The sequence below is a fragment of the Nonomuraea sp. NPDC050227 genome (assembly GCF_044459705.1).
In the GTDB taxonomy this organism is placed as follows: domain Bacteria; phylum Actinomycetota; class Actinomycetes; order Streptosporangiales; family Streptosporangiaceae; genus Nonomuraea.
The window spans coordinates 226,876-337,060 of sequence record NZ_JBITJF010000008.1 but is presented as its reverse complement, the minus strand read 5'-3'; the positions used below and the strand labels follow the sequence as shown (position 1 = coordinate 337,060).

Genomic DNA, 110,185 nt, shown 5'->3' with positions numbered 1-110,185 from the left:
GCGAGCGCGGTCGGGCTGGGCAGCGCGATCGACGGGTCGGCGGAGGTCCACTGCTCGCCGCGGACGCCGATCGGGCCGTCGCTCATCACGAGCCGGTCGAGCCCGATCTCGGGGATCGGCGGAAGGGACCACATGCCGGCCCCGGTGAGCAGGCGGATCTTGGTGGGGAGGTCGAGCCGGGCGATCAGTTCGTCGAGTTCCACGGCATCAGTGTTCACCAGAAAACCGAGCACTCGATAGGTTTGTGACCTTTACGTTACGCAAAGCCTGTCACCGGGCGAAGAACTCCAGCAACTCGGGCACCAGCGCCTCCGGCGTCACGGCGTGGGCCTGCTCCTCCAGCACCCGGTGCCGCGCCCCCGGCACGCCCGCCGCGACCGCCAGCGCCGCGCCCGCCATCCACCGGGGGCTCCGCTCCCCGCTCAGCACCAGCAGCGGCTGTGCGATCGCGGCCAGCGTGGCGGCCGGCAGCCGGTTGCCCGGCCCGAGGACGGCGGCCTCGTAGGCCAGCGTGCGGGCCACGCCCTTGAGGTGCGCCCACGACGCGTCGGCCCGCATCGCGGCCACGGCCTCGACCGGCACCTCGGCCGCCTCCACCATGAACCGCTCGACCGCCTCCTCCCAGCGGCCCGCGTCCACCAGCGCGTCGAGCTGCGCGGCGAAGTCGTCCGGCAGCGGGGGAGCGTCGTCGTCCACGTGGTACGGCGGCTCCCACACCGCCACCCTCGTGATGCCGAGGCCCCGGGCGGCGGCCTCCAGCACGAGCGCCGCGCCGGACGAGCCCCCGAACACCATGGCCGTCCCGCCCGCCGCCCCGATCACCGCCGCCAGGTCCTCGATCTCCCGCTCGACCGCGTACGGCCGGGTGTCGCCGCTGCCGCCCCGGCCCCTGCGGTCGTAGTTGACGACCGTGAACCAGGGCGCCAGCGCGGCGGCCACACCCGCCAGCGTGGGGTGCGCCCGGTCGCCGAACGCGCCGTTGACCAGCACGACCGCGGGCCCGGCGCCGTAGCTGTCGTAGGCCAGCACGGTGCCGTCCGCCGAGGTGGCGTGGCCGTTCACGCGGGCTGGACCAGGCAGAGGGCCTCCCAGTGGTGCCCGTCGAGGTCGGCGAAGCCGCGCTGGTAGCGGAACCCGGCCTCCTGCGGCACGCCGGCCGGGGTGGCGCCGAGCGCGAGCGCCTTGTCCACCAGCTCGTCCACCTGGGCCGGGTTCTCCATGCCGAGCACCAGGATGGCCTCGGTGCTGGTGGTGGCGTCGGCGATCTCCTTGGTGACGTACGTGGAGAACGTCGGCTCGGTGAGCAGCATGACCTGGGTCTGCTCGTTGACGAGCACCGAGGCCATGCCCTCGGCCATGCCGTACATCGTGAAGCCGAGCTCGGTGAAGAACTTCTGCGACCGGTCCAGGTCCTTGACCGGAAGGTTGAGGAAGAGCTGCATGTCGTGCTCCTAGGCATCTGAGGTGTTGTGGAACACCTTCAGTCTGCTCAGCACGACCCCGCGCGTCTTGGATCCCCGTGCCAGGACGGTTGACGATCAGCGCACGGGGTTGGCGCGCCGGAACTCGGCCGGCGGCAGCCCGTACGCCCGCTTGAACAGCCTGCTGAAGTGCGCCGAGTCGGGCAGCCCCCACCGCGCCCCGACCTCGCCGACCGGCAGGTGCCGGGCGCCCAGCAGATCGGCGCGGCAGCGCTCCAGCCGCCGGTGCCTGATCCAGGCGGCCACCGTCGTGTTCTCGGACTCGAACAGCCGGTGCAGGTAACGCACCGAGACGTGGTGCGCCTCGGCCACCATCGCCGGATCGAGGTCGGACCAGCCCAGACGCTGGTCGATGAAGGCGCGCACGCGCAGCAGCAGGGCGCGGCGGCGGGCGTCCTCGGGCACCGCGGCGGCTTGCTCGGCCCGCTCGGCCAGGGCCGTGGTGACCAGCTCCATCACCACCGTCGCCAGCCTGGCCGCGCTGGCCGGGGTGTAGTCGTCGTAGTCCTCGGTGACCCGGCGCAGCAGCGGCACGGCCAGCGCGCCGGCGCCCTCGCGCGCCGAGACGGGCACCGCGGTCAGCCGGGCCACGTCGTCGTACGGCAGCGGCAGCAGCTCGTGCGGGAAGCTGAACACCGCCAGCTGCACCGCCGAGTCGTAGGCGATCTCGTAGGGGCGGGTGAAGTCGTAGATGGCGAACTCGCCCTTATGCAGGCGGATCTCGCGGCCGTCCTGGCGCAGCACCGGGCTGCCCGAGACGGCCAGCACGGCCCGGTAGAGCTCGGGGTTGTCGCGGTGGATCAACTTGGCCGTGCGGTGGACGCTGTGCGGCGTGGACGTGCGCACCCGGCCCACGCCCACGGGGCCTAATTGCCCCAGCTCGATCTCGCCCCGCAGCGGCGCGCCGGAATCGATGCGCAGGTCGAGCGGCCCGAGCGTGTCGCAGACGATGCCGCGCCAGGCGTCGTGACGGCTGCGCGCGGGCAGGTCGCTGGTGCGGATCACGGTCGCCACGGCCTCGCCCTCCCTCGGCAGCCCTGCCATGCTAGGGACGCGAAAAGCCCCGGGCAACGGCCCGGGGCTCCGCTCAAGCAAGATCAAGCGGGATCAGCTGGGATCAGCCTGGATCAGGTGGTCTGGCGGGCCGCGATGGCCTGCTGGTAGAGCCTGCCCGCGCGGTACGACGAGCGCACCAGCGGCCCCGACAGCACCCCGGCGAACCCGATCGCCTCGGCCTCGGCCTGCAGCTCGACGAACTCCTCCGGCTTGACCCAGCGCTCCACCGGGTGGTGGCGCGGCGTCGGCCGCAGGTACTGGGTGATCGTCAGCAGGTCGGTGCCGGCGGCGTGCAGGTCGCGCATCGCCTCGACGATCTCTTCGCGGGTCTCGCCCATGCCCAGGATCAGGTTGGACTTGGTGACCAGCCCGGCCTCGCGGGCCGTCGTGATCACCCCGAGCGAACGCTCGTAGCGGAAGGCGGGGCGGATGCGCTTGAAGATGCGCGGCACCGTCTCGACGTTGTGGGCGAACACCTCGGGCTTGCTGGAGAAGACCTCCTCCAGCTGGTCGCGGTTGCCGTTGAAGTCGGGCACCAGCAGCTCGACGCCGCAGCCGGGCAGCAGCGAGTGGATCTGCCGGGCGGTCTCGGCGTAGAGCCAGGCGCCGCCGTCGGGCAGGTCGTCGCGGGCCACGCCGGTCACGGTCGCGTAGCGCAGGCCCATCTGCTGGACGGACTCGGCGACCCGGCGCGGCTCGTCGCGGTCGTATTCCTTGGGCTTGCCCGTGTCGATCTGGCAGAAGTCGCACCGGCGGGTGCACTGGTCGCCGCCGATGAGGAAGGTCGCCTCGCGGTCTTCCCAGCACTCGTAGATGTTGGGACAGCCCGCCTCTTCACAGACCGTGTGCAGGCCCTCCCGGCGCACGAGCGATTTCAGCTCGGTGTATTCGGGGCCCGTCTTCAGCTTGGTCTTGATCCACGGGGGCTTGCGCTCGATAGGGGTCTCGGCGTTGCGCACCTCCAGGCGGAGGAGCTTTCGGCCATCAGGAGCAACGGTCACCCGTCCAGCTTACGTCCGCCGCGGAACCGGACCGGTCGAGGGTCAGGTGATGAGCCCGAAGCCACGGATCGCCCTGGTGTAGTGGCGCAGCAGCTCCTCGTCGATCAGCGCGGACCCGGCGGTGTCCAGCAGCTCCGAGTGCGGCGCCGAGGTCAGCACGCCGTCGTCGGTGAGCCGGTGGCGGGCCAGCGCGCCCTGCCTGATCTCGGTGACGCTCTCGCCGCGCAGCGCCGCGGCCTGGATGGGCGCCAGGTAGCCGCCGGCGGCCAGGCCGCGCAGCTCGTCCAGCTCGGCCTCGGACACGACCCGCCGGGCGATCGCCTCGCGCCGCTGCTCGGCACGGGGCCGCCCGGCGCGGGCCAGCGCCGTCAGCGCGTACTCCGCCAGCAGCACCGGGCCGCCCAGCACCCGCCCGATCACCCGGCCGAAGAACCCCGCCGCCTCGTACGTCGTGCCGGGCTGGTCGATCGCGCCCAGCGACGAAGCGGCGATCTTGGCCTGGGCCTCCTCCCTGATCTTCAGCGGAGCGCTCGACCCGAGCAGCGCGTCGTGCCAGGAGGCCAGCGTGAACAGGGCGCCGTCCACGATCAGCTCCTCGGCGGCGGGGGTGCGCGCGTACGCGGTGGCCAGCAGCGCCACCCGCTGCCGCGGCGTCAGGGCCAGCCACAACGGCAGCCCGATGACCAGCACCGGCGTGCGCGGCACGCCCACATGGTCATAGACGGTCTCGGTGGCCAGGTCCCGGACCGCGACCTTGCGCGGCCTCTTGACGCGGGCCCGGTCGGCCACGCGGTCGGCCAGCGAGTACAGCTCGCCGGCCGCGGCGCGGTCGAGCACCTCGGCGTCGGCCGGCAGGCGGGGCAGGCGGGGCCGCAGGGCCCATCCCACGGCCAGGCTCACGCCGCCGACCAGCCACGCCACGAGGGAGTCGAGGTGCGCCAGCACGGCCCACGCGCCCAGCGCGAGGAAGGCCAGCGTGAGCAGGTGAACCAGGAGCGCGAGAACGAGAGCGGCGGAACGCTTCACACGGCGATGTTAAGCCGGAAAGATCCAGATTCAACCGCTGTTCGATGCCGATTCGGTCACCTGCGCAGCAGATCCTCCTCGTGCAGGTCGAACGGCTCCCTGCCGAGGGCGTCGGCCAGCCGCTTCTCGGCGATCGGGATGACCTCCTCGACCACGATCCGGCGGCCGGTCTCGGCCGACAGCGAGGAGACCCCCGCGTCGGGCAGCCCGCACGGCGTGATGCGGTTGAACCACCGGGGGTCGTTGGCGCAGTTGAGCGCGAACCCGTGCATCGTCACGCCGCGCGCGACGCGGATGCCGACCGCGCCGAGCTGCCGGTCGGGCAGCCCCAGGGCGACGTCGCCGGCCGCCCACACCCCAGGACGCCCCGGCACCCGCCGGCCGGTGACGCCGAAGTCGGCGCACACCTGGATCATCGTCTCCTCAAGGGCGCAGACGTAACGGGTCACGTCGGCGACGGCGACGATGGGGTAGGCGACGAGCTGGCCGGGGCCGTGCCAGGTGACCCGGCCGCCCCGGTCGGCGTCGACGACGGGGGTGCCGTCGGAGGGGCGGTCGCCGGGCAGGGTGCGCCTGCCCGCGGTGTAGACGGGGGCGTGCTCCAGGATCAGGACCGCGTCGCCCAGCTCGCCGGCGACCCGCTTGCCGTGCATCCAGCGCTGCAACGACCAGGCTTGCTCGTAGGGGACGTCCACACCAAGGCGGACGACGGCCAGCGCGTGGGGATCGTCCCCGTGGATGGGGCGCATGAGCCTATTGTGCCGTTCCCTCACCCTGTCCGGGTAATCAGGGGGTCAACAGGCGTGGCTCGATCCTGAACTCCTTGACGCCGTTGGAGCCGTCGTACTCCAGCCGGTACGCGTAGGCCCGCGGGTCGACGGTGACCGCCTGGATGAACTCGGTGCCCACGTAGTGCAGGGCGACGCCCTCGTCGGCGGCGTACCCGCCGGGCAGCTCGCCGGAGGCGACCGACTCCTGCAGCAGCGGGCGGCGCTGCGGCTCGGCGTTGTAGTGGACCCCGCACGAGTACGGCAGCAGCGCGAGCCCGTCGGCCCACGGACGCAGCGCCGGGCCGAAGGAGTCGGTGTTGCCGCCCACGTGCCAGCACAGGGCGCCCGCGCTCTGCCCGGACAGCACCACGCCGGCCCGCCAGGCCTCCTCGAAGACCTCGTCGAGGCCGTGCAGCCGCCACAACGCCATCAGGTTGGCCACGCTGCCACCGCTGACGTAGATCATGTCCTGTTCGAGCGCCCAGGCCCGCGCGTCCTCCACGTTGGGCATGGGGAAGACGGTCAGGTGGCTCAGCTCGACGTCCCAGCCGGAGAAGGCGCCGTACATCTTCAGCAGCCAGTCGGAGGAGTCGCCGACGGCGGTGGCGACCAGGCCGAGCTTGGGGCGGTCCTGGCCGGTCAGGTCGAGGCCGTACCGCAGCAACCCGCTCGCCTCGATGAAGTTGTGACGCTCGCTCGGGCGGAACGACCCGCCCCCGATGGCCAGAATGTGCGACTGCCCGGACCTGCTCATGTCGGATCTCCTGCGTGCTGAAGGACGAACGGCACCCTACAGTACGGCGCGCAGCGCCTCGTCGAGACGGGTATGCGTGAAGCCGTAGCCGCTGTCAAGCAGTTTCCGCGGGATCATGCGATGGCTCGGCAGCAGCCCCGCGCGGGCGAATTCGCCCACCCCGATGGACAGGGCGAACGCCGGTACGGGCATGGGGACTGTGCCTTTACGCAGGCATTTACCCAGAGTCCGGGTGAATTCTTCGTTGGTGACCGGAGAAGGGGAGCCGAGATTGACCGGACCCTCAATATCCCGATTTTTCAGGATATGTAGTGCGGCGGCCACCCAATCGTCCAAGGAGATCCACGACCAGTACTGCCGGCCCGTCCCCAGCGGCGCGCCCAGCCCCATGCGGAAGATCGGCAACATGCGCCCGAGCGCCCCGCCGTGCCGGCTCAGCACCATCGCCGTCCGCAGCCGCGCGACCCGGCAGCCGGCCTCGGCGGCTCGCTCGGCCTCCCGCTCCCAGCGCTCGCACAGCTCGGCCAGGAAACCCTGACCCTTGCCCTGGCTCTCGTCGATCTCCCGGCTGCCCGTGTCGCCGTAGAAGTCGACCCCGGAGGCCGACAGCAGCACCTCGGGCGGCCTGCCGAGCGCGCGCAGGGCGTCGACCAGCAGCCGGGTGCCCTCTACGCGGCTGCGCACCAGCTCGCGCTTGTAGTCCGCGGTCCAGCGCCGGTCGCCGACCGAGGCCCCGGCCAGGTGCACCACGGCTTCGGCCCCTTCGAGCGCGGCCCGGTCGATCACCCCCGCCGAGGGGTCCCAGAACGCCTCTCCGGGCCCCGCGGGCTCCCGCCGGACCAGGCGGACGACCTCCCGTCCCTCGTCGCGCAGCGCCCCGACCAGCGCCGTACCGATCAGGCCCGACGCCCCGGTCACGATGATCGCCATGGCCCCACAGTACGCCAAAGGCCGGGCGGCCCCCGAAGGAGCCACCCGGCCTCATGAACGATGACTACGCGAGCCCGAGCTGGGCCTCGAAGCGGCCCTCCTCCAGGCGACGCTTGATCGTCGTCAGGAAGCGGGCGGCGTCGGCGCCGTCGACCAGGCGGTGGTCGTAGGTCAGCGCCAGGTAGACCATCGAACGCACCGCGATGACCTCGCCCTCGGGCGTGTCGAGCACGACGGGCCGCTTGACGACCGCGCCGGTGCCGAGCATGCCCACCTGCGGCTGGTTGAGGATCGGCGTGTCGAACAGCGCGCCACGGCTGCCGGTGTTGGTCAGCGTGAACGTGCCGCCGGTGACCTCGTCGGGCGTCACCTGGTTGTTGCGGGTGCGCTCGGCCAGGTCGGTGACCTTGCGGGCGAGGCCGGCCAGGTTGAGGTCGCCGGCGTTCTTGACGACCGCCGCGAGCAGGCCGCGCTCGGTGTCGACCGCGACGCCCAGGTTCTCCACGTCGAAGTACGTGACCTCGTTGGTCTCGTTGTTGATCGTGGCGTTGAGCTTGGGGTGCTGCTTGAGCGCCTCGACGGTGGCCATCGCGAAGAACGGGGTGAAGGTCAGCTTCACGCCCTCGCGGCGGAAGAAGTCGTCCTTCGCCCGCGCCCGGAGCTGGGCGATCTTCGTGACGTCGACCTCGACGACCGACGTGAGCTGCGCCGCGGTCTGCAGCGACTCGACCATGCGCTTGGCGATGGTCTGACGCAGCCGCGTCATCTTCTCCGTGCGGCCGCGCAGCGTGGTGTCCACCTCGACCGGCTCGGGCGCCGCGGCGACCGGGGCCTGGGCGGCGGCGGGGGCCGGCGCGGCGGCGGCCGGCTGGGCGGCCGGAGCCGCGGCCGGGGCGGCGGCCTGCGCGCGCTGGGACTTGGCGGCCTCCAGCACGTCCTGCTTGCGGATGCGGCCGCCGACGCCGGTGCCGTTGATCGAGTCGAGGTCGACGCCGTGCTCGTTGGCGAGCTTGCGCACCAGCGGCGTCACGTAGGGGCTGTCGCCCGAGGACGGCAGCGGCGTGGGCTCGGCGGGCTGCTGCGGAGCCGGGGCCTGCGGGGCCGGAGCCGGAGCCGCCTGCGGGGCCGGGGCCTGCGGGGCCGGAGCCGGGGCGGCCTGCTGGGGAGCGGGCTGGGCCGGGGCCGGCTGCGGGATGGAGGAGGCCGGGGGAGCCGGGGCGGGCTCGGGCTCGGGCTCCGGCTCGGGCTCGGGCGCGGCCTGCGGGGCCGGGGCGGCGGCGCCCGGCTGGGCGTTCTCGTCGATGATGGCGAGCTCGGCGCCGACCTCGACCGTCTCGTCCTCAGCCACGACGATCTTGGTGAGGACACCCGCGGAAGGCGACGGGATCTCGGTGTCGACCTTGTCGGTCGAGACCTCGAGGAGCGGCTCGTCGGCCTCGACGCGCTCGCCCTCCTTCTTCAGCCAACGGGTTACCGTGCCCTCGGTCACGCTCTCGCCGAGCTGGGGCATCTGTACGGAGACCGGCATCGTTATTCTTCTCTCGCGTTCTGATCTCGAGGGCTGGACTAGTTGTGTACGTGCAACGGCTTGCCGGCCAGGGCCAGCATCGCCTCACCGACTGCCTCGGACTGGGTCGGATGTGCATGGATGAGCTGGGCGACCTCTGCGGGCAGCGCCTCCCAGTTGTAGATCAGCTGGCCTTCCGTGACGAGCTCGCCGATGCGCCGGCCCACCATGTGGACGCCGACGACCGGGCCGTCCTTCTGGGCGATGACCTTCACCGCTCCGGAGGTGCCGAGGATCTGGCTCTTGGGGTTGCCGGCCAGGTCGTAGACCTGCTCGACGATCTCGATGCCGCGCTCGGCGGCCTGCGCCGACGTGATGCCGACCGAGGCGACCTCGGGGTCGGAGTAGGTGATGCGGGGCACGCCGGCGTAGTCGATCGGCGGCGGGTTGAGGCCGGCGATGTGCTCGGCCACCATGATGCCCTCGGCGAACCCGGCGTGGGCCAGCTGCAGCGTGGGGATCAGGTCGCCGATGGCGTAGACGCCCGGGACCGAGGTCTGGCAGTGCTCGTCGACCACGACGGCGCCGCGCTCGATGGTCACGCCCTGCTCCTCGAAGCCCATGCCGGACGACACCGCGCCGCGGCCGACCGCGACGAGCAGGAGCTCGGCGTCGAGGGTCTTGCCGTTGGCCAGGGTGACGACGACGCCCGTCTCGGTGGTCTTGGCGGAGTCGAAGAAGACGCCCAGCTCGTACTTGATGCCGCGGCGGCGGAAGGCCCGCTCCAGCAGCTTGGAGCTGGACTCCTCCTCGGTCGGCAGCAGGTGCGGCAGCGCCTCGACGATCGTGACCTCGGCGCCGAAGGAGCGGTAGACGCTGGCCAGCTCGACGCCGATCACGCCGCCGCCCAGGACGATCACCGACGACGGCACGCGGTCCATCTTCAGGGTGTGCTCGCTGGTGATGACGCGCTCGCCGTCGATCTCCAGGCCGGGCAGCGTGCGGGGGGCCGAGCCGGTGGCCAGCACGAGGTTGGCGCCCTCGTAGACCTCCGAGCCCACCTGCACGCTGCGCGGGCCCACCAGACGGCCCTCGCCCTCGACCACCGTCACGCCCGCGCCCTTGAGCAGGCCCTGGACGCCCTTCCAGGCCCGCGTGACGATCTTGTCCTTGAACGCGTGCACGCCCTGGACGTCGATGCCCTCGAAGCTCGCCTTGACGCCGAAGGACGCGCTCTCGCGCGTCTCGTCGGCGACCTCGGCCGAGTGCAGCAGGGCCTTCGTGGGGATGCATCCCCTGTGGAGGCAGGTGCCGCCGATCTTGTCCTTTTCGATGAGGACGACCGACTTGCCCAGCTCGGCCGCCCGGAGCGCGCAGGCGTAACCGCCGCTGCCGCCACCTAGGACGACGATGTCATAGGCCACAGGAAGGCTCCTTGTCGGGGTGTTCGTGATGCCGTCATCTTTTCATTTGTTTCAGATGCTCGCGTGCCGCTCTGCGAGTCCGATGAGGGTGCGGGTGATGGCGCCGGTGCCGCCCTTGGGGGTGTAGCCGTACGCCTCGCCCTTGTTGTAGGCCGGTCCGGCCATGTCGATGTGCGCCCAGCGCACCCCGTCGGGCACGAACTCCTTGAGGAAGATGGCGGCGGTGAGCATGCCGCCGAAGCGCTCGGGGTGGAGGTTGGCGATGTCGGCGACCGGCGAGTCGAGGCCCTTGCGCAGTTCCTCCGGCAGCGGCATGCCCCAGGCGCCCTCGCCGGCGGCGGTGGCGGCCTCGACGACCAGCTCGCGGACGGCGTCGTCGTTGGCCATGACGCCCGCGGTGCGCCAGCCGAGCGCGACGATCTGCGCGCCGGTCAGCGTGGCGATGTCGACGATCAGGTCGGGGTCGTCCTCGGCGGCGCGCGCGATGCCGTCCATGAGCACCAGGCGGCCCTCGGCGTCGGTGTCGAGCACCTCGACGGTCTTGCCGCTGTAGCTGTGGATGACGTCGGAGGGGCGCTGGGCGGTGCCGCTCGGCAGGTTCTCGGCCAGGCAGAGGTAGCCGACGACGTTGACCGGCAGGCCGAGCCGGGCGATGCCGACCAGCGCGCCGAGCACGGCGCCCGCGCCGCCCATGTCGGACTTCATCCAGTCCATGGCGGCCGACGGCTTGAGCGACAGGCCGCCGGAGTCGAACGTGATGCCCTTGCCCACGAACGCCAGCGTCTTGCCCGCCTCGGGGTGGCTGTAGGCGACGCGGACCAGGCGCGGCGGGTTGACCGAGCCCTGGCCGACGCCGACCAGGCCGCCGTAGCCGCCGTCCTTGAGCTGCTTCTCGTCGAGGACCTCGACGGTCAGCCCGTGCTTGGCGCCCTCCTGCTCGGCGATCTCGGCGAACTTGGCCGGCCACAGGTCGGACGGCGGCGTGTTGACCAGGTCGCGGACGAGCGAGACCGACTCGGCCAGCACGCCGGCCCGCTCGGCGGCGGACTCTCCCTGCCCGGACAGGACGGTGATCTCGGAGACGGGGGCCTTCGGCGGCTCGCCCGTGCGGTAGCGGTCGAAGCCGTACGCGCCGAGCAGCGCGCCCAGGGCGACGGCCTCGGCCTGGGCGTCGTCGTCGGCCGGCAGGGCCAGCGCGGCGCGCGCGGTGCCGGCCAGCGACCGCACGGCGGCGCCGGCGGCGCGGCGAAGGGACTCGTGGTCGGAGGAGTCGCCCAGGCCGACGGCGACGAGCACCGGGGCCTGGACGGCGCCGAACGTGGGCAGCTTGGCCAGCTCTCCGGGTTTGCCGGAGAAGCCGAGCGAGCTGAGGGAGGTGGCGAGGTTGCCGCCGAAAGCCGCGTCGAGGGACTCAGCGCCCGTGGCCGGGCGGGGGCCGTCCTGGCCGGGCCGGAAGCCGACGATCAGGGCGTCGGTGTCGACAGAGACTGGGTCTGCTGAGTTCAGCCGCACAGTGGTCACGTAAACCGATGCTATCCACGGTTTCTGCGTACTCACAAACAGGGGTTCATCCTACAAATGCTGGTCGGACGCATTCCGTTTCATGGTGCTAGTGTCATTAGCATCATGTTGCTCGCGCTCGATCTCAACGACGCACGGCCCCTCCACGAACAGGTGGCCGGCGCCATCCGCCGCGCCATCGGCGAGGGCTCCTACACGCCCGGTGACCGCCTTCCGCCGGCCCGCGACCTCGCCAGGGCGCTCGGCATCAACCCCAACACCGTGCTGCGCGCGCTGCGCGACCTGCGCGACGAGGGGCTGCTGGAGTTCAGGCGCGGGCGCGGGGTCAGCGTCGCGGGCCAGGCCGACGGGCGCGCGCTGCTCGTGCAGCGCGCCCGGGAGCTGCTGGAGGAGGCCGAGAGGCACGGCTACCGCCGTGAGGACCTCATCACCATCCTGGAGGATCTGCCATGAACCCCCGAATCCCCGCGGCCGGGTGGGGCGCGGCCGTCACGGCGGCCCTGCTCCTGGCCCCCATGGGGCTGCGCGACCGGCTGCCCGACCCGCTGGCCACCCACTGGGGTGCGGCGGGCGTCGACGGCTCGGCGTCCTTCCAGGCCCACGTGCTGACGGTGGCGGCGGTGTGGACCGTGGTGTGGATCGTGTTCCTGGCCGTGGCCGCGCGGGGCTGGGCGCTGCGGCACCGGAACGGGCGGGCGCTGTGGTGGGGCGGGCTGTTCTGCGGCGGCGTCCTGGTGCTCGGCACGCAGGCCTCCACGCTGGCGGCCAACCTCGACGTGCCCGACTGGACGGCCGCGAGCCTGCCGGGCTGGCACGTCCCGCTGGTCGTCGTCGGATCCCTCGCTGTCGGCGTGTTCGCGGGCTACCTCGGCAGGGGCGGGCCCGACCCGGTCGAGGCCGTTCAGCCGCCCCCGGCCATGAAGCTGCGGCCCGGTCGCCGTACGGTCTGGGTCAGCCGGCTGGTCAACCCCTGGCTGGTCGCGCTGTCGCTGGTGGCCGCGGCGGCGATCGTCGGGCTCTGCGGGCTGCGCCTGGCCGGCGTCGTGCCGGCGGCGACCATGGCCTCCGCCCTGCCCGGGGCCGTGATCGTGCTGGTCGCGGGGCTGGCGACGGCGACGCTGTCCGTACGGGTCGGCGACGACGCGCTCGTCATCGGCTTCGGGCCGTTCGGCGTCCCGGCGCGCAGGATCCCGCTGTCGCGGATCGACCGGGCCTGGACCGAGGACCGCAGGCCGAGCGAGGTCGGCGGCTGGGGCTTCCGCGGCCTGCCCGGCGCGGCCACCATCATGCTGCGCGGCGGCGAGTGCCTGGTCGTCGGCTACCGCTCCGGCGGGCGGCTGGCGATCAGCATCGACGACGCCGAGCGCGGCGCGTCCCTCATCAACGCCCTCGTCGCGGAGCGTGCACGGTCATGAGAAAACAGCTTCCCGTCTTCCTCGTCCTCGCCTTCGGGCTGTCCTGGCTGGTGGCGCTGCCCATCTGGTTCGGGGCGGGCCTGGGCTCGCCCGCGGCCAAGGGGCTGGCCGCGGTCATGATGTTCACGCCGACCGCCGGGGTGCTCGGGGTGTGGGCGCTGTCGCGCGCGCCCTGGCGGCGCTGGGCCGCCGAGACCGGCCTGACGCTGGGCGAGAGCAAGGGCCGCACCGGCCGGTACGTGCTGGCCGCCTGGCTGGGCGTGCCGCTGCTGATCGCCGTCTGCGCCGGGCTCAGCACCGCCGTCGGGCTGTTCCCGCTCGACCTCGACCGGTTCAGCCTGTTCCGGGCCCAGCTCGCGGCCGGGGGCGTGCAGCCGCCGGCCGACCCGGGCCCGGCGCTCTACCTGCAGATCGCCATCGGCGTGCTGGCGGGCCCGGTGCTGAACGCGGTCCCGGCGCTGGGTGAGGAGTGGGGCTGGCGCGGCTGGCTGCTGCCCCGGCTGTCCGCCACGTACGGCCCGATCGGCGGCCTGGCGCTGTCCGGGGCGATCTGGGGGCTGTGGCACGCCCCGCTCACCCTGCTCGGCTACAACTACCCGAGCCTCGGGTCGTGGGCGGCGCTGCAGTTCATCGGCTTCTGCGTGCTGGCCGGCATCGCGATCGGCTGGCTGCGGCTGCGTACGGGCAGCGTGTGGCCCTGCGTGGTCGCGCACGGCTCGCTGAACGCGGTGCTGCCCGCCGTGCTGCTGCTCGGGGACGCCGCGGCCCCGCCCGACACCGCGGTGTCCGGGCTCACCGGGCTGGTCGGCTGGGTCCCGCTCGCGCTGCTGTGCGTGGTGCTCCTGCGCCGCCTCCCGGCCCGCGCCCCGCAGCCGGTCGCCTGACCCGGCCTGCGCCGGGAGCCGAGAGTCGGAGCCGGGCGCGGCGACCGCGCCGCCGGTCCGCCAGTTTGCCGGTCAGCCAGTTTGCCGGTCAGCCCGGTCAGCGCGGTCAGGGCAGGATCGCGCACACCACCAGCGCGGCCGTGGTCCCGGTCTCCACCAGGGCGCCGAACACGTCCCCCGTGACGCCGCCGAGCCGCCGACGGGCGTGCCGGAGCAGCAGCAGCGCCGTCCCGAGCCCGGCCGCCAGCGCGATCGGCGGCGCCCACGTCCCGGCCGCCAGCCCCAGCCCGGCGGTCACGGCCAGGGCGGCCGCCGTGGCCAGCCACGCCGCCGGATCGCTCACGGTGCCCGCCACCATCGCCCCGAGCCCGCCGGACCGCGCGGCGGGCACGCCCGCCCGGCACGCCCAGGTGAGCGCCAGCCGCCCGGCCACGCAGGCGGTCACCAGGGCGGGATAGCCGGCCCCGGTCAGCGCCGCCGCCTGGACGAGCAGCGTGATGACCAGCGTCATCACCCCGAACGGCCCGATGTCCGACTTTTTCATGATGTCGAGGGCGTCTTTGGCGGGCCGGCCGCTGCCCAGGCCGTCGGCGAGGTCGGCCAGCCCGTCCAGGTGCAGGCCGCGGGTCAGCGCGGCGAGCAGCCCGAGCGCGAGCGCCGCGCCCAGCAGCGGCGGCCCCGGCAGCAGCAGCGCCAGGCCCGCCACCGCGCCGAGCCCCAGCCCGACCGCGGGGGCCGCCGCCATGGCCGGCCCGGCGACCTCCCGATCGACCCTGTCGACCCGCACGGGAACGGCGCTGAGCATGCCGATCGCGAAGCGCAGCCCATGGGTCAGCTCAGCAAGCGGCATAACGACCGATCCTAGGGCCGACTAATGTGGCGGGAATGCACGTGCTTGAACTCGAAGGTGTAGCTGTCCGGGTTGTCGGCAAAACGCTGCTCGACGGCATCGACTGGCAGGTGGCGTACGGCGACCACTGGGTGATCCTCGGCCCCAACGGCGCGGGCAAGACCACCCTGCTCTCGCTGGCGGGGGCGGTGCGCCACCCGAGCGAGGGCGCGGTCAGCGTGCTCGGCCACCGGCTCGGCCGGGTCGACCTGCGGGAGCTGCGCCGCCACATCGGCCTGGTCGCGGCCAGTCAGCGGCTGATCGACGAGGACCTGCTGGAGGAGGAGGGCGCCACCGCCCACACGGTGGTCCTGACCGGCCACACCGGCACGAGCGTCCCGCTGTGGGACAAGTACGGCGACAACGAGCGCGAGCGCGCCACCCGCCTGCTGGCCGACCTGGGCTGCAAGGACCTGGTCGAGCGCCCGTTCCGGGTGTGCTCGCAAGGGGAGCGGGCCCGGATCCGAGTGGCCAGGGCGCTCATGGCCGAGCCCGCCGTGCTGCTGCTCGACGAGCCGTTCGCCGGGCTCGACCTGCCGGCCCGCGAGGACCTCATCACCGCGGTCGAGCAGCTGGCCGCCACCCGTCCGGTGCTGACCACGGTCACGGTGACCCACCACCTGGAGGAGGTGCCCGCGACCACCACGCACGCGCTGCTCATGCGCGACTCGCGGCTGCTGGCCGCCGGGCCGGTGTCGGAGGTGCTCACCCCCGGCCTGCTGTCCGAGTGCTTCGGCCGTCCGCTGCACGTCGACCGCCTCGACGGCCGCTGGTACGCCAGAGCCGTACGCCCGTAGCCCCGGCTCCCGGAGGCCACGGGTCACAGTTCCAGCGGACGCCCCGCGACCACCAGGGCGACGTACTCCGACTCGGCGGCGAGCCGTTCGTTGAGCCTGCCGAGCGCGTCCCTGAAGGCCCGGCCGGCGGACGTGGCGGGCACCACGCCCATCCCCACCTCGTCCGAGACCGCCACGAGCGGCACCGGCGTGCCGCGCCACGCCTCGACCAGCTCCGCGCAGCGCCGGGCGACCGGCGTGCGGTCGCCGTCCCAGGCCCCGTGCTCGTCGAACACCGCCGCCAGCCACGTGCCCAGCCCGTCGATCAGCAGGGGCGTGCGCGCCGCCGCGATGACCCCGGTCAGGTCCGTCGTCTCGGCCGTGTCCCAGTGAGCGGGCCGCCGTTCCCGGTGCGCCCGTACCCGCGCCGCCCATTCGCCGTCCGCCGCGCCGTCGCCGCCGGTGGCGACATAGGTGACGTACGGCTCGGCCGCCAGTCGCAGCTCCGCCTCGGCCGACTTGCCCGACCTGGACCCGCCGAGCAGCAACGCCCGCCGCGGCGGCGTCTCGCGGACCGTTCCGCCGCTGCCCAGGACCGTCCCGTCCGGCACGGCCACCGCCCCCCACAACCGCAGCCGCCTGGCCAGCTCCTCCTCCGACCTGATCCGGTGGTCCAGCCACGCGGCCACCACTGCGGTCCGGTCGTCGGCCAGGCCGGCGCGGCGCAGCTCGCCGAGCCGCTGCGGGCGGTCCAGCAGGTCCAGCACGACGACGTCGTAGCGGGCGGGACCGTCCGAGGGGGCCTCCCGGCCCGGCGGCAGGCACAGCACCGCCGCGCCGTCGGCCGCCACCAGCCCGAGCCCGCCGCCGATCGCGCCGCCGCCGGTGAAGGGGAACCGCGCCGTGTCGTCCACGAGCAGCTCGAAGGGGCGGCGACGGCGGTCCTGGGGGAGCCGGGCGCACGAGGCGCACGGGCACCCGTCCACCGGCCAGCCCGCCGCACCCCCGGTCCCGGAGAGAAGAATCTTCACCGCCCAGAGGCTACCGACCGGCCCGACCGGCCCGACCGGGGCGGTGCCGGGCGGCCAGGGCCGTGCCCGCGCCGAGCAACAACAGCGCCCCCGCCCCGCCCGCGATCAGCAGCGCCGGAACTCCGCGGGGCGCGCCCGCGGGCGCGGCGGCCCGCTCGGCGGCGTCCGCGCCCTGGGACGGGGTCGTCCCCGCGGCCTGGGACGGGTAGCCGCTGACCGACACGACCTCGCCGCGCCCGTTCACGCCGACCCTGGCCGCGGAGGCCAGGAGCTGGGCGGCGGTCGCGTCCTCGGCGCCGGTCACGCAGCGCAGCAGCGGGTGCGCCGGCGGCCGCTCACCGGACGGGACGTCGCCCTCCCCGTCCCCGAAGTCCACCGCGACCGCCACCCGCTTGTGCCCCGAACCGGCCGCGTCCTGGACGCACACCGCCGGGAACGACGGCAGCTCACCCCCCGGCGGCTCGCCCACCGACCCGTCGGCCGAGACCGCGAAGCGCCACCCGACGACCGAGCCGTCCGCCGGCTCGTACGCGGCCGTGGACGCCAGCCACGCCGTGCCGTCGCTGCGCCAGACCCCCCACAGCCGCACGGCCCCAGGCGCGGGACCGCCGGGCCGCGAGGAGGGTGAGCCGAGCGCGGAGGAGGGGAGAAGGACTACGGCGGCCGCCCCCAGGACGACCGCCGCGGCGACACGGCCCGCGCGCAGCATCGATGGACCTCCGAGCTCGGGAGTAGGGTTCCAGTGCCGTCGGAGGGAAGGCGCCGGCGAACCCGCGGAGAAGGAGCGTATGGCATGACATGGCGGTGGCGTTATGAAAATGCAAATGGTGGTGAGGTGACGGACCGCCCTTTGCCGCGAGAGGTTTTCCCGAGTCAGGCCGATGCGGAGTCCTGGCTCGGGGAGAACTGGCGTGAGCTGCTCGAATCCGGCGTCGAGCAGGTGGCGCTGCTCGACGAGGACCGCGTCGAATACACGGGATTGTCATTGCGTCCGGAGTGATCCGCGAAAAAACGGAAACCCCTTGAGCGCATTGTGGCTCAAGGGGTTTTCCGTTCTCCGGTCACGGACGGACGGCGGGGCTCACCGTCTTGGCCGGGTCGCGCTCCACGACCGTGCCGAGCACGTCGTCGATGCGCTTGAGCACGTCGTCCTCCAGCTTGACGCCGGCCGCCTTGACGTTGTCGCGCACCTGCTCGGGGCGGGTGGCGCCGACGATGGCGCTGGAGACGTTCGGGTTCTGCAGCACCCAGGCCACGGCGAGCTGGGCCATGGTCAGGCCGAGGTCGTCCGCGATCGGCCGCAGCTCCTGCACGCGGGTGAGCACGTCGTCGTTCATGTACCGCGCGATCATGGCGCTGCCGCTCGCGTCGGTCGCCCGCGAGCCCTGCGGAGGCTGCTGGCCGGGCAGGTACTTGCCGGTGAGCACGCCCTGCGCGATCGGCGACCAGACGATCTGGCCGAGGCCCTCGCGCTCGCTCAGCGGCACGACCTCCGCCTCGATGACCCGCCACAACATCGAGTACTGCGGCTGGTTCGACACGATCCGGTCGAAGCCCATCTCGTCGGCGATCTTCAGCGCGCGGCCGATCTGCTCGGCCGTCCACTCGCTGACGCCGACGTAGAGCACCTTGCCCTGGCGTACGAGGTCGTCGAACGTCTTGAGGGTCTCCTCAAGGGGCGTCTCGTTGTCGAAGCGGTGAGCCTGGTACAGGTCGACGTAGTCGGTCTGGAGGCGGCGCAGCGAGGCGTTGATCGACTCGGTGATGTGCTTGCGGGACAGCCCGCGGTCGTTCTTGCCGGGGCCGGTGGGCCAGTAGACCTTGGTGAAGATCTCCAGCGACTCCCTGCGGACGCCCTTGAGCGCCCGGCCGAGCACCTCCTCGGCTTTCGTCCCCGCGTAGACGTCGGCGGTGTCGAAGGTGGTGATGCCCTCGTCGAGCGCCGCCTGCACGCAGAGCTTGGCGGCGTCCTCCTCGACCTGGGAGCCGTGGGTGAGCCAGTTGCCGTAGCTGATCTCACTGACCATGAGACCGCTGCGGCCGAGGTGTCGGAATTCCATACGTTCGACCTTAGAGCGTCACATGAGCCGATTCGATTCGGGATAGGGTGCGCGACGTGCTCAAGCTCGTCCGCCAGGCTCTCACCGCGGCCGTCCTGATCGCCCTCGCGGTGCGGTTGCGCCGCCGGGCCCGCCTGCCGCGGGCCGAGCCGCCGCCGTCCGTCCCGGTGCCCGCACCGCGGCGCCGACGTGCGGGAACGGTCCTGTCGTGGCTGGTCATCGCGGTCGTCGTGACGCTCACGCTGGGGTTCGCCCTGATGGGGACGTCGGTGCAGCGCGGCGCCCTGGCCCTCGTGCGTGCCGTCACCGAACAGCAGGAACCGCCCCCGGCCGGCCCCGAGCCCGTGACGCCCGTGACGCCTATGACGGCAGTGACGCCTGTGGAGCCGCCGGCCGAGCCCGTGGCGACCGCGCAGCCCACCCCCGCCGCCTCCGCCGCCCAGGCGCCCAACTGCGCGCCCCGGCGCCGCCCGATCGACCCCCGCAGGGTCGCGCCCGACGTCAAGCGGGCCGTGGACGTCCAATGGCGGCGCATCGAACGCTGGCTCAGGAGCAACGCCCCCCGCACCTACCGCACGCTCGGCGGCCCGGTCAGGGCGCGCACGATCGCCGTGGCCGAGTCGCAGATGGGCGTGGACTTCCCCGACGCCCTGCGCGCCTCCCTGCTGCGCCACAACGGCGCGCGCGGCGCCGGCGTCCTGGGCTTCCGCCCCGGCGTCGGCGACCACCTCACCGTCCGCGGCATCAGGGACGCCTGGCGCGAGATGTGCGCCCGCCGTCCGGCCGGGTCCTGGGACGGCCTGCTGATCCCGATCCTGTCCTACACGGCCGCCGACGGCGCCACGGCGTACGCCACCGTGAGCTCGGCCGACGGGACGGTGTCCGGGGTCACGGGCAGGCGGCTGCGGTCGTCGTACACGCTGCTGCGGACCGTCGCCGACGCCCTCGAACGGGGCGGCGCGATCGACGGCCGCCGCCCCGTGGTCACCGGCGGCGTCCTGCGCTGGAAACCGGCCCGCTGAGCGGGGACGCACGGCGAAAGGCGGGAAGCACGAGTGCCCACCACCGGACGGTGATGGGCACGCGAACGTCGCCGATAAGTCGTTTTCCCGAAAAATCGGGAAAACGGGGCTACTTCTTGGGCGGCTTCCCGCCCGGCAGCACCGTGGGCGGCGGGAACCGCAGCTTGCGGATCTGCAAAGCGCGCATGGCCGCGTAGAAGCCGACGCCCTTCACGCTCTCGTTCGGGAACTTGGCCGCGACCTCCTTCTTCACCTTCCACGCCACGTAGAGGGAGGTGGCCAGGACGCCGACCATCATGATCGGCCAGCCGACCGCGATCACGATGTTGAGCACCTTGGCGCGGATCTCGATCGGCCACGGGATCCAGGTCGCCAGCAGGATCAGTAGCGAGAACGGCAGGAAGTACTGGCTGGGCAGGCGCCGCGAGTCGACCCAGTCGCGCGCGAACTTGCGCCCTGGACCCTTGTCGCGAACCGGAAGATAACGCTCGTCACCTGCGAGCATGCCCTTGCGGGCCCGGTCGCGCTCGGCGGCCTGCTTGGCGCGCATCTGCCGATAGGCCTCCTTGCGGTCCTTCGGCGCGGAGACCGGCTGGCGTCGTCTGCCCTCGGCATCCCGGCGCTTGGGTGTGGGACGACCTTTACCCTGGGGCTTAGGATCGTCAACGGGGACGGGGGTGTCGTCCACGGAGGTTTGGGATCGGCGTCGCAACACACGTCAACCCTACCTGGACTGCAACTTAGTGACGCCCCCGTGCGTTATGCGTAGGGTAATCCCAAGGCGGCTGCGCTGCATTGGGTGAACACCAGCACGACCTAGAAGGGGACGGCCGACGCGCATGAGCGTGATGAAGAGACTTTCGATGATCTTCAAGTCCAAGGCCAACAAGGCCCTGGACAAGATGGAGGATCCGCGCGAGACGCTTGACTACTCCTATCAGCGGCAGCTCGAGTTGCTGCAGAAGGTGCGTCGAGGGGTGGCCGACGTGGCCACCTCGCGCAAGCGGGTAGAACTGCAGATCAACGGCCTGGAGGCGCAGGCCAGGCGCTACGAGGACCAGGGCCGCAAGGCGCTGTCCGTCGGGCGCGAGGACCTCGCGCGCGAGGCCCTGCAGCGGCGGTCCAATCTGCAGGGGCAGATGGCCGACCTCAAGGTCCAGCACGACAACCTGCAGGCCGAGGAGGAGAAGCTGACCACGGCTTCCCAGCGGCTGCAGGCCAAAGTCGACTCCTTCCGCACGAAGAAGGAGACGATCAAGGCGACCTACACCGCCGCCGAGGCCCAGACGCGCATCAACGAGGCGTTCTCCGGCATCTCCGAGGAGATGGGCGACGTCGGCCTGGCGATCCAGCGCGCCGAGGACAAGACGGCGCAGATGCAGGCCCGCGCGGGCGCGATCGACGAGCTGCTGGCCAGTGGCGCGCTCGACGACTTCAGCGGCACCCGCGGCGACGACATCCAGGCCGAGCTCGACCGCATGGGCGGCGGCATGGACGTCGAGCTGGAGCTGGCCCGGATGAAGGCCGAGCTGGGCCAGGGCCCGGCGCCCAAGAGCGCCATCGAGCAGGGGCAGCCCCAGCAGCAGGCCCAGCCGCAGCAGGGTCACACCCAGCAGCTGCGTCAGCCCGGGGAGAACGCATGATCGTCAGAATCATGGGCGAGGGCCAGGTCGAGATCTCGCCGGACGACATCGCGGTGCTCAACGAGCTCGACAGCGAGCTGGAGGCCGCCATCGAGACCGGTGACGAGGGGGCCTTCCGCGTCAAGCTGCACGCGTTGCTCGACAAGGTGCGCCATGTGGGCAAGGCGCTTCCCGACGACAGCCTTGAGCCGTCAGAGCTGATCCTTCCCCCCGCGGACGCCTCGATCGAGGAGGTCCGGGAGATGCTGGGCGACCAAGGCCTCATCCCGGGCTGAGTCCCGTGGGCACGCGGTTCGCGTCCGACAGCGGCCTGACCCGCCGCATGGTCGTGACGATGTTCCTGCTGGGGCTGCTCTACGTGGCGTTCGTCGGCGTGCTGATCGCCCTCGGCGTGCGCGCGCTGACCGTGCTGGTGCTCGCCGGGGGGCTGCTGCTGGTGCAGTACTTCCTGTCCGACCGCATCGCCCTGTTCGCGATGCACGGACGGGAGGTCTCCCCACAGGAGGCCCCCGAGCTCCACGGCCTGATCGACCGGCTGTGCGCGCTGGCGGACATGCCCAAGCCGCGGGTGGCGATCGCCGACTCCGACGTCCCCAACGCCTTCGCCACCGGGCGTAACCAGAAGCGGGCCGTCGTCTGCGTGACGACGGGGATCCTGCGCCGCCTGGAGCCTCAGGAGCTCGAAGGCGTCCTGGCGCACGAGTTGTCGCACGTCGCCCATCGCGACGTCGCCGTCATGACGATCGCCTCGTTCCTCGGCATCGTCGCCGGGCTGATGACGAGGTTCGCCCTGTACGCCGGCTTCGGCGGACGCCGGGACAACGGCCAGGGCGGCGTGCCGGTCGGGCTGATCATCATGTTCGTCTCGCTCGTCGTGTACGCCGTCAGCTTCCTGCTCACCAGGGCCCTGTCGCGCTACCGCGAGCTGGCCGCCGACCGGGCCGGAGCCCTGCTCACGCAGCGTCCCTCGGCCCTGGCCAGCGCGCTGACCAAGGTCACCGGCGACATGGCCCGCATCCCGACCACCGACCTGCGCGAGGCGGCGCCGTTCAACGCCTTCTACTTCGCCCCGGCTCTGGCCAGGGGGGAGACGCTGGCGAACCTGTTCTCCACGCATCCGCCGCTGGAGCGCCGGCTCGAACTCCTCGCGTCCATCTCCAAGCAGCTCGGAAGGGGCTGAGGCACGCATGGGCTGGCTCGACTCGCTGCTGGGCCGGTCCAAGCCGGTCAAGCCCAACCTCGACGCGCTGTTCGCGCTGCCGTCCGCCGCCGTGACGCTCCAGGCCGCGACCGGTCTCGTCCCCACCGGTCTCGGCTCGGTGTCGTTCAGGGCCGCGGAGGGCGGCGCGTTCGCCACGCTGGAGAGCGACGTCAAGGCGCTGCTCGGCGGGCGCGTCGAGGAGTCCGACGACGGCTACGGCTACACCTGGCTGCTGGTCCGCCGCGCGCCGGACGACGTCAGCGACCTGGTCACCGAGCTGCACGCGGTCAACTCCTCGCTGGAGTCGGCCGGGTTCGGGCCCTCGCTGCTGTGCTCGCTGGTGTCGTTCGCCGATCCGGCGGGCAGGCGGCTGGCGGTGGTCTACCTGTACAAGCGCGGCACGTTCTACCCGTTCGCGCCGCTGCCCGGGAACAGGCGCGACAACGCCCTCGAACTGCAGGCCAGAGGCGTCCTGGACGGCGAGCTGCCACTGGAGGCCGACCTCGGCCGATGGTTCCCGGTATGGGGTGCTCCGGGCCTTTGACCACGGATGGTGTTCTAATCATCACGTGGAGCGAAGGTTGTTCGTCGCCGCGGCCTCGGCGCTCATCGTGGCGGCCGTGCTGTACAGCGCCTGGATCACCGGCCAGTTCACCACGCCCGCCGTGGACAGGACCGACGGCTACGTGAGCGAGCTGGCCGCCCGCGACCAGCCGTGGACACGCCTGTTCCGGGTCAGCGACGTGCTGTCCGGGCTGGCCTGCCTGGCCGCCGTGGCGACGCTGCCCAGGGTGGCGCGCGAGTGGGCCGGCTGGCTGGCGCTGGCCGCCTTCGGGCTGCTGACGGTCGTCTCCGGCCTGGTCCCGCTCGACTGCGCCGTGCTCAGCGACCCCGCCTGCCGCGGCGAGACGGTCTCGCACCGGCTCCACATGGTGGCCGGCGCGCTGGCCACGACGGCCGTGCTGACCGCCATGGCGGTGCTGTCCGCGCGCTGGCGCTCGTGGGTGTCGTGGTTGTTCACCGGCCTGAACGTGGGCGCCACCGGGCTCATGCTGGCCGCCCTGGCCGCCGGGCGGCTGGCCGGCGTCGCCCACCGGATCCAGCTCACGATGGTCGCCGTCTGGGTCGTGTACGTGGCGCTCAGGCTGCTCGTCCACGACGACGACGAGGCCCCCTGTGGCCCTCCGCACGTCCTCGACCAGGGCGCGGGCCCCGGCGTGCTCATCACGGCGGGCCTGGGCGGCGCCTGGTTCCACTGGGACGCCGTGGCCGCCGGCCTGGCCGCCTGCCACCGGGTCGTCCGCTTCGACCGTCCGGGGCTCGGCCTCAGCCCGCCCGCGACCGACCGGCCCACCCTGTACGGCGAGGTGGCCCGGCTGGCCGCGCTGGCCCCCGCGCAGCCGTCCCAGGTCACCCTGGTCGCGCACGGCCTGTCCTGCTGGCACGCCGAGGCGTTCGCCCGGTTGCACCCGCTCTGCGTGGCCAAGCTCGTCCTGGTGGACCCCAGCCCGACGCCCGTGCGCCGGCCGCTCGCGCTCGCCGCCGTCCTGGGCGCGTGGCTGCCCGCGCTCGGCGGCACGTGGGGCGCGAACGTGCTGGCCCGCCTGACCGGGCCGCCGGCGCACCGCCTGGTCACGGGCATGGGCGACCCCTTCGGCGTGTACCGGATGGGCAAGGTGCCCGCGGCGGTGGCGGGGGAGTGGCTGGCCCGCCGCGACATGGCCGCCGACCTCCGTGACATCCGGGCCGGTCATCCCTTTCCCGACATCCCGGTCACCGTGCTCGGCGCGGGCGGCCGGGACGCCCGCAGGCAGAGCCTGGCGGCCCGCCTCGACGCCAAGCTGGTGCTGCTGCCCCGCTCGGGACACCAGGTCGAGCTGGACGATCCCGGCGCGATCGTCGACGCTGTCTGAGCCGCGGTCTGAACCGCCTTGTGAGCCGGCCGCGGGCGGGGGCAGGACACGCCCGTAGGATCGAGGCGAACCCAATCTTAGGGGGCAGGCGTGGACATCTCCGTCGTCGGTGAGGGCAGCGTGCAGGCCGCGCCCGACGTCCTGCGGTTGCTGGCGGGCGTCGAGGTGCGCAGGTCGTCGGCGTCCGAGGCGTTCACGGCGGTCAGGGCCGCCGCGGCCCGGCTGGCCGACGCGCTGGCCGGGGCCGGCGTCGCGGCCCACGACGTGCGCACGGTCGAGCTCTCGCTCGGCCCCGAGTACGAGGTCTACCCGAAGGTCTCCGCCTACCGGGCGGCCCAGGGCGTCGAGGTGGTCGTCAGGGACCTGTCGCGGGCCGACGCCGTCATTGACACGGTCGCCGGCGTGGGCGAGGAGGCCAGGCTCAACGGCGTGACCTTCGAGCTGTCCGACCCGGCGTCGGTGCTCGGCGAGGCCAGGGCGAGAGCGTTCAGGGACGCCGCGGCCAAGGCCGCCCACTACGCCGAGCTGGCCGGACGCCCGCTCGGCCCGGTCGTGTCGATCTCCGAGGAGATCAGGGGCGGCCCCCAGCCGCTGGTCGCGATGGCCGCGGCGGCCGAGAGCGCGTCCTCGGTCAGCCCGGGCCGCCAGACGCTCACGGTCGGCGTCCGCGTCGGCTACGACTTCGCCTGACCGAGCCGCAGCCGGAGCCGGGAACAGAGCCGGGCCCGCGGCGAGGGCGGGCGCTCCTCGCCACGGGCCCGGCCCGTCGGGGGAGGGCGTTACGGAAGCGCCAGCATGCGGTCCAGCGCGACCCTGGCCCAGTGGGCGGTGTCCTCGTCCACCGTGATCCGGTTGACGACGTCGCCCAGCACGAGCGACTCCAGCGCCCACACCAGGTGCGGCAGGTCGATCCGGTTCATCGTGGAGCAGTAGCAGACCGTCCGGTCCAGGAACGACACGTTCTTGTCGGGGAACATCGTGGCCAGCCGCTTGACCAGGTTCAGCTCGGTGCCGACGGCCCAGCTCGACCCGGCGGGAGCGGCCTGGAGGGTCTTGATGATGTGCTCGGTCGAGCCCACGTGGTCGGCCTTGAGCACCACCTCGTGCCGGCACTCGGGGTGCACCAGCACGTTCACGCCGGGGATGCGCGCGCGCACGTCGTCGACGGACTCGGCCGTGAAGCGGCCGTGCACCGAGCAGTGGCCCTTCCACAGGATCATCCGCGCCCGGTCGAGCTGCTCGCGGGTCAGCCCGCCGTCGGGGCGGTGGGGGTTCCAGACCACGCAGTCGTCCAGGGACATGCCCATCTCCAGCACCGCCGTGTTGCGCCCGAGGTGCTGGTCGGGCAGGAACAGCACCTTGCGGCCCTGCTCGAAGGCCCAGTCGAGCGCCCTCTTGGCGTTGGAGGAGGTGCACACCACGCCGCCGTTGCGCCCGCAGAACGCCTTGATGTCGGCGCTGGAGTTCATGTACGTGACGGGGACCACCTCGCCGGCCAGACCGGCGTCCTCAAGGGCCTCCCAGCACTCCTCCACCTGGTCGAACGTGGCCATGTCGGCCATGGAGCACCCGGCGGCGAGGTCGGGCAGCACCACCTTCTGGGCGTCGCCGGTGAGGATGTCGGCGGACTCGGCCATGAAGTGCACGCCGCAGAAGACGATGAACTCCGCCTCGGGCCGCGCGGCGGCCTGCTGGGCGAGCTTGAAGGAGTCGCCGGTCACGTCGGCGAACTGGATGACCTCGTCGCGCTGGTAGTGGTGGCCCAGCACGAACAGGCGGTCGCCCAGCGCCTCCTTGGCCTTGCGGGCGCGTTCGACCAGGTCAGGGTCGGACGCGGGCGGCAGCTCGCCGGGACAGTCGACGCCCTTCTCGCTGTGCGGATCGGCGCCCTGCCCGAGGACGAAGAGCGGCAGCCCAGTCTGGGTGGCCATCGCCATACCCCCTTATCGTCGTTTTGACGATACTCACTATGACACACGGACGAACGTGGTTATTCCGGGGGTAGGGGACCCGGGAATGTGTGGCATGGGCGAGGTGTTGGTAGCGTCATCAGTAGGACGTCGGAAACAGACAGCCGGGTTAGGGAGTCAGCAGATGACGGTTGAGAGCAGCGAGACCACGACGCAGGGCCTGATCCTGACTGACGCGGCCGCCGCGAAGGTCAAGAGCCTGCTGGAGCAGCAGGGTGAGGAAGGTCTGCAGCTGAGGGTCGCCGTGCAGCCGGGTGGTTGCTCCGGCCTGCGCTACCAGCTCTTCTTCGACGACCGTTCCATGGACGGTGACGTGGTGACGGACTTCGGCGGGGTCAGCGTGGTCACCGACCGCATGAGCGCCCCCTACCTGATGGGCGCCAGCATCGACTTCGTCGACACGATCGAGAAGCAGGGCTTCACCATCGACAACCCCAACGCCACCGGCTCCTGCGCCTGTGGCGACTCGTTCAACTAAGGGGTCACGGCTTCGGCCTGTGGGGTCCCGCCCGCCTTTGTGCGAGCGGGACCTTCGCGTATTCTCGTGGGGCTCATTGGCCTGCTGACAACGAGGAAGAAGAATCCCGTGCGCATCGCCGTAACCGGCTCCATCGCGACAGACCACCTGATGACGTTCCCAGGAAGCTTCGGCGATCAGCTCATCGCCGAGCAGCTCGACCGGGTGTCGCTCTCGTTCCTGGTCGACGACCTTCAGATCCGTCGCGGCGGCTGCGCGGCCAACATCGCCTTCGGCATGGGCTGTCTCGGCCTCAAGCCGATCCTGGTGGGCGCCGTCGGCAACGACTTCGCCGACTACCGCTCCTGGCTGGAGCGCCACGGCGTCGACTGCGAGTCCGTGCACATCTCCGAGACGCAGCACACCGCGCGCTTCCTGTGCACCACCGACGAGCACCACAACCAGATCGCCTCCTTCTACACCGGGGCGATGGCCGAGGCGCGGCTGATCGAGCTGCAGCCGGTCGCCGCCCGGGTCGGCGGCCTCGACCTGGTGCTGATCAGCCCCAACGACCCCGACGCGATGCTGCGGCACACCGACGAGTGCCGCCAGCGCGGCATCCCCTTCGCCGCCGACATCTCCCAGCAGCTCGCCCGCATGGAGGACGAGCAGATCAGGCAGCTCGTCGACGGCGCCGCCTACCTGTTCTCCAACGACTACGAGAAGGGGCTCATCGAGCAGAAGACCGGCTGGTCCGACGAGGAGATCCTCGACCGGGTCGGCGTCCGCGTCACCACGCTCGGCCCCAAGGGCGCCGTCATCGACCGCAAGGGCGAGCCGTCCATCCAGGTCGCCCCGGCCCCCGAGCGCGGCAAGGCCGACCCCACGGGCGTCGGCGACGCCTTCCGCGCCGGCTTCCTGTCCGGCCTGGCCTGGGGCCTGCCGCTGGAGCGCTGCGGCCAGATCGGCAACCTGACGGCCACGCACGTGCTGGAGCGCGTCGGCGGCCAGGAGTACGAGCTGGGCCAGAAGGTCTTCCTGGAGCGCTTCACGGCCGCCTACGGCGCCGAGGCCGCGGCCGACATCGCCGGCCAGGTGCGCTGCTACCACCCCTGACACGCGTACGCCCCGCCCGCCGCAGGCGTGGCGGGGCGATCCCCGTACGGGTGTCAGCGCTTGGCGTACACCCGGTGCACGAACTCGGCGAGCTGGTCGTCCGGCAGGCACCGGGCGAGGTCGGCCTCGCTGATCATGCCGACGATGCGCTCGTTCTCCAGCACCGGCAGCCGCTTGATCTGGTTCTGCTCCATGCGCGACAGCGCCTCCTGCACGGTGGCGTCCGCCGTCACCCAGACCAGGCCGGTCGCCAGCTCGCCCGCCGTCACCTGCGCGGGGTCGTGACCGGCCGCGACGCACTTGATGACGATGTCGCGGTCGGTGATGATGCCGGTCACCCGGTCGTCGGGGCCGCACACGGGCAGCGCGCCCACGTCGTTGTTGCGCATCATCTGAGCCGCCCGGTCGAGCGTCTCGTGCGCGGCGATGCACTCCGCGCCCGTGCTCATCACGTCACGGGCGGTCTCGTTCCCCTTGGCCATGGTCTCCCCCGAATGGTCGATGTGCCGTCAGGGGAGGGCCCTACCCACAAACCGTCAGTAGTTGCGCATCACGTGGATGGCCCAGCCGCCCTCGGGCAGCTCGTACGAGGCCACGTGGCGGTGGGACTTCAGCCGGCACCACGCCGGCACGTCGGTGTAGGCCGCCGGATCGTCGGCCAGCACCGCCACCACGGCGTTGAGCGGCACGTGGTTGATCTGCTCGGCGAGCATGATGATCGGGATCGGGCACTTCTTCCCGAGCGCGTCGATCGTCAATGACGGCTGAGTTACCTCGGTCATGCGACTCCTGCGTCGTGCCGGATGCGGCGCACCAGATCGGGCAGCACGGCCAGGAACCGGTCGACCTCGGCCGCGGACGTGCCCCTGGGCAGCGACACCCGGACATTCCCATGCGTCAGCACGCCCATCGCTTCGAGGACGTGCGATGGACGAAGCGTACTAGCGGTGCACGAGCTTCCGGACGATACGGCGAATCCCGCCTTGTCCAGCTCGGTGAGCAGCGCCTCGCCGTCGACGTAGAGACACGAGAAGGTCACGATGTGGGGCGCCCGGCCGACCGGGTCGCCGATCACCTCGACGTCCGGCACGACCTTCGGCACGGTCTCCCTGATCCGGGCGACGAGCGTGGACAGCCGGGCCTGCTCCTGCGCCGCCTCGGCGCTCATCGCGCGCAGCGCCGCCGCCGCGGCCACGATGCCCGGCACGTTCTCGAAGCCGGGGACCCGCCGCCGCTCGCGTTCGTCCTCGGGCAGGAACGAGCGGAACCGGGTGCCCTTGCGCACCGCCAGCACGCCCACCCCGGCCGGGCCGCCCCACTTGTGGGCGCTGGCGGTCAGCACCGACCAGCCCGGCGGGATCGGCATGCGGCCGGCCGTCTGGGCGGCGTCGACCAGCAGCGGCACCCCGTTGGCCCGGCACGCGGCGGCGGCCTCGGCGACCGGCTGCACCGTGCCCACCTCGTGGTTGGCCGTCTGGAGGCAGGCCAGCGCCGTGCCGGGACGCGCGACCGCCTCGGCGAACGCGTCGAGGTCGACCCGCCCCTCCAGGCTCACGCCCACCGTCTCGACCGTGCCGCCGTCGCGTTCGTGCACGCCGGCCGCGTGCAGCACGCTGGAGTGCTCGACCGCGCTGGTGACCAGATGACGCCCGACCCTGCGCCTGCCGTGTAGGGTGCCGAGCACGCCGAGATGCGCGGCCTGCGTGCCGGACGAGGTGAACGACACCTCGTCGGGGCGCGCGCCGAGCGCCTCGGCCACCTCCGTGCGGGCCTGCTCCAGCAGCAGGTGAGCGCGGCGGGCCTGGGTGTACAGTCTCGCGGGGTCGGCCCAGCCGACGTCGATCGCCGCCAGCAGCGCCTCGCGTGCCTGAGGGTGGAGCGGCTCGCTCGAGGCCGCGTCGAAATACGCCACGAGACCCATCGTCCCACTTGCGGCGCCATCGAGGGGTCGCGCGGTAGGGCGGGACACCTGCACGCTAATGTGTCTGCAATCAGCTGTGCATTTGGAAATACGAGCACCCAAGGGAAAGACTCTTGGGCTTCATCTGTGGGGTAGGCGATCCGTGAGTCCGACTCGCCGTACGACGCGGCGTTCGTTGGCCCGGCGCAGGGTGCCGCGCGCCGCCGCTTTGGCGTTGCTGCTGGCCACTGCTACGGCGTGTGCTAATGACGTTCCCAAGTTCGACTGGTCCAACGGCCTGCTGCCCGAGGGCGTGACCGAGCAGGCCGAGGTCGTTCAGCATCTGTGGAACGGGGCCTGGATCGCCGCACTCGCCACGGGCGTCGTCGTCATCGTCCTGATCGTCTGGGCCGCGATCTTCCACCGCAAGCGCAAGGGGAAGGCCGAACTGCCGCCCCAGGTGCGCTACAACCTGCCGATCGAGATCCTCTACACGGTGGTCCCGCTCGTCATGGTCTCGGTGTTCTTCTTCTTCACCGCCCGCGACAGCAAGGCCCTCACGGAGGTCGCAGGCGACGCGCCCGTCAAGGTCAAGGTCGAGGCCTACCAGTGGAGCTGGCGCTTCACCACGACCTACAACGGCAAGACGACGCAGCCCGTGTCCGGCATGCCGGTGCACGACTACCACCAGGGCCCTCAGCTGGTCCTGCCGACGAACACCAAGGTCGAGTTCGACCTCTCGACCGACGACGTGATCCACTCGTTCTGGGTGCCCGAGTTCCTGTTCAAGCGGGACATCATCCCCGGCATCCCGGAGGGCAACCCGGGGCGCAAGTTCGAGATCAAGACGCTCGGCGACGACCGCGTGGGCGTCTACGCCGGCCGGTGCGCCGAGCTGTGCGGCGTCGACCACAGCCGGATGCTGTTCTCGGTGAAGCTCGTCAAGCAGGCTGAGTTCGACCAGTACATCGCGACCCAGGCTGGGAGTGCCCAGTGACCGCCATCCAAGAACCGCTTCGGGCGCCGGTCCGGCCCGTCACCAAGGGCCAGATCATCGCCAAGTGGATGTCCTCGACCGATCACAAGATCATCGGGCACATGTACCTGATCACGTCGTTCGCCTTCTTCCTGATCGGCGGCGTCATGGCGCTGATCATGCGGGCCGAGCTGGCGCAGCCGGGGCTGCAGATCACCAGCAACGAGCAGTTCAACCAGCTGTTCACCATGCACGGCACGATCATGCTGCTGATGTTCGCGACGCCGCTGTTCGCCGGCTTCGCCAACGAGCTGATGCCGCTCCAGATCGGCGCCCCCGACGTGGCCTTCCCGCGCCTGAACATGGTCAGCTACTGGCTCTACCTGTTCGGCAGCGTCATCGCCGTGTCCGGCTTCCTCACGCCGGGCGGCGCGGCCTCCTTCGGCTGGTTCGCCTACACGCCGCTGTCGAACGCGATCCACTCGCCCGGCATCGGCGGCGACCTGTGGATCATGGGCCTGGCCCTGTCGGGTCTCGGCACGATCCTCGGCTCGGTGAACTTCATCACCACGATCATCTGCATGCGCGCGCCCGGCATGACCATGTTCCGCATGCCGATCTTCACCTGGAACGTCCTGCTGACCAGCATGCTCGTGCTGATGGCCTTCCCCGTGCTGGCCGCCGCGCTGCTGGCGCTGGAGGCCGACCGCAAGCTCGGCACGCACATCTTCGACCCGGCCAACGGCGGGCCGATGCTGTGGCAGCACCTGTTCTGGTTCTTCGGCCATCCCGAGGTGTACATCATCGCGTTGCCGTTCTTCGGCATCGTGACCGAGATCCTGCCGGTCTTCAGCCGTAAGCCGATCTTCGGCTACATCGGCCTGGTCGGCGCCACCATCGCGATCGCCGGTCTGTCCATCACGGTCTGGGCGCACCACATGTTCCCGACCGGGCAGGTCCTGCTGCCGTTCTTCTCGTTCATGACGTTCCTCATCGCGGTGCCGACGGGCGTGAAGTTCTTCAACTGGATCGGCACGATGTGGCGGGGTCACCTGTCGTTCGAGTCGCCGATGCTGTTCTCCGTCGGCTTCCTGATCACCTTCCTGCTCGGCGGCCTGACCGGCGTCATCCTGGCCTCGCCGCCGCTGGACTTCCAGATCAGCGACACCTACTTCGTCGTCGCCCACTTCCACTACGTGGTCTTCGGCACGGTCGTGTTCGCCATGTTCGCCGGCTTCTACTTCTGGTGGCCCAAGTTCACCGGCAAGATGCTCGACGACAAGCTGGGCAAGGTGCACTTCTGGCTGCTGTTCATCGGCTTCCACACCACCTTCCTCGTCCAGCACTGGCTGGGCATGGTCGGCTTCCCCCGCCGGTACGCCGACTACAGCGCGGCCGACGGCTTCACCGACCTGAACATGATCTCGTCGGTCGGCGCGTTCATCCTGGGCGCCTCCACGCTGCCGTTCTTCTACAACGTCTGGAAGACCTGGCGGTCGGGGGTCAAGGTCACCGTCGACGACCCCTGGGGCTACGGCGGCTCGCTCGAATGGGCGACCTCCTGCCCGCCGCCGCGGCACAACTTCACCTCGCTGCCGCGCATCCGGTCCGAGCGCCCGGCGTTCGACCTGCACTACCCGCACATGTCCGCCAAGTCCGCCCAGGAGGTGGAGGCCTGATGAAGGTCCAGGGTTGGCTGTTCCTGCTGTGCGGCCTGTTCTTCGCCGGTGTCGACGTCGGCTACTGGTTCTGGACCAAGGCCGCGACCGGCCACGGTGAGCCCGTGGGCACCACCGCCATGGCGATCTCGGTCGGGTTCGCGTTCATGGTGGGCTACTACCTGATGTTCACCGCGCGGCGCATCGGCGCCCAGCCGGAGGACGACAAGCAGGCCGACATCAGCGAGGGCGCCGGCGAGATCGGCTTCTTCAGCCCGAGCAGCTGGTGGCCGCTGTTCCTGTGCCTGGCGGCGGCCTTCGCCTTCGCCGGGTTCGTGATCGGCTTCTGGATGTTCCTGATCGGCGTCTTCCTGATCATCATGGCCATGATCGGGTTCGTGTTCCAGTACTACCGGGGCAACTTCTCGCACTGACAAGCGGCTCGAAGCGGGCGTCCTTCCCATAGGGGAGGACGCCCGCTTTTTCGTGTTCTTTACCAGGTTACGGATGTCGTGAATAGATCACTCAGGGTAATAAGGGAGGAGAAGGTTGGATCTTGGGCGAGGGGGTCACTCGTGAGACGCGTGGCGAATGGATCGGCCGGCCTGCTGGCCCTGGCGCTGCTCACGGCGTGCTCGCTGAGCGGCGCGGCGAACGAGACGAAGGAGCTGACCGCGGTCGCGCGGCAGCCGGCGGTGGGCGTCACGCCCCAGGACAAGGCCGTGAACGTGGCCACCGACCAGCCCGTGGTGGTGTCCGCGCACGGCGGCACGATCAAGAGCGTCCGGGTGGACGGCGGCAAGGCTGGCCGGCTGAAGGGCGTCCTGAGCGGGGACGGCACCCGCTGGCGCAGCACGACCACCGCCCGGCCGAGCGCCGGCTACACCGTCACCGTCGTCAGCGTGGACGCCTCGGGCAAGCAGAGCGAGACCTCCAGCACGTTCACCACGGTCAAGGGCGACAAGACATTCGACATCCAGACGATCACTCCCAACAAGGACGACACCGGGCTGACGGTCGGCGTCGGCATGCCCGTCATGATCGCCTTCGACAAGCCCGTGAGCGACCGGGTGGCCGTCGAGCGCAACCTGACCATCCGCAGCTCCAAGCCGGTGGACGGGGCCTGGCACTGGTTCGACGACAGCCATGTGGACTTCCGGCCGGAGGAGTACTGGCCGGCGTACACGAAGGTGCGGCTGGAGGCGAAGCTGGCCGGCGTGCGCGGCGGCCCCGGCCTGTACGGCAAGCGCGACGTCACCCTCGACTTCAAGATCGGCCGCTCCCAGATCACCCGCGGCAGCACCGACGAGCACGTGCTGACGGTCCGCCGGGACGGCAAGCGCATCCGCACCATGCCGATGAGCGCCGGGCAGGGCGGCCAGTGGAAGTACTACACCACCTCGGGCGTGCACCTGGCGATGTCGCGGGAGCCGGTGACTGTCATGACCTCGCCCGGCATCGGCCCGGGACAGTCGGGCTACTACCAGCTCACCGTCTACAACACCGTCCGCATCTCCAACAGCGGCGAGTACGTGCACAGCGCGCCCTGGTCGGTGGGCTCGCAGGGCAACTCCAACGTCAGCCACGGCTGCGTGAACGTCAGCCCGGAGAACGCGGCCTGGTTCATCAAGAACACCCTGATCGGGGACCCGATCATCATCACGGGCTCGCCGCGCAAGCTGGAGCCCACCAACGGGTGGGGCCACTGGCAGGAGAACTGGAAGGACTGGCTCAAGTGGAGCACGCTCAAGGACGGCCCGAGCATCACCTTCTGACCGCCACCCGGCCCTGAGCAGGCCCTGGAGGCTCTGCCAGGGCTCCCGGGCACGCGTAAGCGCCGAAGGATGTGAGCGCGCCTCAGGGGCGCGCTCACGGTCACGACGGGCGGTAGGAGCTGCTGACCTCGATCCAGCGGCGCAGCGTGTCGGCGGCCGCGCCGGAGTCGATCGCCTGCGTGGCGCGCTCGTAGCCCTTGATCATCGCCGTGTCGAGGTCGTCGCCGGCGCCGTCGTGGGCGACCAGCGCGGCGGCGGTGTTGAGCAGGACCGCGTCGCGCACCGGCCCCTTCTTGCCGCCCAGCACGTCGTGCACGGCCTGGGCGTTGAACTGCACGTCGCCACCGCGCAGCGCGCCCGCGTCGGCCCGGGGGATGCCCAGGATCGCGGGGTCGAACCGGGCCTCGGTGGCCGTGCCGTCGCGGACCACCCACACCGTGGAGGTGCCGGTGATGGTCAGCTCGTCGAGCCCGTCGTCGCCGCGGAAGACCAGGGCGGACACGCCGCGCTCGGCGAAGACGCCGGCGATGACGGGCAGCATGCGGGCGTCGTAGACGCCGATGGCCTGGGCGCTGGGCCGGGCCGGGTTGGTCAGCGGGCCCAGGAAGTTGAACACCGTGGGGACGCCGATCTCCTTGCGCGCCGGGCCGGCGAACCGCAGCGCCGGGTGGTAGACGGGCGCGAAGCAGAAGGCGATGCCCGCCTCGCGCGCCACTCGCGCGGTCTGCTCCGGCGTCAGGTCGAGCCTGATGCCCATGTGCTCCAGGACGTCGGCGGCCCCGCACAGCGAGGAGGCCGAGCGGTTGCCGTGCTTGACGACCCTGGCCCCCGCCGCGGCGGCCACGATGGCGGCCATGGTGGAGACGTTGACGGTGTGGGCGCGGTCGCCGCCCGTGCCGACGACGTCGAGGACGGGCCCCTCGACGGTCAGCGGGGTGGAGAACTCCAGCATCGTCCTGGCCAGGCCCACCACCTCGGCCACCGTCTCGCCCTTGGCCCGCAGGGCCAGCGCGAAGCCCGCGATCTGGGCGGAGGTGGCGTTGCCCGAGAAGATCTCCCGCATCGCCCAGGCCGTCTCGTCGGCCGACAGGTGCTCGCCGGAAAGGAGCGCGGAGAACAGGGCAGGCCAGGTCGTCCGGGAGTCCATGGGCACCTACTTCGCGTTGAGTCGGGTGGCGGAACGGCGGCGCATCAGGTCGGCGACGGTGTCGGCCAGGACCATGGGCTCGATGGGCTGCGGGACGACGGCGTCGGCCTTGGACCACTCGGCCAGCCAGCGGTCGTCGCGCCTGGCGATGATCAGGCAGACGGGCGGGCAGTCGTAGACCTCGTCCTTGGCCTGACGGGAGACGCCCATGCCGCCGGCGGGCTGGGTCTCGCCGTCGAGGACCGCCACGTCGATCTCGCCGGAGCCGAGCCACTGGTGGACCTTGGGCTCGGTGGCGCACTCGATGATCTCGACGAGGGGCAGATCGGCCGCCGGCCGCCGGCCGATCGCCTGGCGGACCTCGGCCCGGGTGGTCGCGTCGTCGCTGTAGACGAGGACCCTCATCGTGTCGTCGGTGCTCCCAGAGGACGTCACTGTCGCGCTCACTATCGGTCGAAGCTGTATGGTCACCTGGATCGTACCGTTGCGCCGGGATGCAATCCCAGGCCACCGGGTCTGACAGGCGTTTTGTCCCAATTATCCCAGGTTGATGGCCGGTTTGTTCCTCCTAACGGGGGGTCGTTGGCCGGACCGAACACCGGAGCCGCAATAATGCTGCCCGTGGCGACAGCATCCGCAATAACTTCGACGACGACAGCACAGTCGTACCGACGGCCGAACCTGGTCAGTGTCGGGACGATCGTCTGGCTGTCCTCTGAGCTCATGTTCTTCGCGGCGCTGTTCGCGATGTACTTCACCATCCGGTCGGTGAGCGAGGGGAAGGGCATCGAGTGGGGCCCTGCCTTCCTTCCTGCAGGCGTTGAGGCAGAAGGCGCTCACCTGAACATCCCGTTCGCGACGGTCAACACGATCATCCTGGTCCTGTCGAGTGTGACGTGCCAGCTGGGCGTGTGGGCCGCGGAGAAGGGGCAGGTCGGCAAGCTCCGCTTCTGGTACATCGTCAGCTTCCTGATGGGCGCGATCTTCGTCGCCGGTCAGCTGTACGAGTACGGCGAGCTGGCGTCAGAGGGCGCGACCCTGTCCGCCAACGCTTACACCTCGGTGTTCTACCTGACGACGGGCTTCCACGGCCTGCACGTGACCGGTGGCCTGATCGCGTTCCTGTTCATGCTGGGACGCACGTACGCCGCGAAGCGCTTTACGCATGAGCAGGCCACCAGCGCGATCGTCGTGTCCTACTACTGGCACTTCGTAGACGTCGTCTGGATCGGTCTTTTCGCGACCATCTACATCATTCGTTAAGGAACGGGATCTCTGTGACTAGGATCACCGCTTGGCGGCGGCATCCCCTCGCGAGATACGCCGTCCTGATTTTGGCGTTGGCGCTGGTCGGGATGGTATACGCCGCCTTTGTCCAGGCGGGCAAGCCTGCCGACGCGGCGCTGGCGGCAGGCAAGGTCGACGACGTGGCCGAGGGCAAGAGCCTGTTCGTGGCCCACTGCTCGAGCTGCCACGGCATGAACGCGGAGGGCACCAACACCGCCCCCACGCTCGTCGGCGTCGGCGCCGCGGCGGTCGACTTCCAGATGAGCACCGGCCGCATGCCCGCCGCCAACCCCGGCCCGCAGGCGCCTCGCAAGCCTCCGGCCCACTGGGTCACCGAGGAGACGACCCGTCAGGTCGCCGCCTACGTGCAGTCGCTCGGCGGCGGCCCGCAGGTCCCGGGCAAGGAGCAGGTCGACCCGAAGCTCGGCGACGCCGGCAAGGGCGGCGAGCTGTTCCGGGCCAACTGCATCCAGTGCCACAACTGGGCGGGCTCCGGCGGTGCCCTGACGCAGGGCAAGTACGCGCCCAACCTCAACGAGTCCTCACCGACGCAGATCTACGAGGCGATGGTCACCGGCCCGCAGGCGATGCCGGTCTTCAACGACTCGACGATCACGCCTGAGGAGAAGCGCAGCATGATCGCGTACATCACCCAGGTACGTGAGCAGAAGGACCCCGGAGGGTTCGGCCTCGGGCGCATCGGCCCGGTCACCGAAGGTCTCGTAGCGTTCGTGGTAGGCATCGCCGCCCTAGCCCTCGCCGCCATCTGGATCACCGCGAAGAAGCGACAGAAGTCATGACAGACAACGAGCACGAGATCGAGCAGCCGGACGAACGCGTGCCCAAGCGCGTCATCGGCACTCCCGCGCCGGGCACGTCGATGCTGGGCGCCGCGGAGAAGGAAGACGTCGCCGACCGCGACGTCCCGGGCGTGACGCTGCAGGACGAGAGCAAGGCCGGCAAGGCCGAGAAGATCGTGGCGCTCTGCTTCGCGATCACCTTCCTGGCCGGCATCGCCTTCCTCATCTCCTACGTGGTGTTCCAGGTCGGCAGCCCCGAGGCGACGGGGGTCTCCAACCTCGCCCTCGGCGGCACGCTGACCCTGGCCGTCCTCGGCCTCGCGGTCGGCATCGTGGTCTGGGTCCGCCAGATCATGCCGAAGTACGCGCTGGTCCAGGAGCGCCACACGATGGCCTCCGACGAGGACGACCGCGAGGTCGTCTCCGAGACCTTCCTGCAGGGCGCCAACGAGAGCGGCTTCGTCAAGCGCAAGCTGATGCGCCGCACGCTGCTGCTGGCCGCCGCGCCGCTCGGCCTGGTGCCGCTGGTGCTGCTGCGCGACCTCGACAACTCCAAGATGCCCGGCGCGAAGTTCAACAAGCTGCTGCGCCACACCGTCTGGGGTGAGAAGACCAAGGAGGGCAAGCCGCTGCGCCTGGTCGTCGAGGGCACCGGCCAGCCGATCCGCGCGGCCGACTTCAACTCGCCCGGCGGCATCCTGTCGGTGGTGCCCGAGGGTTACGAGCACGACCTCAACGCGCTCGCCAAGGCCACGCTGATCCTGATCAAGTTCCGTCCGGAGGAGCTCAAGAGCGGCGTCAAGCAGAACTGGACGCACGACGGCATCGTCGCCTACTCCAAGATCTGCACGCACGTCGGCTGCCCGGCGGCGCTCTACGAGCAGACCACCCACCACATCCTGTGCCCGTGCCACCAGTCGACCTTCGACGCGGCCGACGGCGCGAAGGTCATCTTCGGCCCGGCCGCCCGGCCGTTGCCGCAGCTGCCCATCACCGTCGACAGCGAGGGCTATCTGATCGCCCAGGGTGACTTCAACGTGCCCGTCGGTCCCAGCTACTGGGAGCGCGGCGACGCCGAGGCCGAGGCCAGGGAGAAGGGAGGCCAGGCATGAGCGACCTGAACGCCGTACCGAAGGCCATCGCCGGGCCGTCGACCTTCCTCGACGACCGTCTGGGCGGGGCGAACTTTCTCAAGCGCAACCTGCGCAAGATCTTCCCTGACCACTGGTCGTTCCTGCTGGGTGAGATCGCGCTCTACTCGTTCATCATCCTGCTGCTCACCGGTACGTTCCTGACGCTGTGGTTCAAGCCGAGCATGGGCGAGATCGCCTACGACGGCTCGTACGCGCCGCTCAAGGGCGTCATGATGTCGGAGGCCTACGCGTCGTCGCTGGAGATCAGCTTCGACGTCCGGGGTGGTCTGCTGATGAGGCAGATGCACCACTGGGCGGCCCTGCTCTTCGTGGCCGGCATGACGGTGCACATGCTGCGGGTGTTCTTCACCGGCGCCTACCGCAAGCCGCGCGAGCTCAACTGGATCATCGGCGTGCTGCTGCTGACCCTGGCGCTGGCCGAGGGCCTGACCGGCTACTCCCTCCCCGACGACCTGCTCTCCGGCGCCGGTCTGCGGATCACCGAGGGTGTGGCGATCTCGCTGCCGCTGGTGGGCACGTACATCACGTTCTTCCTGTTCGGCGGGGAGTATCCGGGCGAGGACGTCATCTCCCGGTTCTACTCGCTGCACATCCTGCTCATCCCGGGCATCCTGCTGGCGCTGGTCTCGGCTCACATGGTGCTCATGTGGGTGCAGAAGCACACGCAGATGCCGGGCAAGGGGCGCAACAACAAGAACGTGGTGGGCGCGCCGTTCTACCCCGCCTTCATGGCCAAGGCGGGCGCCTACTTCCTGTTCACGCTCGCCGTGGTGTCGGGGCTGGCGACGTTCGCCCAGATCAACCCGATCTGGCTGTTCGGGCCGTACACGCCGGCGGACATCTCCGCCGGTTCGCAGCCCGACTGGTACATGGGCTTCCTCGAAGGCTCGCTGCGGCTCATGCCGCCGTGGGAGTGGAACCTGTTCGGCACGGCCCACGCGGGCACGTTGCCGATGAGCGTGATCATCCCGGCGCTGGTGCCGATGGGCATCATCATGACCGGTCTCGCGCTCTACCCGTTCATCGAACGGTGGGTCACCGGGGACAACCGCGAGCACCACGTCGCCGACCGTCCGCGCAACAACCCCCACCGCACCGCGATCGGCATCTCGGCGATGACGTTCTACGGTGTGCTGTGGCTGCTCGGCGCCAACGACGAGATCTCGGCCAACTTCCACGTCAGCCTCAACTGGACGACGTACATCGGCCGGGTGCTGGTCTTCGTCGGGCCGGCGCTGGCCTACCTGATCACCTACCGCATGTGCCTCGGCCTGCAGCGCAGCGATGCCGCGGTCATCGGGCACGGTGTGGAGTCGGGTGTCATCAAGCGGCTGCCGCACGGTGAGTTCATCGAGGTGCACACGCCGCCGTCCGACGACCTCGAGGCCCACATGCGGGGCAAGGAGGCGGTGGCGGCCCTGCCCGTGGACGAGGACGCCTCCGGCATCCCGCCCAAGGGCATGCGCGGCCCGCTCGGCAAGCTCCGTGGCCGGATGTCCAAGGCGTACGGCGGGGAGAAGATCCCGCTCGACGACGGGCACCACGGCGAGCACGGGGAGCACGGCGAGCACGCCGCGATCGGTTCCGGCGACGACCGGAGCCTCACCCACTAGGGTTTCGCCTGATCGAGATCGGCCCGGCCGGGGTTTCCCCGTCCGGGCCGTTCCGCGTTCCGGCCCACCGGCCGGGGACGATCGGGCCCGGGAAACGCGTCGGGCCCGGCCGAAGGACGGCCGGGCCCAGAAGACGGACACCGAAGACGGACGCCCAAGGCGGGCACCCAAGACGGACGCAGAAGCAGAAGCGGGCGCAGGCGCCGACGCTGAAGCGGATGCGGGGATTTACGCGGGGACCGCGGGGGAGCGGGTCAGTCGGATTCGGGGAAGCCGATCGAGAAGGCGGCGTCGAGATCGTGCCTGGAGTAGGTGCGGAAGGCGATGTGCGTCTCGGTGTGCTCGACGCCGTCGACCTTGTTGACCCGCCCGGGGATGACCTCGGCCACCTCCTCGTAGCGGGCGACCCTGACCATGGCGAGCAGATCCCATTCGCCGGTGATGGAGTAGACCTCGCTGACCCCGTCGATCTCGGCGATCGTCTGGGCGACCTCCGGGATCCGGTCTACCTCGGCCTTGATGTGGACGATTGCCGTGACCATGTATTAACTGTATCCGGTCATCGCAAAGGACGTCCCTCTCGGTCGCGCCGCTGATCAAGCCCGCGGTAGGCCAGGTCGATGCGGGCCTTGTGGCGGGCGGCGCCCCGGGCGGGCATCGACCACACGCCGTCGACCTCGACCAGCCGCACGCCCGGCGACTCCAGCCAGCGCAGGATGCACTCGGTCTCCTCGGCGCTGGCCGCGTGGACCGGGCCGGGGCCCGGGATGACGGCCTCGGCCATGGCCTTGAGCGAGGCGACGAACGGTGTGGGGTGGGCGCCCTTCGGCATCACGCCCGCCGCGGCCAGCCGCCCGTAGCGGACGACGTGGATGTCCCAGCCGCCGTCGAAGGCCGGGCTGGCGGCCACGAGCTCGGGGATGCGGGTGATGGCGCTCAGGCGCTGCATGCGGGCCGCCGCCCGGACGAACGCGGCCAGCCGGTCGCGGTCGACGGACGCCTCCTCGTAGCGCTGCTCGACCGACAGGCGCTCCATGCGGGCCGAGACGGCGGTGTAGACGAGCGAGGCGTCGGAGGTCATGGCCCGGCGGGCGCTCTCGACGTGCGCGGCGTACTCCTCCGGGCTCTCCTTGCCCGCGCAGGGCGCGCCGCAGCGGCCCATCTCGTGCAGGACGCAGGCCGCCCGGCGGGTGCGTAGGCTGATCGGCTGGGTGCACTGGCGCAGCGGCACGGCCTCGTGCAGGGCGATGCGGGCCTCGTCGGCCAGGCGGGAGCTGCTGAACGGGCCGAGGTAGGTGGCGTCGTCGTCCTTCAGCTCGCGCACGATCGACAGGCGGGGGAAGGGGCCGGCGGTGAGCTTGAGCCAGACGACCTTCTCCGGGAAGCGCGAGCGGCGGTTGTAGCGCGGCTTGGCGCCGCCGATCAGCCGCAGCTCCCTGACCTCGGCCTCCAGCCCGGTGGCGCAGACGACGTGGCGCACGCGCTCGGCGATGCCGATCATCTCGCGGATGCGCGGGCGGGTCTCGGCGGCCGTGAAGTAGGAGCGCACGCGGTTGCGCAGGTTGGTGCTCTTGCCGATGTAGAGCACCTCGCCGCGGTCGTCCTCGAAGAAGTAGACGCCCGGGGCGTGCGGGACGGACTCGGCCAGGTGGCGCTTGCGCTGCTGCTCCGGCGTGGGGGCGCGGACGAACGACTTCAGCTCCTCCAGCGTGTGGACCTGGAAGGAGCCGGCCCGCTCGATCAGCCCGTGGAGCACGTCGACGGTGGCCCTGGCGTCCTGCAGGGCGCGGTGGCACGGCTCGGTGGGGCTGCGGAAGAAGCGGGCGAGCGTGGACAGCTTGGCGTTGGGCGTCTCGTCGCGGGTCAGCACCCGCCGGGCCAGGTCGACGGTGTCGACGACCGGGTTGGCGGGCGGGGGGTAGCCGTGGGCGGCGCAGGCGGCCTTGACGAAGCGGGTGTCGAAGCCCGCGTTGTGGGCCACCAGCGTGGAGCCCTTGATGAACTCGAGGAAGCTCGGCAGCACCGCCTCGATGCGCGGGGCGGCCACCACCATGGCGTCGGTGATGCCGGTCAGCACCGAGATGAACGGCGGGATCGGCCCGCCGGGGTCGACCAGGGTGGAGAACTCGCCCAGCACCTCACCCGCCCGTACCTTGACCGCGCCGATCTCGGTGATCGAGTCTTCGGCCGGCGAGCCGCCGGTGGTCTCCAGGTCGAACACGACGAACGTGACGTCGCTCAGCGGGGTGCCGAGCTCGTCGAGGGTGCCTTGTACCGCGTCCACGTTCCAAGACCATAGAGAGGGGGACCGACAGTTACTCCGCCGGACCACGCCGGAGCGCGGGGAAGGGGGCCCGGGGCGGCATGGGGGGACGTGCTCGAATAACCATCCTTCTTGATCCTTAGTTACCCTTCCCTTTATGTCCGCGGGAAGACTTGCCGGCCGCTACGCCCTGCTGCGCCCACTCGGCGCCGGCGGCATGGGGAAGGTGTGGCTGGCCAAGGACGAGATGCTCGACCGCGAGGTCGCGGTCAAGGAGCTCACCCTGCCCGAGGGCATGCCGTCCAAGGATCGCGCCGACGCGGTCACCAGGGCCGTGCGCGAGGCGCAGGCCACCGCCCGGCTGCGCCATCCCGGCATCGTGGCGCTGCACGACGTCATCGTCGAGCACGAGCGGCCGTGGCTGGTCATGGAGCTGCTGCGGGGCCGTACGCTGGCCGACACCGTGCGCGAGTTCGGCCCGATGCCCCCCGAGTACGCCGCCCGCGTCGGCGCCGACGTGCTGGAGGCGTTGCAGGCCGCCCACGCCCAGGGGCTGCAGCACCGCGACGTCAAGCCGGGCAACGTGTTCCTGACCGACAGCGGCAGGGTGGTGCTGACCGACTTCGGCATCGCCCGGCAGGAGGGGCAGGCCGCGCTCACCGAGCAGGGGCTCATGATCGGCTCGCCCGGGTTCATCGCGCCCGAGCGGCTGGAGGGCGAGCCCGGCGGCCCGTCCAGCGACCTGTGGTCGCTCGGCGCGACCCTGTTCGCCGCCGTGACCGGCGGGAACGCCTACCAGGGCTCGGTCGCCGAGCGGGTCCGGGCGACCGTGACGCAGCCGGTGCCGGTCGCGCCGGGGCCGCTCGGGCCGCTGCTGGCCGCCATGATGGCGCGCCATCCTGACGCCCGTCCCGATCCGCGCAACGTCGTGCACGCGCTCAGGCAGCTGGCCGCGGGCGGCCCGGCGCCGGTCCTGGCGGCCGGCGAGCAGGCCACCGCGCCCCGCCGGGTGGGGCGGCGCGGACGGCCGCTGCTGCTGTGGGGCGCGGTCGCGGCCGTGCTCGTGGTCGCCGCCGGGGCCACCGGCTTCGTCGTGCTGCGCGACGACGACGGGCCGCCGGCCGCGTTCACCGTGCCGATGGACGTGTGCACCCTGCTCACCCCGCAGGACGTCGGCGGCCTGCTGCGCACCCAGAGCCCGCCCAAGGCCCAGCCGGACAGCAACGAGGTGGGCCCGGAATGCGGCTGGCCGACCGCCGGCACCGGCATCGGGCTGCAGGTGCAGAAGGACTCCGACACCGTCGATCCCTGGTCGATGACCGCCGCCACGGCCCGCACCCTGTTCCAGAACCAGAAGCGCTACTGGGCCAAGTACGACCAGATCGACTGGACCTGGCCGGAGATCGGCGTCAAGACCGACATGCGCTCCACCCGCACCCCCGTCCACGACCTGGCGGGCCTTGGCGAGGAGGCGTTCGCGTTCGAGCTGAAGGGCAAGACCGGCCGCGTCCACTCGGCTCACGTCTACTACCGGATCGCCAACCTGGTGGTGGCCGTCCAGTACGCCACCCTGGCCGACAAGCCGACCGACGAGGACGTCCGGCAGGCGGCGATCAAGGCGGCCCGGGCGAGCGAGCAGGCGTTGCGCCGTGCGAAGTGACCACTACCTGCTGGCCGGCCGCTACCGGCTGGTCGAGCAGCTCGGGCAGGGCGGCGCGGGCACGGTGTGGCGGGCGCTGGACGAGACGCTCGACCGCGAGGTCGCCGTCAAGCAGGTGCGGGTGCCGCCGGGGCTGAGCCCCCACCAGCGGGCCGAGTTCGCCGACCGCGCCATCCACGAGGCCAGGTCGGCCGGACGCCTGCGCGACCCGGCGATCGTGCTGGTGCACGACGTGGTGCTCGACGGCGACCAGCCGTGGATCATCATGGACCTGGTCACCGGCCGGTCCCTGGACAAGGTGATCAGGGAGAACGGGCCGCTGCCGCCCCCGTACGCGGCCCGCATCGGGCTGCAGGTGCTGTCGGCGCTGGAGGTCGCGCACTCCCACGGCATCCTGCACCACGACGTCAAGCCGGCCAACATCCTGCTCGACGCCGACGGCTCGGCCATGCTGACCGACTTCGGCATCGCCGTCCCCATGGGCGGTCAGGGCGACGGCGCCGGCAGCGGCGGCTCGCCCGGCTACATGGCGCCCGAGCGGCTCAACGAGCAGGCGCCGGGCCCGGAGTCCGACCTGTGGTCGCTGGGCGCCAGCCTGTACACCGCCGTGGAGGGTCGGGCGCCGTTCGAGCGGCAGCTGCCCGCGGCGGTCGCGGCGGCGGTGCTGCTGCACGACCCGCCCTTCCCCGCGCGGGCGGGCCGCGAGTTCGGCGGGCTGCTCATGGCGATGCTGGCCAAGGAGCCCGCCGCCCGTCCCACGGCGGCCCAGGTCCGGCAGGTGCTCAGTGGCGCGCCGGTGCGCTCCGGCCCGGTCCCCGGGCGTCGCCGGCGGTGGTTGCTGCCGGTGGCCGTCGCGTCCGGCGTCGCGGTGCTCGGCGCCGGCTGGTACGCCGTGGACGCCCTGGCCGGTCAGCCGGAGACCGGCCGGTACGCCGCCGCCCCCGACCCCTGCCGCCTGCTGAGCGACGCCCAGGCCGCCGAGCTGGCGAAGGGCGCCGTCCGGCGCAGCGCCACGCGGGACGGCGAGTGCCAGTGGGTCGCGGGGCTGGAGGAGCGGCGGGGCCGGCGGATCACCGTACGGACCTGGGTCGAGAAGCCCGACGGCGACCTCGGCGGGCCGCAGGTGGCCGCGCGCCGGTTCGCCAGCGAGAAGGGCACCAGGAACGCGGCGCAGGGCACCCGGGCGCGGATGGCCGCCGGTGAGGTCGTGGACGTCGCGGGGGTGGGGGAGGCGGCGTTCGTGCAGAACCGGTTCGAGCTGTTGATGTCCTCCAGCACGGTCGGCCGGTTCGACAGCATCGTGCTCTTCCGGTCCAGCAACCTGCTCGGCGAGGTGATCTGGCACCGCGACGAGGTGTCGGTCAAGGCGCCGGTCGACAAGGAGACGGCGCTGCGGATCGCCCGGGCGGTCTCCGGGGCGCTGCCGGGATGATCGTTGTGCGTGCTGCAAGGGGCATTTCGCCATGTCTCACCGCAAGTCAGGGCAATCTCAGGAGTCGCAGTGAATCCCGGTAGCGAGTACGAGCCGCCGACCACCCCTCATCCGGTGCCGGGCCGGCGGTTCGAGCCGCAGGGAAGGCCGCCGACACCGCCGCCCGGCCCGCCCTTCGGTCCGCAACCGGGCCCGCAACCGGGCCCGCAGCCTCACCCGCAGCCTCACCCGCAGCCGGGCCCTCAGCCTGTTCCTCAGCCCGGTCCGCAGTGGGGGCCGCCGTCGGGGCCGCAGTGGGGGCCGCCGCCGGAGCCGCCCACGGGGCCGATGGGCGGGCCGCCCGCCGGTCGGCCCGGACGCCGCCCGGCGTGGTTGCTGCCCACCCTCGCCGCGGCCCTGGTGGTGGTCGTGGCCGGCGGCGGCGTGGGGGCCTACCTGTTGCTGTCCGGCAAGGGCGGCGGCGGGACGGCCGCCGGGCCGTCGTCGTCGGCGGCGCGGTCCGTGGTGCCGGCCGCCGCCGCCCCCGGCCCGGACGCCTGCTCGATGCTGCCCGCGGACGAGGCCGAACGGCTGGCGCCCGGCGCGACGGTGAGCAAGTCCTCCAGGGACTCCGACTACACCGTCGCCTTCACCTGCAACTGGCAGAACCAGCGCATCTCGTTCGGCGAGTTCTGGCGCAGCAGGGAGATCGACGTCAGGATCGAGCAGCACAAGGGCGAGGGCGCCAAGACCGGCCGCTCGATGGCCCAGAACTCCTACGAGATGGACTACCGCGGCGCCAAGTACGGAGCCACCGCCAAGCCCTCGCTCGACCCCGACGAGAAGGAGTACGTCTCCCCGGTCAAGGACGTCACCGGCGTCGGCGAGGGGGCGTTCGCCCAGTACACCTGGCGGCGCGACGGCAAGCTGCTGTGGTACTCCTTCGGCCAGGCCCACGCCCAGGTCGGGGACATGACGATCCGGGTCAAGTTCCAGGCCGGGCAGCAGCGCAAGGACGCGCAGATCCTGTCCAACGAGAGCACCAGGTCCATCACCGAGGAGAACGCGATCCGCGAGGTCAGCGGCCTGATCGCGTACTTCGCCAAGGGCGTGGCCGCCTGGCAGGCGCAACACCCCGGCGTGCTGGCCAAGGCCGACCAGGCCCCGGCCACCCAGAGCCCGGCCGCCCGCCCGACGCCCTCGCCCACGGAGCTGGCCGCCTTCCCGCCCGCCTGCCAGGCCGTCACGGAGGCCGCCACCCGCCTGGTGCCGAAGCCCACCACGAGGGCGCGCGCCACCGAGTCGGGCAACGACGACGAGACCGAGTGCCGCTGGCTCAACCTCGACCTGCCGGGCACGGCCGGGAACGTCAGGATCCGCAGCATGCTGATCACCACCCACCGCTTCACCAACCGGGCGGGCGCGATCGACCCGGGCGCGGCCAAGGCGTACTACGCCGGCGAGTACGGCGGCGACAGGAAGACCGCCGAATCGTCCATCGGCGGCATCACGTGGGGCGAGCTGCGCGACATCGAGGGGCTCGGCGAGCAGGCCTACGGCCAGTTCGTGCAGACCAGGCAGGGAGAGGTGTCGGCCTCCAGCGGCACGGTGATCGCGCGTACCGGCGCGCTGGTGGTCAGGGTCGACTACTCCGGCGCCGAGCGGCCCAAGGGCGAGCCGGCGAACTCGCCCAAGGCCCGGCTCATGCCCCGCAAGGAGGCGCAGGACGGCGCGCTCGCCCTGGCCAGGGCATACCTGGCCGAGCTGGCCAAACAGCCGGCCGGAAGCTGATCCCGCGCGGCGAACCTCAGGGCGCGGACGTGGGGGCGCGGGCGTGGGGGCGCGGGCGTCAGGGCGCGGGCATCAGGCGGCCCGCACGCGAGCGTCAGGAGGCCCTCAGCCGGACGTCACGCGGGCCTCACGCGGCCCTCGGCCGGACGTCACGCGGGGGCCTCACGGAGCCGTTCGACGCGGATGCCGCGCAGGAGCAGCTCCGACACCGCCCCCGCGACCAGCAGGCTGACCAGCAGGGCCCGCGCCGACGACGAGCGCGACCGGCACCGCAGCGACCTCGTGCGGCAGCGGCGGCGTGCCCGGCGGCACGGTGAACTGCGGGATGCGGCCCAGCGCCACCTTGGCCGCCGTCAGCCCGGCGGCGAGCCCGGCCAGCGTGCCGGCGGCCACCGTGATCACCTGCTCCAGCAGCAGCGCGACCCGCAGCGCCGCCACCCGCGCGCCCGACGCCTTCAGCCCGGCCAGCTCGTACCCGCGCCGCTTGGCGGCCGTGTGCAGGGCCGGCACGGTCCTGCCGAGCGCCAGCACCGCCGCCGACAGGGCGGCCACCAGCAGCAACAGCAGGGCCAGGCCCGGCCCCTGACCGGCGAACGAGGTGGCCGGCTCCGCGGCGCGGGGATCATCCTCCCGGCGGGCGATCTACGTCAACGGTCAACAAGGCTGCAACTCGGTTGCAAGCGCGACAAATAGCGTATTGACCAGAAAGCCGCCGGGCCGCGCGATCACGGCTTGTCCGCTACAGGGGCATGGGCAACCGTGATGGATCACGCGGCCTGCCGCCCGCCGCCCGGACCGCCGCCCCGCCCACTGCCCCGTCCGCCGCCCTGTCCGTCGCCCGGGCCGCCGCCCTGTCCGCCGGTCAGGAACGGCTCCAGCAGGCCCGGGACCGCGCGTGCCGCCAGGTCGAGCCCGTCGCCGCGGCCCACGTCCAGCACCTCGTAGTGGCCGCCGCCCGCGGCTGTGCAGGCCGAGACGGTCAGCAGGCCCGAGCGCCGCTGGAAGAACGACTGCCGGAACGTCCAGCCGGTGATGCCGGCCCGGTCCAGCGCCACCGTACGGCGGACGAGCGCGCCGCGGCGCGTGACCAGGTGCCGCGGGCCCAGCGCGTGACCGAGAGCGCGCCGGCTCTCGGCGGCCAGCCACAACCCCACCGGGAGCGCCAGGACGGGCGCCGCCCACACCCACGCGCGCGGCCACGACGCGGGCAGCAGCCACCAGGCGAGCCCCGCGCCCGCCGCCAGCACGACGGTGGCCACCAGCGCCCGCACGACCCGCCGCCGCCCGGCCGCCACCGGATGCACGACCAAAGACGCGCCCCCCGCGCCGATCCCCGCCCCCGCGCCGATCCCCGGGCCTGTCCCGACGCCCGCCGTCGTGTTCGCGATCGCGGCGGCGACGCGGGCGGCCTCGGCGCGGGGGAGCGGCGGGGTGAGGGCGGCCACGTCCTCGGTCTCGTCCTCCGTCTTGGCCAGGCCGGTCGCGACGGCCTTGACCCGGGCGCCGCCGCCCAGCCGCAGCAGCAGCGGCTCGCTGATCTCGACGCCGCGCAGCCGCCGTTCCTCCAGGGTCAGCGAACGCGTGGTCAGCAGCCCGCGGCGCAGCCTGAGCCGGCCGGGCTCGCGTTCCAGGCGGTAGCGGCCCCAGGACTCGGCGTACAGCAGGAACGCGCCGAGCGCGCCGACGGCCGCGTTGAGCGCCAGGACCAGCGGGACGGCGAGCCACGGCTGCGCGCTCACCCAGCCCCACAGGCCGCTCGCCGCCCGGTCGGTGAAGTCCTTGAGCCCGACGGCCCCGAGCCCCTTGTAGGCCGCGCCCAGGACCACCGCCGCCCCGGTGAACGTCCAGACCGACAGGGGCGCGTACCGGATCCACGACCAGCGCAGCTCGGCCAGGGGACCGTCCTCGGGCGCGGGCGCGTCCTGGCGCAGCAGCGTGCGGCGCAGCATCTCGGCCGAGTGCCGGTCGAGGGCGTCCAGCACCAGCTCCGAGCCCTCGGCCGCGCGCTCGCCGGTGCCGACCTTGACCACGGTCAGGCCGAACGCCCGGCGCACCGGGTCGGCGCGCAGGTCCACGCTGCGCACCCGGTCCAGCGGGACCGCGCGGTGCTGCCGCACGGTCACGCCCGAGCGCAGTTCGAGCCGGTCGGACGTGAGCCGCCAGGCGGTCGTCCGCAGCCGGGCCGCCTCGTAGGCCACCGCCCCCGCCACGATCAGCACGGCGGCCCCCGCGCACGCGGCGACGACGCCGCCCGCCTCCCAGTCCTGGCCCACCAGGAACCGCGCCAGCGCGGCCACGGCGCCGGCCGCGAACGCCAGCGACCTGGCGGCCGCGTTCCACAGGCCCCGGCCCGACAGCCGCTGCCAGCCGGTCACGTCGCGTCCCCGGGCGTCGCCTGGGTGCGCGCGGTGAGCCGTTCGGCCAGGTCCGCGGCGAGCCGGTGGTCCAGCGCCGTGATCTTGACGGCTCCGGCAGAGGAGGCGGTGGTCACGGTGACGTCGGCCAGCCCGAACAGCCGCTGCACCGGCCCCCGCTCGGTGTCGACCCGCTGGATCCGCGACATCGGCGCCACCTTCCACGTGTGCGTCAGCCACCCCTGGCGGACGTAGACCGCCTCCTCGGTGACCTCCCACCGCTGCACCCGGTAGGCCGCCCGCGGCTCGGCCAGCGCCACCAGCAGGCACGCCGCCGCGAACGCCACCGCCGCCACCCCCAGCCCCGGCGTGCGCGGCGTGAACACCAGGTACGCGCCCACGGCCGCCGCCGCCGGGGGGACCATGAGGACGAGCCACTGCACCGTCCACCACGCCACCGCCCGGCGGTCGGGACGGTGCCGCGGCGGACGCAGCGCGGTCCCGCTCATCGGCCCTCCTCCGCCCCGCCGGCCGTCCGCCCGGCCGCGCCGGCCACCGAGAGCAGCGCGAACCCCAGCACGCCGATCACGACGGCCGCGAAGACCTCGTAACCGTCGAGGAAGGGCAGCACATTGACGACGAGCAGGCCGTGCGCCCACCCCCACCAGCCGAACAGCGTGTTGAGCAGCCCGCCGACCCCCTGCAGGATCAGCAGCCAGCCGAACACCTCCACCACCGCTTTCATGCCGTCCACACTCGCCGCCGCGGCGGCCCGCCCGCCTCGGCCATCGGTCTGCGACGACACCGACTTTGGTCGCTGTCGCCGGCTCCCGCGCAGGGCATAACCTCGACGAATGTGAGGGAACTGCGGGGGGAGGGCGATCCGGCCCTGGAATACCGGTGGGCGTTGCCGTCCACGCTGCTCGGCGACGGGCGCGGGGGCCGGGTGCGGCGCTCGACCCTCGACTGGGTCTCCGACATCGCGCTGTTCCTGCTGGCCTGCGGCGTGACGTTCATCAGCCTGGAGGAGATCAGGAACGAGCCCGAGCCGCTGCTGGCCGTCGAGCAGATCGTGGGCGCGCTGGCGTGCGCGGGGGTGTGGCTGCGGCGGCGCTGGCCGGTGGGGTTCGCGCTGGTGACGATCCTGCTGTCGTCCTACCTGGAGCTGGTCGGCGGGGCCTCGCTGGTGGCGCTGTTCACCGTGGCGGTGCACCGGCCGTTCAAGGTGTCGGGGCCCGTCACGCTGCTGGCGCTGGTCACCCTGGCCCCGTACGTGCTGCTGCGGCCCCAGGAGGACCTGACGCCGCTGTGGGGGGCGGCGTTCGGGGTCACGATCGTGCTGACCGTCTACGCCTGGGGCATCGTCATCCGGGCCAGGCGGCAGCTCGTCTGGTCGCTCAGGCAACGGGCCGAGACCGCCGCCGAGGACGCCAAGCGGCTCGAACGCGAGCGCATCGCCCGCGAGATGCACGACGTGCTGGCCCACCGCATCTCGATGCTCAGCCTGCACGCCGGGGCGCTGGAGTTCCGTCCCGACGCGCCCGCCGAGGACGTCGCCAGGGCCGCCGGCGCGATCAGGAGCAACGCCCACCTGGCGCTCCAGGACCTGCGCGAGGTGATCGGCGTGCTCCGCCACACCCCGCCGGGGGCCGCCGACCCGGTGCCCGACCGGCCGCAGCCGACGCTCGCCGACCTGCCCGCGCTGGTCGAGGAGTGCCGCCAGGCCGGCATGGACGTACGCCTCGACCTGGGCGCCGCCGACGGCGTCCCGGCCGGGGCGGGCCGCAACGTCTACCGCATCGTGCAGGAGGCGCTCACCAACGCGCGCAAGCACGCGGACGGCGCGCCGGTGGCCGTGGCCGTGGCGGGCGAGCCGGGCGAGGGGGTCTCGGCCGAGGTGCGCAACCCGGTGTGGTCGCGGCACGGGCCGCGCATGCCGGGGGCGGGCGCCGGGCTCATCGGGCTGACCGAACGGGCCGAGCTGGCCGGCGGCCGGCTGGAGCACGGCGTGACCGGCGGCGAGTTCCGGGTACGCGCCTGGCTGCCGTGGCCGCCGGAGCAGGACGGGGACGGACGTTGACCGACGGAGGGCAGATGGACGCGCCGATCAGGGTGCTGATCGTGGACGACGACGCGATGGTGCGGGCCGGGCTGTCGATGATCCTCGGCGGGGCCGCGGACATCGAGATCGTGGGCGAGGCGGCCGACGGGGCCGAGGTGCCGCCGCGGGTGGCCGAGCACCGGCCGCACATCGTCCTGATGGACATCCGCATGCCGGGCGTCGACGGGCTCACCGCGACCGAGGCGCTGCGCCGCACCGCCTCGCCGCCCGAGGTCGTGGTGCTGACCACCTTCCACGCCGACGCCCAGGTCGTGCGGGCGCTGCGCGCGGGGGCGGCCGGGTTCCTGCTGAAGGACATCCCGCCCGGCGACCTGGTCGACGCCGTCAGGCGGGTGGCCGCGGGGGAGCCGATCCTGTCGCCGGCGGTGACCCGGCAGCTCATCTCGCACGTGTCCGACGGGGGCGGCCGCGACCGCACCGAGCGGGCGCGGGGGCTGCTCGGCCGGCTGAGCGAGCGGGAGCGCGAGGTCGCGCTGGCCGTGGGGCAGGGCAGGTCGAACGCCGAAATCGGGCGGGAGCTGTTCATGAGCGTGCCCACGGTCAAGGCGCACGTCTCGCGCATCCTGACCAAGCTCGACCTGAACAACCGGGTGCAGATCGCGCTGCTGGTCTACGACGCTAGCGGGTGAGCAGCTCCTCGATGGCGGCCCGGTGGAGCACCAGGTCGTCGGGGTCGTCCGGCATGGGCTGCTCGCCGAAGTGGATCCTGCGCTGCCACACCCGGGCCATGATGACGCCGTGGCGGAGGGCGGCGTACATCTCGTAGAAGTCGAGGTCGCGGGGTTCGTAGCCAGTTATTTCGCAATATTTCTGGCAAACATCGTCGCGGCGCATGAAGTCCGGCATGCCGGGCAGGCCCATCGTCACCGCGAGGTCCTGGAAGAAGCGGTGCAGGAAGATCATCCAGGAGAGGTCCAGCTCGCGCGGGCCCACGGCGGCCATCTCCCAGTCGAGCACCGCCACCGGCGTGAAGTCGCGGTACATCACGTTGCCGATCCTGGCGTCGCCCCAGGTCAGGACGTCGGGGCCGGGGTCGTCCGGCCAGTGTGAGCCGAGCCAGTCGAAGGCCCGCTCCAGCACGGGGATCGGCCGGGCGCCGTGCGCCCACCGGTAGTAGGCGCGCTGGGCCTCGACGTGCGCGCGCAGGCCGTCCGTGCCGCCGGGGGCGAGCGGGCCGAGCACCGCGACGTCCTGCCCGGTGTACGGCGTCTCGTGCAGCGCCGCCACGAGCCCGACGCTCGCCTCCTGCAGCCGCCGCCGGTCGCCGGGGGAGGCGTCGTGCAGCCAGCCCCCGAACGTGTACGGCATGACGTCCGGCGGCACCTCGCCCTCGGCCCGCTCCATGACGAAGAACGGCGTCCCGAGCGGCGCGGGGTCGGGCTCGAACCAGAGCGGTCTCGGCGCTGGGATCCCAGCTTTCTCCCTGGCCAGCCGCATGACCTCGAACTGGGCCCGCAGATCGTAGGAGGGGAACACCGGAACGGCTTCCGCCGCAGGTGCGAGCCTGGCCACGCACCGCCGCGTCCCGGCGGCCCAGGTGGCGGTGAAGAACAGCGTCTCGCTCGACATGCCGTTGCCCGAGGGCCGCGACAGCTCCGACACCGTGGCGTCCCCGCCGACCCGTCCGCGCAGCCAGCGGGACGCCCGCTCGCGCAGTTCCGCCAGGTCACGCGTGGACGTGCGCATCTGTTCCGTCACCGCTCACCTCCAGGCCGCACCGCTGCCCCGGCTCAGTCGTATACCCCCTACCAAGCGCTTGTCTAGGTTCAAGGGACCGTTACGGTCAGGTACGCAAGAGCCGTACCCTTGTCTGAAAGGGCATGTCACGAAGGGACAAGTGGGATGAGTTCAGCGGGTGAAGGCCTGTCTCGCCCGCTTCCCGAGCAGGTGCGCCTCAACGTCGTCGACCTGGCCGCCCAGGTTCTCGGCACGATGCCCGCCGTCTCCGTGCCGCCGCCGCTGCGCGGCATCGCGAAGTTCGACCCGCGCAAGCGCGCCAAGCTGGGCAGCGCGCCGATCGCCGCGCAACTGGAGAACGACAAGAAGTTCCGCGAACTGGTCGCCGAGTCCGTCGCCGCCGGATGGCCCGAGCTGGTCGCCGCGCTGGCCGAGGGCAGTGTGCCGCCCGCCGCCGACCCCGTGCTGGTGGCTGCCGCAGCCTATCTCACCAGGCCCCCCGGCTGGGCGGAGATGATCGAAACCGCCCGCGCCGACCTGGAGCAGTCCGCCGTGGCGGCCGAGGGGTCCGAGCGCGAGGAGGCGGTGACGCGGCTGCGCGAGCAGCTCGCCGCGCAGAAGACCGCCGCCAAGGAGGAGGCCGACCGGCTGCGCGAGCAGATCAAGGCGGCCCGCGCCGAGAACTCCGACCTGCGGCGCAAGCTCCACGACGCCCGCGAGCGGGCCAAGGCCGCCACCCGCAGGGCCGAGGAGATGGAACAGGCCGCCGACGACGCCCGGCACGCCGCCTCCGCCGCCGGCAACGCGGGCGAGGCCGAGCTGCGCCGCCTGCGCGAGCGCCTGGCCGACGTGGAGAGGCAGCTCGAAGCCTCCCGCCGGGCCGCCCGCGAGGGCCGCAGCATCGAGGACGCCCGCATCAGGGTGCTGCTCGACGCCCTTCAGGACGCCTCGGCCGGGCTGCGCAGGGAGCTGGCGCTGCCCACCACGATCAGCAGGCCCGCCGACTCGGTCGCGGCCAGCACCGGCGAGCGTCCGGGGGTGCGCGGGGTGCCCGCGCGGGCCCTGGCCGACGACGACCCGCAGCTCCTCGACCAGCTCCTGGCGCTGCCGCAGGTCCACCTGATCATCGACGGATACAACGTCACGAAGACCGGCTACGGCACGCTCACCCTCGCCGACCAGCGCAACCGGCTGATGACCGGCCTCGGCGGGCTGGTCGCCCAGACCCGGGTCGAGGTGACGGTGGTCTTCGACGGCGCCGAGCTCAACGCGCCGGTGCAGGTGGTGGCGCCGCGCGGGGTGCGGGTGCTGTTCAGCGCGCCGGGGGAGATCGCCGACGACCTGATCCGCCAGCTCGTCCGGGCCGAGCCGCCCGGCCGGGCCATGGCCGTCGTCTCCTCCGACCGCGAGGTCGCCGAGTCCGTACGCCGGATGGGCGCCAGACCGGTTCCGTCCGGTCTGCTGCTGCGCCGGTTGGGCCGCGCATAAGTTACGAATTAGCACTATTGGCGAGACCCAGCCCGCCACTTCTGTACTATTTCGCCCCAGGTGTAATCCCTGGGAGGCGACGCTGTGAGGTTTGGCCGGGTGACGGTGGCCGCGGGTCTCGCGATCGGACTGATGACGGTCCCGATGGGTGCGGCGCTCGCTGATCCCAAGCCCACTCTCAAACAGGCCAAGGCCAAGCTGGAGAAGCTGAACGACAAGGCCGACAAGGTCGTCGACCGGTACAACACGGCGACCGAGAACTACAAGAAGGCCAAGGACGCCTACACCAGGCTCAACGACCGCTACAAGCAGAAGCTGCAGACGGTCGCCGACCTCCGCGCCGAGATCATCAGGGTGGCGGTGGACTCCTACAAGCTGGGCGGGGACGTCACGTCCCTGCCCGGCATGGTCGGCGTCGACGACCCCGAGAACCTGCTGGCCGGGCTGGCCATGGCCGGGCAGCTCTCGCGCGAGCGGCTGGAGAAGCTGGCCGCCTTCGACCGCGAGAACAAGGGGCTCAAGGCCGAGCGCGACAACGCCCAGACCGCGCTGGCCGACGCCGACAAGGAGCGGGACGCCGTCCAGCGGGAGCGGGCCGAGGTGCTGAAGCTGGTCGGCCAGCAGAAGAAGCTCCTGGACAAGCTGGGGGCCTACAACCCGGGCAACCCCAACAGCACCGGCATCAAGTACACCGGTCCCGCCTCGGGCAGCGCGGCGGCCGTCCTGAACTTCGCCTTCGCCCAGGTGGGCAAGCCGTACATCTACGGGGGCACGGGCCCGCGCGGCTACGACTGCTCAGGGCTGACGCAGGCGGCCTGGCGCGCCGCCGGCGTCTCACTGCCGCGTACGACCTGGCAGCAGTGGGCCTGGGGCGCGAGCCGGAAGGTGGACCTCAAGGACCTCCAGCCGGGTGACCTCATCTTCAGCGAGGGGCTCGGGCACGTCAGCATCTACGCGGGCGGCGGCAAGATCGTCCATGCGCCGCAGACGGGCGACGTCGTCAAGGTCGTCCGCCTCGCCGACTACGGCCGCCCGCTCGTCGGAGCCATCCGCCCCTGACTCGGCCCCCGCCCGAAATCTCGGGCGGCTTCGGCGTGCCCGTGATCGCTGCGGCGAACGGGACAAATGGGGCGAAAGTGCCCTGACAATCGGGTGTGTCGGGAAGTGTGAGAAGGGTCACAAACCGGTAACGGAACCCTGAGGTCCAGCAGGGGTTTCACCCTTTACTTGCACCTTTATCTGATCTTTACAGGCCGAGTCTCTCTTTGCCAAATCTTGACCCGTCGGCGTAGTTTCTGGCGTCGCGGTCAGCAAGCCATGCGCACCGCGGATCGACATCGGAACCCCGATGCGGACCAGATAAAAATCCAGCGGTCGCCGCCGATATCCCCGTTCAGGCACAACCATCGGGCGGCGACCTGCCGAGTCCGTGCAGCCAGGAGGCACGGAGCCGGGGACCCACAGATCCCGTCATCCCCCGGGATCAGGGGTGAATCGGCGCGTCTTCGCGCCGTAGGGCGACTTCCAGGCCCGAATCCGTCAGCTAACCCGGTAGGCGTTCGTGGAAGACACAAGGAGAAATCCTGTCTACCTCCCTGCATAACCCCCGTCTGTCCCGTCTTGCCCTGAGGGGCGTCGCACTCACGATGACCGTGACGGCCGGAGGTGCGGTTCTCCATGCCGTGCCGGCCGGGGCGCAGACGGTGAGCGAATCGGCCGCCAGGCTCACCGCGGTGTCCAGCACCGCCAAGGCGGCCACTGCGAAGTCGGCCAAGTCGGCGAAGACCGTCAGGTCTGCCAAGTCGGCCAAGGCCGCGCGGCAGGCGTCGAAGGCCCGCAGGGCCGTCGCCGTCGCCAAGCATCAGGTCGGCGACCCGTACCGGTACGGGGCCACGGGCCCTGGTGCGTTCGACTGCTCCGGACTCGTCCAGTACGCCTGGAAGAAGGCCGGGGTACGACTCCCGCGCGTGACGAACAGCCAGTTCGCCCGCATCAAGCGCAAGGTCTCCTGGCGCAATCTCAAGCCGGGCGACCTGATGTTCTTCAACGGGCTGGGCCACGTCGGCATGTACGTCGGCCACGGCAAGATGGTCCATTCGCCGCGGACCGGCGAACGGGTGCGCATCGACAAACTGGGCGGATGGCGGAAGTCGTCGTTCGTCGGCGCGGTGCGTCCCGGCGCGTGACAACGGGCCCCGCCCGGACCCTCCCCGGTCCGGGCCGGGGCCTGTCGCATGCCCGGCCCCGAGCAGGACCCGGTCCGGCGGAGGGCCCGGCTCCGCGACGGGATCGGTCCGGCGGAGGGCCCGGTCTCGGGAAGGGGCCGGGAGGGGCGTGGGCCTACTAGCATCGGGCCGTGTCCTCGCAGGTGCGTCCGTCCCTTCGCGGTCCGCGGCTGCTCCTCTCGATCCTGCTGCTGTCGACGGCGGTGCTCGTGGTCGCCGACGCGCCGCCCGCCGCCGTCCTGCCCGCCGGGGCGCGCGGGTTGTGGAGCGACGGCGGTCAGGTTGCCCGCGGCGCGCGGTCCGTGGTCGTGGGGCACCGCGCGGAGCCCGGCGTGCTCGCCGATCTGGCCCGCCGCGCGGATCTCGCCGGACGGCGGGTGTCCGCGGTGCTCGGCCGGCCGGTGCGCGCGCTGGTCGTCGTGCCGGACTCCGACGCCGAGGCGGCCGGGCTGGCCGGCACGGGCCCGCTGGACGGGCTGGCCGCGGTTGCCGACGGCGCCAGGGTGATCGTCGTGCCCGGCTCGTTCGCCCGGCTCACCCCCACGGGACGCGACGTCGTCCTCACCCATGAGCTCACCCACGTCGCCGCGGGCACCGACCGGCTGCCCGTCTGGCTCTACGAGGGGTTCGCCGACTACGTGGCCTACCGCGACGCGGGGCTCCCCGTCAGGACGGCCGCCGCCGAACTCGCCGCCGACGTACAGGCCGGCCGGCTGCCGAGCGAGTTGCCCGGACCTGCGGCTTTCGCCCCCACGGCCGCCGATCCCGGACGGCTCGCGCGGGCGTACCAGGAGGCATGGATGGCGTGTCGCTTCCTCGCAGACCGGTTCGGTGACGGGACCCTGGTACGGCTCTACCGTGATGCCCGCGTGGCCGGCGTCGATCAGGCGCTCGCCTCCGTGGGGCTCACCGCCGAGACGCTGGCGGCACGGTGGCGCGAGTACGTACGAGAGCAGCTCGCGTGAAGGGGAGGCAGATGAGCGAGCGGAACGACCCGCCCCGGGAAGGGGACGAGCCCGCCGGAGCGGTCGCCAGAGGGGCCGACGAGCCCGGCACGGCGGTCGCGGCGGCGCACGGCGGCGGTGTGGCCATCAGGGACGACGGCGGAGACCGGCCCGGTGACGGTGCGCCGCCGGAGCCGTCCGGCACCAACGAGCCCCCCGAGTCCCCGGGCCACGCCGACGATCCGGACTATCCGGACGCCCGCCCCGACGCGGACGCCGACCCCGACACCGAGGACCCCCGTCACCCCCGACCCCCCACCCCCGACGACCGCCCCCACGCGACCCACGCCGACGCCCCCGCCGCCGACGCCCAGCCCTGCGCGCAGGCCGCCGATGGCACGGACACCCCCGGCAGGAGCCCCGAGGCCCCCGACGAGCCCCCGGACCACCCCGGCAAGGGCGGCAAAGGTGGAGGCGAGGGCAAGGGCCCTGGCAAGGGCGCGGGCGATCCCGCCACCCCCTTCGCCGAAGGCGTCGAGGCCCGTCCAGGAACCGGCAAGCTGACGGGAACGGCGGAGCACCTGATCGCCCGCGAACGGCAACGCGTGGAATCCCGCTCCAGGCGCGCCGCCGGCGCCGCCCTGGCCCTGGTCGGCGGCGTGATCCTGGCCGTGGTCGCGTTCACCACCCCCTGGCGGGTCCTGGCGGCGGGCGCGCCCGCCGTCGCCCCCGACCCCGCCCGTGACTTCAGCGCCGCCCAGATCGCCAGGGCGCAGGCGTTCGACGCGGCCACCACCCTGCCCGGCTACATCTCGCTCGGCCTCACGGTCCTGTTCGCCGGGCTGCTGGTCCTGACGCCGTTCGCGGCCAAGGTGCTGGGCGTGCTCAGGGGCCCGTGGTGGGTGCGGGTGATCCTCGGCGTGGTGGTGCTCACCGCGATCACCGAAGTGCTGAGGTGGCCGCTCGGCATGTGGTTCGAGACGATCCTGCGCGACTACGGCCTGTCCACCCAGGACTGGGCGGGCTGGGCCGCCGACCGGCTCAAGAACACCGGCGTCGGCGTGCTGCTGACGGCCGTCATGCTGCTCGCCCTCGTGGCGCTGGCCCGCAAGGTGCGCCGCTGGTGGATCCCGGCCGCCGTGGGCGCGTTCGCGCTCACCCTCGGCGTGTCGTACGTCTACCCGGTGGTGTTCGAGCCGCTGTTCAACGACTTCACCTCCATGCCGCAGGGCTCGCTGCGGTCGGAGCTGCTGGCCATGGCCGAGCGGGACGGCGTCCCGGTCGAGGACGTGCTGGTCGCCGACGCCTCGCGGCGCACCACGGCGCTCAACGCGTACGTGTCGGGCTTCGGGGCCACCCGCCGGATCGTCGTCTACGACACGCTGCTCAAGGCGCCGGAGTCGGAGGTCGAGCTGGTGGTCGCGCACGAGCTGGGCCACGCCAAGCACGCCGACGTGCTCGACGGCACGCTGCTCGGCGGCCTGCTGGCCGCCTTCGGGGCGATCGGCCTGTTCCTGCTGGTCGGGCCGCTGCGGCGGCGCACGGGGATCGCCTCGGTGGCCGACCCGCGCGCCATCGGCGTGCTCATGGGGCTGATGACGCTGGCCTCGCTGGTCTCCGACCCGGCCCAGAACCTGATCACGCGGCACGTGGAGGCGCGGGCCGACGTGCACGCCCTCGACCTCACCAGGGATCCGGCCACGTTCGTCGCGATGCAGAAACGCCTCGCCATAACCAACATTTCCGACTTGTCGCCGGATGCGGTGGAATATGTGCTCTATGCCTCCCATCCCTCCAGCCCCGAGCGCAACGCCCTGGCCCGCTCGTGGGCGAGACTGAACGGCGTCCCCGAACCGTGACCGACGTGGTCTTCGTGACGAACGACTTCCCGCCCAGGCCGGGCGGCATCCAGTCGTTCGTGCACGGACTCGCGCTCCGCACGCCGGGTGTGGCCGTCTACGCCCCCGCCTGGCCGGGATGCGAGGAGTTCGACCGGCGTCAGCCGTACCGGGTCGTCCGGCACCCGACGCGGCTGATGCTGCCCACCCCGGCCGTCGCGCGCAGGGCGGCCGGGCTGGTGGCCGAGCACCGCGCCGAGACCGTCGTCTTCGGCGCGGCCGCGCCGCTCGGCCTGCTCGCGCCCCGCCTGCGCGCGGCGGGCGCGCGGCGGGTGGTGATGCTCACCCACGGCCACGAGGCGTCGTGGGCGGGCGCGCCGGGCTTCCGCTCGGTGCTGCGCAGGATCGGCGCGCACGCCGACGTGGTGACCTACCTGGGCGACTACACGCGGCAGCGCCTGGCCGCGGCGATCCCCCCGCACAAGCTCGTCCGCCTGGCGCCCGGCGTCGACGTCGACCAGTTCCACCCGCGGGCCGCCAAGGCGGCGCTGGGCCTCGACGGCCGGCCGGTGGTGGCCTGCGTGTCCCGGCTGGTCCCGCGCAAGGGCCAGGACCAGCTCATCCGGGCCTGGCCCAGGGTGCTGCGCGCGGTGCCGGACGCGGTGCTGCTGCTCGTGGGCGGCGGCCCGTACCGGTCGCGGCTGGAGCGCCTGGCGGGCGGGCACGAGTCGATCAGGTTCACCGGCACGGTCCCCGCCGCGAGCCTGCCCGGCTACTACGCGGCGGCCGACGTCTTCGCGATGCCCTGCCGCACCCGCTGGAACGGCGTGGACGTCGAGGGCCTCGGGATCGTCTTCCTGGAGGCGTCGGCGACCGCCCTGCCGGTGGTCGCGGGCAACTCCGGCGGCGCGCCGGACGCCGTCCGGCCCGGGGAGACGGGCCTGGTCGTGGACGGCGCGGACGTCGCGGACGTCGCCCAGGCCGTCGTCGACCTGCTCTCCGACCCCGCGCGGGCACGCAAGATGGGCGCCCGCGGCCGCGACTGGATCACCCGCGAGTGGACGTGGGAGCAGGTCGCCACCCGCTTCCACGCCCTGCTCCGACCCTCCTGACCTTGGCCAGGTACACCTAGCCCTTGGTCGAGCCCAGCGTGAGCCCGGCGACGAACTGCTTGTGCAGGAGCTGGAAGACGACCAGCGTGGGCAGCGCCACCAGCAGGGACCCGGCCGCCAGCAGGTTGTAGTCGGTGAAGAACTGGCCGCGCAGGTTGTTCAGCGCCGAGGTCACCGGCAGCTTGTCGCCCGAGGACATCAGCACCAGCGCCCACAGGAAGTCGTTGTACATCCAGGTGAACTCCAAGGTGGCCAGCGCCGCCAGCACCGGCCTGCACAGCGGCAGCGTGAGCCGCCAGTAGCGCTTCCACACGCTCGCGCCGTCCACGAGCGCCGCCTCGGTGATCTCCTCCGGGATCGTCCGCATGAAGTTCGCGATGACGAAGACGCAGAAGCCGAACTGGAACGCCACGTGGATGAGGATCAGCCCGAGGTAGGAGTCGTAGAGCGACTGGGAGTCCGACAGCCAGGCGGGCAGCGGCACCAGCGTGTAGAGGGTGTACAGCGGGGTGATGAGCACCTGCGGCGGCATCAGGTTCCCGGCGGTGAACACGATCAGCAGCGCCTTGCGCCCCGGGACGCGCACCCGCGCGACCGCGAACGCCGTGAACGAGGCCAGCAAGAGCGTGACCAGCACCCCGGGGACGACGATGATCAGCGTGTTCAGGTAGTAGCGGGGCAGCTCGGCCCGGCTCCACGCCTCGGCGTAGTAGCCGAGCGTGAGGTGCTCGGGCACCGACAGGTAGCCCAGCCGGGCCGTCTCCGCGTACGGCCGCAGCGAGGCGTAGACCGACAGGGCCAGCGGCAGCACCCAGCCCAGCGCGACCAGCGCGAGGAAGACGTGCAGCAGGACGCGCAGCGGCCGCACGGGCCGGCGCGCGGGCGGCCGCCGGTCCTGGGCCGGGGGAGCGGCGGCGGGCGCGGTGAGCGTCATCGCTCCTCCTTGAACAGCTGCGACAGGTACGTGACGATGAACCCCAGCGAGATCACCAGCAGGATCACGGCGATGGCCGAGCCGAAGCCGATGCGGCCGGCCTCGCCCACGATGTTCTCGGTGACCAGCACCGACAGCAGCTCCAGGCCGTTCCTGCCCTTGTTGACGGCGTAGACGACGTCGAACGCGCGCAGCGCCTCGATCACGGTGATGACCAGCACGATCACGTTGACCGGCCGCAGCGTCGGGAACACCACGCGGAAGAAGGCCTGCGCCTCGGTGGCCCCGTCGATGGCGGCGGCCTCCTTCAGCGCCGGGTCCACGGCCTTGAGCCCGGCCAGGTAGATGATCATGACGTAGCCGACGTGCCGCCATCCGGCCGCGACCATCACGACCCAGATGTTGATCGACCGGTCGCCCAGCCAGTCCACGGTCAGGCCGGTGACCGCGTTCAGCACGCCGTAGTCGGAGGAGTAGACGAGCTGGGCGATGAAGCCCACCACGGCCAGCGACAACACGACCGGCAGGTAGAGCGCGCTCTGGTAGACCCGTGACCAGCGCAGCCGCCGGTCCAGCAGCACCGCGCAGAACAGCCCGAACGGCGTCGCGACCAGCCCCAGGAAGCCCAGCCACAACACGTTGTTGCGCACCGCCGACCAGAACGGCGGGTAGGCGGTGGCCAGGTCGTGGTAGTTGCGCCCGCCCACCCACTCGATCGGCCCGATGCCGTTCCAGTCGGTGCCGGACAGCGCGACGGAGGCCAGCGCGGGCCCCCAGATGAGGCCCACGTTGACGATGACGGCCATCCCCAGCCCGATGACCAGCACGGTCACGTCCCGGGCGGAGTAGCGACGGGTTTTGACGGTCATCAGCGGAAGATGTTGGCCTTCTGCTTCTCGATGCCCGCCAGCAGCGAGTCGATCTCGTTCGGCGCGCCGACGAACGCCTGCAGGGACGGGATCATCACGGTGGAGGCGAAGTCCGGCCGGGTGTCGCGGTCGAGGAACTGCGCCAGGTGGGTGGCCTGGGAGACCAGTTCGGCGCCGCGCTTCTGCAGCGCGCTGTAGCCGCTGGTGTCGGCCTTGGAGCTGGACGCCAGCGTGCCCGGGTCGAGCTTGGTCGCCTCGTTCTGGGACGAGCCCTTGGCCAGGTGCTTGAGCAGGGCCTTGGCGCCGTCCACGTTCCTGGCCTTGGCCGAGATCATGTAGCCGTCGATGGGGGCGTCGATCGAGTCGGTGCCGTGGGCGGGGTCGATCTCGGGGAAGGTGAAGAAGTCGATGTCGTCGCGGTCGGCCTCGGGGAACTGCTGGGCGACGAACATGCCGAGCAGGATCATGCCGGTCTTCTTCTGCGCGAGCGACTGCCCGGCCTCCTGCCAGGTGCGCCCGAGCGCGGCCGGCTGGTGGTACTCCATCAGCCCCCGCCAGGTGTCGAAGACCTGCCTGACCCTGGGGTCGGTCCACGACTCCTTCCCGGCCATGAGCGAGATGTGGAAGTCGTAGCCGTTCGTGCGCATGTTGAGGATGTCGAACGTGCCCATCGCCGGCCAGCCGTCCTTGTCGGCGAACGCGATCGGGACCAGCCCGTCGGCCTTCATCCTCCTGGCCAGGGCGGTGAACTCGTCCAGGGTCCTCGGGGGCTCGTACCCCTTGGCGCGCCACAGGCTCTTGCGGTAGAAGACGGCCCACGGGTAGTAGGTGAACGGCACGAAGTACTGCTTGCCGTCGGTGCCGGTCGACTGGTCCTTGAACGCCTGCGTGTAGTCGCCGCCGATCTCCCGCCACACGTCCGAGATGTCGGTCGCCAGGCCCTGCTCGGCGAAGAAGCGCATCCGGTAGCCGGCGAACCAGGTGAACACGTCGTCGGGCGTGCCCTTGAGATAGCGGTTGATGTTCTCCTGGAACGTGTTGTGGTCGACCGTGTTGACCTTCGGGACGGCCTGGGTGAAGCCTTTGAGCACGGTCTCCAGGGCCTTCTTGGGCACCTCGTCGGAGGCGTTCGAGCCGATCGTGACCGTGCCCGTCCCGCCGCCGGACGACCTGCCGGGCCCGGGGGAGGGGCTGCCGGACCCGCACCCGACGAGGACGGCGGGCACGCCGAACGCGGCGGCTCCGAGGAGTAGACGGCGGCGGGAGATCGGCATGTGTCGGTCCATGGTGGTTCCTCCTTGCCGGACCCTTCAGATTCCCCCGAGTTCGCTCACACCCATTCATCGAAAGACGAAGCTCTACCGCTGTCAACGCACTGTTTCATGACGTTTTCGACGCATTCACCAGGCCGGTGTCATGTCATGATGCGGACGGGATGTGTCGGAACCTGTTGGGATCTGGTGATGCGATGCTCGCCCCGCAGCGTCAGCAGGCGATCCTGGACCTCGTCCGGCAGAACGGCGGCGTCAGGGTCGTGGACCTGGTGCGCACGTTCGGCGTCTCCGACATCACGATCCGGCGCGACCTGGAGCTGCTGGCCGAGCGCGGCCTGCTGGCCAAGGTGCACGGCGGCGCGACCACCATCGGCGCCACGAACGAGCCCGGCTTCGCCGCCAAGTCCGTGCAGCAGGAGGAGGAGAAGCAGGCCATTGCCGGGCACGCCGCCGCGCTCGTCCGCCCCGGCACGGCCGTGGCCCTGTCGGCCGGCACCACGACCTGGACGCTCGCCCACCACCTGGGCCAGGTCCCCGGCCTGACCGTCGTGACGAACTCCGTCCGCGTCGCCGACGTCTTCCAGCACGCCGGCCGTCCCGACCAGACGGTCGTGCTCACCGGCGGCGTGCGCACCCCGTCCGACGCCCTGGTCGGCCCGGTCGCGGTCGCCGCGATCCGCCGGCTCAACGTGGACCTGCTCTTCCTGGGCGTGCACGGCATGACCGCGAGGACGGGCTTCACCACCCCGAACATGATGGAGGCCGAGACCGACCGCGCGCTGGTCGAGGCGGCCTCCCGGCTCGTCGTGCTGGCCGACCACACCAAGTGGGGGACCGTCGGCATCAGCACGATCGCCGAGCTCGGCGAGGCCGACGTGGTCGTCTCCGACACCGGCCTGCCGGAGCCGGCCAGGCAGGCGCTGTCGGAGCGGGCGGGCCGGCTCGTCCTGGCCGAGGCGCGGCCCGTCCCGAGATGAGGCCCGTCACGAGGTAAGGCCCGTCACTGGCTGAGGGGCCGCGCCGCGCCCCCGCTTCCGGACGGCGGCCTCAAGCGACCGCCGCCGACAGCCGGTCGTACTGCTCGTCGGAGAGCTCGACCGACAGCGCCGCCACGTTCTCCTCCAGGTGCCCGATCGAGGAGGTGCCCGGGATCGGGATCACCGTGGGGGAACGGCGCAGCAGCCAGGCCAGCGACGCCTGGGCCGGGGTGACGCCGATCTCGGCCGCCACCGCCGCCAGCGGCGTGCCGGGCCCGGCGTGGGAGCCCGCCGCGATCGGGAAGAACGGCAGGAACGCGATGCCGTGCGCGGCGGCGTGGTCCACGACGTCCTCGTGCTGCCGGGTGGCCAGGTTGTACATGTTCTGCACGGCCGCGATCGGCGTGATCTCCGCCGCCTGGCGCAGCTCCTCGGCGCTCACCTCCGACAGGCCGATGTGCCGGACCTTGCCCTCGTCCCTGAGCTGCTTGAGCGCGCCGATCTGGTCGGCGAGCGGGTAGGCCGGGTCCAGGCGGTGCAGCTGCAGCAGGTCGATGCTCTCCACCCGCAGCCGGCGCAGGCTCAGCTCGGCCTGCTGGCGCAGATAGGCCGGATGGCCGAGCGGCACCCACTCGGCGGGCGAGGGCCGCAGCACGCCGATCTTGGTGGCCACCGCCACGCCGTCCCCGTACGGGTGCAGGGCCTCGGCGATCAGCTCCTCGTTGGCGCCCAGCGCGTAGGAGTCGGCGGTGTCGAAGAGGTTCACGCCCAGCTCGGCCGCCCGGCGCAACACGGCCACGGCGCCCGTGCGGTCCGCCGGCGCCTCCCAGATGGGCGCCTCCATCGCCGAGCGCGCGGGGTCGGGGGCGTCGGCCAGCCGCATCGACCCGTAGCCGATCCGGCGCACCTCCAGGTCTCCGCCAATGGTGAACGTCTGTACAGTTTCGCGAGGAATTTCTCTCATGGACGTCACGCTAGAAGCTCACATCGATGTGAGATGCAAGCGGTGTGAGGAGCATCACGTGAAGATCGGCGCGCTCTCCGCGGAGACCGGGGTCAGCCCCCGGCTGCTGCGCTACTACGAGGAGCAGGGGCTGCTGACCTCGTACCGGGCCGACGGCGGTCACCGGCGCTACGGAACGGACGCGCCCGTCGTGGTCCGGCGCATCCGCACGCTGCTCGCCGCGGGCCTGCCGACCAAAGTGATCAGGGACGTGCTCCCGTGCGCCTCCGGCTCCGGCGAGGTGCTGGACGCGTGCACCCTCGATGCCCTCCGCGGCCGGCTCACCGGCCTGGACGAGCAGCTGGCCGAGCTCCAGGCCACCCGCCAGGCCCTGGCCGCGATCCTGACCGCGACCGAGCGGGCCGGCGACCCGGCCGATGAGCCGGCCGATGATCCGGCCGATGATCCGGCCGGTGAGCTGGTCGGGGCCGCCTGACGGCTAGTGGCCGTAGAGCTCGTCGATCTCCTTGGCGTAGTCGCGCATCACCAGGTTGCGCTTGACCTTCAGCGTGGGCGTCAGGTGGCCGCTCTCCTCGGTGAGGTCGGTGTCGAGGATCGTGAACTTCTTGATCTGCTCGGCCTTCGACACCGTGCCGTTGGCCCGGTCGACGGCCTCCTGCACCTGCGCCAGGATCGCCGGGTCGGTGCGCAGCTCGGCCGCGCTGCGGCCGGCGGGCGTCGCCTCGGGGTCGAGCGTGACCAGCGCGGCGACGAACGGACGGCCCTCGCCGACGATCATGGCCTGGGACACCAGCGGGTGGGCGCGCAGCGCGTCCTCCAGCGGGCCGGGGGCGACGTTCTTGCCCGCGGCCGTCACCAGGATCTCCTTCTTGCGGCCGGTGATGCGCAGGTAGCCGTCGGCGTCGAGCTCGCCGACGTCGCCCGTGTGGTACCAGCCGTCGGCGTCGACCGCCTCGGCGGTGGCGGCGTCGTTCTTCCAGTAGCCGTGGAAGACGTTGCGGCCCTTGGCCAGGATCTCGCCGTCGTCGCCGATGCGGACCGAGACTCCGGGCAGCGGCTTGCCGACCGTGCCGATCTTGTTCCCGCCCGGCATGTTGACCGAGATGGGGGCGGAGGTCTCGGTCAGGCCGTAGCCCTCGAAGACCTCGATGCCGACGCCCCGGAAGAAGTGGCCGAGCCGGTCGCCGAGCGCCGAGCCGCCGGAGACGGCGGCCGACAGCCGGCCGCCGGTGGCCGCCCGCAGCTTGGCGTAGACCAGCCGGTCGAACAGCAGGTGACGCAGCCGCAGGCCGAGCGGCGCGCCGCCGGACGCCTCCGCCTTGCTCCAGGCCACCGCCACGTCGACGGCGCGGGCGAAGATCTTGCCCTTGCCGCCCGCGGCGGCCTTCTGCTCGGCGCCGTTGTAGACCTTCTCGAACACGCGCGGCACGCCCAGCAGGAACGTCGGCTTGAAGTCCTGGAGGTCGGGGGCGACGTTCTTCATGTTCGGGGTGTGCGCCATGATCGCGCCGGCCTCGACCAGCACCACCTGGATCATCCGCGCGAAGATGTGCGCGAGCGGCAGGAACAGCAGCGCCGCCGGGGCGTTCGAGCTGAACAGCCGGTCGAGCGGCCCGCGCAGCACGTTGAGCGCGGTGAACAGCAGGTTGTCGTGGGTGATCCGGCAGCCCTTGGGACGGCCGGTGGTGCCCGAGGTGTAGACGATCGTGGCCAGGTCGGCGGCGACGACCTTCTTCCTGCGCTCCTCCACGGCCGAGTCGGGCACGCCCTCCGCGTCGAGCCGCCCCTCGACCCGCCAGACGGCCTTCAGCTCGGGCGCGGCCTCGCGGACGGTCTCCTCGTGCGCGTCGAGCTCGACGAAGGCCGCCTTGGCCTCGCTGTCGGCCAGGATCCACCGGACCTGCTCCACCGACGAGGTCTCGTAGATGGGGACGGTGACCGCGCCGACGGACCAGAGGGCGTAGTCGACCAGCGTCCACTCGTAACGCGTGCGCGACATCAGCGCGACCCGGTCGCCGTGCTCGATCCCGGCCGCGATGAGCCCCCTGGCCACCTCGACCACCTGGTCGCGGAACTCGCCCGCGGTCACGACGGGCCAGCCGTCGTCGGTCTTGCGGCGCATGATCACGGTGCCGGGCTCCCGCTCGGCCCGGTCGAAGACCGTGTCCGGCAGGCTTGCTGAGGCAGGCACATCGACCAGGACGGGGACGCTGTACTCGCGCACGAACTTTCAACTCCTCTACGGGGACCGCCTGGACGTTACCGCCTTAAGTTACGCGCCGGTAGCATCGTCATGGGAGCGTTATGAAGGGCGTTCATCACGCTAGCAGCCGTCCCACCTAGGATTTCCCCATGAGGGTCCACGTGGTGAGTGACGTGCACGGCAGGGCCGACGCGCTGGCCCGCGCGGGCGAGGGCGCCGACGCGCTGGTGTGCCTGGGCGACCTGATCCTCTTCATCGACTACGACGACCACGCCAACGGCATCTTCGCCGACCTGTTCGGCGCGGAGCGGGCCGCCGAGTTCATCGCCCTGCGCACGGCCAAGCGCTTCGAGGAGGCCAGGGCCATGTCGGCGCGGCTGTGGGCCACCCTCGACGGCGACCCGCGCGAGCACATCGAGCGCAACGTGCGCGCCCAGTACGCCACCCTCTTCGCCGCCATGCCCACCCCCGCCTACCTCACCTACGGCAACGTGGACATTCCCCGCCTGTGGCCCGACTACCTCAAACCGGGCCATCAGGTGCTCGACGGCGAGGTGGTGGAGATCGGCGGCCTGCGCTTCGGCTTCGTCGGCGGCGGTCTCAAGACCCCCTACCGCACCCCGTACGAGATCGGCGACGAGGAGTACGCCGCCAAGGTCGAGGCGATCGGCGAGGTCGACGTGCTGTGCTGCCATATCCCGCCCGCCCTGCCCGAGCTGCTCTACGACGTCGTGGCCAGGCGCTTCGAGCGCGGCAGCGAGGCCACGCTGGCGGCCATCCGGCGCACCCAGCCGCGTTACGCCCTGTTCGGCCACGTCCACCAGCCCCTCCACCGCCGCGCCCGCGTCGGCCGCACCGAGTGCGTGAACGTCGGCCACTTCCGCGGGAAAGGAGAGCCGTTCGTCCTGGAATGGTGAGCCGTTCGTCCTGGAATGGTGAGCCGGGCGGCCGGTGACCGGCGCTCCGCCGCAACGGGCGGATTCTGCATTACGGTGGTCGCATGGCTGATCGCACCACTTCGAGCACCACCATCGGCGCCGGCCGCGCAGAGGTCATGGCGGTCATCGCCGACTTCCCCGCCTATCCCGAATGGGCCGGATCGATCAAGCGCGCCGAGGTCGTCAGTACGGGCGCCGACGGGCGGCCCGAGCAGGTGCGGTTCGTCCTCGACGCGGGCGTGATCAACGACACCTACACCCTGGCCTACACCTGGGACGGCGACGACAACGTGCGCTGGCAGGTGGTCGAGCCGGGCAAGATGGTCGGCGACCTGCGCGGAAGTTACCAGCTCGCCGAGACGGGCAGTGGCACCGACGTGACGTACGAGCTCACCGTCGACCTCACGGTGCCCATGATCGGGATGATCAAGCGCAAGGCCGAGAAGGTGATCGTGGACACCGCGCTCAAGGGGCTGAAGAAGCGCGTCGAGGGCCGTACCCGGTGAGCCCCCGGGTCCTGCTCTTCACCGGCAAGGGCGGCGTGGGCAAGACCACCGCCGCCGCCGCGACCGCCACGCTGGCCGCCGAACGCGGGCTCAAGACGCTGATCGTCTCCACCGACACCGCCCACTCGCTGGCCGACGCGCTCGCCGTCGAGCCCGGCGAGATCGCGCCGGGCCTCCACCTGCACCAGGTCGACACGCAGAAGACCCTGGAGCGCCACTGGGGCGACCTGCAGCACTACGCCAGGGGCGTGCTCACCGAGCTCGGCCTCGACGAGATCACCTCCGAGGAGATCACTGTCCTGCCCGGCGCCGAGGAGGTCATCGCCCTGCTCGAACTGCGCGAGCACGCCCGCCACGGCGCCTGGGACGTCATCGTCATCGACTGCGCCCCCACCGCCGAGACGCTGCGGCTGCTGGCCCTGCCCGAGGCGCTCGACTGGCACGTCACCAGGCTCATGCCGGTCGGCCGCAAGCTGGTCAAGGTCGTCTCGCCGTTCATGCGCAGCGTGGCCCGGGTCAGCGCGCCGGGCGACGACGTCATGAACGCCGCCGAGCGGTTCCACCGCGGGCTGATGGAGGTGCGCGAGCTGCTCACCGGCGACAGCGCGTCCGTGCGGCTCGTGCTCACCCCCGAGGCCGTGGTGCTCGCCGAGGCCAGGCGCACCCTCACCTCGCTCAACCTGTACGGCTACCGCGTCGACGCCGTCATCGCCAACCGCGTCTTCCCGGCCGGCGGCGCCGACGAGTGGCGGGCCAACTGGGTGAGCGCCCAGGCCAGGCTGCTGGCCGAGGCCGAGGAGTCGTTCGCGCCGCTGCCCGTCCACACCGTTCCCTACCTGCCCGCCGAGCCGGTCGGCCGGCGCGCGCTGGCCGAGGTGGGCGCCTCCGTCTACGGGGACACCGACCCGTTCGCGGCGCCCGCCGTCGAGCCGCCGCTGCGGCTGAGCGCCGACGAGCTGACGCTCGCCCTCCCAGGGGCCGACCACGACGACGTCGACCTGGCCCGCAAGGGCGACGAGCTCATCATCACCGCCGGCCCGTACCGCAGGATCCTGGCGCTGCCCGCGGCGCTGGCCCGCAGGAAGATCGGCTCCGCCGTGCTCCGCGACGGCGCGCTGAGAATACGGTTCAGTGTGGGGAGCGAATCCGGCTCCGAATGAGTTGAGCAGGATGAGCGAACCATACGCAGGGAGGGCCAGATGACCGAGAACAACGACAGAGACCCCATCGGCACCGTGGCCGACGAGGCGCGCAAGCTGTTCGAGACGATCCAGGGGCGCGCCACGCGCCAGGTCGGCAAGACCGTCTACAACTCCTTCACGGGCGGCGGCGCCCGCAAGGAGCGGGACGTGTGGAGCGAGGCGGTGTCCGAGCCCCACGACGAGTACATCTGCCGCGCCTGCCCGGTGTGCCGGGCGATCGCGGCGCAGCGGGAGTCGGGCTCCGACGTGACCGGCCACCTGGTGGCCGCGGGCGGCGAGCTGTTCGCCGCGGTGCGCGGGGCGTTCGACGCGCTGAGCAGGCCCGCCCCCCGCGGGCCGCGCGACACCCGTGACCGCGACCGCGGCGACGTGGAACACATAGATCTGGGATAGGGAGACACGCGGCATGCTCACGATCGGTGTCGACATCGGCGGTACCAAGGTCGCCGCGGGCGTGGTCGACGACAACGGCGAGATCGTCGAACACACGCTCAGGCCGACCGCGGCCGACCGGCCCGACGTGGTCGCCGACACGGTCGCGGACGTCGTCCGCGAGCTGTCGCAGGGCAGGGACGTCGAGGCGGTAGGCGTCGGCGCGGCCGGGTTCGTCGACGAGACCCGCTCGATCGTGCGCTTCGCCCCCAACCTCGCCTGGCGCGAGGAGCCGCTGCAGAAGAAGATCGGCGACCTGGTCGGCCTGCCCGTCGTGATCGAGAACGACGCCAACGCCATGGCCTGGGGCGAGACCAGGTTCGGCGCCGGGCGCGGCCAGTCCCACGTGGTCTGCCTGACGCTCGGCACCGGCATCGGCGGCGGCATCGTCATCGACGGCGCCCTCTACCGCGGCCGCTGGGGCATGGGCGCCGAGCTCGGCCACATGCAGGTCGTGCCCGACGGACGGGTGTGCGGCTGCGGCAACATCGGCTGCTGGGAGCAGTACGCCAGCGGCCAGGCCCTGGTCAAGGAGGCCAGGGAGATCGCCGCCCGGCAGCCCGACCGCGCCGAGATCCTGCTCGGCCTGGCCGGCGGCCGGATCGAGGGCGAAGAGGTGACCGAGGCCGCCCGGCTGGGCGACAAGGCCTCGCTGGCCGCCTTCCGCAGCCTGGCCGACTGGCTCGGGCAGGGCATGGCCGACCTGGCCGCCGTGCTCGACCCCGGCTGCTTCATCGTCGGCGGCGGCGTCTCCCGGGCCGCCGACCTGTTCCTCGACGAGGCCCGCGAGGTGTTCGCCAGGCAGCTCACCGGACACGGCCACCGGCCGCTCGCCGACATCCGGCTGGCCGAGCTGGGCGCGTCCGCGGGGGTGGTCGGGGCCGCCGACCTGGCCAGGCGGCGCTAGCGCGTGCCGGCCGTGGTTCCCCCGTCCGGCGCGCGGGGCATGCGCGACGGCGTGCTGGTCAGGGTCGCCTCGTACAACGTGCGCAGCATGCGCGACGACGTGCCCGCGCTGCGCCGGGTGCTCGCCGCCATGCGGGCCGACCTGGTGTGCGTCCAGGAGGCGCCGAGGTTCGCCCGGTGGCGGGCCAGGCGCCGGGCCCTGGCCGAGGCCGGCGGGCTGCGCGTGGCCACGCCGGGACGCGCCGGCGGCGTGTGCGTGCTGGCCGGGCCGCGGGCCCGGGTGCTGGAGGCGCGGCTGCACCGGCTCAAGGCGTTCCCCGGCCTGGAACGCCGGGTGCTGGCCGTCGCCGTCGTCGAGATCGGCGGCGCGCGGCTGGCCGTCGGCTCGCTCCACCTCGACCTGCACCTCGCCGCCCGGCTGCGGCACGCGGGCGAGGCCATGTCCCTCATGGAACGGGCGGCCGCCGCGCACGACGCCGCCGTCGTGGTCGGCGCCGACGTCAACGAGCGGGGGCACCAGCCGGCCTGGCGTCTCCTGGCCGCCCGGCTGTCCGACTGCCACGCCGCCGCGCCCGCGGGCGACGGGCTGACCTTCCCCGCCGCGCGGCCCGCCGAGCGCATCGACGCGGTGTTCGCCGCGCGCGAGGCACGCGTCCTGTCCTGCGGGGGAGTGGCGGCCGCGAACGCCGATCTGGCCGGGGCCAGCGACCATCTGCCGGTGCTCGCCGAGTTGCAGGTTGGACTCTGACGGGCGAGCCGCCCGGGCCAGCCCGTAGCATTTGTTCATGACCCGTCGCTCTCAGCGGCGTGCGCTCTCCGTCCTTCTGGCGACGTCCGTGGCCTTGCCGCAGGTCACGCCCGCCGCGCATGCCGAGCCCCGCCCCGCCGCCGAGGCGTGGCAGAAGTCGACGAGCGCGCGCCTCGACGCGGACGGCTCGCTCTCCGACGTGCTCGCCGTCTCGCCGGGCGACGTGTGGGCGGTCGGCCAGCAGGAGATCTGGGACGTCTGGAAGAACCGCGGCACGATCCGCCACTGGAACGGCACCTCCTGGAACGAGGTGGCCGTGCGCGACGCCACCGCCGCGGGCAACCTGCGCGGCCTGGCCGCCGCCGGCGCCTCCGACGTGTGGGCGGTCGGCGACGGCCACGACGGCCTGCCCTACCTGGCCCACGGCGACGTCACCGGCTTCGACCGGGTCCGGCCGCAGGGGCTGCACGCCGGCGACTGGCTGGGCGGCATCGACGCCAAGTCCGGCCGGGTGGTCGCGGTCGGCAGCCGGGAGAAGTCCGGGCTCATCCTCACCGGCCAGGGCAACACCTGGACCGTCCAGGAGACCAAGGAGAAGGGCGCGCTCTACGCGGTCGCCTCGGGCTTCGCCGTCGGTGACACCGGCGGCGCGCCGCTGATCATGCACTACACGTCGGGGGCCTGGAAGTCGATGTCCGTGCCCGCCGTCCCCGGCGGCTACCTGCGCGACATCCAGGTCGACAGCTCCAAGCGGGCGGTGGCCGTCGGCGGGGTCTACCACGGCCCCGGCGAGATCTCGCCGCTCGTGCTCACCTGGAACGGCAAACGCTGGCAGCGCCTGGCGATCCCGGCCACCGGCGCCCGCCTCTACGGCGTCACCGGCGACGGCAAGGGCCGCTACTGGATGACCGGCTACGACCCGGAGCAGGCGGCCCAGCCGTTCGTGATGCGCTGCGAGAAGGACGCCTGCCAGATCATCCGCGGCGCCGCGGAGAAGGGCCGCAGCAGCGTACGCCTCCAGGCGGTGGCCTACCTGGCCGGCAAGGGGGCGCTGTGGGCGGTCGGCCACGCCGTCGACGCGGCCGACCGCTACACCGACGTCGTGGAGTCCTTCGCCCCCCGCACCACCACGGCCAAGTCGTGACGGGCCGGGCTACAGGACGGCGCCGTCGTCCCAGCCGGAGTCGTTGGGCGGGCCGTCGCCCATGCGCACGACCAGCGCCACGAACCCGCCGATGAACGCCGCCACCGCGGTGAACAGCGCCCACCCCTCCATCTGCCAGCTGGCCATCGCCGCCACCAGCAGGTAGGCGGGCCCGCCGAACAGCGCCACCCAGGCGAGCTTGGTGGGCAGGTCGAGCTTGGGCAGCGGCGGCGGGGGAGGCGGCTCGAAGTGCCCCTCGTCCTCGTCGTCGTCGCGGACGGGTTCGTCGCGGTCGTCACGGTCGTCGCGGTCGGGCGCGTCCTGGTCGAGTTCGGGCTCCTCGGACGGTTTGACCACCCTGCGGGTGGGCTCGGCGGGCACGTTCTCGCTGTCCGGCCATGGCTGGTCGGCCGAGTCGCGCTCGGCTGTGTCGTTGAAGGACGCGACGATCTGCCGCCAGACCTCGTCCTCGTCACTCTGGGGCGTCACCTAGATGGGCCTCTCCGCAGCGATCGCGACTTCCCCCTGGGTGCGATCAGTCCCTCTGCAAGGGTACCGAGGCATGTGTCCGGATGAAGTCGAGGCTACCGGCAAAGATCCTGTCGGCATCGTTGTCAAGCGTCGCAACATGGTAGCTGTCCGTGAGCTCCTCGATCGTGGCCTGCGGGACCTTCTGGCGAATGATCGCCACACTCGTCGGTTTCACCACGTGGTCGTCGCGGCTGTGGAAGACCAGCAGCGGCTGGGTGACCTTCGCCAGGTCGGCCTGCACCAGCGACCACAGCCCCGGCAGCGACGCGGCCGCCTTGACGGGCGTGCGGGCGTAGGCCAGCTCGGTCACGCCGGGCTTCTTGACGTCGCCCGCGACGCCGGGCACCGACGGCAGGAACCACTTCAGCAGCGGCGCCAGCCTCAGCAGCGGCACGTCACTGGCGATGGACGGGTTGACCACCACCACGCCCCTGACGGCGTCCCCGTGCACCTCGGCCAGCCGCAGCGCCAGGCAGCCGCCCAGCGACAGGCCCGCCACGAACAGCTCCGAGCAGCGCCCCTGGAGGTCGGCGAACGCCTTCTCCACCTCGGCGTACCAGTCTTCCCAGCGGGTGCGGTTCATCTCCTGCCACGTGGTGCCGTGCCCCGGCTGGCGGGGCAGCGAGACGCTGACCCCATGGCCCGCCAGGTACTCGGCCCAGGGCCGCAGCGACTGCGGCGTGCCGGTGAACCCATGGCACAGCAGCACACCGACCTGACCCGCTCGGTGGTGGTAGGGCTCCGCGCCTGGCATGAGCGGCATAACAGCTCCTTGACGCAATTTCATCCCGGAACTGCCCGATCGTCGCACGTTCAGGGGTGATTGTGCGAGAGCTGGTGTAGTTGCATCTCGCCAGGGATGGGAAGATGACTCTGCTCAATCACGATGTCCTGGGGAAGAGGTGGCCGGGTGTTCTACTGGGTGGTCAAGGCCATCTTGAAGCCGATCCTCATGCTCTTCCGCCCGTGGACGGAGGGCGGGGACAACGTACCCAAGCAGGGTCCCGCGATCCTGGCCGGAAACCACCTCTCCTTCGCCGACCACTTCTTCGGCCCGCTGCAGATCCGCCGCAAGGTGATCTCGCTCGGCAAGGCCGACTACTTCACCGGCACCGGCATCAAGGGCTTCTTCACCCGGCTGTTCTTCAGCGGCGTCGGCACCGTGCCGATCGACCGCTCCGGCGGCAAGGCCAGCGAGGCCGCGCTCCGCACCGGCCTGCGCATCCTGCGCGAGGGCAACGTCCTCGGCATCTACCCCGAGGGCACCCGCTCGCCCGACGGCCGCCTCTACAAGGGCAAGACCGGCGTGGCCCGGCTGGCGCTGGAGTCGCGGGTGCCGGTCATCCCGTGGGCGATGGTCAACACGTACGAGATGATGCCGCCCGGGCGGCTGTTCCCCAAGCTCGGCATCCGGCCGGGCGTCCGGTTCGGCAAGCCGCTCGACTTCTCCCGCTACTACGGCATGGAGGACGACCGGCTGGTCCTGCGCGCGGTCACCGACGAGATCATGTACGCGCTGATGGAGCTGTCCGGCCAGGAGTACGTCGACAAGTACGCCGCCAGCGCCCGGGTCGAGATGGAACGCGCCCGCCGCGCCGCCGCCAAGACCGGCTCCTGAGGGCCTGTCCGTTTTCGCGGTCAGCTCCTGAGGGCCTGTCCGTTCTCCGGCCGGTTCCCGGCGCCTTCGCGGTCAGCTTCTGAGAGCCTGTTCGCTTTTCGTCATCGCGCTGGTCAGTGAGGTCAGCTCCGCGCGGGTGAGCCGGTCGATCAGGTAGTCCCGCACGACCTCGACGTGCCCGGGAGCGACGCGTTCCAGGCAGCGCTCGCCCGCCTCCGTGAGCACCGCCAGCACCCCGCGGTCGTCGGACGGGCACGTGGTGCGCTCCACCAGCCCGGCCTTCTCCAGCTGCGTGATCTGGTACGTCAGCGCGCTCTTCGACACCACCACGCCCCGGGCCAGCTCGGTCATGCGCATCCGGCGCTCGGGGGCGGCCGACAACCGCACCAGGATCTCGTACTGCGGGTGCGTCAGCCCGGCCGCGGCCTTGAGCTGCTCCTCGATGCGCCGTTCGAGCAGGTGGGAGGCCGACAGGAAGGCGCGCCAGGCGGCCATCTCCGTCTCGTCGAGCCAGCGGGTGTCCGTCACGTCCCAAGTGTACTTGTTGTTCAGATTTGAACTACCGGTAGAGTGGTTGTTCAAATCTGAACGACTCCCTTTGGAGGGTCCATGATCGACCAGGCGCGTCCCATCGCCCTGCTGCTGGCCAGGATCGCCGTCGGCGTGATCTTCCTGGTGCACGGCTACCAGAAGTTCGCCGACATGGGCATCGCGGGCACCACGAAGTTCTTCGAGTCCGCGGGCATCCCCCTGGCCGGGGTGGCCGCGCCGGCCGTGGCGGTGCTGGAGGTGGCCGGCGGCATCGCGCTGATCCTCGGCGCCGCGCTGCCGATCGCGGGCACGCTGCTGGCCCTCGACATGATCGGGGCGATCGTGTTCGTCCACGGCTCCAGCGGCTTCGGGGCCGGTGAAGGGGGCTATGAGTTCGTCCTCGCGCTGGCGGCGGCGAGCCTGGCGGTGGGATTCACCGGCGGCGGCGCCCTGGCGCTCGACGCCCTCCTCGGCCGACGCCGCACCACGGCTCCGGCCGCCGCCTAGCGACCCGCCCGTTCCGGCCGCTCAGGACCCCCGCGCGCCCACGCGTGGGGGTCCCTGCGGCCTTGCTGTCGTCCGTACGGCGGCCGGGGGCGTCGGGTGTGCCGGTGACGTCTCGCTGGGGCCTGGGCCTGGGGCGTCAGGTCAGGTGGGCGCGGATCTGCCTGATGTGCTCGGGGGTCGTGCGGCAGCAGCCGCCGATCAGCGACGCCCCGGCGCGCTCCCACTCCTTGGCGGCCAGCCCGTACTCCACCGGGTCGGACAGGCCCAGCCACCGGCGCTGCTCGGCGTCCCACGTCTCGCCCGAGTTGGGGTAGACCACGACGGGCAGGCCGCCGGACAGGCGGGCGACCAGCCCGGGGATGTGCCGCGGCGCCGTGCAGTTGACGCCGACCGCCACCACCTGAGGGTTTCCGGAGAACAGCGCGGCGGCCCGGTCGATCGGGGTGCCGTCGTTGATGCGCTCGGCGTCGCGGCAGGAGAAGCTCACCCACGCCTTGACCCCCGGCGTGGAGGCCAGCAGCCCGGCCAGCGCCCGCGCCTCGGCGTAGGACGGGATGGTCTCGCAGGCCAGCAGGTCGGCGCCGGCGGCGGCCAGGATCTCCCAGCGCGGACGGTGCCAGGCCAGCAGGCCGTCTTCGTCGAGGTCGTAGTCGCCGGTGTACTCGGCGCCGTTGGCCAGATAGGCGCCGTAGGGGCCGACCGAGGCCGCCACCAGGCCGCGACCGGCCTCGTCGCGGGCCTGCCCGGCCAGCTCGACAGACAACCTGATCAGCCGCTCGGCCTCGGACCGGTCGAGCCCGCGCCGCTGGAAGCCGGGGATGGTGGCCTGGTAGCTCGCCGTGGTCGCCACGTCGGCGCCCGCCGCGTAGTAGTCGGCGTGCACCCGCCTGATCAGCTCGGGCTGCTCCAGCAGCAGGCGCGCCGACCAGAGCTCGTCGCGCAGATCCGCGCCGAGCGACTCCAGATGCGTGGACAGGCCGCCGTCCAGGACGAGTGTGCTCACCCGTCCAGAATAGGAGGCCGCGGGGGATGGTGGCACATGGGAATGGCACGCCTTTTCCCGGGGAGGCCTGAATATCGCGGCGGAGATATCGCCGGGCGTGGAATTCATAATGGGTCGTGGGGGCATTCGCGCGCCGGTACGCGGGTGTGCCGGGTCGTTCGCGGCAGCGGGGCCCGTCATGGCGTGCCATCGTTCCCTGGACGCCCGCCGCGGCCCATTACGCCGGGCTCGCAGATGATTAGGCAGCGAAATCAGCAAAGAATCCAGAATCCCCGCCTTTGGTGGAAACGGCGGTTCTGGAAACGGCGCTACCACCAAGTCCGGTGCGGCACGGTTGGACCCGTTAGTGGCCGATGAGCCATTCGCCCCAAGTGTCCGTGAACACGAGCCCCCGCAGATCACCGCCCAGCCCGCCGGGGCACTGCCCGACGCCGCACAGCCGCGCCGCCGGGCCGCGCTGCGGCGTGTTCCCGCGTCGGACCGCTCATGGACGGAGGCGGCAGCGCTGCGGGGTGGTGCAGCGCTGCCGGGGTGTCAGGTGGGCGTCAGCCTCGTTTCCAGAAGGGACGGTGGTGCTTGCCGGGCTCGGGGTCGCCTGGAGCGAGCGGGCCGTCCTTGGGCAGCGGGTCGCCTGGGGCGAGTGGGCCGTCCTTGGGTAGGGGGTCGCCCGGCGCGATGGGATCGTCCGGGAGAGTGGGGTCGGTCGGGGCGTGGTCGGCGGGGGTGCCGGTGAGGGTGGCCAGCGCTTCGACGGCGTGGTCGTGCAGGGCGCGCAGGTCCGTGCCGGGACGTTCGGCCGCCTCCAGGTCGCGGGCCAGCGTCGCCAGCGCCTCGTTCCCGCCCAGGTACGCCGCCAGCGCCGCCAGACGCGAGCCCAGGTCAGCCAGGTACAGCGCGTCCGGTACGCGCATTGCCCTGAGCCGGTCCAGTTCGGCCTTCAGCTGCGGCCTGACCGACTCCAGCCGGTGTGCCGGGCGCGGCGACGACGGAGGCGCGAACTTGGGCGAGGCTCCATGCCCAGGGCCGCCACCGGAGCCGGGTGCGGACGGCGCAGGCCCGGCAGGGCCGCCCGTGAGAGGCGGGGCCGGGAAGGGGGCGTCGGCCGGGGAGGGGCCGCCGAGCGGACTCGGCGCGCCGAAGCCCTGGTCGAGGCTCCGGTCGAAGCCCTGGTCGAAGGACGACGGGGCCGGCGGGGCCGGCGGCATCATCCGGGCGGCACCCGCGGGACGCGCCATCGTCATCGCCTGCGCCACGAACCCCCCGCCCATGGACGGGTTCGGCGGCAGCTCCCACCCGCTGGGCGGCTCGACCGGCTGGATCACCCGGTGCTCGGGCGCGCCCTCCGCGACCTGCCTCGTGTCGATCGCCACGTACGCCGTGAACCTGCACAGAACGCCGTTCTCCAGCGAGACCTCGACGATCCGCGACTCCAGGCCGTGCTCGCCCATGGCGTACCGGTCCTCCAGCTCGCGCAGGTGGGCGCGGGCCCAGACGGCGCGGAGGGCCGGACTGCCGGTGGTCACCCCCGTGACCCGCTCCTCCCACGGCCCCCCGGCCGACGTGCCGCGCACGGTGACGGCCTCGCCGCCCTCGCGGCACCGTCCGTACACCCGGAGCGGGACCCCGGGGAAGATCGAGCCGAGGTGGGTCACGGTGCCGGGCTCGGTCTCCAGCCCCTTCAGGGACAGGTCCGTCACCAGCGGCGCGCCGATCCTGCGGTGGATCTGCTCCATCGCCGCGTCGAGCCGGTCCTCGGACTCGACCAGCTCGCACCGGCCGGCGCCCAGCCCGGCGAGCCGGCCGAGGAAGCCGGCGTTCACCGCCCGGTCGATGCCGACCGTGTGCACCCGCATCGCCGACAGCGCGCCGCCGGCCTGCTCCAGGATCTGGTCCTCGTTGCCCACCTGGCCGTCGGTGACCAGCACCACCACCCGCTCCCTGTCGCCGGGCGCGCCGAGGAGGGCGGTGGCGCGGCGCAGCGGTTCGAGCAGCTCGGTGCCGCCGCGCGCGTCGACCCGCGCCAGGTGCTCGACCGCGCGGTACCGGTTGCGGTCGGACGCCTCCACCAGCCCCTCGAACGCCGCCTCGACCACCGAGTCGAACGTCAGCACGTTGAAGCGGTCGTGCGCGGTCAGCGTGTCGACGATGCGCGCCGCCGCCCGCCGCGCCGCGACCATCTTCCAGCCGCCCATGCTGCCCGAACGGTCGAGCACCAGCACCACGTCCCGCGGCGCGCGGGCGGCCTGGAGGGCGGGCGGGACGACGGTGAGCGCGAACGTCCCCCGCCCGTCGAACTGCAGGGACGTGGACGCCTCGAACGACAGCCGCAAAATGAAGTCACGGTCGAGGCGCTCGCCCGGACGCAGGCGCACGGTGTGGCCGTCCTCCTCGACCACGTGCAGGCTGGAGGCCACCTCACGCAGGTCGAGCCCGGAGGCGTCGACGCGGGCGGTGAGTGAGAGCCGTACGGGGTTGGGGAAGCCGGGCAGCAGCACCGGCGGCGTGATCCTCGACGCGTCGGGGACGGCGTCGGTGTCCGGCGCCACGCCGGAGCCCGCCGGGTCGCCGTCGAGCGGGGTGCCCGGGACGTACCGCGGGGCCACGACGAGCGGGAACCGGAAGGTCGCCGCGCCGTCCTCGTAGGGGAGGGGCTGGCTCATGGTCAGCCTGATCGAGACGCGTTCGCCGGGCAGGATGTTGCCCACCCTGATGGTGAAGACGTCGGGCCGGTCCTCCTCGGCGATGGCCGCCCGCCTGCCCTCGCGCAGCGCCTGGTCGTAGTCGGCCCTGGCCTGGCCGCGCTCCTTCAGCACGCCCTCCACGACCCGGTCGTCGGCCTCCATCCTGAAGGCCGTCACCGCCGCCCGGTCGGGCAGCGGGAAGACGTAGGTCGCCTCCAGCGTGACGTCGAACGGGTTGCGGAACCCCTGCTCGACCTCCACCCCGGCGACGAGCCCGGCGATGTCGGCGTGCACGTCCACGCTGTCCAGCGGCAGGTTGCCGCGCTCGGTCAGCAGCGCGCCGAACCCGGCCTCCGGCACCGGCAGGCACCGTGCGGGCTCCAGCGAAGTGATCTTCACAGCAGTCTCCTCTCTACGAGCACCGCGAGCAGCGGCCCAGCCGCCGCCAGCACCGCCTGAACGTCGTCCTCGGACGGAGGCCGCCCCCCGTCCCACACAATGCGCACCCCGTCCGCGAGCACGACCCCCGCGGCCGGCCCGCCCCCGGCACGCCCCGCTTCGGCGTCGGCGGGGCGTTCGCTCCCGGCCGGGGCGCGGCGGACCGGCCGCTCGGCCCAGAACCTTTCACGCCCCGGCTCGCCGCCGCCGCCTCCGGCCCGCCCGCCCGGAGGGCGCCGCGCCGCGCGCGCCTGGCCGTCGAAGGTCCCGTTCGCCTCGCCGCCGGACGTCACGTTCGTCGTCGTGGCGACGACGGACGTGGGCCCCGCCGAGCGCGGGCTGTCCGGCGGAGAACCAGGGACCGCCCGCCCGTCGCCCGCGGACGGCACGTCGGCGAGCCCGGCGGCCGCCGCCAGCGTGGCGTTCGTCGCGCCGGCCAGCGCCGTCTGGATCTCGGCGATCGAGTGCCCCGCCGCCTGCATGCGCTTGACCGCCACCAGTTGCAGCAGGTGCCGCCGGCCGTAGCGGGCGATCCTGCCGCGCCGGGTCAGGGGCGGGTCCACGAGGCCGATGGTGGTGTACCACCTGATCAGGCGTTCCCCGGGCACGTCGCGGACCCGGCCGTTGACCGGCTGGGCGCCCGCGCGCAGCGCCCGCGCCGCGTGCTCGGCCAGCTCGCCGATGGTCCAGGTGTCGCTCATACCTCCATAATGACACTGTCACTATTACACTGTCAACGATCGAAAGATCGGAAGAATCCAGCCCCGGATGACGTTCTAAACAGGCATAAGCACCACTGAAGGGGAGGAAATACGACATGGCTACGATCACCGGTCCGCTCTCGGGTGAAGCCAAGAACACTGTCGCCGAAGCCCTGCAGGACGCCCTGGTCGATCTGATCGATCTGTCGCTGATCGCCAAGCAGGCGCACTGGAACCTTGTCGGCGCCCATTTCCGCCCGATTCACCTCCAGCTCGACGAGCTGACCGACCTGGCCCGTGCCCACATGGACACCATCGCCGAACGGGCGGTCGCGCTCGGCGTGAACCCCGACGGGCGCTCGGCGACCGTCGCCAAGTCCACCAAGCTCCAGCAGCCCGAGCGCGGCTGGCTGGAGGACGGCAAGGTGGTGGCGACGATCACCGACATCCTCGACGGCATCAGCAAGCGCATGTACGAGCGCATCCGCGCCACCGACGAGGCCGACCCGGTCAGCCAGGACCTGCTCATCGCCGTGACGCAGGACATCGACAAGCAGCACTGGATGTTCCAGGCCCAGCGCTGACCGCGCGCGGCCGCCGGCCGCATCACCCGAAAAGCCCGGGCACGCCCACAGTGCCCGGGCTTTCGCGTGTCCGCCCCCAAGGTGGGCGATCTTCCGTCCGGTGGGTACGGACTGTCACGCATCGTCCAGGGCCTCCGGCGATCTCACGCCACGACGGAGCGCGGGGTTTGCGCAGAGTTTGATGTCGCGAGTCCTTGCCATTCATGTCGGTGCGGTCGACTAGCGTGGCACCTAGAGGGAGGCCCCACGATGTCCCACAAGACTCTCCTCCGCACGGGCCCGCTCTTGCAGGGCGGCATCAGCCCGTACGGGCCGCTCACGCCGGCGTCCGCCGACGGGCTCGCGCTCCCGCCGGGCTTCACCGGCCGGGTGGTGGCCCGGTCGGGCGACAAGGTGGCCGGGCTCACCTGGCACGCCGCGCCCGACGGCGGCGCCTGCTTCCCCGACGGCGCAGGCTGGATCTACGTCTCCAACTCCGAGCTGCCCCTGCTCGGCGGCGCCTCCGCGCTGCGCTTCCACGCCGACGGCACGGTCGCCGACGCCTACCGCATCCTGTCCGGCACCGACCTCAACTGCGCGGGCGGCGCCACGCCGTGGCACACCTGGCTGTCGTGCGAGCTCGGCGACCGCGGCCGCGTCTTCGAGTGCGACCCCTACGGCGCCCGCGCCGCCCGCCCCCGCCTGGCCATGGGCCGCTTCCGGCACGAGGCCGCCGCCTGCGACCCCGAGCGGCGCGTCGTCTACATGACCGAGGACGAGCACGACGGCTGCTTCTACCGCTTCCGTCCCGGCGACTGGGGCGACCTGACGGAGGGCACGCTGGAGGTGCTGTGCGCGTCGGGCGGATGGCGGCCGGTGCCGTCCCCGGCCGCGCTGCTCACCGCGGCCCGCCACCAGGTCGAGGACGCCCGCCACTTCGACGGCGGCGACGGCTGCCACTACGCGGGCGGCGTCTGCTACTTCACCACCAAGGGCGACACCGGCCTGTGGGCCTACGACGCCCACACCTCCACGCTCGACCGGCTGTGCGAGGGCGTGCGCGCGATCACCGCCGCCCCCTCCGGCGACCTCTACGTGGCCAGGGAGACGACGGAGATCGACGTCATCGCGCCCGACCGGGCCGTCACGCCGTTCCTGCGGCTCACCGGGCACGAGGGGGCCGAGCTCACGGGGCTGGCGTTCTCGCCGAGGGGCGACCGGCTCTACTTCTCGGCCAGGCGCGGCCGCACCGAGGGCCACACCTTCGAGGTTCGCGGCCCCTTCCGTCCCTGATCGCAGGCTCAGGTCAGGCAGCGGCCCCTTCCTCCCCTGATCGGTCTCCCGCCTCTCCCTGGCCCGCTTCGAGGCGCCGGGCTCGGAGTCCGACCGGGCCCAGGCCGAGCTCGTCCGCCGGTTCGGCACCGGCAGCCCCGACCTGGTCTTCCTGGTCACCCCCAGGTCGGGCACCGTCGACGACCCCGCGGCCGAGGCGGCGGGCCGCGCCCTCACCGACCGGATCGGCCGCTCGGACGGCGTCGCGGAGTCCTCCTCGTACTGGACCAGGGGCAGGCCCGCCACCCTGCGCAGCCGGGACGGCCGGCACGCGCTGATCGTGGTGCGCGTCCCCGGCGACGCCGACCACGTGCGGGCGCGGGTGCTGCCCGCGCTGGTGCCGCGGATCGTCGGCGAGCAGGGCCCGCTCCAGGTGCGGGCCGGCGGAGGGGAGGAGGTGTTCCGCGAGACCGTGCCGCTGGCTAGGCAGGACTTCGTCCGGGCCGAGCTGGTCATCTTCCCGCTGGCGTTCGTGCTGCTCTGGCTCTACCAGCGGCGGGTCATGGCCGCCCTTGCGCCGATCCTGGCGGGGGTGCTGGCCATGGTGGTCGGCCTGGCGCTGCTGCGCGGCGTCCTGGTGTTCGCGGAGGTCTCCACCTTCGCCCTCAACCTCACCCTCGCCATGGGCCTCGGGCTCGGCATCGACTACTGCCTGTTCGTCGTCCAGCGTTTCCGCGAGGAGGTGAGCGCCGGACGCGACCGCGCGGCAGCCGTCGCCGGAGCCGTCGAGCACGCCGGGCGGACCGTGCTGTTCAGCGGCCTCACGGTGGCCGCCTCGCTGGCCGTGCTGTTCGCGCTGCCCTTCGACTTCCTGCGCTCCTTCGCCTTCGCGGGCATCGCGGTCGTGGCCGGCGGTCTGTTCGCGGCGGTGATCGTGCTGCCCGCGGTGCTGGCCTCGGCCGGCGGCGCGATGCTGCCCGGGCCGGGGCGTCCCGGGCGCGGCGGAACCGAGGCCCGGGGAGCCGGGTTCTGGCACGGCCTGGCCGTCCGGGTCATGCGCCGGCCGGTGGTGTCCGGCGGCCTGGCGGCGGCGCTGCTGCTGGTGCTCGCCTCGCCGTTCCTCGGCCTGCGCTTCGGCACGGCCGACGACCGCATCCTGCCGCCGGAGGCGTCCTCGCGGCAGACCCAGGAGGTCATCCGGCAGACCTTCCCGGCGGAGGAGACCGACGCCATCCAGATCGTCTCGACGGGTGCGGCGCGGGCCGCCGACGTCTCGGCGTACGCGATGCGGCTCTCGCGGGTTCCCGGGGTCGCCCAGGTCGACTCCGCCGCCGGCGCCCACGCGGCCGGGCGGCGGGTCGGCGACGGCGACCCGGCCCGCTTCCGCGGGCAGGGCGCGTGGTTGTCGGTGGTGCCCTCCGCCGAGGCGCTGGCCGGTGACCCCGTCCGGCTGGTGGAGTCCGTACGGGCCGTGCCGCCGCCCTTCGAGGTCCTGGTCGGCGGCTATCCCGCCGAGCTGGCCGACTTCCGCGCCTCGGTCGTCGACCGCCTGCCGCTGGTGCTGGCGCTCATGCTGGGCGTCACGTTCGCCGTGCTGTTCCTGATGACCGGCAGCCTGGTGCTCCCGCTCAAGGCGACCTTGCTGAACGTCCTCAGCCTCGGCGTCATGTTCGGCGCCGTCGTCTGGATCTTCCAGGAGGGCCACCTGTCGGGTCTGCTCGGCTTCACCCCGACCGGCACGCTCGACCCGAGCATCCCGATCCTCATGCTCTGCGTCGCCTACGGCCTGTCGATGGACTACGAGGTCTTCCTGCTGTCCAGGATCAAGGAGGAGTACGACAGGACGGGCGACACCGGGCAGGCCGTCGCCACCGGCATGCAGCGCGGCGCGCCCCTGATCACCGCGGCGGGCGGCATCCTGGCGCTCACGTTCGCCGCCTACGCCACCGCGCGGGTGGCGTTCGTGCAGATGCTCGGGGTCGGCATGGCCGTCGCGGTGCTGGCGGACGCCACCGTGATCAGGGCGGTGCTGGTGCCGAGCCTGATGCGCCTGGCCGGGCCGCTCAACTGGTGGCCGCGAGGTCGAGCGACCACATCTCCTCGGTGACCTCGGCGCCGTTCTCCACGCCCGGCTCCGCCGACTCCAGCTCGAACCCGGCCGTCTGGTAGATGCGCCGCGCGCTCACCAGGCAGTCGCGCGTCCACAGCGTGATCCGCCGGTAGCCCCGGTCCCTGGCGTGGCGCAGGCACTCGGCCACCAGGCGCCGCCCGATCCCGAGGCCGCGCGCCGACGGCTCGACCAGCAACATGCGCAGCTTGGCCGTCGTGTCGTCCTGGTGCACGCAGAACACGCACCCGGCGCGCTCGCCGTCGACCTCGGCGATCCAGCCGGCGTCGCGGGCGGGGTCGTAGGCGCCCACGATCCTGGCCACGAGCTGCTCGAACTCGGTGCCCCAGCCGTACTCCTCGCTGTAGAGGGCGCCGTGCCGGTAGGCGACCCAGCCGAGGTCGCCCGTCCGCGGGGGCCTGATCACGTACGAGCGGGCGGCCGGCTCGCCGAGCAGCCGCCGGATCGTCGCCATGCTGCCGACCAGCAGCGCCCGGTCGGCCTCGGGCAGGCCGTCGAGCAGCCGTTCGATCTCCTCGGCCGAACGGCGGTCGAGCCCGGCGAAGGTGGCCGCGCCCGCCTCGGTCAGCCGGACGAGCTGCTTGCGGGCGTCGGCGGCCGACCGCTCGCGGGCGACCAGCCCGTCGCCCTCGAAGCGGGCCAGGATCCGGCTCAGGTAGCCCGCGTCGAGGTCGAGCAGGCCGCGCAGCTCGCCGGTCTCCATGCTCTCGGCGTGCGCGAGCTCGAACAGCACCCTGACTTCCGTCAGCGAGTAGGGCGAGTCGAGCATGCCTGCCTGGAGGACGCCGATCACTTTCGTATAGAACCGGTTGAAGGCTCTGATCTCAGAAACCCTTGCCTCCGTCAACGAATTCATTGCCCCAGTCAACCATAAGAAGGATCCCGTTGTGAACCTCTACATAGGCGGTTACGGCCCCGGCATCGTCACGGTGGGCGGCGAGCTGACCCGCGTGGCCTCGCCGTCGTTCCTGGCCGCCCACCCCACCCTGCCGGTGCTGTACGCGGCTGGCGAGCTGCAGCGCGGCTGGCTCACCGCCTTCACCACCGAGGGCGGCCTGTCCCCGCTGGACGAACGGTCCAGCGACGGCGACAGCCCCTGCCACGTCGCCGTCCACCCCTCGGGGAGCCTGCTGGCCGTGGCCAACTACGGCGACGGCACCGCCGGCCTGCACCACCTGGACGAGCGGGGCGCCTTCACCGGCGACCCCGTCGTCCTGCGGCACGAGGGCTCGGGCCCCGACCCCGACCGCCAGGCCGGCTCGCACGCCCACATGTGCGTCTTCCACGACGACGTCCTGCACGTCTCCGACCTGGGCACCGACGAGATCCGCCGTTACCGCCTGGACGGCTCCCCGCTCGACCCGATCACCCTGGCCCCCGGCACCGGCCCCCGCCACTTCGCCTTCGCCGGCGACCGCCTGTACGTGGCCGGCGAGCTGGACGGCACCGTGACCCTCGTCGAGGGCGAGCGCCGCACCGTCGTGCCCGCCTCGCGCGCCGGGGGCGACAACGCGCCCAGCCACCTGCAGCTCGACGGCGACCTGGTCTACGTCGCCAACCGCGGGCCCGACACGGTCTCGGTGCTGCGCGCCGCCGACCTGTCCCCGGTGGCCGAGGTGCCCTCGGGCGGCGTCTGGCCCCGCCACTTCGCCATCGCCGGCGACCGCCTGTACGTCGCCAACCAGAACTCCGGCGAGGTGACCGTGTTCACGCTGGAGGACGGGGTGCCCGAGCCGGCCGGCCAGTCGTACGAGGTGCCCAGCCCGTCCTGCGTGCTGCCCGCATAGAACGCCGGGCGGGAAGCGGCCCGGTGTAAGGATCTGGCCAAGTCGTGGCCCGGCCCCGTGGCGGGCCGCGACGATGGCCGGGTGCGCAAGCTCCTGCTGCTCCTCACCCTGTTGATCGCCGTCCTGCCGGCCGCCGGATGCGGCGGCGGTCCCGTGCGGCCGGCGCCGTCCGCGTCGCCCGCGCCGCCCGTCCCGCAGCCGTCGGAGACGGGACGGCCGTCGCCGCCGCCGGTGGACGCGGGGGAGTCCTGGCGGATCACCACCCGCGGGGCCGACCACGAGATCGAGGGCTACGCCGACCATGTGAGCGTCCTGCCCGGCCGGCCCTTCGCCCTGCACGTCTCCACCACCGCCCCGCGCTTCACCGCCGGCGCGTTCAGGATGGGCGCGCACCCGGCCAAGGTGTGGGAGTCGCCGCAGGTGGAGGGCGTGCGCCAGCCTCCGGCCAGGACCGTGCACGGCATGGTGACCGCCGCCCACTGGAAGCCCTCGCTCACCGTGGACACCCGCGGCTGGACGGAGGGCGCGTACCTGATCAGGCTCGACGCCTCGACCGGCGCCCAGCGGTACGTGCCGATCACCGTCCGCTCGGCCTCCACCCGGGGCCGCGTGGTGATGGTGAACGCGGTGACCACCTGGCAGGCGTACAACCTGTGGGGCGGCCGCAGCCTGTACCTGGGCCCCGGCGGGTTCGCCGACCGCTCGCGCGAGGTCACCTTCGACCGCCCGTACGACGGCGGCGGCGCCCGCCTGTTCCTCGACTTCGAGCAGTCGGCCCTGGCCGTGGCCGAGCGCAGCGGCGTGCCCCTGGCCTACCTCACCAGCCTCGACCTCGGCCCCGGCGTGCTGGACGGCGCCCGGGCCGTGGTCTCGCTCGGCCACGACGAGTACTGGTCGCCCGCCATGCGCACGGCCGTCACCAGGGCCAGGGACAGCGGGACGAACCTCGCCTTCCTCGGCGCGAACGCCGTCTACTGGCGCATCGCTATCAAGGGCAGGACGGTCGCCTGCGACAAGGAACGGCTCTGCCCGCTGTGGCGGGACTCCCGCCCGGAGAGCGCCCTGGTGGGGCAGATGTACGACTGCTTCCCCGCCCAGGGCGCCTACACGGTCCGCAGGCCGGGCCACTGGATCTTCGCGGGCACCCGGGGGCGGCGCTTCCCCGGCATGGTCGGCCCGGAGACCGACAAGGTCTCGCGCGGCTCACCGAAGGGCGTGGAGGTGCTGGCCGACTCGCCGTTCTCGTGCGGAGGACGCGGGACGACGTCGCAGAGCACGTACTACACGGCGCCGAGCGGGGCCGGGGTGTTCGCCTCGGGCACGATGCGCTGGGTGTGCGCGATGCGCGGCAAGCGCTGCGGCCACGGCGTCCCGGAGTCCGCGGCCGCCTTCACCCGCCGCGCCACGGCGAACGTGCTGACCCGGTTCGCCGCCGGCCCGGCCGGGCGCTCCGGCCAGCCCGCCCACCCTCCTCAGGGCCACGCGGGCCCCCCGGGGAACGCCGCCCCCGGGGCCGGCCCGAGGGCGGCCGGGGCGGCTATGAGCGGCGCTCGCGCAGGATCGCCGCCAGCCGCTCCCTGATCTCCCGCTCGGCCGCCTCCTTGTGCACGCCGAGATCGGCCAGGGCCCGCACCACCGGGCCCTCCTCCAGGGAGAGCACGCCGAGCAGCAGGTGCTCGGTGCCGACGTAGTTGTGCCCGAGCCGCAGGGCCTCGCGCAGGGTGAGCTCCAGCGCCTTGGCGGACTGCGCGGAGAACGGCAGGGTGACGGGCGACTGCCCGCCGCCGGGCGCCATGGCCGCCGTGACGGCCTCCCTGACCGCCTCGGGGGAGGCCCCGAGCGTGGTCATGGTGGCGGCGGCCAGCGCCTCGGGCACGTGCAGCAGCCCGAGCACCAGGTGCCCGACCTCGATGTGGTCGTGCCCCGACAGGCGCGCCTCCTCCTGGGACTTGACCACCGCGACCCGGGCCTTGTCGGTGTAGCGGGCGTAGTTGCGCAGGTCGTCGGCGAGCGAGCCGCCCTCCTTGACCACGAACCGCTTCTGCGCGGCCTGCTTGGTCACGCCCATGCTGCGGCCGATGTCGGTCCAGGAGGCGCCGGAGTGGCGGGCGTGGTCCACGAAGTGGCCGATCAGGTGGTCGGCCACCTCTCCGAGGTGCTCGCCCAGCGTGACGGCGTCGGAGAGCTGGCCGAGCGGGTCGCCGTCCGGATGACGGCTCTTGATGGCGGCGATGAGGTCGTCGAGACGTACGGTTTCATCCATGCGTCAACCATAGGTTGACGCTGATGTGCCGTCAACCCCGGGTTGACGATCGCCGCTTCCAGGAAATGATCGAGGGCCGCGCGTTTGGTCTAGACCACTGAGCGTCGCGGCAGGCACAATGCGAGCAGTCACCGAGCAATGGTTCGTGAACCCCATCGGGAGGAACCCGCCATGCGTATAGGAGTGCTCACCGGAGGCGGAGACTGTCCGGGTCTCAACGCCGTCATCAGGGCCGTGGTGCGTAAGGGGGTGAGCACGTACGGCCATGAGTTCGTGGGCTTCCGCGACGGCTGGCGCGGGCCCCTGGAAGGCGACACGATGCCGCTCGACATCCAGGCCGTACGAGGCATCCTGCCGCGGGGCGGCACCATTCTCGGATCCTCCCGCACCAACCCGATCAAGATCGAGGGCGGCGTCGACCGCATCAAGGAGAACCTCGCCGCCACCGGCGTCGACGCCCTGATCGCCATCGGCGGCGAGGACACGCTCGGCGTGGCCAAACAGCTCTACGACCGTGACGTCAAGGTCGTGGGCGTGCCCAAGACCATCGACAACGACCTGTCCGGCACCGACTACACCTTCGGCTTCGACACCGCGGTCAACATCGCGATGGAGGCCATCGACCGGCTGCACACCACCGCCGAGTCCCACCACCGCGCGCTGATCTGCGAGGTCATGGGCCGCCACGCGGGCTGGATCGCGCTGCACGCGGGCATGGCCGGCGGCGCGAACGTGATCCTCATCCCCGAGAAGCCGTTCGACATCGACCGGGTCTGCGAGTACGTCGAGTCCCGCTTCCGCACCCGCTACTCGCCGATCATCGTCGTGGCCGAGGGCGCCCACCCGATCGAGGGCCAGATGGAGCTGCAGACCGGCACCCTCGACGCGTTCGGGCACGTCCGGCTCGGCGGCATCGGCGAGGTGCTGGCCAAGGAGATCGAGAAGCGCACCGGCAAGGAGGCCCGCACCACCGTGCTCGGCCACATCCAGCGCGGCGGCACCCCGACGGCCTACGACCGGGTGCTGGCCACCAGGTTCGGGCTGCAGGCGATCGACGCCGTGCACGAGGGCGACTACGGCACGATGGTCGCGCTGCGCGGCACCGACATCGTCCGGGTCGGGCTCGACGAGGCGACGGCCGAGCTGAAGACCGTCCCGGCCTCCCGGTACTCCGAGGCCGAGGTGTTCTTCGGGTGAGGCTCTCTACGGCTGGCTGAAAGCGGCTTGCAAGCGCCGGGCCGTACTTTCTGGGCAGCGGGGTTACCGCTTACAACCCCCCTCGGGGTACGGCTTGGGGCGCAGCGAGTCGGCGGCCCACTTTGCGCCGCAAGCCGTACCCAGGAGATAGCTCAATCGCGGGGCGCGCCGAGGTGATCCACCTCCGGCGCGCCCTCGTCGCGTCCGGCCCCGTCCGGACGCTCGTCGCCGCGGGCTACCTGCGGCGGGTGCGCATCATCCGCTGCTGTTGCGGGCGGGGGGCGGCCTGCGGCGCGGGGTAGGCCAGGCGCTGCTGCTGCTGGGCGGCGCGCCGGCGCAGCTCCAGGCGGGCGACCATCTCGGCGTCCTCGTGCAGCTCCTCCTCCGAGGGCGCGAGGATCACCATGAGCAGCATGGTCAGCGTGATCAGGCTGATCACGGTCATGAGCGGGACGAGGAAGTCGAGGGCGTCCGCGCCGGTGACCATGCCGGGCTCGGCGTCGACGGTGACCCGCATGGCGTACATGCCGGTGTAGTGCATGCCCGAGACGGCCACGCCCATGACCAGCGCCGCGCCGGTGATCCAGACCGGCTTCTTGACCCGCAGCGTGAACCAGAGCGCGGCGGTCGCGGCCACGACGGCGATCACCACGGACCCGGCCACGATCGTGCGGTCGTAGGAGACGTGGGCGCTCATGTTCATCGCGTACATGCCGAGGTAGTGCATGCTGGCCACGCCGAGCCCGGTGAGCAGGCCGCCGCCGAGCAGCGCCAGCGCCCGGCCGCGGCCGTAGGAGACCAGGAACAGCCCGGTGCCGACCACCACCACTGCCACGGCGGCCGAGGCGACGGTGAGCGGCACGTCGTACTTGATCTGCGTGCCCTCCACCGCGAAGCCCATCATCCCGACGAAGTGCATGACCCAGATGCCGGTGCCGCCGATGGAGATGGCCGCGCCGATCAACCAGCGCACCCGCGACGCGCCGCGGCTGGCGTGCGCCTGTGCGGTGAGCCGCAGTCCGAGCATCGAACCCAGGCACGACATCAGGTACGCCAGCAGCGGTGTGAGCGGTCCGTGGGTGAAATGATTAACAGCGGTCATATATCGACATTCCTTGTGATTAGGGGTTGACGGATTGTGTCATCCGGTCCGCCCCTCCTGTATGGATAACGCAACTATCTGTCAACCGGCGTGTCGGAAACATGAGAGGGTCTCATGAGCATCGAGGGGCCCTTCTGGCGCGCGATCGCCGTCTTCCGCGCCGCGTCGTTGCTGTACGCGGCCGTGCTGATGGCCCAGTACCGCGGGTACGAGCAGCCGGTCGCCGGCTGGCTGGTGATCGCCCTGATGGCGTTGTGGACGGCCGGAGCCACCTACGCGTACGCGTCGGAAAGGCTGCGCGGGTGGCCGCTGCTGGCCGTGGACCTGCTGGTGGCGCTGGCCTGCCTGCTGACGTCCCCGTACGTGGAGGGCGCCCGTCAGGGCGTGGCGGGCACCATGCCCGTGCCCGCCACCTGGGTCGCCGCGCCCGTCCTGGCCTGGGCCGTGTACGGCGGCAGGCGCGCGGGCGCGGTGGCGGCGGCCCTGGTCGCCGCCGCGGACCTGTGGCTGCGCGTGCGCGCCCCCGAGGCGCCCGTGATGATCAACGGCGCGGTCCTGCTGTTCCTGTCAGGAGTGGTGGTCGGACACGTGGCCCGGCTGGCCAAGGAGGCCGAGGAGCGCATGCAGCGCGCGGCCGAGATGGAGGCCGCCCAGCGCGAACGCGACCGGCTGGCCCGCGACCTGCACGACTCCGTCCTGCAGGTGCTGGCCCTGGTCCAGCGGCGCGGCCGGCAGATCGGCGGCGAGGCGGCCGAGCTGGGCCGCCTGGCCGGCGAGCAGGAGGCCGCGCTGCGCGAGCTCATCGCCGCCCGCCCCGCCCCGACCGGCGCCACGGACCTGCGCTCCCTGCTCATGCGGCACGGCTCGCCGCTGGTGACGGTCTCCACCCCGGCCACGCCGCTCGTCCTGCCCACGCCGGCGGCCGAGGGCGTGGCGGCCGCGGTCGGGGCCGCACTGGACAACGTGCGCGAGCACTGCGGCGCGGGCGCGCGGGCCTGGGTGTTCGCCGAGTCCTGCGACGACGTGGTCATGGTGACCGTGCGCGACGAGGGCCCCGGCATCCCGGAGGGGCGCCTGGAGCGGGCCGCCGCCGAGGGCCGCCTGGGCGTCGCGCAGTCCATCCGCGGGCGCGTCGCCGACCTGGGCGGGACGGTCGCCGTCGCCTCCACGCCGTCCGGGACCGAGATCGAGATCAGTCTTCCCTGCGGATAGGCGCGGATAGGCGGGGACCGGCCCGGTTAGAGTGACGTCATGGTGCGGGTCATGGTGGTGGACGACCATCCCATGTGGCGCGACGGCGTGGCCAGGGATCTGTCCGAGGCGGGCTACGAGGTCGTGGCCGTGGTGGGGGAGGGCCGGCAGGCGATCAGGGCGGCCGCGGCCGTGCGCCCCCAGGTCGTCGTGCTGGATCTGCGCCTGCCCGACATGTCCGGCGCGGAGGTGGCCGCCGGGCTGGCCGGGGCCGAACCGGCGCCCAAGGTCCTGGTGTTGTCGGCCAGCGCCGAGCAGGACGACGTGCTGGCGGCCGTCAAGGCGGGCGCGTCCGGCTACCTGGTGAAGTCGGCGAGCCGGGAGGAGTTCCTCGACGCCGTCCGCCGCACCGCCGAAGGCGACGCCGTCTTCACGCCGGGCCTGGCCGGGCTGGTGCTGGGGGAGTACCGGAGGCTGGCCGCGCGCCCCGCCGCCGGACGCGCCGACGACGACGGCCCGAGGCTGACCGAGCGCGAGACCGAAGTGCTCAGGCTGGTCGCCAAGGGCCTGACCTACCGGCAGGTCGCCGACCGCCTGGTGCTCTCGCACCGCACGGTCCAGAACCACGTGCAGAACACGCTGAGCAAGCTCCAGCTGCACAACCGGGTGGAACTGGTCCGATATGCGATCGAGCAGGGCCTCGACGCGGACTAAACTCGATGGGTCGCGGCGTTGCCTTCCTAGCGGCCGCGCCTTCCCCGTCTTCCCCGGAGGTTCCACCATGACGATGTCCGCCCTGGGCGAGCCATGCGTTCTGCTCAAGCTGGGCGAGATCGTTCTCAAGGGCAAGAACCGTGAGCTGTTCGAGCGCCGTCTGATCGACAACATCCGCTTCGCGCTCCAGGATCTCGGCCTCAAGACGGACGTCCGCCGGCGCCACGGCGTCGTCGCGATCTTCCTGCCCGAGGGGTCGGACGTCGAGCAGGCCGACGCGGTGGCCCGGCGGGTCGCCGACGTGCCCGGCCTGGTGTGGATCCACCGCGCCTGGCGGGTGGCCAAAGACCCCGACACCGTGCTCAAGGCCGGCCTGGAACTGATCCGCGACCGCGAGGAGGTCGCCCGCGGGGCCCGCTTCGCGGTGCGCTCCCGCCGCCGCGACAAGCGCTTCCCGCTGACCTCCAACGAGCTCGACCGGCTCGTCGGCGGCGCGATCAACGACGAGTACCACCTGCCCGTCGACCTGAAGAACCCCGAGCTGACCGTCTTCATCGAGGTCGACCGGGACGAGGTGTTCGTCTTCACCGACGGCATCCCGGGCCAGGGCGGCCTGCCGGTCGGCAGCAGCGGCCGGGCGCTGGTGCTCATGTCGGGCGGCATCGACTCGCCGGTGGCGGCCTACCGGATGATGAAGCGCGGCCTGCACGTCGACTTCCTGCACTTCTCCGGCATCCCGTTCACCACCTCCGAGTCGATCTACAAGGCGTACGCGCTGGTCAGGAAGCTCGACAGGTTCCAGGGCAGGTCGCGGCTGTGGGTGGTGCCGTTCGGCAAGGCGCAGCAGTCGATCCGCAACTCGGGCCAGGACCGCCTGGCCGTGATCGCCCAGCGGCGGCTCATGCTGAAGACGGCCGAGGAGGTCGCCCACCGCATCCGCGCCGGCGCGCTGATCACCGGCGACGCGCTCGGCCAGGTCTCCTCCCAGACGCTGGCCAACATCACCGCCCAGGACAACGCGGTCGAGCTGCCGATCCTGCGCCCGCTCGTGGGCTGGGACAAGACCGAGATCATGGCCGAGGCCCGGCGCATCGGCACGCTGGAGATCTCGGAGCTGCCCGACGAGGACTGCTGCTCCCTGCTGGCTCCCAAGCGCGCCGAGACGCGGGCCAAGATCGACGACCTCAAGCAGATCGAGAAGCGGCTCGACGCCGAGGAGCTGTGCGTGCAGCTCGCCGACTCGATCCAGGAGTACACGCTGTAGCTCAGGCCGCGTCGACCTTGAACGGGTCGTGCTCGGCCAGCAGCTTGTCCAGCCTGGCCTGGTCCACGCGGTTGGTCACCTCCGCCAGCTCCTGCCGGTCGCGGACGACCTTGCACAGGTTGACCGTGGAGGTGACCACGTACAGCAGGCCGAGCGCGAGGAACGCCCTGATCCAGCCGGAGGCCGGCAGGTAGATCAGGGCGATCACCACGGACGACACGGAGACGGCGAACGACAGGACCGCCTGGACGTAGAACGCGGCGGTCTGCGTGGGACGGATGGGCTTGCTCATGAGTTCATGGTGATCTCGCAGGCCAGGCCGTCGCATGGGCTTTCGTACTCAAGTTACTAATGAGTACGAAAGGCTCGGCCGCAGCCCCGGACGCGGGGCGCGGGCGGGCCGATGGCAGGATGGCCCAAGACGCGAGATCGGTGAGGGGAGTGATCGTGGAGGAGTCGCGCCTGCCTCCAGGCCAGTACGTCCCGCGCGGCCGCCCCGTGATCCACTACGGCAGGGTGCCCGCCTTCAAGCCGGACAGCTGGGACTTCCGCGTCTTCGGCGCCACGGCCTCCGGCGAGGAGCACTGCCTGACGTGGGCGGACTTCGAGCTGCTGCCCCGGGACACGCGCATCGCCGACTTCCACTGCGTGACCAAGTTCTCCCTCATGGCCAACGAGTGGCGGGGCGTCACCCCGGCCACGATCATGGAGCTGGCGCCGCCCGACCCCGGCGTGCGCCACGTCATGATCTGGGCCGAGTACGGCTACAGCGCCAACCTCCGCATGTCCGACTTCGCCGCCCCCGACACCCTGTTCGCCACGGAGCTGGACGAGAAGCCGCTCAGCCCCGACCGCGGTTTCCCCGTGCGCATCGTGGTCCCCCACCTGTACGCGTGGAAGAGCGTCAAGTGGGTGCGCGCCGTCGAATACCTCCTGGAGGACCGGCGCGGCTTCTGGGAGGAACGCGGATACCACAACCTGGCCGATCCCTGGCGCGAACAGCGCTACTCCTATCAGGAGGAACCCGGCGAGGGCCCCCCGTAGACTTCACTGCGGGTTTCCACCCGAACACGACCGGTTATTGGCTACGGTTTGGCGCATGCAGACCACCGCATGCGTGGCGCTCTCCCTCCTGCTCTTCCTCCTCGGCTACGCCTGCGCCAGGACGCGCCGCCCGGCGCTCCCGGAAGGCGGCGGCAAGCACGAGGCCACCTTCACCGCGTTGCACGTCGCGGGGCTGGCCGCGCCCGCCCTGCGCGGCGGGCTCGACCGCGACTCGGCGCGCAAGGCCGTACGCCACCTGCACGCGCTGCTCGGCACCCGCGCCGTCGCGATCACCTCCACCGACGCCGCGCTGGCCTGGAACGGCCCGTGCACCGACGACGTGCTCACCTACGCCCGCACCACCCTGGCCGCCGGGCGGGCGCAGGTGTTCGCCGGGCAGCCGTACGGGGCCGTGGTCGTGCCGCTGACCGTGGACGACACGGTCGTGGGCACGCTGGCGGCCTTCGACGAGGAGGTCAGCGCGGCGCTCGTGCGCGCCGTGACCGAGCTGGGTCGCTGGGTGTCGGGGCAGCTGGAGCTGGCCGACCTCGACGCCTCCCGCAGGCGGGCCCTGGAGGCCGAGATGCGCGCCCTTCGTGCCCAGATCTCGCCGCACTTCGTCTACAACGCGCTGACCACGATCGCCTCGTTCGTCCGGACGAACCCCAAGCGCGCCCGCGAGCTGCTGCTCGACTTCGCCGACTTCTCCCGTTACGCCCTGCGCCGGGCCCACGACTTCACCACCCTGGCCGACGAGCTGACCTGCGTCGACCGGTACCTGCTGCTGGAGCGCGCCCGCTTCGGCGACAAGCTGCGCTTCAGCCTGCAGGTCGCGCCCGAGGTGCTGCCGGTGCCGGTGCCGTTCCTGTGCCTGCAACCGCTGGTGGAGAACGCCATCAAGCACGGCATGCGCGGCCGGCGCGGCGGCGGCGAGGTGCGGGTCGTGGTCCGCGACGCCGGCCCCGAGGCCCACATCACCGTCGAGGACGACGGCACCGGCATGGACCCCGAGTGCGCCAGGCGCATGCTCGACGGCGAACCGGCCCGCGAGGGCGGCGGCATCGGCCTGGCCAACGTGGACCTGCGCATGCGCCAGATCTACGGCGACGGCTACGGCCTCGTCGTGGAGACCGCGCTCGGCGCCGGCACCCGGGTCCGGCTGCGCGTCCCGAAGACGCAATTTACCTCATTGTAGTCAATTCCTTACGCTGAGCTGGCGTGTCGCTTGTGACCTCTGCTTTCATACGGCAGCGTGGAGCCCATGCTGAGGGTCCTGGCGGTCGACGACGAGCTGCCCGCTCTTGAGGAGCTCGCCTACCTGCTGCGCCAGGACACGAGAATCGAACACGTCGCGACCGCGGCCGACGGCGTCACCGCGCTGCAGGACATGGTGCAGATGATCGGCGGCGGCGAGCGGCTCGACGCGATCTTCCTCGACATCCGCATGCCGGGCCTCGACGGGCTCGACCTCGCCCGGCTGGTCGGCGGCTTCCCCTGCCCGCCCAAGCTGGTGTTCGTCACGGCGCACGAGGAGTGCGCGGTGCAGGCGTTCGAGCTGGAGGCCGTCGACTACCTGCTCAAACCGGTCCGGGCCGAGCGCCTGGCGGAGGCGGTCAGGCGGCTGGAGGCGGCCTCCGCGCCGCTCGCCGAGCCGAGCCAGGACGACGTGATCCCGGTCGAGCTGGGCGGGCGCACCAGGTTCGTGCCGCAGCAGGCCATCTGGTTCGCCGAGGCCAAGGGCGACTACGTGCGGCTGCACACCGGCGACGGCAGCTACCTCGTCCGCATGTCGCTGGCCGCGCTCGAACGCCGCTGGTCGGAGGCGGGGTTCATCCGCGTCCACCGCAGCACCCTGGTCTCGGCCCGGCACGTCAGCGAGCTGCGCTTCGAGGGCGGCCGGGTCACGCTCACCGTCGGCACCGAGACGTTGCAGGTCAGCCGGCGGCACAGCCGTCAGGTGCGCGAACAGCTCGTCCGCCAGCATCGCGGCGCCTTCTCCTGACCGCCGGCCCGCGGGGGCTGGTGCCGATGGGTGGGCGTGAAGCTGGGCGCGTCCGGCGGGCGCCGGGCGGGCGCCGAGCCCCGGCCGCCGGGCGGTCTGCCGCCGTGATGGTAAAAGATTTCCCAGGTCACGTCGGGGGTGGGCCCTTGGCGGCGGTTCCCGCGATGCCCTCCAGGGGCCTGCCGGTCGCTGGGAGGAACCATGAACCAGCCGTTCGTCGCTCGCCGGTGACCGCTCGCCGTCCGGCCACCCTCCGTATGTCGATGACTACAGACCGTTCAGCGAGCTGGCCGTGAACAGGGTTTCGCCCACAAGATCGCGACCGTAGTGTTTCGGCATCGGAAGCCACCCGGCGCATCGGGGGGGACGGGCCGCAAGGCTCAAGCAAGGGCCTGATGCGTCGGCTTCACCGGTGACCACCAGGTCACCACGGCTGTCGGGCCTTTGACCGGGGGGTAGGGCCCGCCTGCCGATCAGGTGAGGGGGCGCCTGCGGAGGCCACGGACCCCGGCCCCGCGATCCGGCCTTCGGGGGCGGCCGGATCGTGCGAGCAGGCGCCCCTATCACGATTGCTGACCAGGACGGGCTCTCATCCCCGTCACCGGGGATCGCGCCGGGTCAGCCCTCGTCGCGGAGCTTCTTCAGCAGCTCGATGTCCTCGCGGTGCTTGTCGGCCTTGCCGGGCGTCTCGATGCAGATCGGCACGCCCGCCACCGCCGGATGCCGCATGATCTCGGCGAACGGCTGCGCGCCGATGTGGCCCGCGCCGATGTTCTCGTGCCGGTCCTTCTTGGCCCCGCACACGTCTTTGCTGTCGTTGGCGTGGATGAGCTTGAGCCGGCCGGGCGCGATGGCGTGCAGGGCGTCGAACGTCTCCCGCACCCCGCCCTCGGCGGCCAGGTCGTGGCCGGCGGCGAAGGCGTGGCAGGTGTCGAGGCAGACGCAGGCCCGCGGGTGCCAGTCGAGCGCCGCGAGATAGGGCTCCAGGTCCTGGACGGTCGCGCAGAGCATCGCGCCCTGGCCCGCCATGGGCTCCAGCAGCAGGTCGGGGCCGCCCTCGGGGATCTCGTCGAGCAGCGGCAGCAGGGTCTCGTGAATCTGCCGCAGCGCGTCGTCGCGGGACTGGGTGACGGCCGAGCCGGTGTGGACCACGACGCCCTTGGCGCCGGTCTCGACCCCGCGCCGCAGCCCGTGGCGGACGACGGCGATGGAGTTGGCCAGCGTCTCGGGGTTGGGCGAGCCGAAGTTCACCAGGTACGGCACGTGGATGAACGCGGTGACGCCGGACTCGGCCAGCTTGGCGTCCTCGGCGGGCTTGCCGTCGTTGAGCGCCCAGCCGCGCGGGTTGGTGACGAACACCTGGACCATCTCGGCGCCGATCTCGGCCATGTACTTCAGGCCGCCGGTCGCCAGGCCGCCGGTGACGGACACGTGCCCGCCGATCAGGGATGTCAAGGTCATGATGGCTCCCAGTGTAGGCGCAGCTCAGGGGCGTCCCGGCCGGGGCCGGGTTGGAGCATGACACGAAAAGTCCTGGCCATCCCGTTGCGTACTTGGGAGTTCTCACGGATGGACCGGGAACCAGGCCCGTGTGTGTACTGCTGACATGTCCAACTCCCTGGCCGGGTTCAACCGGCGGCCGCGCGCGGAGGCGGAGGCGGAGCTGCTGGCCTGCTGCGCCTCCCGCGCGTTCGCCGCGGCGGTGGCCGCCCGCAGGCCCTACGCCGCCCGCGAACGGCTCGCCGAGGCCGCCGAGACGGCGGTGCGCGAGCTGACGTGGCCCGACGTCCTGGAGGCGCTGGCGGCCCACCCGCGCATCGGGGAACGCCCGTCCGGGGACGGCCGGGAGTCGCGCTGGTCACGCCAGGAGCAGGCGGGCGCGCACCCGGACGCGCCGGGGGCCGAGGAGCTGCGGGCCGCGCTGGCCGCGGGCAACCGCGCGTACGAGGAGCGGTTCGGGTACGTCTACCTGGTCTGCGCCGCCGGCCTGAGCGGGGCCGAGCTGCTGGCCCGGCTGCGCGCCCGGCTGGACAACGACGAGGAGACCGAGCGCGGGGTCGTCCGCGAGGAACTGGTGAAGATCACCCGGCTTCGGCTGGGGAAGCTCATGGAAGGGGAGGGGAGATGAGCTTCTCGACGCACGTCCTGGACGCGGTCTCGGGCCGCCCGGCCGCCGGGGTGGGCGTCCGGCTGGAGCACGAGGGCCGCGTGCTGGCCCGGGGCAGCACCGACGACGACGGCCGGATCAAGGGCTGGGACACCGAGGAGGGCGTGCACCGCGTCGTCTTCGACACCGGCGCCTACCTGGCCGACACCTTCTACCCCGAGGTCGTCATCGCCTTCACCGTCACCGATGCCGCCGCGCACCACCACGTGCCGCTGCTGCTCAGCCCGTACGCCTACTCCACCTACCGAGGGAGCTAGATGACCGTCAAGCTGGGCCCCAACCGTTACGGCAAGGCGGAGACCAGGCTGGTCCACGTGGTCAGGGAGGGGGCCGTCCACCACCTCAAGGACATCAACGTCAGCACCGCGCTGTCGGGCGACATGGAGGAGGTGCACAGGAACGGCAGCAACGCCGCCGTCCTGCCCACCGACACGCAGAAGAACACCGCCTACGCCTTCGCCAGGAAGCACGGCGTCGGCGAGATCGAGGACTTCGCCCTCTTACTGGCCCGCCACTACGTCTCCGCGCACCCGTCCATCCATCACGCGCGGGTGGAGATCGAGGAGTACGCCTGGAACCGCATCCCCGGCGAGTCGCGGCACTCCTTCGTGCGCGACGGCGGCGAGGTGCGCACCTGCGTCGTCCACCACGACAGGGACGGCCGCACCACCGTCGTGTCCGGCCTGACGGACCTGGTCGTGCTGAACTCGACCGGCTCGGAGTTCCACGGCTACCTCGTGGACGAGTACACCACCCTCCAGCCGACGACCGACCGCGTCCTGGCCACCGCGGTCACCGCCCGCTGGCGGCACGCCGGGACGGGCGGGCGCCCGCCGTACGCGCAGGTGCGCGCCTGCCTGCTGGACGCCTTCGCGCAGACGCACAGCCTGTCGTTGCAGCAGACCCTCTACGCGATGGGCGAGCGGGTGCTGACCACCTGCCCGCAGGTCTGCGAGGTCCGGCTGACGCTGCCGAACAAGCACCACTTCCTGGTCGACCTGTCGCCGTTCGGCCTGGACAACGAGAACGAGGTCTTCTACGCCGCCGACCGTCCCTACGGGCTGATCGAGGGCAGTGTGCTGCGTGAGGACGCACCCGACGCGGGATTCGCCTGGGAGTGAGGACGATGGACTTCTTGCGGCCCACCACGTGGGCGCAGGCGCTGGCCGCCAAGGCGGACCGGCCCGGAGCGCTGCCCGTCCAGGGCGGCACCGACGTGATGGTCGAGATCAACTTCGACGTGCGCAGGCCGGAGGCGCTGCTCGACCTCAACCAGGTGGCCGAGCTGCGTGAATGGGGCATGACCGACGGGGTCTGCCGGATCGGGGCCGGGGTCACGTACGCCACGGTCGTCGACGAGCTGGGCGGCGTGCTGCCGGGGCTCGCGCAGGCCGCGCGCACGGTCGGCTCGCCGCAGATCCGCAACCGCGGCACGGTCGCCGGCAACCTCGGCGCGGCCTCGCCCGCGGGCGACAGCCATCCGCCGCTGCTGGCGGCGGGCGCGGTCGTCGAGGTCGAGTCGCGCGAGCGCGGCACCCGGCTGATCCCCGCGGCCGAGTTCTACCTCGGGGTCAAGCGCAACGCCCTGGAGCCGGACGAGCTGATCAGGGCCGTGCGCGTCGAACCCGCCCAGGGGCCCCAGTACTTCTCCAAGGTCGGCACGCGCAACGCCATGGTGATCGCGGTGTGCTCGTTCGCGGTCGCGCTGCACCCCGGCGAGCGGCGGGTCGGCACCGGGATCGGCTCGGCCGCGCCCACGCCGCGCCGCGCCCTGGAGGCGGAGGACCTGCTGGCCCGGGAGCTGGACTGGCACGCCCCGCTCGACCCCGCGCTGCTGGCCCGCTTCGGCGAGCTGTGCGCGCGGGCCGCCGCGCCGATCGACGACGTGCGCGGCACCGCCGCCTACCGGGTGCACGCGGTCGGCGTGATGGCCCGGCGCACGCTCACCTGGGCCTGGAACGACCACCTCGCGAGAAGGGCCGCCTGATGCGCCTGAACGTCACCGTCAACGGCCGCGCCCACAGCGTGGACGACGTCTGGGAGGGGGAGAGCCTGCTGTACGTGCTGCGCGAGCGGATCGGGCTCCCCGGCTCCAAGAACGCCTGCGAGCAGGGCGAGTGCGGCTCGTGCACGGTCTACCTCGACGGGCTGCCGGTCTGCTCGTGCCTGGTCGCCGCCGGGCAGGCCGAGGGGCGGCGGGTGCGCACGGTCGAGGGGCTGGCCGCGGGCGACCGGCTCGACCCGGTGCAGGAGGCGTTCGCCGAGTGCGGGGCCGTGCAGTGCGGGTTCTGCACCCCGGGGCTCGTCGTACAGGCCCATGACCTGCTCGAACGCGTGCCCCGGCCGTCCGACGCGGAGATCCGCGAGGCGCTGGCGGGCAACCTGTGCCGCTGCACCGGCTACGAGAAGATCCTCGACGCGGTCCGGCTGGCCGCCGCGCGGAAGGCGTCCCGATGACCCTGTTGATCGAGAACGTGCACATCGCGCCCGTCGCCGGCCCCGAGATCCCCTCCGGCCACCTCGTCGTCGAGGGCGACCGGATCGCCGCCCTCGGCCCCGGCCCCGCGCCCGCCATCCCCGGCGCCCGGCGGGTGGACGGCTCCGGCTGCCTGGCCACCCCCGGCCTGGTCAACACCCACCACCACCTCTACCAATGGGCCTCCCAGGGGCTGGCCCAGGACGCCACCCTGTTCGAGTGGCTGGTGGCGCTCTACGACGTGTGGGCCGCCATGGACGCCGAGGTCGTCAGGGGCGCGGCCACGGCCGGGCTCGGCTGGCTGGCGCTGTCCGGCTGCACCACCTCCAGCGACCACCACTACGTCTTCCCCAAGGGCCGTGGCGACCTGCTCGCGGCCGAGGTCGAGGCGGCGCGGGAGATCGGCCTGCGCTTCCACCCGGCGCGCGGCTCGATGGACCTGGGCCGCTCGCAGGGCGGGCTGCCGCCGGACGAGGTGGTCGAGGAGCTCGACGACGTGCTGGCCGCGACGGCCGAGGCGGTGGACGCCCACCACGACCCGTCGCCGTCCTCGATGGTGCGGGTCGCGGTCGCGCCGTGCTCGCCGTTCTCGGCCGGCGCCGAGCTGATGACCCAGTCGGCGGCCCTGGCCAGGGCCAAGGGCGTCCGCCTGCACACCCACCTGGCCGAGACGCTCGACGAGGACGAGCACTGCGTCGAGCGGTTCGGCCTGCGTCCGGTCGACTACATGGACAAGCTCGGCTGGCTGGGGCCCGACGTGTGGCTCGCGCACGCCGTGCACCTCAGCGACGCCGACATCGCCAAGCTCGCCCGCACCGGCACGGGCGCGGCCCACTGCCCCTCCTCCAACGGCCGCCTCGGCTCCGGGATCGCCCGCGTGTCGGAGATGCTGCGCCGGGGCGTGAACGTCGGGCTCGGCGTGGACGGCAGCGCCTCCGCCGAGCTGACCTCACTGGCCGGGGAGATGCGGCAGGCCCTGCTGTTCCAGCGGGCCAGGTACGGCCCCCGCGCGCTGTCGGCCCGCCAGGCGCTGGAGCTGGCCACCCTGGGCGGGGCGCGCAACCTGGGCCGGGAGGCCGAGCTCGGCTCGCTGGAGCCGGGCAAGCTGGCCGACGTCGTCCTGTGGCGGACCGGCGGGCCCTTCACCGCCGCCGTGGCCGACCCGGTGTGCGCGCTGGTGTTCGGGCCCCCGCCGCCGGTGGCCCGCGTCCTGGTCGGCGGCCGGACCGTGGTCGAGGACGGCGAGCTGCGGACGACGTCCCACGACGCGGCCGGACGGGCGGGCGCCGAGGCCCACCGCAGGCTGATGCGGCTGGCGGCCGAGCGCGGGCACTCGGCGGGCAGGGAGGTCCAGCACTAGGGTGGTGAATGTCCGGAACGTGGCATTCAGTACCGAAAGGCGGTCCCGTGTCGGCAGAACTCCCCGGTGAGCGGCTGGCGCAGCTCAAGAGCACCTTCGCCGAGATCGACACCGACGGCGACGGCTTCGTCAGCGAGGCCGAGCTGAAGCGGCACTTCCCCGACCTGCCCGCCGAGGCCCTCGGCGCGCTGAGCCAGGAGGCCGACTCCGACCAGGACGGGCGCTACTCGCTGGAGGAGTTCATCCGCGTCGTCTCCTGACGTCCTACTCCGCCAGCGCGCGCTCCAGGGGCGTGCGGAAGCGGGGCGTGATCCGCACGCCGCCGAGCCAGGAGGCCAGACCGGCGATCTCGGCCTCCACGGCCGCCACGGCGTCGGAGCCCAGGTCGGTGAGGGCCCGCCACCCGATCTCGCCGCCGGGCCGCTGCCCCCAGCCGCCGACGACCCGCCCGTCCCACCACACGGTCGGGCCGACGTTGCCGCTGCGGTCGAACAGCTCGGCCCGGTGCTCCTTCGGCAGGTACCAGTCGCGGCCCTGCCAGCCCATCGGCGTCGGGTCCAGGGCGGGCAGCAGCGCCGCCCACGGCTCCGGCTCGGGCGTCTCGTCCAGATCGCCGGGCAGGACGTATCCCGCGCCCTCGTCCAGCTCGACCTCGACCGCGCCGACGGCGGCCAGCGCGGCGCGCACCTCGCGCAGCGTCCAGCCGGTCCACCACTTGACGTCGGCCTCCGTGCCGGGGCCGAACGCGGCCAGCCAGCGGCGCACCAGCTCCGCCTGGGCCTGCGGGACCGTGGTCGCGTCCATGGGCGGGGCGACGGCCCACAGGTGCTGCGTGCTCGTCCACGAGCCGGACGGGCGGCCCTGGCGGACGAGCCGGCCCTCCATCCCCATCAGCGTGATCAGCCGCTGCCCGACGCTGTGCACGGCCTCGTACGGCTTGCCCACGGCCACCCGGAACTGCTCGCGCAGCCGCGGCTCCAGCACCCCCAGCCGGGCCGCCGTCGCCGTGCCCTCCGCCGCCAGGACGCGCAGCACCGACGACTCCACGTCGGCCAGCCAGGCCTCGTCCCAGCCGCCGGCCGCGGTGAGCTCCTTGACCAGCGCCTTGCGCACCCTCGTGGCGACCGCGAGCGTGGAGGAGTGGTGCACGACGGGCACCAGCGCGGCCGGGACCACGAACACCGTGCGGCGCATCCCGTGCATGCGCACCAGGGTGCGGTCCTCGTACAGGGCCCGCTCGACCGGCGCGGTCCCGGGCGCGGTGAGCCGGGCGCCCGCCGACAGGAACACCGTCGCCGGGTCGGTGGCGTGCAGCGCCACCACGGACGCCGTCGCCTCCTCCGGGGTCGCCGCCTTGGCCGCCAGGCTGTGGCGCACGCCCAGCCGGCGCCGCCTCTCCCGCTCAGATATGCGCATCAAACGCCTCCTTACGGGATGTGAGCCTAATTGGAGGATCACACACCTCAGAACCCGCCAGAACAGCTCAGGTTCGTGCTCGCGGCCCATGGGCGGCGGGCGCGGGCGCCTGCTTCACTGAGAGCACCTTCCTTGAGGGCACCTTTCACTGAGGGCGCCTACCCTCGGCCGCCGCCGGCCGGGGGGCTGATGTGATGATGAGTCACGCCTTCCTGCCCGCTCGCACCGGGCAGGAAGGCGTGTCCGGCCATTGTTCAGCATCTTGTGGGAGTTCGTAGTGGTAAAGCAGGTTCTGGTGGCACCCGACAAGTTCAAGGGCTCCCTCACGGCCGCCGAGGTCGCGGCCCGGGTGTCGGCGGGGCTCGGGGTGCCCACGGTCGAGCTGCCGGTCGCCGACGGCGGCGACGGCACCGTCGAGGCGGCCGTGGCCTGCGGGTTCGACCGCGTCACCGTGGAGGTCGCCGGGCCCACCGGCGAACGCGTGAGCGCGGCGTACGCCTGGCGGGCGGCCGGCGGCACGCCGACGGCCGTGGTCGAGCTGGCCGAGGCGTCGGGGCTGCGGCGGCTGCCCGCCGGGCCGGCCCCCTTGACCGCCACCTCCTACGGCACCGGAGAGCTGATCGCCGACGCCCTGCGCAGGGGCGCCCGGCGGGTCGTCCTCGGGCTCGGCGGCAGCGCGTCCACCGACGGGGGAGCGGGCATGGTCCGGGCGCTGGGCGCCCGCCTGCTCGACGGCGAGGGCGCCGAGCTGCCCGACGGCGGCGCCGCGCTGCGCGGGCTGGCCCGCATCGACCTGTCCGGGTTCGCCGACGTCTCCGGGGTGGAGTTCGTGGTGGCGAGCGACGTGGACAACCCCCTGCTCGGCCCGCACGGGGCCGCCGCCGTCTACGGGCCGCAGAAGGGCGCGACCCCCGAGGACGTCAAGGTGCTGGAGGCGGGCCTGTCCCGGCTGGCCGCCGTCGCCACCCAGACCCACGGCCTGGTCGGCGCCGTCGAGCACGACGACACCCCGCGTGCCATGGGCGTGGCCGGAGCCCCCGGGGCGGGCGCGGCGGGCGGCGTCGGGTTCGCGGCGCTGGCCTTCCTCCACGCCGAGCTGCGGCCCGGCATCGAATACCTGCTCGACCTGCTCGGCTTCGGCGCGCTCGTCCAGGGCGCGCGGCTGGTGATCACCGGCGAGGGCTCGCTCGACGAGCAGTCCCTGCGCGGCAAGGCGCCGATCGGCGTGGCCCAGGCCGCGGCCAGGGCGGGCGTGCCGGTGGTCGCGGTCTGCGGACGGCGCACCCTCGGCGACACCGAGCTCAAGGACGCCGGCATCGAGGCCGCCTACGCCCTGACCGACCTGGAGCCGGACCCGGCCCGGTGCATGGCCGAGGCCGGCCCGCTCCTGGAACGCCTGGCCGCCCGGGTGGCCGCCGAGCATCTGGAGGGCAGATGACCGTTCACGACCTCGTCGTCCGCTCCCGCAGGGTGGTCACGCCCGAGGGGGAGCGGGCCGCGGCCGTGGCCGTACGGGGCGAACGCGTCCACGCCCTGTACGACTACGCCGAGCCCCTCGACGCCGCCGAGGACATCGACCTGCGCGACCTGCCCCTGCTCCCCGGCCTGGTGGACACGCACGTGCACGTCAACGAGCCGGGCCGGACCCATTGGGAGGGCTTCGCCTCGGCCACCAGGGCGGCCGCCGCGGGCGGCGTGACCACGATCGTGGACATGCCGCTCAACTCCCTGCCTCCGACCGTCAGCGTGGAGGCGCTGGAGGCCAAGCTGCGGGCCGCCCGCGGGCAGTGCCACGTGGACGTGGCGTTCTGGGGCGGCGCGGTCCCCGGCAACCTCAAGGAGCTGCGGCCGCTGCACGAGCGCGGCGTCCGGGGCTTCAAGTGCTTCATGTCCCCGTCGGGCGTCGAGGAGTTCCCGCCGCTCGCCACGGCCGAGCTGCGGGCGGTGCTGACCGAGGTCGCCGGGTTCGGCGGGCTCGTCGTGGTGCACGCCGAGGACCCCGAGCTGCTGGCCGAGCCGGGCGGGCCGACGTACCGGGAGTTCCTGGAGTCGCGGCCGGGAGCCGCCGAGCGCAGCGCGGTCGCGCGGGTCGTCGCGCTGGCCGCCGAGACCGGCGCGCGCGTGCACATCCTGCACGTCTCCAGCGCCGAATGCCTCGACGTGCTGGCGCGGGCCCAGGCCGACGGGGTGGCGGTCACGGCCGAGACCTGCCCCCACTACCTGACGCTGGAGGCCGAGCAGGTGCCCGAGGGGCGCACGGCGTACAAGTGCTGCCCGCCCATCCGCTCGCGGGCCAACCGCGAGCTGCTGTGGGACGGCCTGGCCCGCGGCGTGCTGAGCAGCGTCGTCTCCGACCACTCGCCCTCGCCCGCCGACCTGAAGGTGCCCGACTTCGCCGCCGCCTGGGGCGGTGTCGCCTCCCTCCAGCTCGGCCTGTCCGCGGTCTGGACGGAGGCCGCCCGGCGCGGCCACACCCTCGCCGACGTCGTCCGCTGGATGTCGGCCGCGCCCGCCGAGACGGCCCGGCTCCCCGGCAAGGGCGCGATCCGCCCCGGCGGCGACGCCGACCTGGTCGCCTTCGACCCCGACGCCGACAACCCGGTGGACGCCGCCCGCCTGCACCACCGCAACCCCGTCACCCCCTACCACGGCCGCGTGCTCAAGGGCGCGGTCCTGACCACCTGGCTGCGCGGCCGTCCCGTGGACGGCGAGCCGCACGGCCGCCTCATCCTCGGGGAGCAGTAGATGCCCGGCTTCACCGCCCTGCCCGACCTGGCCCTGCGCACCCTCGGCGGCGCGGTCGTGGCGGCCAGCGACGAGTCCTTCGCCGAGAAGGAGAGCCTGATCAGGCCGGGCCGCCCCGGCTTCCGCGCCGAGACGTTCGGCAACAAGGGCCAGGTCTACGACGGCTGGGAGACCCGCCGCCGCCGCACCCCCGGCCACGACTGGGCGCTGGTGCGGCTGGGCCTGCCGGGCGCGATCCGCGGCGTGGTGATCGACACGGCCTGGTTCAAGGGCAACTACCCGCCGTACGCCTCGGTCGAGGCCGCCGCCGTGCCCGGCCATCCCTCGCCCGCCGAGCTGGCCGCCGCCGACTGGACGGAGATCGTCCCGAGGACGGCGCTCAAGGGCGACGCCGAGCACCACGTCGAGGTCACCGGGGACGACACCCGCTACACCCACGTACGCCTGAACATGTACCCCGACGGCGGCATCGCCCGTCTGCGCGTGCACGGCGAGGTGCGCCCCGACCTGTCCGTCTACGAGGGGCTGAGCCTCGACCTGGCCGCCCTCCAGAACGGCGGCCTGGTCACCGCCTGCTCCGACGAGTTCTACTCCGCGCCGAACAACGTCATCGCCCCCGGCCTGGCCCGCCACCAGGCGGAGGGCTGGGAGACCGCGCGCCGCCGCGGGCCGGGCAACGACTGGCTGCTCATCCGCCTGGCCGGGCCGGGCCTGGTGCGCCTGGCCGAGATCGACACCACGAACCTGATCTTCAACGCCCCCGGCCACGTCGCGCTCACCGGGCTGTCCGGCGGGCGCGAGGTCACGCTGCTGCCGAAGACCCGGTTGCAGCCCGACACGCCCCACCGCTTCCGGCTCGGCCACCCCGAACCGGTCACCCACGTACGGGTCGACATCTACCCCGACGGCGGGCTGGCCAGGGTGCGCCTGCACGGGCACCTGGCCTGACCCGGCGCGCTACTGCCAGAGGAAGACGGTCGCGCCGGGCGGCCGCTCACTGTTCGGTAACGGCCGCTGGTACTGCACGACGCCGCCGTTGGCCAGCCGCTGGACCCGTACGTGGAAGCCCAGCGACTCCAGCTCCGACTTGGCGTCCTTGACGTTCTTGCCGATGACCGCAGGCACCAGGCGGAACTCCTGGTCGTCGCGGGCCTCGTTGTCGCCCTTGAACCAGTCCCAGAAGTCGGTCTGGCAGCGCGCCACCGTGATCATCGCGGGGGTGCCCTTGTCGACCTCGGACTTGGCCTTCGGCGCCTGGGCGATGACCGTGCACGGCTCGGCGTCGTCGTCGACCTCGTTGACCTGCACCGCGAAGCCCTGGCCGCCGAGGTAGGCGGCGGCCTCG

114 protein-coding genes and 1 riboswitch (2 of these 115 running past the window's edge) are annotated in these 110,185 nt (G+C 72.4%); of the genes, 66 read left to right on the top strand and 48 right to left on the bottom strand.

The window, feature by feature from the left end; all coding sequences use genetic code 11:
- From ACIBK9_RS30605 to ACIBK9_RS30550, 12 genes are all read right to left on the bottom strand, one after another.
- Positions 1–203: the 5' portion of a glycoside hydrolase family 3 C-terminal domain-containing protein gene (locus tag ACIBK9_RS30605; protein WP_397162264.1), read on the bottom strand. It extends 2,167 nt beyond the left edge of the window; 203 of the gene's 2,370 nt are visible here — the first part of the coding sequence; the start codon lies at positions 201–203; its stop codon lies beyond the left edge, outside the window.
- Positions 204–270: 67 nt separating this feature from the next.
- Complete coding sequence (locus ACIBK9_RS30600) at positions 271–1,062, bottom strand: alpha/beta fold hydrolase (protein ID WP_397162263.1); 792 nt, start codon at positions 1,060–1,062, stop codon at positions 271–273.
- On the bottom strand, positions 1,059–1,442 hold the full coding sequence (locus ACIBK9_RS30595; RefSeq protein ID WP_387666083.1) for a VOC family protein: 384 nt from the start codon (positions 1,440–1,442) through the stop codon (positions 1,059–1,061). Before ACIBK9_RS30595 ends, ACIBK9_RS30600 begins: the two co-directional genes overlap by 4 nt.
- A gap of 96 nt (positions 1,443–1,538) precedes the next feature.
- A complete protein-coding gene (locus ACIBK9_RS30590) occupies positions 1,539–2,525 on the bottom strand; it encodes a helix-turn-helix domain-containing protein (RefSeq protein ID WP_397162262.1) in 987 nt (328 codons plus the stop codon).
- Positions 2,526–2,608: 83 nt separating this feature from the next.
- Entirely contained in the window at positions 2,609–3,538 is a 930-nt protein-coding gene (gene lipA / locus ACIBK9_RS30585) for a lipoyl synthase (RefSeq protein ID WP_352353393.1), read from the bottom strand.
- 42 nt (positions 3,539–3,580) lie between these two features.
- Positions 3,581–4,564 carry a M48 family metallopeptidase gene (locus tag ACIBK9_RS30580; RefSeq protein WP_397162261.1) on the bottom strand — a complete coding sequence of 328 codons (984 nt, stop codon included), beginning with the start codon at positions 4,562–4,564 and terminating at the stop codon, positions 3,581–3,583.
- Positions 4,565–4,620: 56 nt separating this feature from the next.
- Positions 4,621–5,313 (bottom strand): lipoyl(octanoyl) transferase LipB, encoded by a 693-nt coding sequence (gene lipB / locus ACIBK9_RS30575; RefSeq protein WP_358294179.1) that lies wholly within the window; start codon positions 5,311–5,313, stop codon positions 4,621–4,623.
- 37 nt (positions 5,314–5,350) lie between these two features.
- The gene (locus tag ACIBK9_RS30570) at positions 5,351–6,088 is read right to left on the bottom strand and encodes a Type 1 glutamine amidotransferase-like domain-containing protein (RefSeq protein WP_397162260.1); all 738 of its coding nucleotides are present in this window, start codon (positions 6,086–6,088) and stop codon (positions 5,351–5,353) included.
- 36 nt (positions 6,089–6,124) lie between these two features.
- A complete protein-coding gene (locus ACIBK9_RS30565; RefSeq protein WP_397162259.1) occupies positions 6,125–7,018 on the bottom strand; it encodes a TIGR01777 family oxidoreductase in 894 nt (297 codons plus the stop codon).
- Positions 7,019–7,082: 64 nt separating this feature from the next.
- Positions 7,083–8,546, bottom strand: coding sequence for a 2-oxoglutarate dehydrogenase, E2 component, dihydrolipoamide succinyltransferase (sucB, locus tag ACIBK9_RS30560; RefSeq protein WP_397162258.1), 1,464 nt, complete (start codon positions 8,544–8,546; stop codon positions 7,083–7,085).
- Positions 8,547–8,584: 38 nt separating this feature from the next.
- On the bottom strand, positions 8,585–9,949 hold the full coding sequence (gene lpdA, locus ACIBK9_RS30555; protein WP_397162257.1) for a dihydrolipoyl dehydrogenase: 1,365 nt from the start codon (positions 9,947–9,949) through the stop codon (positions 8,585–8,587).
- Positions 9,950–10,000: 51 nt separating this feature from the next.
- Positions 10,001–11,470 carry a leucyl aminopeptidase gene (locus ACIBK9_RS30550; protein ID WP_358294170.1) on the bottom strand — a complete coding sequence of 490 codons (1,470 nt, stop codon included), beginning with the start codon at positions 11,468–11,470 and terminating at the stop codon, positions 10,001–10,003.
- Between the two features lie 105 nt (positions 11,471–11,575).
- Here ACIBK9_RS30550 and ACIBK9_RS30545 point away from each other — a divergent pair, with 105 nt between their 5' ends.
- Genes ACIBK9_RS30545 through ACIBK9_RS30535 form a run of 3 tightly spaced genes read left to right on the top strand, consistent with a single transcriptional unit; the run spans position 11,576 to position 13,769 of the window.
- Positions 11,576–11,923 (top strand): GntR family transcriptional regulator, encoded by a 348-nt coding sequence (locus tag ACIBK9_RS30545; RefSeq protein ID WP_352353377.1) that lies wholly within the window; start codon positions 11,576–11,578, stop codon positions 11,921–11,923.
- Positions 11,920–12,885, top strand: coding sequence for a hypothetical protein (locus ACIBK9_RS30540; RefSeq protein ID WP_397162256.1), 966 nt, complete (start codon positions 11,920–11,922; stop codon positions 12,883–12,885). The genes ACIBK9_RS30545 and ACIBK9_RS30540 overlap by 4 nt, the downstream gene beginning before the upstream one ends.
- Positions 12,882–13,769, top strand: coding sequence for a lysostaphin resistance A-like protein (locus tag ACIBK9_RS30535; RefSeq protein ID WP_397162255.1), 888 nt, complete (start codon positions 12,882–12,884; stop codon positions 13,767–13,769). The genes ACIBK9_RS30540 and ACIBK9_RS30535 overlap by 4 nt, the downstream gene beginning before the upstream one ends.
- A gap of 106 nt (positions 13,770–13,875) precedes the next feature.
- On the opposite strand, the gene ACIBK9_RS30530 is transcribed toward ACIBK9_RS30535, so the two are convergent.
- Positions 13,876–14,619, bottom strand: coding sequence for an adenosylcobinamide-GDP ribazoletransferase (locus ACIBK9_RS30530; RefSeq protein ID WP_397162254.1), 744 nt, complete (start codon positions 14,617–14,619; stop codon positions 13,876–13,878).
- Between the two features lie 35 nt (positions 14,620–14,654).
- On the opposite strand from ACIBK9_RS30530, the gene ACIBK9_RS30525 reads away from it, so the two are divergent.
- Entirely contained in the window at positions 14,655–15,455 is an 801-nt protein-coding gene (locus ACIBK9_RS30525) for an ATP-binding cassette domain-containing protein (protein WP_358294161.1), read from the top strand.
- A gap of 23 nt (positions 15,456–15,478) precedes the next feature.
- Here ACIBK9_RS30525 and ACIBK9_RS30520 read toward each other — a convergent pair whose 3' ends face one another.
- Both ACIBK9_RS30520 and ACIBK9_RS30515 read right to left on the bottom strand, forming a co-directional pair.
- Positions 15,479–16,465: a bifunctional adenosylcobinamide kinase/adenosylcobinamide-phosphate guanylyltransferase gene (locus ACIBK9_RS30520; protein WP_397162253.1), complete on the bottom strand. Its 987-nt coding sequence runs from the start codon at positions 16,463–16,465 to the stop codon at positions 15,479–15,481.
- Between the two features lie 10 nt (positions 16,466–16,475).
- The gene (locus ACIBK9_RS30515; protein WP_397162252.1) at positions 16,476–17,174 is read right to left on the bottom strand and encodes an SCO2322 family protein; all 699 of its coding nucleotides are present in this window, start codon (positions 17,172–17,174) and stop codon (positions 16,476–16,478) included.
- Between the two features lie 84 nt (positions 17,175–17,258).
- Here ACIBK9_RS30515 and ACIBK9_RS30510 point away from each other — a divergent pair, with 84 nt between their 5' ends.
- Positions 17,259–17,465 carry a hypothetical protein gene (locus ACIBK9_RS30510; protein ID WP_352323071.1) on the top strand — a complete coding sequence of 69 codons (207 nt, stop codon included), beginning with the start codon at positions 17,259–17,261 and terminating at the stop codon, positions 17,463–17,465.
- A 61-nt stretch (positions 17,466–17,526) separates the two neighbouring features.
- Here the strand turns inward: ACIBK9_RS30510 and ACIBK9_RS30505 are convergent, their stop codons facing one another.
- Positions 17,527–18,525 carry an aldo/keto reductase family protein gene (locus ACIBK9_RS30505; protein ID WP_397162251.1) on the bottom strand — a complete coding sequence of 333 codons (999 nt, stop codon included), beginning with the start codon at positions 18,523–18,525 and terminating at the stop codon, positions 17,527–17,529.
- A gap of 56 nt (positions 18,526–18,581) precedes the next feature.
- Here ACIBK9_RS30505 and ACIBK9_RS30500 point away from each other — a divergent pair, with 56 nt between their 5' ends.
- Positions 18,582–19,547 (top strand): hypothetical protein, encoded by a 966-nt coding sequence (locus ACIBK9_RS30500; protein ID WP_397162250.1) that lies wholly within the window; start codon positions 18,582–18,584, stop codon positions 19,545–19,547.
- Positions 19,548–19,656: 109 nt separating this feature from the next.
- On the opposite strand, the gene ACIBK9_RS30495 is transcribed toward ACIBK9_RS30500, so the two are convergent.
- Positions 19,657–20,235, bottom strand: coding sequence for a DUF3043 domain-containing protein (locus tag ACIBK9_RS30495; protein ID WP_397162249.1), 579 nt, complete (start codon positions 20,233–20,235; stop codon positions 19,657–19,659).
- A 151-nt stretch (positions 20,236–20,386) separates the two neighbouring features.
- Between ACIBK9_RS30495 and ACIBK9_RS30490 the strand changes: the two genes are divergently transcribed.
- From ACIBK9_RS30490 to ACIBK9_RS30465, 6 genes are all read left to right on the top strand, one after another.
- Complete coding sequence (locus ACIBK9_RS30490; RefSeq protein WP_352323075.1) at positions 20,387–21,190, top strand: PspA/IM30 family protein; 804 nt, start codon at positions 20,387–20,389, stop codon at positions 21,188–21,190.
- Positions 21,187–21,465, top strand: coding sequence for a hypothetical protein (locus ACIBK9_RS30485; RefSeq protein ID WP_352323076.1), 279 nt, complete (start codon positions 21,187–21,189; stop codon positions 21,463–21,465). Before ACIBK9_RS30490 ends, ACIBK9_RS30485 begins: the two co-directional genes overlap by 4 nt.
- Before the next feature lie 5 nt (positions 21,466–21,470).
- Positions 21,471–22,370, top strand: a complete 900-nt coding sequence (gene htpX / locus ACIBK9_RS30480; RefSeq protein ID WP_358294153.1) for a zinc metalloprotease HtpX — start codon at positions 21,471–21,473, stop codon at positions 22,368–22,370.
- Positions 22,371–22,377: 7 nt separating this feature from the next.
- Positions 22,378–22,935, top strand: a complete 558-nt coding sequence (locus ACIBK9_RS30475) for a hypothetical protein (protein WP_352323078.1) — start codon at positions 22,378–22,380, stop codon at positions 22,933–22,935.
- Between the two features lie 25 nt (positions 22,936–22,960).
- Positions 22,961–24,304: an alpha/beta fold hydrolase gene (locus ACIBK9_RS30470; RefSeq protein WP_397162248.1), complete on the top strand. Its 1,344-nt coding sequence runs from the start codon at positions 22,961–22,963 to the stop codon at positions 24,302–24,304.
- Positions 24,305–24,394: 90 nt separating this feature from the next.
- The gene (locus ACIBK9_RS30465) at positions 24,395–24,994 is read left to right on the top strand and encodes an SIMPL domain-containing protein (protein ID WP_397162247.1); all 600 of its coding nucleotides are present in this window, start codon (positions 24,395–24,397) and stop codon (positions 24,992–24,994) included.
- An 89-nt stretch (positions 24,995–25,083) separates the two neighbouring features.
- On the opposite strand, the gene nadA is transcribed toward ACIBK9_RS30465, so the two are convergent.
- Entirely contained in the window at positions 25,084–26,241 is a 1,158-nt protein-coding gene (gene nadA / locus ACIBK9_RS30460) for a quinolinate synthase NadA (RefSeq protein ID WP_397162246.1), read from the bottom strand.
- Between the two features lie 157 nt (positions 26,242–26,398).
- Here nadA and erpA point away from each other — a divergent pair, with 157 nt between their 5' ends.
- Both erpA and ACIBK9_RS30450 read left to right on the top strand, forming a co-directional pair.
- The gene (gene erpA / locus ACIBK9_RS30455; protein ID WP_049566397.1) at positions 26,399–26,752 is read left to right on the top strand and encodes an iron-sulfur cluster insertion protein ErpA; all 354 of its coding nucleotides are present in this window, start codon (positions 26,399–26,401) and stop codon (positions 26,750–26,752) included.
- 108 nt (positions 26,753–26,860) lie between these two features.
- Positions 26,861–27,847, top strand: coding sequence for a carbohydrate kinase family protein (locus ACIBK9_RS30450; RefSeq protein WP_364331808.1), 987 nt, complete (start codon positions 26,861–26,863; stop codon positions 27,845–27,847).
- Between the two features lie 53 nt (positions 27,848–27,900).
- On the opposite strand, the gene ACIBK9_RS30445 is transcribed toward ACIBK9_RS30450, so the two are convergent.
- The 3 genes from ACIBK9_RS30445 to ACIBK9_RS30435 are packed head-to-tail and all read right to left on the bottom strand — an operon-like array spanning position 27,901 to position 29,768.
- Entirely contained in the window at positions 27,901–28,329 is a 429-nt protein-coding gene (locus ACIBK9_RS30445) for a CBS domain-containing protein (RefSeq protein WP_387666124.1), read from the bottom strand.
- A 54-nt stretch (positions 28,330–28,383) separates the two neighbouring features.
- Positions 28,384–28,629 (bottom strand): sulfurtransferase TusA family protein, encoded by a 246-nt coding sequence (locus tag ACIBK9_RS30440; protein WP_352353344.1) that lies wholly within the window; start codon positions 28,627–28,629, stop codon positions 28,384–28,386.
- The gene (locus ACIBK9_RS30435) at positions 28,626–29,768 is read right to left on the bottom strand and encodes a cysteine desulfurase family protein (RefSeq protein ID WP_397162245.1); all 1,143 of its coding nucleotides are present in this window, start codon (positions 29,766–29,768) and stop codon (positions 28,626–28,628) included. The genes ACIBK9_RS30440 and ACIBK9_RS30435 overlap by 4 nt, the downstream gene beginning before the upstream one ends.
- 142 nt (positions 29,769–29,910) lie before the next feature.
- Here ACIBK9_RS30435 and ACIBK9_RS30430 point away from each other — a divergent pair, with 142 nt between their 5' ends.
- The 4 genes from ACIBK9_RS30430 (at position 29,911) to ACIBK9_RS30415 (ending at position 34,156) form a co-directional block, all read left to right on the top strand.
- Positions 29,911–30,744, top strand: coding sequence for a cytochrome c oxidase subunit II (locus ACIBK9_RS30430; RefSeq protein ID WP_397162244.1), 834 nt, complete (start codon positions 29,911–29,913; stop codon positions 30,742–30,744).
- Positions 30,741–32,402, top strand: a complete 1,662-nt coding sequence (gene ctaD, locus ACIBK9_RS30425) for a cytochrome c oxidase subunit I (protein ID WP_397162243.1) — start codon at positions 30,741–30,743, stop codon at positions 32,400–32,402. Before ACIBK9_RS30430 ends, ctaD begins: the two co-directional genes overlap by 4 nt.
- Positions 32,402–32,815 (top strand): cytochrome c oxidase subunit 4, encoded by a 414-nt coding sequence (locus ACIBK9_RS30420; RefSeq protein ID WP_397162242.1) that lies wholly within the window; start codon positions 32,402–32,404, stop codon positions 32,813–32,815. The genes ctaD and ACIBK9_RS30420 overlap by 1 nt, the downstream gene beginning before the upstream one ends.
- Before the next feature lie 141 nt (positions 32,816–32,956).
- Complete coding sequence (locus ACIBK9_RS30415) at positions 32,957–34,156, top strand: Ig-like domain-containing protein (RefSeq protein ID WP_387666134.1); 1,200 nt, start codon at positions 32,957–32,959, stop codon at positions 34,154–34,156.
- Positions 34,157–34,256: 100 nt separating this feature from the next.
- Here ACIBK9_RS30415 and trpD read toward each other — a convergent pair whose 3' ends face one another.
- A complete protein-coding gene (trpD, locus tag ACIBK9_RS30410; RefSeq protein WP_397162241.1) occupies positions 34,257–35,303 on the bottom strand; it encodes an anthranilate phosphoribosyltransferase in 1,047 nt (348 codons plus the stop codon).
- A 6-nt stretch (positions 35,304–35,309) separates the two neighbouring features.
- Entirely contained in the window at positions 35,310–35,708 is a 399-nt protein-coding gene (locus ACIBK9_RS30405) for a hypothetical protein (protein WP_352353671.1), read from the bottom strand.
- A 207-nt stretch (positions 35,709–35,915) separates the two neighbouring features.
- Between ACIBK9_RS30405 and ACIBK9_RS30400 the strand changes: the two genes are divergently transcribed.
- The 4 genes from ACIBK9_RS30400 to ACIBK9_RS30385 are packed head-to-tail and all read left to right on the top strand — an operon-like array spanning position 35,916 to position 40,157.
- Positions 35,916–36,566, top strand: a complete 651-nt coding sequence (locus ACIBK9_RS30400; protein ID WP_125630774.1) for a heme-copper oxidase subunit III — start codon at positions 35,916–35,918, stop codon at positions 36,564–36,566.
- A gap of 14 nt (positions 36,567–36,580) precedes the next feature.
- Complete coding sequence (locus tag ACIBK9_RS30395) at positions 36,581–37,390, top strand: c-type cytochrome (RefSeq protein ID WP_397162240.1); 810 nt, start codon at positions 36,581–36,583, stop codon at positions 37,388–37,390.
- Positions 37,387–38,502, top strand: coding sequence for a Rieske 2Fe-2S domain-containing protein (locus ACIBK9_RS30390; protein WP_397162239.1), 1,116 nt, complete (start codon positions 37,387–37,389; stop codon positions 38,500–38,502). Before ACIBK9_RS30395 ends, ACIBK9_RS30390 begins: the two co-directional genes overlap by 4 nt.
- A complete protein-coding gene (locus ACIBK9_RS30385) occupies positions 38,499–40,157 on the top strand; it encodes a cytochrome bc complex cytochrome b subunit (protein ID WP_387666139.1) in 1,659 nt (552 codons plus the stop codon). The genes ACIBK9_RS30390 and ACIBK9_RS30385 overlap by 4 nt, the downstream gene beginning before the upstream one ends.
- A gap of 254 nt (positions 40,158–40,411) precedes the next feature.
- Here ACIBK9_RS30385 and ACIBK9_RS30380 read toward each other — a convergent pair whose 3' ends face one another.
- Complete coding sequence (locus tag ACIBK9_RS30380; protein WP_125630767.1) at positions 40,412–40,699, bottom strand: Lrp/AsnC family transcriptional regulator; 288 nt, start codon at positions 40,697–40,699, stop codon at positions 40,412–40,414.
- 17 nt (positions 40,700–40,716) lie between these two features.
- Entirely contained in the window at positions 40,717–42,441 is a 1,725-nt protein-coding gene (locus ACIBK9_RS30375) for a DEDD exonuclease domain-containing protein (protein ID WP_397162238.1), read from the bottom strand.
- A 136-nt stretch (positions 42,442–42,577) separates the two neighbouring features.
- Between ACIBK9_RS30375 and ACIBK9_RS30370 the strand changes: the two genes are divergently transcribed.
- From ACIBK9_RS30370 to ACIBK9_RS30360, 3 genes are all read left to right on the top strand, one after another.
- Entirely contained in the window at positions 42,578–44,080 is a 1,503-nt protein-coding gene (locus ACIBK9_RS30370) for a serine/threonine-protein kinase (protein ID WP_397162237.1), read from the top strand.
- Positions 44,070–45,512 (top strand): serine/threonine-protein kinase, encoded by a 1,443-nt coding sequence (locus ACIBK9_RS30365; RefSeq protein WP_397162236.1) that lies wholly within the window; start codon positions 44,070–44,072, stop codon positions 45,510–45,512. Before ACIBK9_RS30370 ends, ACIBK9_RS30365 begins: the two co-directional genes overlap by 11 nt.
- Before the next feature lie 327 nt (positions 45,513–45,839).
- Positions 45,840–47,282, top strand: coding sequence for a hypothetical protein (locus ACIBK9_RS30360; protein ID WP_397162235.1), 1,443 nt, complete (start codon positions 45,840–45,842; stop codon positions 47,280–47,282).
- A 162-nt stretch (positions 47,283–47,444) separates the two neighbouring features.
- On the opposite strand, the gene ACIBK9_RS30355 is transcribed toward ACIBK9_RS30360, so the two are convergent.
- From ACIBK9_RS30355 to ACIBK9_RS30340, 4 genes are all read right to left on the bottom strand, one after another.
- Positions 47,445–47,834, bottom strand: a complete 390-nt coding sequence (locus ACIBK9_RS30355; protein ID WP_397162234.1) for an FtsX-like permease family protein — start codon at positions 47,832–47,834, stop codon at positions 47,445–47,447.
- 215 nt (positions 47,835–48,049) lie between these two features.
- Positions 48,050–49,657, bottom strand: coding sequence for a PH domain-containing protein (locus ACIBK9_RS30350; protein WP_397162233.1), 1,608 nt, complete (start codon positions 49,655–49,657; stop codon positions 48,050–48,052).
- Positions 49,654–50,145: a PH domain-containing protein gene (locus tag ACIBK9_RS30345; protein WP_397162232.1), complete on the bottom strand. Its 492-nt coding sequence runs from the start codon at positions 50,143–50,145 to the stop codon at positions 49,654–49,656. Before ACIBK9_RS30345 ends, ACIBK9_RS30350 begins: the two co-directional genes overlap by 4 nt.
- Positions 50,142–50,381 carry a hypothetical protein gene (locus ACIBK9_RS30340; RefSeq protein ID WP_358294134.1) on the bottom strand — a complete coding sequence of 80 codons (240 nt, stop codon included), beginning with the start codon at positions 50,379–50,381 and terminating at the stop codon, positions 50,142–50,144. The genes ACIBK9_RS30345 and ACIBK9_RS30340 overlap by 4 nt, the downstream gene beginning before the upstream one ends.
- Before the next feature lie 111 nt (positions 50,382–50,492).
- Here ACIBK9_RS30340 and ACIBK9_RS30335 point away from each other — a divergent pair, with 111 nt between their 5' ends.
- Positions 50,493–51,716, top strand: coding sequence for a sensor histidine kinase (locus ACIBK9_RS30335; protein ID WP_397162231.1), 1,224 nt, complete (start codon positions 50,493–50,495; stop codon positions 51,714–51,716).
- Between the two features lie 14 nt (positions 51,717–51,730).
- Positions 51,731–52,387 (top strand): response regulator transcription factor, encoded by a 657-nt coding sequence (locus ACIBK9_RS30330; RefSeq protein ID WP_352353303.1) that lies wholly within the window; start codon positions 51,731–51,733, stop codon positions 52,385–52,387.
- On the opposite strand, the gene ACIBK9_RS30325 is transcribed toward ACIBK9_RS30330, so the two are convergent.
- Complete coding sequence (locus tag ACIBK9_RS30325; RefSeq protein WP_397162230.1) at positions 52,377–53,456, bottom strand: phosphotransferase family protein; 1,080 nt, start codon at positions 53,454–53,456, stop codon at positions 52,377–52,379. The two genes, ACIBK9_RS30330 and ACIBK9_RS30325, sit on opposite strands and share 11 nt — an antisense overlap.
- Positions 53,457–53,600: 144 nt before the next feature.
- Between ACIBK9_RS30325 and ACIBK9_RS30320 the strand changes: the two genes are divergently transcribed.
- The 6 genes from ACIBK9_RS30320 (at position 53,601) to ACIBK9_RS30295 (ending at position 61,042) form a co-directional block, all read left to right on the top strand.
- Positions 53,601–54,923 (top strand): NYN domain-containing protein, encoded by a 1,323-nt coding sequence (locus ACIBK9_RS30320; RefSeq protein ID WP_358294130.1) that lies wholly within the window; start codon positions 53,601–53,603, stop codon positions 54,921–54,923.
- 132 nt (positions 54,924–55,055) lie between these two features.
- On the top strand, positions 55,056–55,982 hold the full coding sequence (locus tag ACIBK9_RS30315; protein WP_397162229.1) for an NlpC/P60 family protein: 927 nt from the start codon (positions 55,056–55,058) through the stop codon (positions 55,980–55,982).
- A gap of 350 nt (positions 55,983–56,332) precedes the next feature.
- Positions 56,333–56,496: riboswitch (cyclic di-AMP (ydaO/yuaA leader) on the top strand.
- A 130-nt stretch (positions 56,497–56,626) separates the two neighbouring features.
- A complete protein-coding gene (locus ACIBK9_RS30310) occupies positions 56,627–57,109 on the top strand; it encodes a C40 family peptidase (protein WP_397162228.1) in 483 nt (160 codons plus the stop codon).
- A 170-nt stretch (positions 57,110–57,279) separates the two neighbouring features.
- The gene (locus ACIBK9_RS30305) at positions 57,280–58,113 is read left to right on the top strand and encodes a hypothetical protein (protein WP_397162227.1); all 834 of its coding nucleotides are present in this window, start codon (positions 57,280–57,282) and stop codon (positions 58,111–58,113) included.
- A gap of 11 nt (positions 58,114–58,124) precedes the next feature.
- Positions 58,125–59,951: a M48 family metallopeptidase gene (locus ACIBK9_RS30300; RefSeq protein WP_397162226.1), complete on the top strand. Its 1,827-nt coding sequence runs from the start codon at positions 58,125–58,127 to the stop codon at positions 59,949–59,951.
- Positions 59,948–61,042: a glycosyltransferase family 4 protein gene (locus ACIBK9_RS30295; protein WP_397162225.1), complete on the top strand. Its 1,095-nt coding sequence runs from the start codon at positions 59,948–59,950 to the stop codon at positions 61,040–61,042. Before ACIBK9_RS30300 ends, ACIBK9_RS30295 begins: the two co-directional genes overlap by 4 nt.
- A gap of 16 nt (positions 61,043–61,058) precedes the next feature.
- On the opposite strand, the gene ACIBK9_RS30290 is transcribed toward ACIBK9_RS30295, so the two are convergent.
- From ACIBK9_RS30290 to ACIBK9_RS30280, 3 genes are read right to left on the bottom strand one after another with little or no spacing between them, the layout of a single operon-like run.
- Positions 61,059–61,976, bottom strand: a complete 918-nt coding sequence (locus ACIBK9_RS30290) for a carbohydrate ABC transporter permease (protein WP_358294118.1) — start codon at positions 61,974–61,976, stop codon at positions 61,059–61,061.
- Positions 61,973–62,845, bottom strand: coding sequence for a sugar ABC transporter permease (locus tag ACIBK9_RS30285; RefSeq protein ID WP_352322927.1), 873 nt, complete (start codon positions 62,843–62,845; stop codon positions 61,973–61,975). The genes ACIBK9_RS30290 and ACIBK9_RS30285 overlap by 4 nt, the downstream gene beginning before the upstream one ends.
- On the bottom strand, positions 62,845–64,131 hold the full coding sequence (locus ACIBK9_RS30280) for an ABC transporter substrate-binding protein (protein ID WP_397162224.1): 1,287 nt from the start codon (positions 64,129–64,131) through the stop codon (positions 62,845–62,847). The genes ACIBK9_RS30285 and ACIBK9_RS30280 overlap by 1 nt, the downstream gene beginning before the upstream one ends.
- Before the next feature lie 182 nt (positions 64,132–64,313).
- On the opposite strand from ACIBK9_RS30280, the gene ACIBK9_RS30275 reads away from it, so the two are divergent.
- A complete protein-coding gene (locus ACIBK9_RS30275) occupies positions 64,314–65,096 on the top strand; it encodes a DeoR/GlpR family DNA-binding transcription regulator (RefSeq protein WP_397162223.1) in 783 nt (260 codons plus the stop codon).
- 70 nt (positions 65,097–65,166) lie between these two features.
- Here the strand turns inward: ACIBK9_RS30275 and ACIBK9_RS30270 are convergent, their stop codons facing one another.
- The gene (locus ACIBK9_RS30270; protein ID WP_397162222.1) at positions 65,167–66,060 is read right to left on the bottom strand and encodes an aldo/keto reductase; all 894 of its coding nucleotides are present in this window, start codon (positions 66,058–66,060) and stop codon (positions 65,167–65,169) included.
- A gap of 58 nt (positions 66,061–66,118) precedes the next feature.
- On the opposite strand from ACIBK9_RS30270, the gene ACIBK9_RS30265 reads away from it, so the two are divergent.
- A complete protein-coding gene (locus tag ACIBK9_RS30265) occupies positions 66,119–66,535 on the top strand; it encodes a MerR family transcriptional regulator (protein WP_397162221.1) in 417 nt (138 codons plus the stop codon).
- Between the two features lie 3 nt (positions 66,536–66,538).
- Here the strand turns inward: ACIBK9_RS30265 and ACIBK9_RS30260 are convergent, their stop codons facing one another.
- A complete protein-coding gene (locus ACIBK9_RS30260) occupies positions 66,539–68,284 on the bottom strand; it encodes an AMP-dependent synthetase/ligase (protein ID WP_397162220.1) in 1,746 nt (581 codons plus the stop codon).
- Between the two features lie 128 nt (positions 68,285–68,412).
- On the opposite strand from ACIBK9_RS30260, the gene ACIBK9_RS30255 reads away from it, so the two are divergent.
- From ACIBK9_RS30255 to ACIBK9_RS30225, 7 genes are all read left to right on the top strand, one after another.
- Positions 68,413–69,180, top strand: a complete 768-nt coding sequence (locus ACIBK9_RS30255; RefSeq protein ID WP_387666192.1) for a metallophosphoesterase — start codon at positions 68,413–68,415, stop codon at positions 69,178–69,180.
- Between the two features lie 83 nt (positions 69,181–69,263).
- A complete protein-coding gene (locus ACIBK9_RS30250) occupies positions 69,264–69,707 on the top strand; it encodes an SRPBCC family protein (RefSeq protein WP_352353271.1) in 444 nt (147 codons plus the stop codon).
- Positions 69,704–70,867: an ArsA family ATPase gene (locus ACIBK9_RS30245; RefSeq protein WP_358294108.1), complete on the top strand. Its 1,164-nt coding sequence runs from the start codon at positions 69,704–69,706 to the stop codon at positions 70,865–70,867. Before ACIBK9_RS30250 ends, ACIBK9_RS30245 begins: the two co-directional genes overlap by 4 nt.
- Before the next feature lie 39 nt (positions 70,868–70,906).
- Complete coding sequence (locus ACIBK9_RS30240) at positions 70,907–71,302, top strand: DUF5304 family protein (protein ID WP_357967786.1); 396 nt, start codon at positions 70,907–70,909, stop codon at positions 71,300–71,302.
- A 13-nt stretch (positions 71,303–71,315) separates the two neighbouring features.
- Positions 71,316–72,248, top strand: a complete 933-nt coding sequence (locus tag ACIBK9_RS30235; RefSeq protein ID WP_364331702.1) for an ROK family glucokinase — start codon at positions 71,316–71,318, stop codon at positions 72,246–72,248.
- Between the two features lie 12 nt (positions 72,249–72,260).
- On the top strand, positions 72,261–72,995 hold the full coding sequence (locus ACIBK9_RS30230; protein ID WP_397162219.1) for an endonuclease/exonuclease/phosphatase family protein: 735 nt from the start codon (positions 72,261–72,263) through the stop codon (positions 72,993–72,995).
- A gap of 37 nt (positions 72,996–73,032) precedes the next feature.
- Positions 73,033–74,139, top strand: coding sequence for a hypothetical protein (locus ACIBK9_RS30225; protein ID WP_397162218.1), 1,107 nt, complete (start codon positions 73,033–73,035; stop codon positions 74,137–74,139).
- Between the two features lie 9 nt (positions 74,140–74,148).
- Here ACIBK9_RS30225 and ACIBK9_RS30220 read toward each other — a convergent pair whose 3' ends face one another.
- Together ACIBK9_RS30220 and ACIBK9_RS30215 are read right to left on the bottom strand one after the other, a co-directional pair.
- Positions 74,149–74,628: a hypothetical protein gene (locus tag ACIBK9_RS30220; protein WP_397162217.1), complete on the bottom strand. Its 480-nt coding sequence runs from the start codon at positions 74,626–74,628 to the stop codon at positions 74,149–74,151.
- Positions 74,629–74,674: 46 nt separating this feature from the next.
- Positions 74,675–75,433, bottom strand: coding sequence for an alpha/beta hydrolase (locus tag ACIBK9_RS30215; RefSeq protein WP_387666207.1), 759 nt, complete (start codon positions 75,431–75,433; stop codon positions 74,675–74,677).
- A gap of 147 nt (positions 75,434–75,580) precedes the next feature.
- Here ACIBK9_RS30215 and ACIBK9_RS30210 point away from each other — a divergent pair, with 147 nt between their 5' ends.
- Positions 75,581–76,288, top strand: coding sequence for a lysophospholipid acyltransferase family protein (locus tag ACIBK9_RS30210; protein WP_387666209.1), 708 nt, complete (start codon positions 75,581–75,583; stop codon positions 76,286–76,288).
- A gap of 72 nt (positions 76,289–76,360) precedes the next feature.
- Here ACIBK9_RS30210 and ACIBK9_RS30205 read toward each other — a convergent pair whose 3' ends face one another.
- Positions 76,361–76,816 carry a MarR family transcriptional regulator gene (locus ACIBK9_RS30205; RefSeq protein ID WP_364331689.1) on the bottom strand — a complete coding sequence of 152 codons (456 nt, stop codon included), beginning with the start codon at positions 76,814–76,816 and terminating at the stop codon, positions 76,361–76,363.
- Positions 76,817–76,897: 81 nt separating this feature from the next.
- Here ACIBK9_RS30205 and ACIBK9_RS30200 point away from each other — a divergent pair, with 81 nt between their 5' ends.
- Entirely contained in the window at positions 76,898–77,326 is a 429-nt protein-coding gene (locus ACIBK9_RS30200; protein ID WP_397162216.1) for a DoxX family protein, read from the top strand.
- A 136-nt stretch (positions 77,327–77,462) separates the two neighbouring features.
- Here ACIBK9_RS30200 and mmuM read toward each other — a convergent pair whose 3' ends face one another.
- The 3 genes from mmuM to ACIBK9_RS30185 all read right to left on the bottom strand — a co-directional run bounded on the left by mmuM (position 77,463) and on the right by ACIBK9_RS30185 (position 82,149).
- Positions 77,463–78,329 carry a homocysteine S-methyltransferase gene (gene mmuM / locus ACIBK9_RS30195; RefSeq protein ID WP_352353249.1) on the bottom strand — a complete coding sequence of 289 codons (867 nt, stop codon included), beginning with the start codon at positions 78,327–78,329 and terminating at the stop codon, positions 77,463–77,465.
- Between the two features lie 545 nt (positions 78,330–78,874).
- On the bottom strand, positions 78,875–81,409 hold the full coding sequence (locus tag ACIBK9_RS30190; RefSeq protein WP_397162215.1) for a VIT domain-containing protein: 2,535 nt from the start codon (positions 81,407–81,409) through the stop codon (positions 78,875–78,877).
- Positions 81,406–82,149, bottom strand: coding sequence for a helix-turn-helix domain-containing protein (locus tag ACIBK9_RS30185; protein WP_397162214.1), 744 nt, complete (start codon positions 82,147–82,149; stop codon positions 81,406–81,408). Before ACIBK9_RS30185 ends, ACIBK9_RS30190 begins: the two co-directional genes overlap by 4 nt.
- Positions 82,150–82,265: 116 nt before the next feature.
- Here ACIBK9_RS30185 and ACIBK9_RS30180 point away from each other — a divergent pair, with 116 nt between their 5' ends.
- The 3 genes from ACIBK9_RS30180 to ACIBK9_RS30170 all read left to right on the top strand — a co-directional run bounded on the left by ACIBK9_RS30180 (position 82,266) and on the right by ACIBK9_RS30170 (position 86,091).
- Complete coding sequence (locus ACIBK9_RS30180) at positions 82,266–82,733, top strand: Dps family protein (RefSeq protein WP_387666223.1); 468 nt, start codon at positions 82,266–82,268, stop codon at positions 82,731–82,733.
- Between the two features lie 249 nt (positions 82,734–82,982).
- Positions 82,983–84,005, top strand: coding sequence for an alkaline phosphatase PhoX (locus tag ACIBK9_RS30175; protein ID WP_364331674.1), 1,023 nt, complete (start codon positions 82,983–82,985; stop codon positions 84,003–84,005).
- A 58-nt stretch (positions 84,006–84,063) separates the two neighbouring features.
- Complete coding sequence (locus tag ACIBK9_RS30170) at positions 84,064–86,091, top strand: MMPL family transporter (protein ID WP_397162348.1); 2,028 nt, start codon at positions 84,064–84,066, stop codon at positions 86,089–86,091.
- On the opposite strand, the gene ACIBK9_RS30165 is transcribed toward ACIBK9_RS30170, so the two are convergent.
- The gene (locus tag ACIBK9_RS30165) at positions 86,048–86,905 is read right to left on the bottom strand and encodes a GNAT family N-acetyltransferase (RefSeq protein WP_397162213.1); all 858 of its coding nucleotides are present in this window, start codon (positions 86,903–86,905) and stop codon (positions 86,048–86,050) included. The two genes, ACIBK9_RS30170 and ACIBK9_RS30165, sit on opposite strands and share 44 nt — an antisense overlap.
- Before the next feature lie 94 nt (positions 86,906–86,999).
- Between ACIBK9_RS30165 and ACIBK9_RS30160 the strand changes: the two genes are divergently transcribed.
- Both ACIBK9_RS30160 and ACIBK9_RS30155 read left to right on the top strand, forming a co-directional pair.
- On the top strand, positions 87,000–87,899 hold the full coding sequence (locus ACIBK9_RS30160; RefSeq protein ID WP_352353237.1) for a beta-propeller fold lactonase family protein: 900 nt from the start codon (positions 87,000–87,002) through the stop codon (positions 87,897–87,899).
- Positions 87,900–87,980: 81 nt separating this feature from the next.
- On the top strand, positions 87,981–89,480 hold the full coding sequence (locus ACIBK9_RS30155) for a N,N-dimethylformamidase beta subunit family domain-containing protein (RefSeq protein WP_397162212.1): 1,500 nt from the start codon (positions 87,981–87,983) through the stop codon (positions 89,478–89,480).
- On the opposite strand, the gene ACIBK9_RS30150 is transcribed toward ACIBK9_RS30155, so the two are convergent.
- Positions 89,437–90,162 carry a Clp protease N-terminal domain-containing protein gene (locus ACIBK9_RS30150; protein WP_397162211.1) on the bottom strand — a complete coding sequence of 242 codons (726 nt, stop codon included), beginning with the start codon at positions 90,160–90,162 and terminating at the stop codon, positions 89,437–89,439. The genes ACIBK9_RS30155 and ACIBK9_RS30150 overlap by 44 nt on opposite strands.
- A 171-nt stretch (positions 90,163–90,333) precedes the next feature.
- On the opposite strand from ACIBK9_RS30150, the gene ACIBK9_RS30145 reads away from it, so the two are divergent.
- Positions 90,334–91,359 carry a 6-phosphofructokinase gene (locus ACIBK9_RS30145; RefSeq protein ID WP_397162210.1) on the top strand — a complete coding sequence of 342 codons (1,026 nt, stop codon included), beginning with the start codon at positions 90,334–90,336 and terminating at the stop codon, positions 91,357–91,359.
- Positions 91,360–91,594: 235 nt separating this feature from the next.
- On the opposite strand, the gene ACIBK9_RS30140 is transcribed toward ACIBK9_RS30145, so the two are convergent.
- Positions 91,595–92,461 (bottom strand): MHYT domain-containing protein, encoded by an 867-nt coding sequence (locus ACIBK9_RS30140; RefSeq protein ID WP_397162209.1) that lies wholly within the window; start codon positions 92,459–92,461, stop codon positions 91,595–91,597.
- 114 nt (positions 92,462–92,575) lie between these two features.
- On the opposite strand from ACIBK9_RS30140, the gene macS reads away from it, so the two are divergent.
- The 3 genes from macS (at position 92,576) to thiI (ending at position 95,630) form a co-directional block, all read left to right on the top strand.
- Positions 92,576–93,673, top strand: coding sequence for a MacS family sensor histidine kinase (macS, locus tag ACIBK9_RS30135; RefSeq protein WP_397162208.1), 1,098 nt, complete (start codon positions 92,576–92,578; stop codon positions 93,671–93,673).
- Between the two features lie 39 nt (positions 93,674–93,712).
- The gene (locus ACIBK9_RS30130; protein ID WP_364331652.1) at positions 93,713–94,366 is read left to right on the top strand and encodes a response regulator transcription factor; all 654 of its coding nucleotides are present in this window, start codon (positions 93,713–93,715) and stop codon (positions 94,364–94,366) included.
- Between the two features lie 67 nt (positions 94,367–94,433).
- Complete coding sequence (gene thiI, locus ACIBK9_RS30125; RefSeq protein ID WP_397162207.1) at positions 94,434–95,630, top strand: tRNA uracil 4-sulfurtransferase ThiI; 1,197 nt, start codon at positions 94,434–94,436, stop codon at positions 95,628–95,630.
- Between the two features lies 1 nt (position 95,631).
- On the opposite strand, the gene ACIBK9_RS30120 is transcribed toward thiI, so the two are convergent.
- Complete coding sequence (locus ACIBK9_RS30120; RefSeq protein ID WP_352330712.1) at positions 95,632–95,922, bottom strand: YiaA/YiaB family inner membrane protein; 291 nt, start codon at positions 95,920–95,922, stop codon at positions 95,632–95,634.
- 155 nt (positions 95,923–96,077) lie between these two features.
- Here ACIBK9_RS30120 and ACIBK9_RS30115 point away from each other — a divergent pair, with 155 nt between their 5' ends.
- From ACIBK9_RS30115 to ACIBK9_RS30105, 3 genes are all read left to right on the top strand, one after another.
- Complete coding sequence (locus ACIBK9_RS30115; protein ID WP_357993229.1) at positions 96,078–96,674, top strand: molybdopterin-dependent oxidoreductase; 597 nt, start codon at positions 96,078–96,080, stop codon at positions 96,672–96,674.
- Between the two features lie 55 nt (positions 96,675–96,729).
- Entirely contained in the window at positions 96,730–97,869 is a 1,140-nt protein-coding gene (locus ACIBK9_RS30110) for a sensor histidine kinase (RefSeq protein ID WP_397162206.1), read from the top strand.
- Between the two features lie 66 nt (positions 97,870–97,935).
- Positions 97,936–98,676, top strand: coding sequence for a LytR/AlgR family response regulator transcription factor (locus ACIBK9_RS30105; RefSeq protein ID WP_397162205.1), 741 nt, complete (start codon positions 97,936–97,938; stop codon positions 98,674–98,676).
- A gap of 618 nt (positions 98,677–99,294) precedes the next feature.
- Here the strand turns inward: ACIBK9_RS30105 and ACIBK9_RS30100 are convergent.
- Positions 99,295–100,137, bottom strand: coding sequence for a deoxyribonuclease IV (locus tag ACIBK9_RS30100; protein WP_397162204.1), 843 nt, complete (start codon positions 100,135–100,137; stop codon positions 99,295–99,297).
- A gap of 145 nt (positions 100,138–100,282) precedes the next feature.
- Between ACIBK9_RS30100 and uraD the strand changes: the two genes are divergently transcribed.
- Genes uraD through ACIBK9_RS30065 form a run of 7 tightly spaced genes read left to right on the top strand, consistent with a single transcriptional unit; the run spans position 100,283 to position 104,939 of the window.
- Positions 100,283–100,804, top strand: coding sequence for a 2-oxo-4-hydroxy-4-carboxy-5-ureidoimidazoline decarboxylase (gene uraD, locus ACIBK9_RS30095; RefSeq protein WP_397162203.1), 522 nt, complete (start codon positions 100,283–100,285; stop codon positions 100,802–100,804).
- Positions 100,801–101,100, top strand: a complete 300-nt coding sequence (uraH, locus tag ACIBK9_RS30090) for a hydroxyisourate hydrolase (protein WP_364331632.1) — start codon at positions 100,801–100,803, stop codon at positions 101,098–101,100. The genes uraD and uraH overlap by 4 nt, the downstream gene beginning before the upstream one ends.
- A complete protein-coding gene (pucL, locus tag ACIBK9_RS30085; protein ID WP_397162202.1) occupies positions 101,101–101,964 on the top strand; it encodes a factor-independent urate hydroxylase in 864 nt (287 codons plus the stop codon).
- A 5-nt stretch (positions 101,965–101,969) separates the two neighbouring features.
- Positions 101,970–102,830, top strand: coding sequence for an FAD binding domain-containing protein (locus ACIBK9_RS30080; protein WP_397162201.1), 861 nt, complete (start codon positions 101,970–101,972; stop codon positions 102,828–102,830).
- Positions 102,830–103,300: a (2Fe-2S)-binding protein gene (locus tag ACIBK9_RS30075; protein WP_352353219.1), complete on the top strand. Its 471-nt coding sequence runs from the start codon at positions 102,830–102,832 to the stop codon at positions 103,298–103,300. Before ACIBK9_RS30080 ends, ACIBK9_RS30075 begins: the two co-directional genes overlap by 1 nt.
- Positions 103,297–104,679 carry an 8-oxoguanine deaminase gene (locus ACIBK9_RS30070; protein WP_397162200.1) on the top strand — a complete coding sequence of 461 codons (1,383 nt, stop codon included), beginning with the start codon at positions 103,297–103,299 and terminating at the stop codon, positions 104,677–104,679. The genes ACIBK9_RS30075 and ACIBK9_RS30070 overlap by 4 nt, the downstream gene beginning before the upstream one ends.
- A 47-nt stretch (positions 104,680–104,726) precedes the next feature.
- Positions 104,727–104,939 (top strand): EF-hand domain-containing protein, encoded by a 213-nt coding sequence (locus ACIBK9_RS30065; RefSeq protein ID WP_357967865.1) that lies wholly within the window; start codon positions 104,727–104,729, stop codon positions 104,937–104,939.
- Positions 104,940–104,943: 4 nt separating this feature from the next.
- On the opposite strand, the gene ACIBK9_RS30060 is transcribed toward ACIBK9_RS30065, so the two are convergent.
- Positions 104,944–106,095 (bottom strand): winged helix DNA-binding domain-containing protein, encoded by a 1,152-nt coding sequence (locus ACIBK9_RS30060; protein WP_397162199.1) that lies wholly within the window; start codon positions 106,093–106,095, stop codon positions 104,944–104,946.
- A 295-nt stretch (positions 106,096–106,390) separates the two neighbouring features.
- Here ACIBK9_RS30060 and ACIBK9_RS30055 point away from each other — a divergent pair, with 295 nt between their 5' ends.
- From ACIBK9_RS30055 to alc, 3 genes are read left to right on the top strand one after another with little or no spacing between them, the layout of a single operon-like run.
- Positions 106,391–107,533 (top strand): glycerate kinase, encoded by a 1,143-nt coding sequence (locus ACIBK9_RS30055; RefSeq protein ID WP_397162198.1) that lies wholly within the window; start codon positions 106,391–106,393, stop codon positions 107,531–107,533.
- Positions 107,530–108,840, top strand: a complete 1,311-nt coding sequence (allB, locus tag ACIBK9_RS30050) for an allantoinase AllB (RefSeq protein WP_397162197.1) — start codon at positions 107,530–107,532, stop codon at positions 108,838–108,840. Before ACIBK9_RS30055 ends, allB begins: the two co-directional genes overlap by 4 nt.
- Entirely contained in the window at positions 108,841–109,788 is a 948-nt protein-coding gene (gene alc, locus ACIBK9_RS30045) for an allantoicase (protein WP_397162196.1), read from the top strand. It abuts the gene before it with no gap.
- 9 nt (positions 109,789–109,797) lie between these two features.
- Here the strand turns inward: alc and pknB are convergent, their stop codons facing one another.
- Positions 109,798–110,185, bottom strand: the 3' end of a protein-coding gene (gene pknB, locus ACIBK9_RS30040; protein WP_397162195.1) for a Stk1 family PASTA domain-containing Ser/Thr kinase. Its footprint extends 1,538 nt past the window's final position; 388 of the gene's 1,926 nt are visible here — the last part of the coding sequence; its start codon lies off the right edge, out of view; its stop codon occupies positions 109,798–109,800.

Excerpts from the sequence above, each read along its gene's own strand:
- erpA (WP_049566397.1), top strand. The coding sequence starts at position 26,399 with ATGACGGTTGAGAGCAGCGAGACCACGACGCAGGGCCTGATCCTGACT.
- ACIBK9_RS30225 (WP_397162218.1), top strand. The coding sequence starts at position 73,033 with ATGACCCGTCGCTCTCAGCGGCGTGCGCTCTCCGTCCTTCTGGCGACG.
- ACIBK9_RS30390 (WP_397162239.1), top strand. The coding sequence starts at position 37,387 with ATGACAGACAACGAGCACGAGATCGAGCAGCCGGACGAACGCGTGCCC.
- ACIBK9_RS30545 (WP_352353377.1), top strand. The coding sequence starts at position 11,576 with ATGTTGCTCGCGCTCGATCTCAACGACGCACGGCCCCTCCACGAACAG.
- ACIBK9_RS30515 (WP_397162252.1), bottom strand. The coding sequence starts at position 17,174 with ATGCTGCGCGCGGGCCGTGTCGCCGCGGCGGTCGTCCTGGGGGCGGCC.
- uraD (WP_397162203.1), top strand. The coding sequence starts at position 100,283 with ATGTCCAACTCCCTGGCCGGGTTCAACCGGCGGCCGCGCGCGGAGGCG.
- ACIBK9_RS30485 (WP_352323076.1), top strand. The coding sequence starts at position 21,187 with ATGATCGTCAGAATCATGGGCGAGGGCCAGGTCGAGATCTCGCCGGAC.
- ACIBK9_RS30540 (WP_397162256.1), top strand. The coding sequence starts at position 11,920 with ATGAACCCCCGAATCCCCGCGGCCGGGTGGGGCGCGGCCGTCACGGCG.
- ACIBK9_RS30345 (WP_397162232.1), bottom strand. The coding sequence starts at position 50,145 with ATGAGCGGGACCGCGCTGCGTCCGCCGCGGCACCGTCCCGACCGCCGG.
- nadA (WP_397162246.1), bottom strand. The coding sequence starts at position 26,241 with ATGGCGATGGCCACCCAGACTGGGCTGCCGCTCTTCGTCCTCGGGCAG.
- sucB (WP_397162258.1), bottom strand. The coding sequence starts at position 8,546 with ATGCCGGTCTCCGTACAGATGCCCCAGCTCGGCGAGAGCGTGACCGAG.
- ACIBK9_RS30180 (WP_387666223.1), top strand. The coding sequence starts at position 82,266 with ATGGCTACGATCACCGGTCCGCTCTCGGGTGAAGCCAAGAACACTGTC.
- thiI (WP_397162207.1), top strand. The coding sequence starts at position 94,434 with ATGACGATGTCCGCCCTGGGCGAGCCATGCGTTCTGCTCAAGCTGGGC.
- ACIBK9_RS30215 (WP_387666207.1), bottom strand. The coding sequence starts at position 75,433 with ATGCCGCTCATGCCAGGCGCGGAGCCCTACCACCACCGAGCGGGTCAG.
- ACIBK9_RS30285 (WP_352322927.1), bottom strand. The coding sequence starts at position 62,845 with ATGACCGTCAAAACCCGTCGCTACTCCGCCCGGGACGTGACCGTGCTG.
- ACIBK9_RS30530 (WP_397162254.1), bottom strand. The coding sequence starts at position 14,619 with ATGCCGCTTGCTGAGCTGACCCATGGGCTGCGCTTCGCGATCGGCATG.
- ACIBK9_RS30140 (WP_397162209.1), bottom strand. The coding sequence starts at position 92,461 with ATGACCGCTGTTAATCATTTCACCCACGGACCGCTCACACCGCTGCTG.
- ACIBK9_RS30240 (WP_357967786.1), top strand. The coding sequence starts at position 70,907 with ATGACCGAGAACAACGACAGAGACCCCATCGGCACCGTGGCCGACGAG.
- ACIBK9_RS30100 (WP_397162204.1), bottom strand. The coding sequence starts at position 100,137 with ATGACCTTGACATCCCTGATCGGCGGGCACGTGTCCGTCACCGGCGGC.
- ACIBK9_RS30445 (WP_387666124.1), bottom strand. The coding sequence starts at position 28,329 with ATGGCCAAGGGGAACGAGACCGCCCGTGACGTGATGAGCACGGGCGCG.
- ACIBK9_RS30420 (WP_397162242.1), top strand. The coding sequence starts at position 32,402 with ATGAAGGTCCAGGGTTGGCTGTTCCTGCTGTGCGGCCTGTTCTTCGCC.
- ACIBK9_RS30270 (WP_397162222.1), bottom strand. The coding sequence starts at position 66,060 with ATGAGAGAAATTCCTCGCGAAACTGTACAGACGTTCACCATTGGCGGA.
- ACIBK9_RS30440 (WP_352353344.1), bottom strand. The coding sequence starts at position 28,629 with ATGACCGAGGTAACTCAGCCGTCATTGACGATCGACGCGCTCGGGAAG.
- ACIBK9_RS30505 (WP_397162251.1), bottom strand. The coding sequence starts at position 18,525 with ATGGAATTCCGACACCTCGGCCGCAGCGGTCTCATGGTCAGTGAGATC.
- ACIBK9_RS30590 (WP_397162262.1), bottom strand. The coding sequence starts at position 2,525 with ATGGCAGGGCTGCCGAGGGAGGGCGAGGCCGTGGCGACCGTGATCCGC.
- ACIBK9_RS30250 (WP_352353271.1), top strand. The coding sequence starts at position 69,264 with ATGGCTGATCGCACCACTTCGAGCACCACCATCGGCGCCGGCCGCGCA.
- trpD (WP_397162241.1), bottom strand. The coding sequence starts at position 35,303 with ATGGACTCCCGGACGACCTGGCCTGCCCTGTTCTCCGCGCTCCTTTCC.
- ACIBK9_RS30080 (WP_397162201.1), top strand. The coding sequence starts at position 101,970 with ATGGACTTCTTGCGGCCCACCACGTGGGCGCAGGCGCTGGCCGCCAAG.
- ACIBK9_RS30070 (WP_397162200.1), top strand. The coding sequence starts at position 103,297 with ATGACCCTGTTGATCGAGAACGTGCACATCGCGCCCGTCGCCGGCCCC.
- ACIBK9_RS30340 (WP_358294134.1), bottom strand. The coding sequence starts at position 50,381 with ATGAAAGCGGTGGTGGAGGTGTTCGGCTGGCTGCTGATCCTGCAGGGG.
- ACIBK9_RS30185 (WP_397162214.1), bottom strand. The coding sequence starts at position 82,149 with ATGAGCGACACCTGGACCATCGGCGAGCTGGCCGAGCACGCGGCGCGG.
- ACIBK9_RS30400 (WP_125630774.1), top strand. The coding sequence starts at position 35,916 with ATGCTGCCCGTGGCGACAGCATCCGCAATAACTTCGACGACGACAGCA.
- ACIBK9_RS30510 (WP_352323071.1), top strand. The coding sequence starts at position 17,259 with ATGACATGGCGGTGGCGTTATGAAAATGCAAATGGTGGTGAGGTGACG.
- ACIBK9_RS30200 (WP_397162216.1), top strand. The coding sequence starts at position 76,898 with ATGATCGACCAGGCGCGTCCCATCGCCCTGCTGCTGGCCAGGATCGCC.
- ACIBK9_RS30405 (WP_352353671.1), bottom strand. The coding sequence starts at position 35,708 with ATGAGGGTCCTCGTCTACAGCGACGACGCGACCACCCGGGCCGAGGTC.
- allB (WP_397162197.1), top strand. The coding sequence starts at position 107,530 with ATGACCGTTCACGACCTCGTCGTCCGCTCCCGCAGGGTGGTCACGCCC.
- ACIBK9_RS30175 (WP_364331674.1), top strand. The coding sequence starts at position 82,983 with ATGTCCCACAAGACTCTCCTCCGCACGGGCCCGCTCTTGCAGGGCGGC.
- ACIBK9_RS30535 (WP_397162255.1), top strand. The coding sequence starts at position 12,882 with ATGAGAAAACAGCTTCCCGTCTTCCTCGTCCTCGCCTTCGGGCTGTCC.
- ACIBK9_RS30315 (WP_397162229.1), top strand. The coding sequence starts at position 55,056 with ATGACGGTCCCGATGGGTGCGGCGCTCGCTGATCCCAAGCCCACTCTC.
- ACIBK9_RS30435 (WP_397162245.1), bottom strand. The coding sequence starts at position 29,768 with ATGGGTCTCGTGGCGTATTTCGACGCGGCCTCGAGCGAGCCGCTCCAC.
- ACIBK9_RS30275 (WP_397162223.1), top strand. The coding sequence starts at position 64,314 with ATGCTCGCCCCGCAGCGTCAGCAGGCGATCCTGGACCTCGTCCGGCAG.
- lipB (WP_358294179.1), bottom strand. The coding sequence starts at position 5,313 with ATGCGCCCCATCCACGGGGACGATCCCCACGCGCTGGCCGTCGTCCGC.
- ACIBK9_RS30145 (WP_397162210.1), top strand. The coding sequence starts at position 90,334 with ATGCGTATAGGAGTGCTCACCGGAGGCGGAGACTGTCCGGGTCTCAAC.
- ACIBK9_RS30525 (WP_358294161.1), top strand. The coding sequence starts at position 14,655 with ATGCACGTGCTTGAACTCGAAGGTGTAGCTGTCCGGGTTGTCGGCAAA.
- ACIBK9_RS30060 (WP_397162199.1), bottom strand. The coding sequence starts at position 106,095 with ATGCGCATATCTGAGCGGGAGAGGCGGCGCCGGCTGGGCGTGCGCCAC.
- ACIBK9_RS30320 (WP_358294130.1), top strand. The coding sequence starts at position 53,601 with ATGAGTTCAGCGGGTGAAGGCCTGTCTCGCCCGCTTCCCGAGCAGGTG.
- ACIBK9_RS30290 (WP_358294118.1), bottom strand. The coding sequence starts at position 61,976 with ATGACGCTCACCGCGCCCGCCGCCGCTCCCCCGGCCCAGGACCGGCGG.
- ACIBK9_RS30570 (WP_397162260.1), bottom strand. The coding sequence starts at position 6,088 with ATGAGCAGGTCCGGGCAGTCGCACATTCTGGCCATCGGGGGCGGGTCG.
- ACIBK9_RS30300 (WP_397162226.1), top strand. The coding sequence starts at position 58,125 with ATGAGCGAGCGGAACGACCCGCCCCGGGAAGGGGACGAGCCCGCCGGA.
- macS (WP_397162208.1), top strand. The coding sequence starts at position 92,576 with ATGAGCATCGAGGGGCCCTTCTGGCGCGCGATCGCCGTCTTCCGCGCC.
- ACIBK9_RS30075 (WP_352353219.1), top strand. The coding sequence starts at position 102,830 with ATGCGCCTGAACGTCACCGTCAACGGCCGCGCCCACAGCGTGGACGAC.
- ACIBK9_RS30235 (WP_364331702.1), top strand. The coding sequence starts at position 71,316 with ATGCTCACGATCGGTGTCGACATCGGCGGTACCAAGGTCGCCGCGGGC.
- ACIBK9_RS30150 (WP_397162211.1), bottom strand. The coding sequence starts at position 90,162 with ATGGATGAAACCGTACGTCTCGACGACCTCATCGCCGCCATCAAGAGC.
- ACIBK9_RS30120 (WP_352330712.1), bottom strand. The coding sequence starts at position 95,922 with ATGAGCAAGCCCATCCGTCCCACGCAGACCGCCGCGTTCTACGTCCAG.
- pucL (WP_397162202.1), top strand. The coding sequence starts at position 101,101 with ATGACCGTCAAGCTGGGCCCCAACCGTTACGGCAAGGCGGAGACCAGG.
- alc (WP_397162196.1), top strand. The coding sequence starts at position 108,841 with ATGCCCGGCTTCACCGCCCTGCCCGACCTGGCCCTGCGCACCCTCGGC.
- ACIBK9_RS30595 (WP_387666083.1), bottom strand. The coding sequence starts at position 1,442 with ATGCAGCTCTTCCTCAACCTTCCGGTCAAGGACCTGGACCGGTCGCAG.
- ACIBK9_RS30280 (WP_397162224.1), bottom strand. The coding sequence starts at position 64,131 with ATGGACCGACACATGCCGATCTCCCGCCGCCGTCTACTCCTCGGAGCC.
- ACIBK9_RS30370 (WP_397162237.1), top strand. The coding sequence starts at position 42,578 with ATGTCCGCGGGAAGACTTGCCGGCCGCTACGCCCTGCTGCGCCCACTC.
- ACIBK9_RS30565 (WP_397162259.1), bottom strand. The coding sequence starts at position 7,018 with ATGGCGATCATCGTGACCGGGGCGTCGGGCCTGATCGGTACGGCGCTG.
- uraH (WP_364331632.1), top strand. The coding sequence starts at position 100,801 with ATGAGCTTCTCGACGCACGTCCTGGACGCGGTCTCGGGCCGCCCGGCC.
- ACIBK9_RS30475 (WP_352323078.1), top strand. The coding sequence starts at position 22,378 with ATGGGCTGGCTCGACTCGCTGCTGGGCCGGTCCAAGCCGGTCAAGCCC.
- ACIBK9_RS30130 (WP_364331652.1), top strand. The coding sequence starts at position 93,713 with ATGGTGCGGGTCATGGTGGTGGACGACCATCCCATGTGGCGCGACGGC.
- ACIBK9_RS30105 (WP_397162205.1), top strand. The coding sequence starts at position 97,936 with ATGCTGAGGGTCCTGGCGGTCGACGACGAGCTGCCCGCTCTTGAGGAG.
- ACIBK9_RS30360 (WP_397162235.1), top strand. The coding sequence starts at position 45,840 with ATGGGCGGGCCGCCCGCCGGTCGGCCCGGACGCCGCCCGGCGTGGTTG.
- ACIBK9_RS30385 (WP_387666139.1), top strand. The coding sequence starts at position 38,499 with ATGAGCGACCTGAACGCCGTACCGAAGGCCATCGCCGGGCCGTCGACC.
- ACIBK9_RS30490 (WP_352323075.1), top strand. The coding sequence starts at position 20,387 with ATGAGCGTGATGAAGAGACTTTCGATGATCTTCAAGTCCAAGGCCAAC.
- ACIBK9_RS30330 (WP_352353303.1), top strand. The coding sequence starts at position 51,731 with ATGGACGCGCCGATCAGGGTGCTGATCGTGGACGACGACGCGATGGTG.
- ACIBK9_RS30110 (WP_397162206.1), top strand. The coding sequence starts at position 96,730 with ATGCAGACCACCGCATGCGTGGCGCTCTCCCTCCTGCTCTTCCTCCTC.
- ACIBK9_RS30255 (WP_387666192.1), top strand. The coding sequence starts at position 68,413 with ATGAGGGTCCACGTGGTGAGTGACGTGCACGGCAGGGCCGACGCGCTG.
- ACIBK9_RS30380 (WP_125630767.1), bottom strand. The coding sequence starts at position 40,699 with ATGGTCACGGCAATCGTCCACATCAAGGCCGAGGTAGACCGGATCCCG.